Origin of the sequence: Oryzicola mucosus (assembly GCF_014534685.1) — a bacterium.
In the GTDB taxonomy this organism is placed as follows: domain Bacteria; phylum Pseudomonadota; class Alphaproteobacteria; order Rhizobiales; family Rhizobiaceae; genus Oryzicola; species Oryzicola mucosus.
The window spans coordinates 512501-627843 of the sequence record NZ_JACVVX010000001.1 but is presented as its reverse complement, the minus strand read 5'-3'; the positions used below and the strand labels follow the sequence as shown (position 1 = coordinate 627843).

General features: G+C 63.5%; 92 protein-coding genes, 1 tRNA gene and 1 CRISPR repeat array (2 of these 94 running past the window's edge). Of the genes, 63 read left to right on the top strand and 30 right to left on the bottom strand.

All coding sequences use genetic code 11. The features are described from left to right. Window positions 1-367: the 3' portion of a Fur family transcriptional regulator gene (locus tag ICI42_RS02910; RefSeq protein WP_188163016.1), read on the top strand. Its footprint begins 47 nt before the window's first position; only the last 367 of its 414 coding nucleotides appear in the window; its start codon lies off the left edge, out of view; it ends in the stop codon at window positions 365-367. 18 nt (window positions 368-385) lie between these two features. Here the strand turns inward: ICI42_RS02910 and polA are convergent, their stop codons facing one another. Continuing rightward, window positions 386-3385: a DNA polymerase I gene (gene polA / locus ICI42_RS02905; protein ID WP_188163015.1), complete on the bottom strand. Its 3000-nt coding sequence runs from the start codon at window positions 3383-3385 to the stop codon at window positions 386-388. Window positions 3386-3820: 435 nt separating this feature from the next. On the opposite strand from polA, the gene cas9 reads away from it, so the two are divergent. The 10 genes from cas9 (at window position 3821) to ICI42_RS02855 (ending at window position 18059) form a co-directional block, all read left to right on the top strand. Beyond that, window positions 3821-7114, top strand: a complete 3294-nt coding sequence (gene cas9 / locus ICI42_RS02900; RefSeq protein ID WP_188163014.1) for a type II CRISPR RNA-guided endonuclease Cas9 — start codon at window positions 3821-3823, stop codon at window positions 7112-7114. 125 nt (window positions 7115-7239) lie between these two features. Further along, entirely contained in the window at window positions 7240-8169 is a 930-nt protein-coding gene (gene cas1, locus ICI42_RS02895; protein WP_188163013.1) for a type II CRISPR-associated endonuclease Cas1, read from the top strand. After that, window positions 8166-8534, top strand: a complete 369-nt coding sequence (gene cas2 / locus ICI42_RS02890; protein WP_230980132.1) for a CRISPR-associated endonuclease Cas2 — start codon at window positions 8166-8168, stop codon at window positions 8532-8534. The genes cas1 and cas2 overlap by 4 nt, the downstream gene beginning before the upstream one ends. 72 nt (window positions 8535-8606) lie before the next feature. Then, a CRISPR array of direct repeats spans window positions 8607-10952; the repeat unit is 36 nt; unit sequence AGCCTAGCAGTTCAGAAATCGCGGGCCAACTGCAAC. Between the two features lie 80 nt (window positions 10953-11032). Beyond that, on the top strand, window positions 11033-11896 hold the full coding sequence (locus ICI42_RS02885) for a bile acid:sodium symporter family protein (protein WP_188163012.1): 864 nt from the start codon (window positions 11033-11035) through the stop codon (window positions 11894-11896). Window positions 11897-12043: 147 nt separating this feature from the next. Next, window positions 12044-13063 (top strand): glucokinase, encoded by a 1020-nt coding sequence (locus ICI42_RS02880; RefSeq protein ID WP_188163011.1) that lies wholly within the window; start codon window positions 12044-12046, stop codon window positions 13061-13063. 93 nt (window positions 13064-13156) lie between these two features. Next, window positions 13157-15016, top strand: coding sequence for an ABC transporter ATP-binding protein (locus ICI42_RS02875; RefSeq protein WP_188163010.1), 1860 nt, complete (start codon window positions 13157-13159; stop codon window positions 15014-15016). Further along, window positions 15013-15822, top strand: coding sequence for a 4-hydroxy-tetrahydrodipicolinate reductase (dapB, locus tag ICI42_RS02870; RefSeq protein WP_188163009.1), 810 nt, complete (start codon window positions 15013-15015; stop codon window positions 15820-15822). The genes ICI42_RS02875 and dapB overlap by 4 nt, the downstream gene beginning before the upstream one ends. Window positions 15823-15865: 43 nt before the next feature. After that, window positions 15866-16483, top strand: coding sequence for a 2,3-bisphosphoglycerate-dependent phosphoglycerate mutase (locus ICI42_RS02865; protein WP_188163008.1), 618 nt, complete (start codon window positions 15866-15868; stop codon window positions 16481-16483). Between the two features lie 145 nt (window positions 16484-16628). Further along, window positions 16629-16713: transfer RNA gene (locus ICI42_RS02860), tRNA-Leu, on the top strand. A gap of 245 nt (window positions 16714-16958) precedes the next feature. Further along, window positions 16959-18059 carry an SH3 domain-containing protein gene (locus tag ICI42_RS02855; protein WP_188163007.1) on the top strand — a complete coding sequence of 367 codons (1101 nt, stop codon included), beginning with the start codon at window positions 16959-16961 and terminating at the stop codon, window positions 18057-18059. Window positions 18060-18069: 10 nt separating this feature from the next. On the opposite strand, the gene ICI42_RS02850 is transcribed toward ICI42_RS02855, so the two are convergent. Both ICI42_RS02850 and ICI42_RS02845 read right to left on the bottom strand, forming a co-directional pair. After that, the gene (locus ICI42_RS02850) at window positions 18070-20085 is read right to left on the bottom strand and encodes a hybrid sensor histidine kinase/response regulator (RefSeq protein WP_188163006.1); all 2016 of its coding nucleotides are present in this window, start codon (window positions 20083-20085) and stop codon (window positions 18070-18072) included. After that, the gene (locus ICI42_RS02845) at window positions 20082-20840 is read right to left on the bottom strand and encodes a response regulator (RefSeq protein ID WP_269140745.1); all 759 of its coding nucleotides are present in this window, start codon (window positions 20838-20840) and stop codon (window positions 20082-20084) included. Before ICI42_RS02845 ends, ICI42_RS02850 begins: the two co-directional genes overlap by 4 nt. Before the next feature lie 448 nt (window positions 20841-21288). Between ICI42_RS02845 and glpD the strand changes: the two genes are divergently transcribed. Together glpD and glpK are read left to right on the top strand one after the other, a co-directional pair. After that, window positions 21289-22806 carry a glycerol-3-phosphate dehydrogenase gene (gene glpD, locus ICI42_RS02840; protein WP_188163005.1) on the top strand — a complete coding sequence of 506 codons (1518 nt, stop codon included), beginning with the start codon at window positions 21289-21291 and terminating at the stop codon, window positions 22804-22806. A 23-nt stretch (window positions 22807-22829) separates the two neighbouring features. Further along, window positions 22830-24314, top strand: coding sequence for a glycerol kinase GlpK (gene glpK / locus ICI42_RS02835; RefSeq protein ID WP_188163004.1), 1485 nt, complete (start codon window positions 22830-22832; stop codon window positions 24312-24314). Between the two features lie 28 nt (window positions 24315-24342). Here the strand turns inward: glpK and ICI42_RS02830 are convergent, their stop codons facing one another. Together ICI42_RS02830 and ICI42_RS02825 are read right to left on the bottom strand one after the other, a co-directional pair. After that, complete coding sequence (locus tag ICI42_RS02830) at window positions 24343-25974, bottom strand: AMP-binding protein (RefSeq protein ID WP_188163003.1); 1632 nt, start codon at window positions 25972-25974, stop codon at window positions 24343-24345. Window positions 25975-26078: 104 nt separating this feature from the next. Continuing rightward, complete coding sequence (locus ICI42_RS02825; RefSeq protein WP_188163002.1) at window positions 26079-26969, bottom strand: GntR family transcriptional regulator; 891 nt, start codon at window positions 26967-26969, stop codon at window positions 26079-26081. Window positions 26970-27146: 177 nt separating this feature from the next. Between ICI42_RS02825 and ICI42_RS02820 the strand changes: the two genes are divergently transcribed. The 7 genes from ICI42_RS02820 (at window position 27147) to ICI42_RS02790 (ending at window position 35322) form a co-directional block, all read left to right on the top strand. Continuing rightward, window positions 27147-28652, top strand: coding sequence for a UxaA family hydrolase (locus ICI42_RS02820; RefSeq protein ID WP_188163001.1), 1506 nt, complete (start codon window positions 27147-27149; stop codon window positions 28650-28652). A 189-nt stretch (window positions 28653-28841) separates the two neighbouring features. After that, window positions 28842-29858 carry an aldo/keto reductase gene (locus ICI42_RS02815; RefSeq protein WP_188163000.1) on the top strand — a complete coding sequence of 339 codons (1017 nt, stop codon included), beginning with the start codon at window positions 28842-28844 and terminating at the stop codon, window positions 29856-29858. 34 nt (window positions 29859-29892) lie between these two features. After that, window positions 29893-30324 carry an RbsD/FucU family protein gene (locus ICI42_RS02810; protein ID WP_188162999.1) on the top strand — a complete coding sequence of 144 codons (432 nt, stop codon included), beginning with the start codon at window positions 29893-29895 and terminating at the stop codon, window positions 30322-30324. 300 nt (window positions 30325-30624) lie between these two features. Then, a complete protein-coding gene (locus ICI42_RS02805; RefSeq protein WP_188162998.1) occupies window positions 30625-31617 on the top strand; it encodes an ABC transporter substrate-binding protein in 993 nt (330 codons plus the stop codon). A gap of 159 nt (window positions 31618-31776) precedes the next feature. Continuing rightward, window positions 31777-33303 carry a sugar ABC transporter ATP-binding protein gene (locus ICI42_RS02800; RefSeq protein ID WP_188162997.1) on the top strand — a complete coding sequence of 509 codons (1527 nt, stop codon included), beginning with the start codon at window positions 31777-31779 and terminating at the stop codon, window positions 33301-33303. Between the two features lie 27 nt (window positions 33304-33330). Further along, window positions 33331-34296 (top strand): ABC transporter permease, encoded by a 966-nt coding sequence (locus ICI42_RS02795; protein WP_188162996.1) that lies wholly within the window; start codon window positions 33331-33333, stop codon window positions 34294-34296. A 6-nt stretch (window positions 34297-34302) separates the two neighbouring features. Next, the gene (locus ICI42_RS02790) at window positions 34303-35322 is read left to right on the top strand and encodes a zinc-binding alcohol dehydrogenase family protein (protein ID WP_188162995.1); all 1020 of its coding nucleotides are present in this window, start codon (window positions 34303-34305) and stop codon (window positions 35320-35322) included. A gap of 259 nt (window positions 35323-35581) precedes the next feature. Here the strand turns inward: ICI42_RS02790 and ICI42_RS02785 are convergent, their stop codons facing one another. Further along, entirely contained in the window at window positions 35582-36826 is a 1245-nt protein-coding gene (locus ICI42_RS02785; protein ID WP_188162994.1) for an NAD(P)/FAD-dependent oxidoreductase, read from the bottom strand. A gap of 437 nt (window positions 36827-37263) precedes the next feature. Between ICI42_RS02785 and ICI42_RS02780 the strand changes: the two genes are divergently transcribed. From ICI42_RS02780 to ICI42_RS02750, 7 genes are all read left to right on the top strand, one after another. Next, window positions 37264-37767: a hypothetical protein gene (locus ICI42_RS02780; RefSeq protein ID WP_188163690.1), complete on the top strand. Its 504-nt coding sequence runs from the start codon at window positions 37264-37266 to the stop codon at window positions 37765-37767. Window positions 37768-37796: 29 nt separating this feature from the next. Then, window positions 37797-39086 carry an imelysin family protein gene (locus ICI42_RS02775; RefSeq protein WP_188163689.1) on the top strand — a complete coding sequence of 430 codons (1290 nt, stop codon included), beginning with the start codon at window positions 37797-37799 and terminating at the stop codon, window positions 39084-39086. A 75-nt stretch (window positions 39087-39161) separates the two neighbouring features. Next, on the top strand, window positions 39162-39473 hold the full coding sequence (locus ICI42_RS02770) for a (2Fe-2S)-binding protein (protein WP_188162993.1): 312 nt from the start codon (window positions 39162-39164) through the stop codon (window positions 39471-39473). Continuing rightward, window positions 39439-39924 (top strand): bacterioferritin, encoded by a 486-nt coding sequence (bfr, locus tag ICI42_RS02765; protein WP_188162992.1) that lies wholly within the window; start codon window positions 39439-39441, stop codon window positions 39922-39924. The genes ICI42_RS02770 and bfr overlap by 35 nt, the downstream gene beginning before the upstream one ends. Window positions 39925-40244: 320 nt before the next feature. Next, window positions 40245-41744: a di-heme oxidoreductase family protein gene (locus ICI42_RS02760; RefSeq protein ID WP_407945134.1), complete on the top strand. Its 1500-nt coding sequence runs from the start codon at window positions 40245-40247 to the stop codon at window positions 41742-41744. Next, window positions 41744-42817, top strand: coding sequence for an imelysin family protein (locus tag ICI42_RS02755; protein WP_188162990.1), 1074 nt, complete (start codon window positions 41744-41746; stop codon window positions 42815-42817). Before ICI42_RS02760 ends, ICI42_RS02755 begins: the two co-directional genes overlap by 1 nt. Before the next feature lie 2 nt (window positions 42818-42819). Then, window positions 42820-43920, top strand: a complete 1101-nt coding sequence (locus tag ICI42_RS02750; protein WP_188162989.1) for a DUF1513 domain-containing protein — start codon at window positions 42820-42822, stop codon at window positions 43918-43920. Between the two features lie 4 nt (window positions 43921-43924). Here ICI42_RS02750 and phnN read toward each other — a convergent pair whose 3' ends face one another. The 8 genes from phnN to hrpB form a co-directional block, all read right to left on the bottom strand. After that, a complete protein-coding gene (gene phnN, locus ICI42_RS02745) occupies window positions 43925-44563 on the bottom strand; it encodes a phosphonate metabolism protein/1,5-bisphosphokinase (PRPP-forming) PhnN (protein WP_188162988.1) in 639 nt (212 codons plus the stop codon). Then, the gene (locus ICI42_RS02740) at window positions 44560-45699 is read right to left on the bottom strand and encodes an alpha-D-ribose 1-methylphosphonate 5-triphosphate diphosphatase (RefSeq protein ID WP_188162987.1); all 1140 of its coding nucleotides are present in this window, start codon (window positions 45697-45699) and stop codon (window positions 44560-44562) included. The genes phnN and ICI42_RS02740 overlap by 4 nt, the downstream gene beginning before the upstream one ends. Then, the gene (locus ICI42_RS02735; RefSeq protein ID WP_188162986.1) at window positions 45696-46403 is read right to left on the bottom strand and encodes a DUF1045 domain-containing protein; all 708 of its coding nucleotides are present in this window, start codon (window positions 46401-46403) and stop codon (window positions 45696-45698) included. The genes ICI42_RS02740 and ICI42_RS02735 overlap by 4 nt, the downstream gene beginning before the upstream one ends. 127 nt (window positions 46404-46530) lie before the next feature. After that, complete coding sequence (locus tag ICI42_RS02730; protein WP_188162985.1) at window positions 46531-48123, bottom strand: peptide chain release factor 3; 1593 nt, start codon at window positions 48121-48123, stop codon at window positions 46531-46533. A 99-nt stretch (window positions 48124-48222) separates the two neighbouring features. Further along, entirely contained in the window at window positions 48223-48906 is a 684-nt protein-coding gene (locus tag ICI42_RS02725; protein WP_188162984.1) for a hypothetical protein, read from the bottom strand. Window positions 48907-48929: 23 nt separating this feature from the next. Continuing rightward, window positions 48930-49493 (bottom strand): ActR/PrrA/RegA family redox response regulator transcription factor, encoded by a 564-nt coding sequence (locus ICI42_RS02720; protein ID WP_188162983.1) that lies wholly within the window; start codon window positions 49491-49493, stop codon window positions 48930-48932. Window positions 49494-49576: 83 nt separating this feature from the next. Beyond that, on the bottom strand, window positions 49577-50899 hold the full coding sequence (locus ICI42_RS02715) for an ActS/PrrB/RegB family redox-sensitive histidine kinase (protein ID WP_188162982.1): 1323 nt from the start codon (window positions 50897-50899) through the stop codon (window positions 49577-49579). A gap of 297 nt (window positions 50900-51196) precedes the next feature. Continuing rightward, window positions 51197-53683 carry an ATP-dependent helicase HrpB gene (gene hrpB / locus ICI42_RS02710; RefSeq protein ID WP_188162981.1) on the bottom strand — a complete coding sequence of 829 codons (2487 nt, stop codon included), beginning with the start codon at window positions 53681-53683 and terminating at the stop codon, window positions 51197-51199. Window positions 53684-53855: 172 nt separating this feature from the next. On the opposite strand from hrpB, the gene ICI42_RS02705 reads away from it, so the two are divergent. From ICI42_RS02705 to ilvD, 6 genes are all read left to right on the top strand, one after another. Next, window positions 53856-55784 carry a bifunctional 5-dehydro-2-deoxygluconokinase/5-dehydro-2-deoxyphosphogluconate aldolase gene (locus tag ICI42_RS02705; protein WP_188162980.1) on the top strand — a complete coding sequence of 643 codons (1929 nt, stop codon included), beginning with the start codon at window positions 53856-53858 and terminating at the stop codon, window positions 55782-55784. Between the two features lie 241 nt (window positions 55785-56025). Continuing rightward, entirely contained in the window at window positions 56026-57876 is a 1851-nt protein-coding gene (gene iolD, locus ICI42_RS02700) for a 3D-(3,5/4)-trihydroxycyclohexane-1,2-dione acylhydrolase (decyclizing) (RefSeq protein WP_188162979.1), read from the top strand. A gap of 34 nt (window positions 57877-57910) precedes the next feature. Continuing rightward, entirely contained in the window at window positions 57911-58828 is a 918-nt protein-coding gene (gene iolE / locus ICI42_RS02695; RefSeq protein ID WP_188162978.1) for a myo-inosose-2 dehydratase, read from the top strand. An 84-nt stretch (window positions 58829-58912) separates the two neighbouring features. Next, entirely contained in the window at window positions 58913-59152 is a 240-nt protein-coding gene (locus tag ICI42_RS02690; protein WP_188162977.1) for a DUF3329 domain-containing protein, read from the top strand. Continuing rightward, entirely contained in the window at window positions 59124-59936 is an 813-nt protein-coding gene (gene iolB / locus ICI42_RS02685) for a 5-deoxy-glucuronate isomerase (RefSeq protein WP_188162976.1), read from the top strand. The genes ICI42_RS02690 and iolB overlap by 29 nt, the downstream gene beginning before the upstream one ends. A 243-nt stretch (window positions 59937-60179) precedes the next feature. Next, the gene (gene ilvD, locus ICI42_RS02680; RefSeq protein WP_188162975.1) at window positions 60180-62021 is read left to right on the top strand and encodes a dihydroxy-acid dehydratase; all 1842 of its coding nucleotides are present in this window, start codon (window positions 60180-60182) and stop codon (window positions 62019-62021) included. Window positions 62022-62074: 53 nt separating this feature from the next. Here the strand turns inward: ilvD and ICI42_RS02675 are convergent, their stop codons facing one another. The 3 genes from ICI42_RS02675 to mutS all read right to left on the bottom strand — a co-directional run bounded on the left by ICI42_RS02675 (window position 62075) and on the right by mutS (window position 66474). After that, window positions 62075-63358: a GNAT family N-acetyltransferase gene (locus ICI42_RS02675; RefSeq protein ID WP_188162974.1), complete on the bottom strand. Its 1284-nt coding sequence runs from the start codon at window positions 63356-63358 to the stop codon at window positions 62075-62077. Window positions 63359-63425: 67 nt separating this feature from the next. Further along, a complete protein-coding gene (locus ICI42_RS02670; RefSeq protein WP_188162973.1) occupies window positions 63426-63644 on the bottom strand; it encodes a hypothetical protein in 219 nt (72 codons plus the stop codon). 139 nt (window positions 63645-63783) lie between these two features. After that, complete coding sequence (gene mutS, locus ICI42_RS02665) at window positions 63784-66474, bottom strand: DNA mismatch repair protein MutS (protein ID WP_188163688.1); 2691 nt, start codon at window positions 66472-66474, stop codon at window positions 63784-63786. Between the two features lie 143 nt (window positions 66475-66617). Here mutS and ICI42_RS02660 point away from each other — a divergent pair, with 143 nt between their 5' ends. After that, complete coding sequence (locus tag ICI42_RS02660; protein WP_188162972.1) at window positions 66618-68906, top strand: NADP-dependent malic enzyme; 2289 nt, start codon at window positions 66618-66620, stop codon at window positions 68904-68906. Between the two features lie 301 nt (window positions 68907-69207). Here the strand turns inward: ICI42_RS02660 and pepT are convergent, their stop codons facing one another. After that, the gene (gene pepT, locus ICI42_RS02655; RefSeq protein ID WP_188162971.1) at window positions 69208-70440 is read right to left on the bottom strand and encodes a peptidase T; all 1233 of its coding nucleotides are present in this window, start codon (window positions 70438-70440) and stop codon (window positions 69208-69210) included. Window positions 70441-70584: 144 nt separating this feature from the next. Here pepT and ICI42_RS02650 point away from each other — a divergent pair, with 144 nt between their 5' ends. After that, a complete protein-coding gene (locus tag ICI42_RS02650; protein ID WP_330999095.1) occupies window positions 70585-71742 on the top strand; it encodes an MFS transporter in 1158 nt (385 codons plus the stop codon). Here the strand turns inward: ICI42_RS02650 and ICI42_RS02645 are convergent. The 3 genes from ICI42_RS02645 to ICI42_RS02635 are packed head-to-tail and all read right to left on the bottom strand — an operon-like array spanning window position 71739 to window position 75297. After that, window positions 71739-72344, bottom strand: coding sequence for a YdeI/OmpD-associated family protein (locus ICI42_RS02645; RefSeq protein WP_188162970.1), 606 nt, complete (start codon window positions 72342-72344; stop codon window positions 71739-71741). The genes ICI42_RS02650 and ICI42_RS02645 overlap by 4 nt on opposite strands. A 40-nt stretch (window positions 72345-72384) precedes the next feature. Continuing rightward, window positions 72385-72756, bottom strand: coding sequence for a CopM family metallochaperone (gene copM / locus ICI42_RS02640; RefSeq protein WP_188162969.1), 372 nt, complete (start codon window positions 72754-72756; stop codon window positions 72385-72387). 27 nt (window positions 72757-72783) lie between these two features. Next, the gene (locus tag ICI42_RS02635; RefSeq protein WP_188162968.1) at window positions 72784-75297 is read right to left on the bottom strand and encodes a heavy metal translocating P-type ATPase; all 2514 of its coding nucleotides are present in this window, start codon (window positions 75295-75297) and stop codon (window positions 72784-72786) included. A gap of 184 nt (window positions 75298-75481) precedes the next feature. Between ICI42_RS02635 and ICI42_RS02630 the strand changes: the two genes are divergently transcribed. From ICI42_RS02630 to ICI42_RS02610, 5 genes are all read left to right on the top strand, one after another. Next, window positions 75482-78268 (top strand): [protein-PII] uridylyltransferase, encoded by a 2787-nt coding sequence (locus ICI42_RS02630; protein ID WP_188162967.1) that lies wholly within the window; start codon window positions 75482-75484, stop codon window positions 78266-78268. A 70-nt stretch (window positions 78269-78338) separates the two neighbouring features. Beyond that, window positions 78339-79931, top strand: coding sequence for a murein biosynthesis integral membrane protein MurJ (murJ, locus tag ICI42_RS02625; protein ID WP_188162966.1), 1593 nt, complete (start codon window positions 78339-78341; stop codon window positions 79929-79931). Window positions 79932-80077: 146 nt separating this feature from the next. After that, window positions 80078-81145 (top strand): tryptophan--tRNA ligase, encoded by a 1068-nt coding sequence (gene trpS / locus ICI42_RS02620; RefSeq protein ID WP_188162965.1) that lies wholly within the window; start codon window positions 80078-80080, stop codon window positions 81143-81145. A gap of 84 nt (window positions 81146-81229) precedes the next feature. Then, complete coding sequence (locus ICI42_RS02615) at window positions 81230-81721, top strand: universal stress protein (RefSeq protein WP_188162964.1); 492 nt, start codon at window positions 81230-81232, stop codon at window positions 81719-81721. A 120-nt stretch (window positions 81722-81841) separates the two neighbouring features. Next, on the top strand, window positions 81842-82417 hold the full coding sequence (locus ICI42_RS02610) for a NifU family protein (protein ID WP_188162963.1): 576 nt from the start codon (window positions 81842-81844) through the stop codon (window positions 82415-82417). Between the two features lie 150 nt (window positions 82418-82567). Here ICI42_RS02610 and ICI42_RS02605 read toward each other — a convergent pair whose 3' ends face one another. Beyond that, window positions 82568-83191: a L,D-transpeptidase gene (locus tag ICI42_RS02605; RefSeq protein ID WP_188162962.1), complete on the bottom strand. Its 624-nt coding sequence runs from the start codon at window positions 83189-83191 to the stop codon at window positions 82568-82570. A gap of 223 nt (window positions 83192-83414) precedes the next feature. On the opposite strand from ICI42_RS02605, the gene cueR reads away from it, so the two are divergent. Then, window positions 83415-83807: a Cu(I)-responsive transcriptional regulator gene (gene cueR / locus ICI42_RS02600; RefSeq protein WP_188162961.1), complete on the top strand. Its 393-nt coding sequence runs from the start codon at window positions 83415-83417 to the stop codon at window positions 83805-83807. A gap of 37 nt (window positions 83808-83844) precedes the next feature. On the opposite strand, the gene ICI42_RS02595 is transcribed toward cueR, so the two are convergent. Continuing rightward, window positions 83845-84609: a glycosyltransferase family 25 protein gene (locus ICI42_RS02595; protein WP_188162960.1), complete on the bottom strand. Its 765-nt coding sequence runs from the start codon at window positions 84607-84609 to the stop codon at window positions 83845-83847. A gap of 150 nt (window positions 84610-84759) precedes the next feature. Between ICI42_RS02595 and ICI42_RS02590 the strand changes: the two genes are divergently transcribed. The 3 genes from ICI42_RS02590 (at window position 84760) to ICI42_RS02580 (ending at window position 86809) form a co-directional block, all read left to right on the top strand. Continuing rightward, complete coding sequence (locus ICI42_RS02590; RefSeq protein ID WP_188162959.1) at window positions 84760-85260, top strand: MmcB family DNA repair protein; 501 nt, start codon at window positions 84760-84762, stop codon at window positions 85258-85260. Window positions 85261-85375: 115 nt separating this feature from the next. Next, window positions 85376-85846 carry a dUTP diphosphatase gene (gene dut / locus ICI42_RS02585; protein WP_188162958.1) on the top strand — a complete coding sequence of 157 codons (471 nt, stop codon included), beginning with the start codon at window positions 85376-85378 and terminating at the stop codon, window positions 85844-85846. A 138-nt stretch (window positions 85847-85984) separates the two neighbouring features. Further along, complete coding sequence (locus tag ICI42_RS02580; RefSeq protein ID WP_188163686.1) at window positions 85985-86809, top strand: isocitrate lyase/PEP mutase family protein; 825 nt, start codon at window positions 85985-85987, stop codon at window positions 86807-86809. Here the strand turns inward: ICI42_RS02580 and ICI42_RS02575 are convergent, their stop codons facing one another. After that, window positions 86810-87529: a sulfate transporter family protein gene (locus ICI42_RS02575; protein ID WP_188162957.1), complete on the bottom strand. Its 720-nt coding sequence runs from the start codon at window positions 87527-87529 to the stop codon at window positions 86810-86812. A gap of 165 nt (window positions 87530-87694) precedes the next feature. Here ICI42_RS02575 and ICI42_RS02570 point away from each other — a divergent pair, with 165 nt between their 5' ends. Continuing rightward, window positions 87695-88687, top strand: coding sequence for an adenosine kinase (locus ICI42_RS02570; RefSeq protein ID WP_188162956.1), 993 nt, complete (start codon window positions 87695-87697; stop codon window positions 88685-88687). Window positions 88688-88804: 117 nt separating this feature from the next. Here ICI42_RS02570 and ICI42_RS02565 read toward each other — a convergent pair whose 3' ends face one another. Together ICI42_RS02565 and secA are read right to left on the bottom strand one after the other, a co-directional pair. Continuing rightward, window positions 88805-89149, bottom strand: coding sequence for a hypothetical protein (locus tag ICI42_RS02565; protein ID WP_188162955.1), 345 nt, complete (start codon window positions 89147-89149; stop codon window positions 88805-88807). Between the two features lie 94 nt (window positions 89150-89243). Continuing rightward, complete coding sequence (gene secA / locus ICI42_RS02560; protein WP_188162954.1) at window positions 89244-91970, bottom strand: preprotein translocase subunit SecA; 2727 nt, start codon at window positions 91968-91970, stop codon at window positions 89244-89246. Between the two features lie 235 nt (window positions 91971-92205). Between secA and ICI42_RS02555 the strand changes: the two genes are divergently transcribed. The 5 genes from ICI42_RS02555 (at window position 92206) to ICI42_RS02535 (ending at window position 96181) form a co-directional block, all read left to right on the top strand. Then, a complete protein-coding gene (locus ICI42_RS02555) occupies window positions 92206-93123 on the top strand; it encodes a peptidylprolyl isomerase (RefSeq protein WP_188162953.1) in 918 nt (305 codons plus the stop codon). A gap of 193 nt (window positions 93124-93316) precedes the next feature. Beyond that, a complete protein-coding gene (argJ, locus tag ICI42_RS02550; RefSeq protein WP_188162952.1) occupies window positions 93317-94552 on the top strand; it encodes a bifunctional glutamate N-acetyltransferase/amino-acid acetyltransferase ArgJ in 1236 nt (411 codons plus the stop codon). Beyond that, window positions 94533-95342: a GNAT family N-acetyltransferase gene (locus tag ICI42_RS02545; RefSeq protein WP_188162951.1), complete on the top strand. Its 810-nt coding sequence runs from the start codon at window positions 94533-94535 to the stop codon at window positions 95340-95342. The genes argJ and ICI42_RS02545 overlap by 20 nt, the downstream gene beginning before the upstream one ends. Further along, window positions 95339-95764: an 8-oxo-dGTP diphosphatase MutT gene (gene mutT / locus ICI42_RS02540; RefSeq protein WP_188162950.1), complete on the top strand. Its 426-nt coding sequence runs from the start codon at window positions 95339-95341 to the stop codon at window positions 95762-95764. The genes ICI42_RS02545 and mutT overlap by 4 nt, the downstream gene beginning before the upstream one ends. A gap of 150 nt (window positions 95765-95914) precedes the next feature. Beyond that, on the top strand, window positions 95915-96181 hold the full coding sequence (locus tag ICI42_RS02535; protein ID WP_188162949.1) for a hypothetical protein: 267 nt from the start codon (window positions 95915-95917) through the stop codon (window positions 96179-96181). A 6-nt stretch (window positions 96182-96187) separates the two neighbouring features. Here ICI42_RS02535 and ICI42_RS02530 read toward each other — a convergent pair whose 3' ends face one another. Further along, window positions 96188-97060: a class I SAM-dependent methyltransferase gene (locus ICI42_RS02530; protein WP_188162948.1), complete on the bottom strand. Its 873-nt coding sequence runs from the start codon at window positions 97058-97060 to the stop codon at window positions 96188-96190. A gap of 94 nt (window positions 97061-97154) precedes the next feature. Between ICI42_RS02530 and ICI42_RS02525 the strand changes: the two genes are divergently transcribed. From ICI42_RS02525 to ICI42_RS02505, 5 genes are all read left to right on the top strand, one after another. After that, window positions 97155-97940, top strand: coding sequence for a ComF family protein (locus ICI42_RS02525; protein WP_188162947.1), 786 nt, complete (start codon window positions 97155-97157; stop codon window positions 97938-97940). A 24-nt stretch (window positions 97941-97964) separates the two neighbouring features. Beyond that, window positions 97965-98234 carry a glutaredoxin 3 gene (gene grxC, locus ICI42_RS02520; protein WP_188162946.1) on the top strand — a complete coding sequence of 90 codons (270 nt, stop codon included), beginning with the start codon at window positions 97965-97967 and terminating at the stop codon, window positions 98232-98234. A 10-nt stretch (window positions 98235-98244) separates the two neighbouring features. Beyond that, window positions 98245-99102 (top strand): carbon-nitrogen hydrolase family protein, encoded by an 858-nt coding sequence (locus ICI42_RS02515; protein ID WP_188162945.1) that lies wholly within the window; start codon window positions 98245-98247, stop codon window positions 99100-99102. Continuing rightward, window positions 99099-99524, top strand: a complete 426-nt coding sequence (locus ICI42_RS02510) for a DUF1178 family protein (protein ID WP_188162944.1) — start codon at window positions 99099-99101, stop codon at window positions 99522-99524. Before ICI42_RS02515 ends, ICI42_RS02510 begins: the two co-directional genes overlap by 4 nt. Window positions 99525-99603: 79 nt before the next feature. Then, on the top strand, window positions 99604-100494 hold the full coding sequence (locus ICI42_RS02505) for a DMT family transporter (protein ID WP_188162943.1): 891 nt from the start codon (window positions 99604-99606) through the stop codon (window positions 100492-100494). On the opposite strand, the gene ubiG is transcribed toward ICI42_RS02505, so the two are convergent. Both ubiG and ICI42_RS02495 read right to left on the bottom strand, forming a co-directional pair. Next, on the bottom strand, window positions 100491-101243 hold the full coding sequence (ubiG, locus tag ICI42_RS02500; protein WP_188162942.1) for a bifunctional 2-polyprenyl-6-hydroxyphenol methylase/3-demethylubiquinol 3-O-methyltransferase UbiG: 753 nt from the start codon (window positions 101241-101243) through the stop codon (window positions 100491-100493). The two genes, ICI42_RS02505 and ubiG, sit on opposite strands and share 4 nt — an antisense overlap. Before the next feature lie 74 nt (window positions 101244-101317). After that, the gene (locus ICI42_RS02495; protein WP_188162941.1) at window positions 101318-101566 is read right to left on the bottom strand and encodes a hypothetical protein; all 249 of its coding nucleotides are present in this window, start codon (window positions 101564-101566) and stop codon (window positions 101318-101320) included. Window positions 101567-101784: 218 nt separating this feature from the next. Between ICI42_RS02495 and ICI42_RS02490 the strand changes: the two genes are divergently transcribed. The 8 genes from ICI42_RS02490 to ICI42_RS02455 all read left to right on the top strand — a co-directional run bounded on the left by ICI42_RS02490 (window position 101785) and on the right by ICI42_RS02455 (window position 114695). After that, window positions 101785-103059 carry an aspartate kinase gene (locus ICI42_RS02490; protein WP_188162940.1) on the top strand — a complete coding sequence of 425 codons (1275 nt, stop codon included), beginning with the start codon at window positions 101785-101787 and terminating at the stop codon, window positions 103057-103059. A 94-nt stretch (window positions 103060-103153) separates the two neighbouring features. Continuing rightward, window positions 103154-105424: a phosphoenolpyruvate--protein phosphotransferase gene (ptsP, locus tag ICI42_RS02485; protein WP_188162939.1), complete on the top strand. Its 2271-nt coding sequence runs from the start codon at window positions 103154-103156 to the stop codon at window positions 105422-105424. Window positions 105425-105429: 5 nt separating this feature from the next. After that, on the top strand, window positions 105430-106509 hold the full coding sequence (prfA, locus tag ICI42_RS02480; protein WP_188163685.1) for a peptide chain release factor 1: 1080 nt from the start codon (window positions 105430-105432) through the stop codon (window positions 106507-106509). Continuing rightward, window positions 106502-107365: a peptide chain release factor N(5)-glutamine methyltransferase gene (gene prmC / locus ICI42_RS02475; protein WP_210316929.1), complete on the top strand. Its 864-nt coding sequence runs from the start codon at window positions 106502-106504 to the stop codon at window positions 107363-107365. The genes prfA and prmC overlap by 8 nt, the downstream gene beginning before the upstream one ends. A 332-nt stretch (window positions 107366-107697) precedes the next feature. Continuing rightward, the gene (locus ICI42_RS02470) at window positions 107698-108591 is read left to right on the top strand and encodes a DUF4167 domain-containing protein (protein ID WP_230980129.1); all 894 of its coding nucleotides are present in this window, start codon (window positions 107698-107700) and stop codon (window positions 108589-108591) included. Between the two features lie 209 nt (window positions 108592-108800). Continuing rightward, window positions 108801-111410 carry an ATP-dependent chaperone ClpB gene (gene clpB / locus ICI42_RS02465; RefSeq protein ID WP_188162937.1) on the top strand — a complete coding sequence of 870 codons (2610 nt, stop codon included), beginning with the start codon at window positions 108801-108803 and terminating at the stop codon, window positions 111408-111410. 162 nt (window positions 111411-111572) lie between these two features. Further along, window positions 111573-112997, top strand: a complete 1425-nt coding sequence (locus ICI42_RS02460; RefSeq protein ID WP_230980128.1) for a L,D-transpeptidase family protein — start codon at window positions 111573-111575, stop codon at window positions 112995-112997. A gap of 159 nt (window positions 112998-113156) precedes the next feature. Further along, a complete protein-coding gene (locus tag ICI42_RS02455; RefSeq protein ID WP_188162935.1) occupies window positions 113157-114695 on the top strand; it encodes an MFS transporter in 1539 nt (512 codons plus the stop codon). On the opposite strand, the gene ICI42_RS02450 is transcribed toward ICI42_RS02455, so the two are convergent. Continuing rightward, window positions 114692-115343, bottom strand: partial view of a M23 family metallopeptidase gene (locus tag ICI42_RS02450; RefSeq protein ID WP_230980127.1) — the end only. Its footprint extends 1346 nt past the window's final position; only the last 652 of its 1998 coding nucleotides appear in the window; its start codon lies beyond the right edge, outside the window — the gene reads right to left on this strand; it ends in the stop codon at window positions 114692-114694. The two genes, ICI42_RS02455 and ICI42_RS02450, sit on opposite strands and share 4 nt — an antisense overlap.

Below are 115343 nucleotides of genomic sequence, written 5' to 3'. Positions count from 1 at the left end.
AAAGCTCGAAGCGGCAAAGGCGCCGGTCAGCGCCTACAACCTGCTCGACCTCCTGCGCGAGAACGGGTTTCGCGCCCCGCTGCAGGTCTATCGGGCGCTGGACGCGCTGATCAAGGAAGGCTTCGTCCATAGGCTGGAAAGCCTGAACGCCTTCGTCGCCTGTTCCGAACAGCACGACCACAGCCAGCACACCCACCACATGACCGCCTTTGCCATTTGCGACACCTGCGGCCAGGTCACCGAGTTCTCCGACGAATCGATCAGCCACCGGCTGGATGACTGGATCGGCGCCACCGGCTTCATCGCCAAGAAGGCGGTGATCGAGTTCCGCGGCACCTGTGCCAGCTGCGCTGCCCTGGCGGCGTAGCCCGCTAAGCTCAGCCCCTCAATGCGCCTCGTCCCAGTTGTCGGCGGCGCGGGCGTCGACCTTCAGCGGCACGGAGAGCGCGACGGCCGGCATGGCGGCATCCTCCATCACCCTTACGATCACCGGCATGGCGGCTTCCACGTCTTCCGCTGCTGCCTCGAACACCAGTTCGTCGTGGACCTGCAACAGCATGCGCACATCCGGCAGGCCGGCCTCGACCAGCGCACCCTCCATGCGCGCCATGGCGCGGCGGATGATGTCGGCCGCCGAACCCTGGATCGGCGCATTGATCGCCGCGCGCTCGCTGTTGGCGCGGATCGACGGGTTCGAGGCCCTGATTTCCGGATAGTGCGCGCGGCGGCCGAAGATGGTTTCGACATAGCCGGTGTCGCGGCAGAACGCCTTGGTGCGGTCCATATAGTCGCGGATGCCGGGAAAGCGCTCGAAATAGCGCTTGATGTAGGCGCCAGCCTCCTCGCGCGGGATCGACAGCTGGTTGGCCAGCCCGAAGGCCGAGATGCCGTAGACGATGCCGAAGTTGATTGCCTTGGCTCTGGAGCGCACTTCGCGCGGCATACCCTCCACCGGCACGCCGAACATCTCCGACGCCGTGATCGCGTGGATGTCGTCGCCATTGGCGAACGCCGCCTTGAGCTGCGGAATGTCGGCGACATGCGCCAGGATGCGCAGCTCGATCTGGCTGTAGTCGGCCGAGATCAGCTTGTTGCCCGGCTGGGCGATGAACGCGGTGCGCACCTTGCGCCCCTCGGCGGTGCGGATCGGGATGTTCTGCAGATTGGGTTCGTTGGACGACAGCCGGCCGGTCGATGTCGCCGCCATCGCATAGGAGGTGTGGACGCGTTTCGTCTCCGGATGGATGTAGCCCGGCAGCGCGTCGGTATAGGTCGATTTCAGCTTGGTCAGCTGGCGCCAGTCGACGATCTTGCGCGGCAGCTCGTAGCCTTCCGTCGCGAGTTCCTCCAGCACTTGCGCCGTCGTCGACCATTGCCCGGATTTCGTCTTTGTGCCGCCGGGCAGGCCCATGCGCCCGAACAAGATGTCGCCGAGCTGCTTTGGCGAGCCGATGGTGAATTTTTCGCCGGCAAGCTGGTAGACCTCATCCTCGAGTGCGGCGGCGCGCTGCGCCAGTTCGCCTGAAAGCCGCGACAGCATCTGCCTGTCGACCGAGACGCCGCGTTCCTCCATGCGCGCCAGAACCGGTACCAGCGGCTTCTCCAGCCGCTCATAGACGGACATCAAGCTATTGGCGACGAGGCGCGGCTTGAGCACCTGCCACAGCCGCAGAGCGAGATCGGCGCCTTCGGTCGAATAGGTCGTCGCGCGCTCGATATCGACGAGGTCGAAGCTGACGACGCTCTTGCCTGAGCCGACAACATCCTTGAACGGGATGACGGCATGGCCGAGCCAGCGTTCGGCGAGCGCGTCGATGCCGTGGCCGCCGGTTCCTGCGTCCGCCACATAGGACATCAGCATCGTGTCGTCGAAGGGCGCGATGTCGACGCCGAGCCGGTGCATCAGCAGCCAGTCGTATTTCGTGCTTTGCCCGACCTTCAGCACGGACGGATCGGACAAAAGCGGCGCCAACAGGGGAAACGCCTCGTCGAAGGAAAGCTGGTCCGGCGCGCGCCCGCCGCCAAGCAGGTCGACTGCGCTGGAACGGTGGCTGAGCGGCACATAGGCGGCGCGGCCGGGCCGAATCGCCAGTGAGAAGCCGACCAGTTCGGCCTGCATCGGGTCGAGCGACGTGGTTTCTGTGCGGAAGGCGACGATCCCGGCCTCCCGCGCCTCCGCCAGCCATGCCTGCAGCGTGGCAAGATCGCGGATGGTGGCATAGGCGCTACGGTCTATTTTGGAAGAGGCGGCCGCGTCGGCGCGGGACTGCGCGAGCGCGGAGGGTGTGAAGCCGGCCTTTCCCTCCCCCTTGAGGGGAGGGTCGGCGCGCAGCGCCGGGGTGGGGTCGCTGCCGTCATCGACGACCCCACCCGCGCCTGCGGCGCGACCTCCCCGCGAGGGGGAGGTGGAGTCGGCGCCAGCCCCGACATCCGGCCCATGGGCATCCTCGACGCGCTGCACGGTGATCGTCGCCGGCTCGATCTCGGAAGCCTCCGTACCGGTCGCCTCGGCGACGCGGCGGGTCAGCGAGGTGAATTCCATCGCCTTCAGATAGCCGATCAGCTTCGGCCCGTTGGCCGGGTGCAGCACCAGATCGTCCAGCGGTTCGGGAACTGCGACATCGTTCTTCAGCCGTACCAGCTCGCGCGAAATCCGCGCCTTGTCGGCATTGGCGATGATGGTTTCACGCCGCTTGTCCTGCTTGATCTCCGACGCCCTCTCCAGAAGCGTGTCGAGATCGCCGAACATTTCCAGAAGCTGGGCGGCGGTCTTCGGCCCGATGCCCGGAATGCCGGGAACGTTGTCGACGGAATCGCCGGTCAGCGCCTGCAAATCGACCATCTTTTCGGGCGGCACGCCCCATTTCTCGATGACCTCGGGAATGTTGATCTGCCGGTCCTTCATCGGGTCGTACATCGACACGGTCGGCCCGACGAGCTGCATCAGGTCCTTGTCGGACGACACGATGGTGGTGTCGGCCCCGGCCTCGCAGGCGAGTTTTGCATAGGTGGCGATCAGGTCGTCGGCCTCGAACCCCTCCATCTCGATGCAGGGCAGTTCGAAGGCGCGGGTGGCCTGGCGGATCAGCCCGAATTGCGGGATCAGATCCTCCGGCGGCGCGGAGCGGTTGGCCTTGTATTCGGCATAGAGCTCGTTGCGGAAGGTTTTCGACGAATAGTCGAAGATGACAGCGAAATGCGTCGGCACCACGCCGACATCGGTGTTGCGCGCGTCCTTCATCAGCTTCCACAGCATGTTGCAGAAGCCCGACACCGCCCCCACCGGCAGCCCGTCCGACTTGCGCGTCAGCGGCGGCAAAGCGTGATAGGCGCGGAAAATGTAGCCCGAGCCGTCGACTAGAAAGAGATGATCGCCTTTTTTCATGGCGCTAGCCGTAACGCCAAGCGCCAAAACTGTCCATGTTTAAGGATGTGGAAGGTGCCATGGAATGGCAGGAGATGGGCCCGGCAGCAACTCCACACCTACGTCATTCCCGTGATCGTGCTCGGCTTCGCCTCGCTTGCCATGGAATGACGAAGCGGAGAGGGCTTCGCTCGACCGGCCTGTGTGCTTCGACAAGTTGTGGAGGTAGGTCCGCCGAAAGGAAAGTCAGAGCCGGATGCCGGAACGAAAAAGCCCACGCCGTAGCGTGGGCCTTATCTGGTGCTGTTCCAGCTTGTTAACGGCTGGATCGCGATTTCTGAACCATTAATCTCTCACTAAATAACTGAGACTGCAAGAGGAAATTGGTTGAAGAGATATCTGAAATAAACAACCATAAATTTCAAAGCCGATTGCGAAGAATGAACCGGGGGGATCATGCTGACATTGGGAATTGACATCGGCAGTACGTCGCTTGGCTGGTGTTTGATCGAGACGCAAGGCGAGCCGCTGGAAAACGACTTTGGCAAAATCGTCGCCATCGGCATCCGCATCTTTTCCGATGGGCGCGAGCCGCAGACCAAAGCCTCGCTTGCCGTCCAGCGCCGCGCGGCCCGCGCCATGCGCCGCCGCCGCGACCGTTATGTGGCGCGGCGCGGCGCGTTGCTGAAGGCTCTGACCGACTATGGCCTGATGCCGGCAAACGAGGATGCGCGCAAAAAGCTGCTCAAGGAAACCGGGGATGGCGAGGGCGGCGATCTGTCCGGCAGCATCTATGGGTTGCGCTCCCGCGCGCTCGGCGAAAAGCTGCACCCTTACCAGATCGGACGCGTTCTCTTTGCGCTCGACCAGCGCCGCGGCTTCAAGTCCAACCGCAAGACCGACAAGGGCGACAACGAGGCGGGGAAAATCGCCATTGGGGTCTCGAGGCTTCAGCAGAAGATGGCGGAGGCAGGAGCCAAAAGCTACGGCGATTTTCTCTACAAGCGCCGTCTGGACGGTAAGTCCGTACGCACGCGCCTTCGACCGGAATCGGGAGAGGACGCCAAGGGCGACGGCTACGATTTCTATCCGTCGCGCCAGGCGCTTGAGGATGAATTTGATGATGTCTGCGCCGAACAGGCCGGGCACCATCCCGAGCTTCTGACGCAAGAGCGCATAAAACACCTGCGCGACATCACCTTCTACCAGCGCCCGCTGAAACCGCCGGTCGTCGGCAAATGCAGCTACAACCCCGCCGAGGAGCGGCTGGCCAAGGCGCATCCGCTGTTCCAGGAATTCCGGCTCTACAAGGAGTTGAACGAACTCGAACTGATCGACGAGCAGCAGAAGCGGCGCAAGCTGACGCTGGATGAGCGCGACAAACTGTACAGCCAATTGAGGGGCGCAAAGACCGGTACCTTCATCAGTTTGCGCAAGACGCTGGGTCTGGGCAAAGAAATCCGTTTCAACAAGGAAAGCGAAACGCGCGACAAGCTTTTGGGCGACGAGGTCTATTCGGCGCTTTCCGACAAGAAGGGTTTCGGTAACCGCTGGTCGACCTTCGGGCTGGAGCGGCAATGGCAGATCGTCCAGAAACTGCGCAACACCGAAGACGAGTTCGAACTGCATGCCTGGCTGACGGCCGAATGCGGCCTGAACGACGATCAGACCGAAGCGGTGGCCAAGGTGCATCTGCCGGAGGGCTATGGCCGCATCGGCGAGACGGCGGCGAAAATGCTGGTCGATGCCTTGAAGACGGAAACCGATGCCGAGGGCAAGGTGATCCCGGAATCGGAAGCGGCCAAGCGCTGCGGCTACAACCATTCCGACAAGAGCGACCTGAATTTTCCCGGGCACAAGGAACTGCCGCACTATCAGGAGGTGCTGGACCGCCACATTCCGCCCGGCACCGGCAATCCCGACGATGTCTATGACGTCTTCAAGGGCCGCATCACCAACCCGTCCGTGCATATCGCCCTCAACCAGCTGCGCCGCACGGTCAACGCGCTGATCAAGCGCCACGGCAAGCCGGACCGTATCGCCATAGAGCTCGGCCGCGAGCTCAAGCTCAGCGACAAGCAGAAGGACGAGATCGACCGCACCATCCGCAAGAACACGCGCGAGGCGGAGGCGCGGTCGGAGGAGTTGAAAGCGCTGGGGCGGGCCGACACCGGCTACAACCGGCTGCGGCTGAAGCTCTGGCAGGAGCTGAACAAGGATCAGCCGCTCAACCGCGTCTGCATCTATTCCGGCGAGCCGATCACGGCGGCGATGGTGTTTTCGCCGGAGGTCGATATCGATCACATCCTGCCCTATTCCAAGACGCTGGACGACAGCGAAGGCAACAAGATCCTGTGCAAGACGCATGCGAACCGGCAGAAGCGCAACCGCGCCCCCGCCGGCGTGTCCGGCTGGGCGGATCGCTACGAAGACATCCTCGCCCGCGCCAGCACCTTGCCGCGCAACAAGCGCTGGCGCTTCGCCGCGGATGCGATGGAGAAATTCGCCGATCAGGAGGGGTTCCTGGCCCGGCAGCTGACCGACACGCAATATATGTCGCGCCTGTCGCTGACCTATCTCGCCTCGCTCTACCCGACCGAGGAAGCCGGCGCCGACGGCGTGCTGCGCCGGCACAGCCGCATCCGTGCGCTGCCCGGCCGGATGACGGAGATGCTGCGGCGCAAATGGGACCTCAACGACCTTCTGCCCGATCGCAACATCGGCGGCAGCGACACGGTGAAGGAGAAGAACCGCAAAGACCACCGCCACCATGCCGTCGACGCCTTCGTCATTGCCTGCACCAGCCGCTCGCTGATCCAGCGCATCGCCACGGCTTCGGCGAAGCTGGAGGCGGAGGGCGCGGAACGCGTGATCGAAAAAATCGCCGACCCCTGGCCCGGTTTTCGCGAGCAGCTGCGCGAGGCGCTGCGCAACACCGTGGTCAGCCACCGGCCCGACCATGGCACCGTTTCGCGCGAGGCCTATGCCTCCGGCCGCGGCCAGACCGCCGGCAAACTGCACAACGACACCGCCTATAGCCCGACCGGCGAGGTGGACGAGAAGGGCAGTCCGCGCGTCGTGCGCCGGCGGCAGCTCTCCGATTTCAAATCCGAAAAGGATTTGGCCGCGATCCGCGACACGCAATTGCGCGAGGCGCTGTGGGCTGCGACGCGCGGGCTTTCCGGCAAGGAATTCGAAGCGGCCTTGATCGCCTTTTCCAGGGCCGAAACATTGGACGGGCGGAAAAACCCGTTCCGGAATTTGCGCCACATCCGCGTGCTGGAAACCGAAACCATCATTCCCATCAAGGACAAGGACGGCAAGGTCTATAAGGGCTATCTCGGGGGCGGAAACTACCGCTTCGATGTCTGGCAGCTTCCGGACGGCCGCTGGGATGCCGATGTCATCTCCATGTTCGAGGCGCACCAGCCCGGCTATGTCTCGAAGATCAGGCAGGACCATCACAATCCGAAAAAGGTGATGAGCCTGCAGATCGGTGACATGGTTGCCTATGAGCATCCCGAAAGCGGCGAGCGGGTGATTGCGCGGGTGCGCAAATTCGACCAGCGCAACAAGCAGATCTATCTGGACCCGCACAATGAGGGCGGCAGACTGGACGATCGGCACAAGGACGAGGCCGACCCGTTCCGCAGCTTCAGCAAGCGGCCGAACGCTTTGAAGGCCATCAAGGCGCGCCAGGTGCGCGTCGACGAGATCGGACGCGTCTGGGACCCTGGCCCACGCGTCTGAGTCTCGGCTTTGTTTGTGCAGGCTTCACACTCTGCCGGCGCCGCCATCTCAGGTTGCATGTCGCAATTGATTTTAACCAAAGGTAGATTATCGTATGGCAATCTACCTTTGGTTGCGTGTGGCGTATGGATCGGGTCGTCGACATCAGCACGGATGGGCTGCATCTGGCGGTGCATCGCGGGTTCCTGACCGTCTCCGCCGGCCACGAGGAGAAGGGCCGCATCGCGCTCGACGATATCGGCGCCGTCATCGCCCATGCCCACGGCCTGACCTGGTCCAACAGCGTGTTCGTCAAGCTGGCCGAGCGCAACGTGCCGGTGGTGATCTGCGCCCAGAACCATGCGCCGATCACCTGCCTGTGGCCGCTCGCCGGCCACCATCTGCAGGGCGCGCGCATGCGGGCGCAGGCAGCCGCGCCCAAGCCGCTGACCAAGCAACTCTGGCAGAAGATCGTCGCCGGAAAAATCCTGATGCAGGGCGCGGTGCTGTCGGCTTCCGGCGGCGAGGGCGCGGGTTTTGCCATGCTGGCGAGAAAGGTCCGCTCGGGCGACCCGGACAATCTCGAAGCGCAGGCGGCGCGCCGCTACTGGTCGGCGCTGATGGGCGCCGGTTTTCGCCGCGATGCCGACGGCGACGGGCCCAACGCGTTGCTCAACTATGGCTACACGGTGCTGCGCGCCGTGCTTTCCCGCGCCATCTGCGCGGCCGGGCTGCACCCCACACTTGGCATTTTCCACTCCAACCGCGCCAACGCCTTCGCGCTGGCCGACGATCTGATGGAACCCTATCGCCCGCTGATCGACCGCGTGGTGCTGTCGCTCATGGCCGAAGACATCCGCGACGTCACGTCCGAGGCCAAGGCCCGGCTGGTCAAGATAGCCGATCTGGACCTCGACACATCGGCCGGCACCAGCCCGCTTTCGGTGCAGGCGAGCCGCCTGGTCCATTCCGTGGCGACCTCGTTCGAGACCGGCATCGTGGCGCTCGACCTGCCGCGCCCGCCTGATCCGCTGGCGCTCGCCGCCCTCGGCCGCCGCGCGGAGGCGCCGGCATGACCACCTTTTACACGCAACAGGGAGGCGGCGAGCCAACGCATCTGTCCGCCTACAGGCTCATGTGGATGCTGGTGACGTTCGACCTGCCGGTGGAAACCAAAAAACAGCGCAAGGCGGCCAGCGCCTTTCGCCTGCATCTGCTCGATCTCGGCTTCGAGATGAGCCAATTGTCCAACTATCTGCGCATCTGCAACGGCAAGGAGCAATTCGATGCCTATATCCGCAAGATCGAGAGCAGCCTGCCCGAGCGCGGCGACATTTTCGTCTTCCAGTTCACCGACCGGCAGTATGAAAACATCATCCGATTCTCCGACCAGTCACGCCGGAAGCGCTCGAAAAATCCCGAACAGCTCGCGCTTTTCTAGCGATTCGCTGGATTTCGGTTGGCTTCCCGGGGCTCAAATCGCTTGGAAAACCAAGGATTTGAGCCCCGAAATAGCCTAGCAGTTCAGAAATCGCGGGCCAACTGCAACAACAAGCTGCGGCAGGTGTCCACCGACGCGAGCCTAGCAGTTCAGAAATCGCGGGCCAACTGCAACAGACTGATGTTGTTGACGATTCTGGCGTCTAGCCTAGCAGTTCAGAAATCGCGGGCCAACTGCAACTGGTCGGGCCGCTTGCTCTTTCCTGATGAGAGCCTAGCAGTTCAGAAATCGCGGGCCAACTGCAACTTAAGGCGCATCTGGAGCGCCAGCGCGAAGAGCCTAGCAGTTCAGAAATCGCGGGCCAACTGCAACAGCAGCCCCCGCCTCCTCCCCTCCACCAGCAGCCTAGCAGTTCAGAAATCGCGGGCCAACTGCAACTGAAGAACCTCGCCGAAGATGCGGACTGCGAGCCTAGCAGTTCAGAAATCGCGGGCCAACTGCAACTTGACCACGCGCGGCTCGCCAGTCCATCTCAGCCTAGCAGTTCAGAAATCGCGGGCCAACTGCAACCGATTCCGCTTTAACCACGCGAAAACATCGAGCCTAGCAGTTCAGAAATCGCGGGCCAACTGCAACCGGCAACGTCCGATCCAGATAAGCCATGATAGCCTAGCAGTTCAGAAATCGCGGGCCAACTGCAACGTATCGAGGGGAACACGCTGTTCACCGACGAGCCTAGCAGTTCAGAAATCGCGGGCCAACTGCAACTAGACCCGGCCGTCGGCCGAGACGATGGTCAGCCTAGCAGTTCAGAAATCGCGGGCCAACTGCAACTTGCGCCGTTCGAAGACATCGGGTTGAGCCAGCCTAGCAGTTCAGAAATCGCGGGCCAACTGCAACGCACCCGTCACCGTCCTCGTCATCTGATTTAGCCTAGCAGTTCAGAAATCGCGGGCCAACTGCAACGCGTCAACACCATGCACGACCAGGCCATGAAGCCTAGCAGTTCAGAAATCGCGGGCCAACTGCAACGCGGGCGGGTTGTACTGGCTGACAAGGTAGAGCCTAGCAGTTCAGAAATCGCGGGCCAACTGCAACTCGCGCGTGATCGTGGCCGAGCCGGTCAGTAGCCTAGCAGTTCAGAAATCGCGGGCCAACTGCAACTGTTCGAGCGCTCGATTGGCATGTCGGGACAGCCTAGCAGTTCAGAAATCGCGGGCCAACTGCAACGCCGCCGTGGTCGCGTAGATGACCCCCCCAAGCCTAGCAGTTCAGAAATCGCGGGCCAACTGCAACAGACTGCAATGGTGCTTTTGACATGTGGGTAGCCTAGCAGTTCAGAAATCGCGGGCCAACTGCAACGCCTTCCAAGCGCTGATCGCCTTCGGGCAGAGCCTAGCAGTTCAGAAATCGCGGGCCAACTGCAACCCGGCCTGCATCGAGCAATGACGCATGCCCAGCCTAGCAGTTCAGAAATCGCGGGCCAACTGCAACGGGGAGTAACGACGACAACTGTCATGGAGCAGCCTAGCAGTTCAGAAATCGCGGGCCAACTGCAACGACGCATAGAACGGTTCGCCGTAACAGCTCAGCCTAGCAGTTCAGAAATCGCGGGCCAACTGCAACCGCAGACAACGACAATCATGCTGCCACGAAAGCCTAGCAGTTCAGAAATCGCGGGCCAACTGCAACTCCTGGATCAGCCGAAACAGCCACGAGGGCAGCCTAGCAGTTCAGAAATCGCGGGCCAACTGCAACGACCTCTTGTCGGCATGGCAGTCAACACGAAGCCTAGCAGTTCAGAAATCGCGGGCCAACTGCAACACGCCCGCGTAGTTGTGAATGTTCTGGTTGAGCCTAGCAGTTCAGAAATCGCGGGCCAACTGCAACGCCACCGGCTCTGCCTGCTCGTCATGAGCGAGCCTAGCAGTTCAGAAATCGCGGGCCAACTGCAACTGGAAGAAAAGGCAGCTTGAATGCGCATGAAGCCTAGCAGTTCAGAAATCGCGGGCCAACTGCAACAGAGACCCCATCATCCACATGCAATCGCTCAGCCTAGCAGTTCAGAAATCGCGGGCCAACTGCAACATAGACCGATGATGTGTCCTCACCTGCCATAGCCTATCAGTTCAGAAATCGCGGGCCAACTGCAACAGGGCCGCGCCGGCCAACTCCTGGCGAATTAGCCTAGCAGTTCAGAAATCGCGGGCCAACTGCAACAGCGTGGAACTCAAGGTATAGTTACTGCGAAGCCTAGCAGTTCAGAAATCGCGGGCCAACTGCAACGTGGGGGCCTCTTCAGCCTTGCGCGCAATGAGCCTAGCAGTTCAGAAATCGCGGGCCAACTGCAACCCTAGTCGGCCGACATCGCCCGGCGACAGGAGCCTAGCAGTTCAGAAATCGCGGGCCAACTGCAACCGGACGATCGCGAATGTTCTCGGCTTCACGGTGTTATAAGGACTTTCCGATAGAGCTGACTGCATCTGAGGAGGCGGCGTATGCAGTCAAGTCTGGCGTTGAGTGTCGGCCTGCCGGCGGCGCTTTGCATCATCATGCTTGGTCTGGGGCTATCGCTTAGGCTCGAAGATTTTGTTCGTGTCCTTGCGCGCCCGTGGCCGGTGATGGTCGGTCTGTTCTGCCAGATCATCCTGTTGCCGGCCTTGTGTTTTCTCCTTGTGTCCTTGTCCGGTCTTCCGCCGGCGATCTGCGTTGGCATGATGCTGCTTGCGGCAAGCCCGGGTGGGACTTCCGCGGCACTGTATACGCATTTGGCGCGCAGCGACGTCGCACTCAGCATTGCGCTGACGGCCATCTCCTCACTGCTCGCGATTGTGAGCTTGCCGATCATCGCAAACCTGTCCCTGCTGGCGTTTTACGGTGAAAACGGCGCCGTCAGGCTTCAGCTTCATCAGGTTATGCAGATTTTTGCGATCGCCATCGTGCCGGCATTGGTCGGCGCCTACATTCACAAGCGGCATCCAGTCCTCGCGGGAAGACTCGACAAGCCGGTGAGACTTCTGGCCACGCTCTTTCTCGCAACGGTCGTCCTCGTCGCGTTGGTCGGGCAGTGGCGTCTGCTGGTGACATGGGGACCTACGGTCGGCGCGGTCGCGCTTGCCTTCAACGGGATGGCCTTGGCCGTCGGTTATTGGGTCCCCAGGATGCTCGATATCGAGCGGCATCAGTCGGTCGCCTTGTCGATGTCGATCAGTTTGCGCAACGCGGCGCTGGTCATCGCCTTGGCGATGAGCGAGCATATGCTGAACGACCCGGAAATGGCGATAGCGCCGGCGGCCTACGGCCTTGTCGCCTATCTCGTCGGCGGGCTGTTCGTGTGGAGCCTTGTTCGCAACCGAGTCTAGCAGCCTGGAGATGACGGGCCACCCGCAACCCTGCGCGCCGGATACCTTGAGGAAACGGCAAAGCTTGACGCATTTCGGCGATTGTCGCAATGAGCTTTAGCAGTTCAGAAATCGCGGATGGTCCCGCGAACGGGGGAATATCCGCTGATGTCACGACAGGCCGATCATGAAACGGCATTCGCCTTTCCCATCCTGATCGGCGACATCGGCGGCACCAATGCGCGCTTTGCCGTGGTCGACGGCCCGGATGCGCCCGATGGCGCGCCGGTCGTGGTTCGCACGGCGGATTTTTCGACCATCGACGACGCGATCAAGGCCATTGCCGAAAAACGCGACGGCCCCGCGCCGCGCTCGGCGATCCTTGCTGTGGCCGGACCCGTCAATGGCGACGAGATTCCGCTGACCAATTGCCCCTGGGTCGTGCGGCCGAAGCAGTTGCGCAGCCTTGGCCTCGCCGACATTGTCGTGCTCAACGATTTCGAGGCGCAGGCGCTGGCCGTCGTTGCCCTGGGCGACGAGCATATGGAGAAGATCGGCGGCGGCGAGCCGCAGGAGGAGGCCGGAAAGGTTGTGCTCGGTCCCGGCACAGGCCTCGGCGTCGCGGGTCTGGTCTATGCGCTGGGGCGATGGATCCCGGTGCCGGGCGAGGGCGGGCACATGGATATCGGCCCGCGCACGCCGCGCGATTTCGACGTGTTTCCCCGCATCGAGCATATCGACGGCAGGCTGTCGGGCGAACAGATCCTGTGCGGGCGCGGCCTGGTCAATGTCTATCGGGCCGTGGCCGAAACCGACGGCAAGCCGGCCACGATGACCACGCCGGCGGAGGTGACCGCGGCGGCGCTGGAGCGGCGCGATCCGGTGGCGGAAGAGGCGCTGTCGATCTTCGTCACCTGCCTCGGCCGCACGGCGGGCGACGTCGCGCTGGTGTTCAAGAGCCGCGGCGGGGTCTATCTCACCGGCGGCATTGCCCAGAAGATCGTCCCGGCGCTGAAGACCGGCGCCTTCCGTGCGGCGTTCGAGGACAAGGCGCCGCACAGCGCCCTGATGCGGACCATGCCGGTCTATGTCATCACCCACCCGCTCGGCGCGCTTGCCGGGCTCGCCGCCTATGCCAGGACACCGTTTCAGTTCGGCGTGCAGACCCATGGCCGCCGCTGGCGCTGATAAAGCCGGTTTCGTCCAGCGCCGACTTCATGTAGGAGGGGCGCGAAGCGCCGCCCGGAACGGGCACTGGCGCAGCGTTCACGGGAAGCCGGGTTGAGTTCGAGCAAAAGCCAGGACACGTCATCCAAGGGTGGCGAAGTCGTCTCCATCCTCAAGCGCATCGTTGCCGAAAACGGCCGCGACTATGCGTGGCAGTATGGCATCGCCGCTGTTTTCCTGGTCGCGATCGCGGGTTCAACGGCGTTTACCGCCTGGATCATGCGCGACGTCATCGACGAGATTTTCTACCGCCAGCGCGCCGACCTCATCGCCGTCATCAGCCTGTCGATCATGGCCGCCTTCATGGTCCGTGGCGTCGCCACCTATGGCCAGTCCGTCATCTTGGCGCGGGTCGGCAACAATCTCGTCGCGCGGTACCAGAAGCGTATTTTCGACCATCTGATGAAGCTCGGCATGGATTTCTTCGCCGAGAACCGCTCCGGCACCTTGGCTGCCCAGATCAACCAGAATGTCGGCGGCGTGCGCGACCTGCTCAACATGCTGGTCACCTCGGTGGCGCGCGACGCAATCTCGCTGGTGGCGCTTGTCGCGGTGATGGTGGTCCAGGACCCTGTCCTGTCGCTGATCGCCTTCCTGATCGGGCCGCCGCTGATCCTTTCGGTGAACTATCTGATGCGGCGGCTGCGCAAGCTCAACCGCGACGCCATCGTGGTCGGCTCGCAACTCGGCGGGGCGATGCAGGAGGCTGTGCAGGGCATCGCCATCGTCAAGGCCTTCACGATGGAAGACCAGCTGTCGCGCCGCATGGCGGCGCTTGCCGAAGATGTCGAGCAGCGTTCCAACAAGATCGCGCGGGTCTCCGAACGCCTGTCGCCGATCTCGGACATATTGGCCGGCATCGTCATCGCCATCGTGATTGCCTATGCCGGCTATCGCGCCACCGCCGGCGGCCAGCCGCCCGGCACAATCTTTGCGTTCGTGACCGCATTGCTTCTGGCCTACGACCCGGCGCGGCGTCTGGCGCGCACCCAGGTCAATCTCGAGCGCTCGCTGGTCAATGCCCGCATGATCTACGAGATCCTCGACCTCGAGCCGCGCCAGGGCGATGCGCCGGGCGCCAAGGCCCTTTCGGTGTCTGCCGGAGAGATCCGCTTCGACCGGGTCAATTTTGCTTATGCCGCCGACCTGCCGGTGCTGCGCGATTTGAGCTTCACCGCTGAAGGCGGCAGGACCACGGCCATTGTCGGTGCCTCGGGGGCCGGCAAGTCGACGATCGTGGCGCTGCTGCAACGCTTCTACGACGTCACCGGCGGCCGCATCGAGATCGACGGGCAGGACATTGCCGGCGTCACCAAGCAGTCGCTGCGCCGCTCCATCGCCTATGTCTCGCAACATCCCTATCTGTTCGAAGGCACGGTGCGCGACAACATCCGCTATGGCCGCGAGGAGGCGACCGACGCCGAGATCGAGCAGGCTGCGAAGCTGGCCGAAGCCGACGGTTTCATCCGGCAATTGGCTCTGGGATACGACACGCCGCTGGGCGAGAACGGCGCCACCCTGTCGGGCGGCCAGCGGCAGCGCCTGTCCATTGCGCGCGCCATGGTGCGCAACGCGCCCATCCTGCTGCTCGACGAGGCCACCTCGGCGCTCGACAACGAATCCGAGGCCAAGGTGCAGCAAGCCCTGGCTGCCGCCATGCAGGGCCGCACGACAGTGGTGATCGCGCATCGTCTGTCGACCGTCATCGGCGCCGACCGCATCGTCGTGCTGGAGCAGGGCCGGCTGATGGAGCAGGGCACGCATACCGAGCTTCTGGCCGATCCGAACAGTCTGTATGCGCGTTTCTATCAGTTGCAGGACGACCAGGATATCGGATTGGTTGACGACATAGCCGATGCCCCCCAAGACAGGGACGAAGCCGTCGAGCGCGCAATCGAGGAGAGACCCGCATGAGCGAAATGGGACTGGTCGTGGTGGGTGCGGCCGGACGCATGGGACAGGCGCTGATCCGCGCCATCTCTGCGATTGACGGCGCCCGGCTCGTGGCTGCGGTCGAGCGGCCGGACTCGCCGCGCATCGGGCAGGATGCGGGCGAGCTGGCCGGCATCGGCAAAAACGGCATCGTCATCGCCGACGATCCGCTGCCCGCCTTTGCAAAGGCCGACGGCGTGCTCGACTTCACCAGCCCGGCCTCGACGGTCGAGTTCGCCGGTTATGCGGCACAGGCACGCATCGCCCATGTCATCGGCACCACCGGCTGCGGCGCAGAGGACGATGAACGGATCGCCGCCGCGGCGCGCCATGCTCCCATCGTCAAGTCGGGCAATATGAGCCTGGGCGTAAACCTTCTGGCCGTGCTGGTCGAGCAGGCTGCCAAGGCGCTCGGACCGGACGACTTCGATATCGAGGTGCTCGAAATGCATCATCGCCACAAGGTCGATGCGCCGTCCGGCACGGCCCTTCTTCTCGGGCAGGCCGCGGCAATCGGGCGCGAGGTCGCGCTCGCGGATCACAGCGTCCGGGTGCGCGACGGCCACACCGGCGCGCGCGCGGCCGGCACCATCGGCTTTGCCACGCTGCGCGGCGGTTCGGTCGTCGGCGACCACTCGGTCATCCTGGCCGGCAGCGGCGAGCGCATCACCCTGTCGCATGTCGCCGAAGACCGGTCCATCTTCGCTCGCGGCGCCGTCAAGGCAGCGCTCTGGGCGCATGGCCGCAAGCCAGGCCTTTATTCCATGCGCGACGTTCTCGGGCTCTGAGGACGTCGCCGCGTCAGTTTGATCGTTGAAGGGAAGGAAGACAATGTCGGGAACTCTCGTGCTCGTCCGTCATGGCCAGAGCGAATGGAATCTGAAGAACCTTTTCACCGGCTGGCGCGACCCTGATTTGACCGAGCAGGGCCATGCCGAAGCCAAGGAAGCCGGCGAAAAGCTCAAGGCCAAGGGGCTGAAATTCGATATCGCCTTCACCTCGGTTCTGACCCGCGCGCAGAAGACCTGCCAGCATATTCTCGACGGTCTCGGCCAAAGCGAGCTGGAAACCATCCGCGACCAGGCGCTCAACGAACGCGACTACGGCGACCTGTCGGGCCTCAACAAGGACGATGCCCGCGCCAAGTGGGGCGAGGAGCAGGTGCATGTCTGGCGCCGTTCCTATGATGTGCCGCCGCCCGGCGGCGAGAGCCTGAAGGACACCGGCGCGCGCGTCTGGCCCTATTACATCCACGATATCCAGAAGCATGTGCTTGCCGGCAAGACGGTGCTGGTGGCCGCGCATGGCAATTCCCTGCGCGCCTTGATCATGGCGCTCGACGGTTTGACCAGCGAGGAAATCCTCAAGCTGGAACTCGGCACCGGCATTCCGGTCGTCTACAGGCTGAACGCCGATTCGACCGTGGCGTCGAAGGACGTGCTCGGCTGAGCCGATTTTATGGGGGATAGGTGGCTTCGCATCGCCTGTTTCTGCGCTTTGCCGGCTGCCGGACAGGGAATGTTCGGCAATCGGCGGGGGATTTGAAAAAGCGCGTTGACAGGCATCGTTTGCCCGCTTACATGAGCCCGCACCAGCCCAGATGGCGGAATTGGTAGACGCGCACGGTTCAGGTCCGTGTGCCGCAAGGCGTGGAGGTTCGAGTCCTCTTCTGGGCACCATTCCCATCCCGACTACCAACGGGATCAAGCACTTAACATTGATATTCGGCTCGCCCCCGGGCGTGTCGCTCTCTGCTCGGAAGCACGCCGATGCGGCTTGCGCGGCTGATGTCGTCAAGACGCAACACCCCCGGCGAAAGAACAGTCGGAGGGTTGCGGACGACAGGCGACCGTGGCCAAATGCGCCCAACTTGCCGACTTGCCATTCGGGTATCAGTGCCGGACGCGTATCAGCGGAATTTGCCATGCCTCGCCTGTCCCTTGCCGCGTCCATCGCCTGTCTTGTGCTTTTCGCCGGGCCTGCAATCGCACAAGAGGCTCCAACAGCCGCCGCCTTGCCGCCGGTCGAGGGAAAGCCTTCCGCGACCGCCATGGTTGAGGGCGTTGCCGCTGGCGATTTGCTCAACGTTCGCGTCGAAGCGTCGCCGATGCAGAAGGTGATAGGCCGTCTGCCGAATGGCGCGGTGGTGCGGAAATACGACTGCAAGGCGGTCAACGGCTATGAGTGGTGCAAGGTCGAGGCCATCGAACTGGAAGGCTTGAGCGGATGGGCGCCGGCGCGCTATCTGCGCCCTCTGGAACTGCCCGACGATCTTATCTCCACGGCCTCCGCCGGCGAACGGCAGGACGCTCTCGGCACGATAACGGGCGAAACGACTGAACCGTCGGTGCCTGTGGGCGAGGCCGCGCCAGAAGGCGCCGAACCACAGCCCGCGCAGGAGCAGATCGCCCTGGCGCCGGTGCCGGCTCCATCGGAAGCCCTGGCGGCACCCTCTGCCGATACCACCGAGAAGCTGGATCGGCCGGCTCCGGTCGAATCCACGCCTGAAGTTTCGACTGCGCTTCCTTCGGGCATAGAGGCTCGTTTCGGCGGCGCACCGGCCCTTGCGCTTCCGCCTGCCGCGGAAGAGGCACAGCCGGGCCTCGATGCCGGCACCAGCTATGCCTTGGCTTTGGCGACGGTGGCCTCGGCGGCTCCTGCCGCGATGCCGGAGACACCCGTTGCCGAAGCTCCGCAGGAACCTGCGGAACCTCTCATTGCATCGCTGCAGCCGCGGGCCCAGGAAGCCATAGCCTTGGCCCTATCTGTGCCTTGTGCGCGCTATACCGGCCAGCCCATGACCGCATGCGCGGCAAGCGTGGTGCGCCCGGCGGAAGGACAGGCGGATGTGACCGTCACCTGGCCCGACGGCGGCACCCGCGTCATTCATTTCCGCGATGGCAATCCGTCCGGCTCCAACACGCGTGCCGAATTCCGCTTCACGCGCGAGGGTTCGCTCAACATGATCCGCATCGGCGTTTCCGAGCGCTTCGAGATCACTGACGCGGTGGCGATCGGAGACTGATGCGGCGCGGCTATGCGCTTTTCATGTCCAGCAATTGTGCCACCAGCGCCTGAAGATCCGGCAAGGTGAAGGGCTTTTCCAAAAGCGGCCGTCCGCAGTTCTGCAGGAAATGCACCGCCGACGGACCGAGCGTGTCGCCGGTCACGAAGGCCACGCGCTCGGCAATGTGCGGATAGTCTTTTTGCAGCCAGGCATAGAAGGTCGGTCCATCGCCGCCCGGCATCCGCATGTCGCACAGCACCATGTCGAAAGGCTGCACCGATTGCGTGACCATCGTCCGCGCCTGCTCCCCGCCCTCCGCCGTCACGGCATCGACATTCAGGCAGGACAGCAGTTCGGCCAGCAGTTCCGCCAGTTCGGACTCATCCTCCACCACGAGAGCCAAAGGCCGGCGTCGGCTGGATGCCTGCTCCGTTTCGGCGGAGAACTCCTTCTTCGCGGCGATCTTTTCGCCGGTCGGCAGAGACAGCACGAAGCGCGCGCCGTGGCCGGCCTCCTGCTCCGCGAGGTCGAGCGTGCCTCCGTTGGATTCGGCCAGTCCCCGGGAGACCGCAAGGCCGATGCCCGTTCCGACCTCCTGCGGCTTGGTGGTGAAGAATGGGTCGAAAATCCGCGTGCGGATGTCGGCCGCCACGCCCGGTCCGCCATCCTGAACCGACAGCTCCATCCGGTTCGCGCCGGTTTTGCACGCGGAGATGAAAATCCGTCGCGCGCTCGACGGCACCATGTCCATCGCCTGCTGCGCGTTGATGACGAGATTCACCAGAATCTGGTGGATCTGGTCGCCATCCACCCAGATCGGCGGCAGGTCGGCTGGAATGTCGGTGCTCACCTGGATGCCGGAACTTCTGAGACCGTAGGCGAGCAGGCTCAGCACATCCTGCACCAATGTCTCCACCGTTACCGCGCGCGGTTCAGCCTTGCGCTGCCGCGCCATCGCCAGGAAGCTCTTGACGATACGCGAACAGCGTTCAGCGGCTTGCGAAATTTTCATTCCCCGCTCACGCAGGCTCGATGAAGCGGGTGCTGCCTCGGCCTCGAGCTGTTCACGCAGCATCATCGACTGGCCGACGACGATCGACAGCGGATTGTTGAGCTCATGCGCCACGCCCGACAGCATGGAACCCAGCGCCGCCAGCTTCTCCTTCTGGTAGAGCGTATCGCGCTGACGCTCGATCTCAGTCTGCGCCTGGCGTGCAGCCGTCAGGTCGCGAATATGGGCGGTGTAAAGCCGCCGGCCGTCGATATTGACCTCCGACAAGGCAAGTTCGACCGGGAAGCGGGTCCCGTCCGCCTTGAGCCCGACCTGTTCCACACGACGTCCCATGAGCTTGCCGCCGCCGCCCAGCGCATGGTCGGCCATGCCTCTCACATGCTGCCCGCGAAGCTCGGGCGGGATGATGACATCGGCGACCGCGAGCCCCAGCACCTCGGCGCGCTTGAAGCCGAATGTCTGCTCCGCCGCCGGATTGAACTCGATGATGTCGCCTTTGTCGTCGACCACGATGATGCAGTCGATGGCGGTCGCCACCACAGCGGCGTGGAACCGGCTGCTCTCCGCCTGGGCCTTGGCGCTCGCAGCCAGTTCCTGCTCGCGCTGTCGCAACTCGGTCAGGTCAAGGCCGATGGAGATGATGCCAAGCACCTCGCCCGCCGGGGCATAGCGCAGCACGGTTTCCTCGACATAGCGCTTGCCGAAGCGGTGATAATCCGCCCATCCGGTCCAGCGGAAGGTTTCTCCGGCATGGATGCGCGGCAGAAGGTCATGGTAGCCGGCCGATATCTCCTCGCCGAGAACCTCGCCGGGCGTGCGGCCGAGCACCTCGCTTTCCGGCAAGCCGAGAAAGTCGAGGAAAAGCCGGTTCACATAGCGATAGCGATGCTCGTTGTCGATGAAGACAACGCGCGCCGGGACAGCGTCGATCAGCGCCTGCAGCATGTCGAAGCCGACCGCAGCGATTGCGTTGACGTCGCCGATCCCAGCCTTGGCCGGCCGAGGCGTCCTGTCGATGGCTTCCGGTATCATTGTGCCGGACTGAAAAGATAGCCGACGCCGCGCATGGTCCGGATCGTCTGCGGTTTGGCAGGGTCGCTCTCGATCTTCTTGCGCAAGCGGGTGATGCGGACATCGATGCTGCGGTCGAATGGGTCGGCATCGCGATTCTGCGCGAGGTCGAGCAGTCTTTCGCGTGTCATCACGCGGTTCGGGTTGATCGCAAACGCATGCAGCAGCTTGAACTCCATGGCCGTCAGCGCTTCATGCGCGCCGTTATCGGCGACGAGGCAATGGGCCTCCAGATCGAGCAGCTTCTTGCCGAACGGCACCAAAGTGTCCCGGTCCAGCTTTTGTGCCGGAACCGGCTCTTGCCTGGGAGGTGTCTCGGCTATCTTGGGGTTTTCGATCTCGCGCCGCCGCAGAACGGCGCCAATCCGCGCCTTCAGTTCCCGCAGGTCGAACGGCTTGGTCACATAGTCGTCGGCGCCCAGCTCAAGCCCGACGATCCGGTCGATGACGTCGTCGGCTGCCGTCAACATGATGATCGGAACGGTGCTGGAGGCGCGGATCCGGCGCGCCAGCGAAAAGCCATCCTCGCCCGGCATGTTGACGTCGAGGATCAGAAGATCGGGCGCTTCCTCAGCCATCAGTGTGTCGAGCGCCCGCCCGCCATCGGCCGACCGCACGGCGTAACCCTGGCCGTTCAGATACTCCGTCACCATGTCGCGAAGACCGTCTTCGTCATCGACGACCACGATCCGCGCTGCAACCTTGTCCCAACTCAATGCCCCACACCCCTTCTCCCCCGATGAGATTCACCTTACGCGCCTGTGGCGTGCCGCTCTTTGCATTGAGTGACACGCAGCTGGGCGCTGGGCGAACTGCGCGGATTATTCGAGGCCGTAGTCGCTCCTCGAAAAACCGCTGAGCCGGAGATATCGGTCGTTTGTTTCCGTGGTTGGTCGTTATGCGCAACTATTGTTACATAAACGAAACAAAAACGAAAGAATTTTGAACGACGTCCGCGCATAGCCTATCACCCTGCCGCAACGGAAGCCAGAGACATCGATGCGATGGTGATTCTGGCCGTGCTCAGGAAAGCGCTTTGGATCGTCCCCCCGCCTCGTCCGCCCCGCCCATTTCGTTTGACATTCGAATTGATTTCGAACAAATAAAAAACGCTTTCGGAAAAACCATAGTGCCACAAACTGAAAGCGCGGAGACTGCCTGACCATGGCGCAGACCTATGACGTGCTGGTGATTGGCGGCGGGATCAATGGCTGCGGCATTGCCCGCGATGCTGTCGGGCGCGGCTATTCGGTGATGCTCGCAGAAATGAGCGACCTCGCCAGCGGCACGTCCTCGGCCTCCACCAAGCTGATCCATGGCGGCTTGCGCTATCTCGAACATTACGAGTTCCGTCTGGTGCGCGAAGCGCTGATGGAGCGCGAGGTTTTGTGGAAGATGGCGCCGCACATCATCTGGCCGATGCGCTTCGTCCTGCCCTATGCCAAGGGCCTGCGGCCGGCATGGCTGCTCCGTCTCGGCCTGTTCCTCTACGACCATCTCGGCGGCCGCAAGCTGCTGCCGGCGACGCGCACCCTGAACATGCGCACTGACCCCGCCGGTGCGCCGCTGAAGCCGTTGTTCACCAAGGCGTTCGAATATTCCGACGGCTGGGTCAACGATGCCCGGCTCGTCGTGCTCAACGCCCGCGACGCCGCCGACAGGGGTGCCGTCGTCCGCACCCGCACCAAGGTCGTCAGCGCGCGGCGCGAGGACAAGGTGTGGAACGTCACCCTGCAGGACATATCGACCGGTCACGCCGAACAGGTCCGCGCCCGGCTTCTGGTCAATGCCTCCGGCCCCTGGATCGACCATGTCATCAGCGGCATCGTCGCGCAGAACGATGTCCACAATGTCCGCCTCGTGCAGGGCAGCCACATCGTCGTGCCGAAGAAGTTCAACGATCCGCGCGCCTATTTCTTCCAGAACAAGGATGGCCGCATCATCTTCGCCATTCCCTACGAGCAGGATTTCACGCTGATCGGCACGACCGATCTCGACTATGGCGGCGATCCGCACAATGTCGTCATCAGCGCCGGCGAAATCGACTATCTCTGCAATGCCGCCAGCGAGTATTTCCGCGAGCCGGTCACCCCAGCCGATGTCGTCTGGACCTATTCGGGCGTGCGCCCGCTGTTCGACGATGGCGCGAGCAAGGCCCAGGAAGCGACACGCGATTATGTGCTGAAGGCGGATGCGCCTTCGGGAGAAGCGCCCATCGTCAATGTCTTTGGCGGCAAGATCACCACCTATCGCCGGCTGGCCGAATCCATGCTGGAAAAGATCGAAGACCTCATCGGCAAGAAAGGCCCGGCCTGGACCGCCGGAACGACCTTGCCGGGCGGCGACTTTCCGCCCGACGGCTTCGAGCTCGAGGTCGAGCGTTTGCGCACGGCCTATCCGTTCCTGCGCGACCGCGAGGCGTTCCGGCTGATCCGTCTCTATGGAACCCGCGCCAAGGTGCTGCTCGGCAATGCGAAAACGCTGGACGATCTCGGCCGCATGTTCGGCGACGAGCTCTACGAAGCCGAAGTGCGCTACCTGATGCAGCACGAATGGGCGCAGACCGCCGAGGACGTGCTGTGGCGCCGCACCAAGCGCGGGCTGAAATTCGTCGCCGAGGAGGTTGCGGCCCTGCAAGTCTTCATGGACGATGTCCGGAGGCAACCCGCCGCGGCGGAATAAGAGACCGACAATGGGGAGGAACGATGCCAGGCTTTGTTTTGGCAATCGACCAGGGCACGACCTCAAGCAGGGCGATCCTGTTCGACAGGAACATGAAGATAGCCGGCATCGGCCAGAAGGAATTCACCCAGCATTACCCCGCCTCAGGCTGGGTCGAGCATGACCCGGAAGACATCTGGAAAAGCGTCGTCGCCACCTGCCGGCAGGCGCTGCGCAAGGGCGGCGTCAAGGCCGGGGATGTGGCCGCCATCGGCATCACCAACCAGCGCGAAACCGTCGTCGTCTGGGACAAGGCGACGGGCGAGCCGATCCACAACGCCATCGTCTGGCAGGACCGCCGCACGGCGTCGTTCTGCGCGCGCCTCAAGAAGGACGGGCTGGAGCCGAAATTCACGCGCAAGACCGGCCTGCTGCTCGATCCGTATTTTTCCGGCACCAAGCTGCGCTGGCTGCTCGATCACGTCAAAGGCGCCCGCCGCCGCGCCGAGAAGGGCGAATTGCTGGCCGGCACCATCGACAGCTTCCTGATCTGGCGGCTGACGGGCGGTGCGATCCACGCCACCGACGCCACCAACGCGTCTCGCACGCTGCTCTTCGACATCGAAAAGAACGCCTGGGACGACGAGTTGCTCGAGATACTCGATATTCCCCGAGCGCTTCTGCCCGAGGTCAAGGACTGCGCCGACGACTTCGGGGTGACGGAGAAATCCATCCTCGGCGCCTCCGTGCCGATCCTGGGCGTCGCCGGCGATCAGCACGCCGCCACCATCGGCCAGGCCTGTTTCGAGCCGGGCATGATGAAGTCGACCTATGGCACCGGCTGCTTTGCCGTTCTCAACACCGGCAGCGACATCGTCCGCTCGAAAAACCGGCTGCTGACCACCATCGCCTACCGGCTCGACGGCAAGACCACCTATGCGCTGGAAGGCTCGATCTTCGTCGCGGGTGCGGCCGTGCAATGGCTGCGCGACGGCATCAAGGTCATCGGCAAGGCATCCGACAGCGGCGGTCTGGCTGAGAAAGCCGATCCCGAGCAGGAGGTCTACCTCGTGCCGGCTTTCGTCGGCCTGGGCGCGCCGCATTGGGACGCGCATGCACGGGGCGCGATCTATGGGCTGACCCGCAATTCAGGGCCGGCCGAATTCGCCCGCGCCGCCCTGGAATCGGTGGCGTACCAGACCCGCGACCTCTTGGATGCGACGAAGAAGGATTGGAAGGGCGGCGGCAAGACGGTGCTCCGCGTCGATGGCGGCATGGTCGCCTCGGACTGGACCATGCAGCGCCTTGCCGACATTCTAGACGCGCCCGTCGACCGGCCGACCATTCTGGAAACCACCGCTCTGGGGGCTGCATGGCTTGCCGGATCGAAGGCGGGCGTTTGGCCGGATGCGAAGAAATTCGCCAAATCCTGGGCGCTCGACCGGCGTTTCGAGCCGAAAATGGACGCCGCGACCCGCAAGCGCAAACTCGCCGGCTGGCGCGATGCGGTGCGTCGGACCTTGAGCTGACACGCCAACGGCGCGCGGAAGGTGTTCTCTATACCTCAAGCTCGCGCTTGGCCCTGTCGCGGAAGATGCGGCGAATGACTTTGCCGCTGGTGGTCAGCGGCATGGAATCGACGAACTCGACCTCGCGCGGATACTCATGCGCGGACAGCCGCTCGCGAACCCATTGCGATATTTCGCCGGCCAGGACGGAAGAACCGGCAAAACCATCCTTCAGCACGACATAGGCCTTGACGATTTCGGTGCGCAGGGCGTCGGGTTTGCCGACGGCGGCGGCCAGGGCCACCGCGGGGTGGCCGGTCAGGCAGTCCTCGATTTCGCCGGGGCCGATGCGGAAACCGGCAGAGGTGATGACGTCGTCGTCACGGCCGAAGAAGGACACGTAGCCGTCGGCATCCTGCACTCCCTGGTCGCCGGTGGTCATCCAGTCGGCGATGAATTTCTTCTCGGTCGCCTCGGGGTTGTCCCAATAGCCCAGAAACATCACCGGATCGGGGCGGGCGACCGCGATCTGGCCCGCCTCGCCAACAGGCAGCGGACGGCCGCATTCGTCGATGATCGCCACGCTATGGCCGGGCACTGCCTTGCCGATGGCGCCGCCGCGGCTGACACCCAGGGCTGCGCAGGACGCCAGAACGGCGTTGCATTCGGTCTGGCCGTAGAACTCGTTGACGGTGAGGCCAAGTTCCGCCTTCGCCCAGTCATAGGTCTCGCGGCCAAGCGACTCGCCGGCCGAACCGATGCTGCGCAGCTTGAGCCGGAAACGCCTGCCGATCTCGGGAACGGTCTTGAGCATGCGCAGCGCGGTGGGCGGGATGAAGGCGTTGCGCACCCCGCATCTTTCCATCAGCAGCAGGGCTGCCTCGTGATCGAACTTGTCGAAGCGGCCGACCACGACCGGCAGGCCGAAATAGAGGCTGGGCAGCAGGAGATTGAGCAAGCCGCCGGCCCAGGCCCAGTCGGCGGGCGTCCAGGCGATGTCGCCGCGCTGGGGCAGGAACTCCTGCGCCATCTGGATGCCGGGCAGATGGCCGAGCAGCACCCTGTGGCCGTGCAGCGCGCCCTTGGGCGGGCCTGTCGTGCCGGAGGTGAAGATCATCATCGCCGGATCGTCAGGCGTGGTGTCCTCGACCGCGAAAACGGACGAGCCATGTGCCACCAGACGGCGGAAATCCAGCGCCCCCTTGCTGCCCTCGGTGGAGACGATCAGCTTGAGGTCGGTCAGCCGGGCGGCAACCGCCGAGACCTTGGCGAACCCGGCATCGTTGGTGACGATAGCAGCGCAGCCGGCCGTCTGCAGCCGGTATTCAAGCGCCTCGACCCCGAACAGCAGCGCCAGCGGCACGGCAATACAGCCCAGCTTGTAGATCGCGACATGCGCAATCGCCGTCTCGAAGGATTGCGGCAAGAGCAGCGCGACCCGGTCGCCGCGCCGTATCCCTGCCTTGCGCAGGCTGTCGGCGAGCGCGTTGGACTGCCGCGTCAGATCGCCGAAGCTGAGGCGCGCCGCCTCGCCGTCGGGACGGTAATCGATCAGCGCGACACGATCCGGCTCGCGGCTCGCCCAGTGGTCGGAGACGGCGGTGCCGATGTTGAATCGCGGAGGAATCTTCCAGGCGAAATCCCGGCAGAGCGCTTCGTAGCTGGTTCGCCGTTCGAGCATGGCTGTCTCACGCGAAAAGAAGGTCGCAGCAAGGGCTAAACCTGCTTTTGCACTGCGTCAAGATATCGTGCTGCAGCGCAGCATCGGTGCAGAAGAGTGAAAAATCACTGCCAGGTTTCGGGAATGGATCTCAGCAGTGTCTCGCGCGCCGAGCGCAGATGCCTGCGGCAGGCTTCCTCGACCTTGGCGATATCGCCGGAACGAAGCGCCGCGATGTAGCGCAGATGCTCCTGCAGGGCGACCTCGTTGCGCTCGCGCTCGCCGGTCTTGTTCCATTGGTAGTGGTAGTGGAAGATCATGGCGATGACGTCGTAGAAATCGACGATGAAACGGTTGTGCGAGGCGCTGTGCACCAGGCGGTGGAACCGTTCGTCCAGCGCGGAAAACTCGAGGTAACGGTCTGACACCGAGGCCAGGAGCGCGCGATGTTCGTCCTCGATGACGTCGAGGGTAGACCAGATCGGGTTGTTCTTGCCCAGCGCGGCGAAGGCATGGGCGGAGCGCAGTTCGAACATCTCGCGGATTTCGGTGAGTTCGAGCGCGAAGGCTTTGGTAAAGCCCTTCAGCACCCAATGGCTGTTTCTGCGCTTCTCGATCAGTCCGAAGCGGCTGAAGCGGATCAGGAATTCCCGAACGCTGGTGGTGCCGACGCCGATTTCGCGCGCAAGCTCCAATTCGTTGACCTGCATGCCGGCCTGCGAGCCTCCGGCCAACAGCCGCTCCATGAATTTGCGCTCGATGATGAGCGACAGCGCATCGGTTTCTTCCTCGGGAAAATAATCGTCCTCGGTGGGATCGCGCAGCACGAGCTTGCTGCGCTTGTTCCAGGCGATCAGCCCGCTCTCTTCCATCTTCGCAAGAATGGTGCGAACGGTGGTGCGGCTGACGCCCAGCGCCGCCCCGAGGTCGGGTTCGGACGGCAGCGCGTCGCTTGCCGATATCATTTCCAGACAGCGGTTATAGGCGTCTTTATAGACATTTTTCTGTTTTGCCATGGCGCTGCCCTTTCGCCCGGGAGTCGGAGCGAGACAATGCGTGGGTAGCAAAAATCCGATTGACGGCAAAATGTTTTTTCACGATAAAAGACAAAATCCAAGCTGGGCCGACGGCCTGAAATCTTTCCCCGGCGTCCCCGCAAGGGCTGCGCCGGCCTTACCATGAGAGCAACGGCAGTGAGTTTGGCCAAAGCCATCATTCTTTCCCCTTCCGACAATGTCGCGGTCGCCAATGGCAAGCTGGAGGCCGGCGAAGCCCTTCCGAACGGCGTGCCGACGCTGACGGTCATCGATCCCGGCCACAAGGTGGCGACCAGGCCGATCGCGGCGGGTGAGGCGGTGATCAAATATGCACAGGCGATCGGCAGGGCGACGCAGGATATCGCCGCGGGCGAGCATGTGCATTCGCAAAACCTGGTGTTCGAGGCCGGCCGCATGCCGGTTGTCCCGCCGGGCACCGCGCTGGAGCCCACCGAGGCCGACAAGGCGCGCACCTTCATGGGCTATCGCCGCGCCGACGGGCGCGCCGGCACGCGCAATTTCATCGGCATCATCGCTTCGGTGAATTGTTCGACCACCGTCTGCAAGGCCATCTCGGACGAGGCGAACCGCAGGCTGCTGCCGCTTTATCCCGGCATCGACGGTTTCGTGCCGATCGTGCATGGCCAGGGCTGCGGCATGAGCGGCACCGGCGACGGCATGGCGGTGCTGCACCGGACCTTGGCGGGCTATGCCCGGCATCCGAATTTCGGCGGTGCGCTGATGATCGGGCTGGGCTGCGAGGTCAACCAGCTGACGCTTTACGGACAGCGTGGCGTTGTCTCGTCCAAGCGCCATTTCAACATCCAGGATGCCGGCGGTTCGCGCAAGGCGGTCGAAAAGGCGATGGAGATCCTGGCCGAGATCGCCCAAGAGGTCGGACAGCTCAAGCGCGAGCCGATTCCGCTGAGCGAGATCGTCGTCGGCCTGCAATGCGGCGGGTCCGACGGCATGTCGGGCATAACAGCCAATCCGGCGCTCGGCGCGGCTGTAGATCTTCTCGCCGGCGTCGGCGGCATCGGCATCCTGTCTGAAACGACGGAGATCTACGGTGCCGAGCATTTGCTTGCCTACCGCGCCACCACGCCGGAGGTGGCCAAGAAGCTCGACGGCTACATCAAGTGGTGGGAAGACCACACCGCCCTGCACGGCGCGTCGATCGACAACAATCCTTCGCCCGGCAACAAGCGCGGCGGCTTGACGACCATTCTGGAAAAGTCGCTGGGCGCCGTCGCCAAGGGCGGCCAGACCCCGCTGACCGGCGTGTTCGGCTATGGCGAGAAGGTCACCGGCCATGGGCTGGTGTTCATGGATACGCCCGGCTACGACCCGGTATCCGCGACTGGGCAGGTGGCCGGCGGCGCCAATGTCATCGTCTTCACCACGGGCCGCGGCTCGTGCTTCGGCTGCCGGCCGACGCCGTCGATCAAGGTGGCGACCAATTCGACCCTCTACAACGCCATGGAAGAAGACATGGACGTGAATTGCGGCGACATCGCCTCGGGCGAAAAGACCATCGAACAGATGGGCCGCGAAATGTTCGAACTGATCATCGAGACGGCTTCGGGCCGCAAGACCAAGAGCGAAGAGTTCGGCTATGGCGACAACGAGTTTGTGCCGTGGCATCTTGGGGCGACGCTTTAACGACGAAACCCTTGACCCCCGCACGCGGTTTCGCAGTGCTTGGCGACCCCCTTCCGCGCCCGGTTGAAGGGGTCCAAGCATCGCGAAGGAGGGGTCGAAACCGGCGGTTCGACCCCCTCAAAATGGTCCCCAAAGGGGGCATGAGGGGCATCGCTGGAGGGGCGACAGACACATGGTGAGGGAAAAACGATGAAAAAGCGCCGGATCGGCACCACCGACCTCGAGGTCACCGAGATCGGCTTCGGGGGGGCCTCGCTGGGCAATCTCTACCAGGCGGTATCCAACCCCGACGCCGAAGCGGTGCTCGACGCCGCATGGGACGCGGGCATCCGCTATTTCGACACCGCGCCGCATTACGGCTTCGGCCTCTCCGAGCGGCGCTTCGGCGACTTTCTTCGCTCGAAGCCGCGCGACAGCTATGCGCTGTCCACGAAGGTGGGGCGTCTGCTCCGGCCGGTACCAGAAGATCAGGTGCCGAAGGTCGGCTTCGTCGATCCGCTGCCGTTCAAGCTGGAGTATGACTACAGCTATGACGGCATCATGCGCTCGGTCGAGTTCAGTTACGCCCGGCTGGGGCTGAACCGCATCGACATCCTCTATGTCCACGATATCGGCGTCTACACCCACGGCGTGGAGCTGACCAAGCTGCATCTCGGCCAGCTGCTCGATGGCGGGCTGAAGGCGCTGGAAGAGCTGAAGTCGGGCGGCGTGATCTCGGCCTATGGGCTGGGCGTCAACGAGGTCGAGGTCTGCCTGAACGTGATGCGCCGCGCGCCGCTGGACTGCATCCTGCTGGCCGGCCGCTACTCGCTGCTCGACCGTTCGGCCGAGGCGGAGCTCTTGCCCGTATGCCGCGAGCGCAAGACCTCGCTGGTCATCGGCGGCGTGTTCAACTCCGGCATCATGGCAACGGGCGCCAAGCCCGGCGCGAATTTCGACTATGGGCCGGCCTCGTCGGAAATACTTTCCAAGGTTTCGGCTATGGAAAATATCGCCACGGCGAGCGGCTATCCGCTGGCCGCGGCCGCGATGCAGTTTCCGCTTGATGAGCCTGCCGTCGCCACCGTGTTGATCGGCACGGCGAAGACCTCAAGTCTCAAGCGCAACCTCGATTTGCTTGACGATACCGTCCCGGCGGCGGAATTCGAGAAATACCGGCCCTACACCACCGTCCAGCCGCCGCTGAAGGGCGCGGTGCGCGAATGACGCCATTAAAGCCTGTCACCGAGGATATCGGCTGATGCTGCGCGGAATTCATCCTTTGCTCGGACCCGATCTGCTGCACGCGTTGCAGACCATGGGTCATGGCGACGAAATCGTTCTGGCCGACGCCAATTTCCCCGCCAGCACATTGGGTCCGAAGGTCGTGCGGGCCGACGGACTGGGCGCGGAGGCGCTGCTGGAGGCGATCCTGACGCATTTTCCGCTCGACACCTTCGCCACCGCATCGGCCTTCCGCATGGCGATGGTGGATACGCCGGACGTCGTTCCGCCGATCTGCCAGTCGTTCCAGGCTATCGTGACCCGGCTTGCCGGCGACTTCGCCGTCGAGCCTCTGGAGCGCTTCGCCTTCTACGAACGGTCGAGAGGGGCTGCCTATATTGTCGCGACCGGCGAACGGGCGGTCTATGCCAATATCATCCTCAAGAAAGGCGTCGTCCAGGACGCCTGAGGCCTTGCGGCATTGGAACGCGCACGCCGAAAAGGGAACGTACATTCCAAGTTGACAGAATGATGGAATTAATATTTCATCGCTCTGATCAATTAGGAGGAGCGCCGCCGATCCTTGGATCGGCAGGCTTTCGGGAGCAGGGAGGCTCACAAAATTCCGCGGTACGGCCTGCTTGCCAGGAAACGGCAAATCCGCTACCTCTTCTCAGCATCTGTTTTTTATCGATAAAGTCCGCTTTGGGCGACGCCTAACCAGAGCCGGATAAACCCACGTTCACCAGGCGACTTAGGGAGGAAGCCTATGAAATCCGTCACCACCATCACCCGTCGTGCCTTTACCGCGCTCGCCGCGGCATCGATGCTTGCACTGGCCGCTCCGGCAGCCCCGGCATTCGCTCAGGAAGTCACCATTCCGATCATCGTCAAGGACACCACGTCCTTCTACTGGCAGATCGTCATGGCCGGCGCCCGCCAGGCCGGCAAGGACCTCGGCGTCAAGGTTCCGGAACTCGGCGCGCAGGCTGAAACCGACGTCAACGGCCAGATCTCGATCCTTGAAAACGCCGTCGCCGGCAATCCGGCTGCCATCGTGATCTCGCCGACCGAAGCCAAGGCGCTCGGCAAGCCGATCGACGAGGCCGCCAGCAAGGTCAAGATCATCGGCATCGACTCCTCGGCCGACTCCAAGGCCTTCACCTCGTTCCTGACCACCGACAACGTGCAGGGCGGACGCGTCGCGGCAGACGGCCTCGCCGAAGCCATCGGCGCTGCCAATGGCGGCAAGGTCGAAGGCAAGGTCGCCATCATCACCGCACTGCCGGGCGCCGGTTCGCTCGAACAGCGCCGCGAAGGCTTCCTGGAGCAGGTCAAGGCCAAGTATCCCGGCCTCGAAGTCGTCGCCGACAAATATGCCGACGGTCAGGCGACCACCGGCCTGAACATCGCAACCGACCTGATCACCGCCAATCCGGACCTGAAGGGCATCTTCGCCTCCAACCTGATCATGGCGCAGGGCGTCGGCCAGGCGATTGCAGAGAACGACCTGTCCGGAAAGGTCGGCCTGATCGGTTTCGACTCCGACGAAAAGCTCATCAAGTTCCTCAATGACGGCGTCATCTCCGGCCTCGTCGTGCAGGACCCCTACCGGATGGGCTATGACGGCATCAAAACCGCGCTCGCAGCCTCCAAGGGCGAGACGGTCGAGACCTTCGTGGACACCGGCGCGAACCTCGTCACCAAGGCCAACATGGCAGAGCCGAAGATCGACGCGCTGCTCAACCCCAAGCTGAACTAGTCTGGTTCGGGTGAGGAGCTTGCTCCTCACCCATTCGCCCTGCTTTCGCCCCGCCTGCGATTGGGCGCGGTGTGTAGGCTCTCTCCGGAGTGGAGAAAGTGGCCCGCAGGGCCGGATGAGGAGGCTTACACCTCATCGATACGTTCCGGGAGGATTGTCATGAACACAGCATCGTCCGACCTGCATCCCGAACCCGATCTCGCGCCGGGCGAAATCATCCTCGAACTGCGCGGGCTGGAAAAGAAATATCCTGGCACGCACGCGCTCAAACCGATCAACCTCGATTTCAAGGCCGGCGAGATTCATGCCATCGTCGGCGAAAACGGCGCAGGCAAATCGACCCTCATCAAGCTTTTGACCGGGGTGATGCCGCGCACTTCGGGCGACGTCATCTGGGAAGGCAAGCCGACCGCACTGTCCACGCCGCATGAGGCCATGGCGCTCGGCATCAATGCCGTCCACCAGGAAGTCGTGCTGTGCCGGCACCTGACGGTCGCCGCCAACATTTTTCTCGGCGAGGAGACCGTACGGTTCGGAATTCTGCAACAGCGCGCCATGGTGCGCGAAGCGCAGAAGATCCTCGACGATCTCGGCTTCGAGCTTCCCGCCCATGTCCTGCTCGGCGACCTGACCATCGGCCAGCAGCAGCTCGTCGCCGCCGCCCGCGCCACCGTGCGCGGCACGAAATTCCTGATCTTCGACGAGCCCACCGCCTACCTGACGCGGCGCGAGGCCGACCAGCTTTTCACCCTGATCCGGCGCCTCAAGGCGCAACGGGTCACCATCGTCTATATCAGCCACCGCATGGAAGAGGTGTTCGAGCTGGCCGACCGCGTGTCTGTGCTGCGCGACGGCACCTATGTCGGGACCCGCAACATTGCCGAGACCGACGATGCCGAACTGATCCGCATGATGATCAACCGCTCCATCGAACAGGTCTATCACAAGGACAAGTTCGAGTTCGGGCCGGTCATTGTCGAGGCGCGCAACCTGTCCGGCAAGGGCTTCGAGGATGTGTCGATGTCGGTTCGATCCGGCGAGATCGTCGGCCTTTACGGGCTGATCGGCGCCGGCCGCAGCGAGTTCGTCACCACGCTCTATGGGCGCCATGCCAAATCCGGCGGCTCCATCCTGTGGGATGGCAAGGACGTCGAGATCAAGTCGGAACGCGACGCCATGCGGCTCGGCATGGCTCTGGCGCCCGAGAGCCGGCGCGACCAGGGCCTTTGTCTCAACCTGACCGTGGGGACAAACCTCAACCTGCCGATCTACAAGCGTATCAGCTCCAACATGCTGATCTCGGGCAGCCAGGAAAAGAAGCACGCCGACCAGCAGATAGCCGACCTGCGCATCAAGACCGCCGGCCGCCACGCATTGGCTTCCAGCCTTTCGGGCGGCAACCAGCAGAAGATCGTGATCGGCAAATGGCTGAACCACGGGGCGCGGCTGTTCATCTTCGACGAGCCGACCGTCGGGGTTGATGTCGGCACCAAGGCCGAAATCTATCGGCTGTTCGGCACGCTGCTGGCGCAGGGGGCGGGCATCATATTGATCTCGTCCTACCTGCCGGAAGTCTACGAACTGGCCGATACGCTGCATGTGTTTCGGCGCGGCAGACTGGTGGCGAGCCACGGATTCCACACCGCAAGCCATGAAGATGTGCTGACGCAAGCGATCGGCGTCTGACGAGAATTATTGCTGAGAGGTCACTCCATGAGCATCGACGCCCCGGTCCCGGTCAAGGCCAAGCGAAATTACAACGTGCTGTTCGGGCTGACGCTGCTGGCGCTGCTCGTGCTTCTGTGGGTGGCGCTGTCTCTGGCAACGACGAGTTTCGCCTCGGCCAACAACATTGCGAACCTGCTCCGTCAGGGCTCGATGATCGCCATTCTCGCGGTCGGGCAGACCTTCGTCATCATCACCGGCGGCATCGACCTGTCTGTCGGCGCGGTGGTCGGCTTCTCTACCGTGGTGACGGCGATGATGATCAATGCCGGCTTCCCGGTATGGATCGCCATCCTGGCGACGCTGCTGGTCGGCATCGCCATCGGCACCTTCCACGGCTTCGGCATCGTCAAGATGGGCCTGCCGCCGTTCATCATCACGCTCGCCACGCTGACATCGCTGCGCGGCATCGGCCTTTTGATCACCAACGGCAATTCGATCTCGATCAACAACGACGCTTTTCAGGCGTTCTCGCGCAATTCCTTCCTCGGCGTGCCGAACCTGTTCTGGATGGTCATCCTGGTTGGCGTTCCGGCCTATATCTTCCTGCATCACAGCCGCTGGGGCCGTTACCTGTTCTCCGTCGGCTCAAATGCCGAGGCCGCGCGCCTGTCGGGCGTCAACGTCCAGCGGACCATCTACATGGCCTATATGCTGTCGGGCCTCTGCGCGGCCTTTGTCGGCGTGCTTCTGGCCTCGCGCATCGGCATCGGCAATCCGACCCAGGCCGAAGGCTGGGAACTGCAGGCCATCGCCTCGTCCGTTATCGGCGGCACCTCGCTGTTCGGCGCGGTGGGTTCGGTGCACGGCCCGCTGCTCGGCGCCTTCATCCTGGCCACCATCAACAACGGCGCCAACCTTTTGAACCTGAATTCCTTCTGGCAGCGCATCATCACCGGCGTGCTGATCATCGTCATCGTGTTCTTCGACGGGCTGCGCAGGCGGAGCAAGTAGGCCGACATGAAAGCTGTTGTTTGCACGGCTCCCGGCCAACTCTCGCTCGAGGAACGCCCGGCGCCCGGCTCTCCCCCGGAAGGCTGGGCGCGTGTCGCGGTCAGCCATGTCGGCATCTGCGGCACCGACTATCACATCTATGAAGGCAAGCATCCGTTCCTGAACTACCCGCGCATCATGGGCCATGAAGTGTCAGGCACGGTGGCCGAGGCGGGCTCCGGTGTCGACCTTGCGGTCGGGCAGGCCGTCATCGTCAATCCCTATCTCGCCTGCGGCCGCTGCATCGCCTGCCGCAATGGCAAGCCCAATTGCTGCATGGCCATCGAGGTGCTGGGCGTGCATCGCGACGGGGCGATGTGCGCGGAAATCCTCGTGCCCGCGCAGAACCTCTACCCGGCGGAAGGCCTCTCGCTGGAGGCCGCGGCCACGGTCGAGTTCCTTGCCATCGGCGCTCATGCCGTGCGCCGCAGCGGTGCAAACCATGGCCGCGCGCTGGTGATCGGCGCCGGTCCCATCGGGTTGGGCACGGCGATCTTCGCCCGCATCGCCGGGCTCGACGTCACCCTGCTCGACGCCAGCGCGGAACGGCTCGACTTTGCCGCCACCGAACTCGGCTTCGCCGCCAGCCTGGCGCTCGGACCGGACCTTGCGGAACGCATCAGCGCCGCTACCGATGGCGAAGGTTTCGACGCGGTGTTCGACGCCACCGGCAACGCCAAATCCATGCAGGCTGCCTTTGCCCATGTCGCACATGGCGGCGTGCTGGTGCTGGTCAGCGTCGTGCGCGAAGACATCACCTTTTCCGACCCGGAATTCCACAAGCGTGAGATGACGCTGGTCGGCAGCCGCAACGCCACGCGCGCGGATTTCGAGCATGTCACCGCTTCCATCGCTGCGGGGCTGGTGCCGCTCGATCGGCTGGTCACGCATCGCACCACGCTGGAAGGCGCCGTTCAGGATCTGCCACGCTGGGCGCATGAAAAGTCAGGCCTGATCAAGGCGATCATCAAGGTCGGGGACGCGTAGAGCCGGATTGGCTCTGCCCCACCGGCCTGCGCACATTCTCAGAAGAATACCCGGCCAGTTGGATAATATGGCCAATTCCCCCTCACCGCCTCGCTGCTCTCGGCACCTCTCCCCCATTTCATGGGGGCGAGGAACCCAGGTTCTGCATAGAATGCGCCTCGCGAGGCAGGATTCCTCTCCCCCGGGCGGGGGGAGAGGTGGCGAGCATCGCGAGCCGGTGAGGGGGGGCTTCCACCTGTCCGTTTGTTGGAGCCGTAAACTACCCAGCCGCCTGAGCCTGTTGCCAGGCCGCGAGCGCTGCCTTCACCGCCTCGGTACCGCTGGCGGCAATGTCGGGCGGGAGCGAAAAGCCCAGCCCGATCATTTTGCGACCGAGCATGTGGTCGGCGGGGCGGTTGACGGTTTCGACGCCGATCAGCCGGTCGCCGAGATAATGATGCACCGCGAATTTGTTCTCCGCCGGATCGCCGGAAACGACTTGCCGGCTGCTGCCGCCGGTCAGGCCGACCATCTGCAGTTTCATGTCGCCAATGTCGGACCAGAACCATGGCACCGCCTCATAGGCGCTTTCGTGTCCCAGGATGGTGCGCGCTGCGAGCCGTGCCTGGTCGGTGGCGTTCTGCACCGACTCCAGCCGCACGTCGGCCGCGCTGAACCAGTGGCGGTAGCTGGCATTGTCGCCGATGGCGAGTATTTCCGGCGCCGAGCTGCGCATGTGGGGATCGACCCGGATGCCGTTGGCAATCGACAGCCCGGCGGCTTCGGCCAGCTCGACATTGGGCACGACGCCGATGCCGACAACGATCATCCGCGCCGGAAGGCGTTCGCCGGTCGAGGTGATCGCGGCCGAGACCGCGCCATTGTCGCCGTCCAGTCGGTCGAGCGTGGTGCTGAGCAGCACACGCACGCCCAGTCCCTCCAGCCGCCTCCGGACATGCTCAGAAATGACGGGCGCAACCGCGCGGCCGAGCAGCCGGTCCTGCGCCTCGATGACGGTGACCTTGCGGCCGCCCAGCGACAATGTTGCGGCGATCTCCAGCCCGATGAAGCCGCCGCCGAGTACCACGACCTCCTCGACCTGTCCGCTGGTCTCGCGGATGCGCCGCGCATCGGCAATCGACCGCAGCGACAGCACGCCTTCGAGGTTGCTGCCTTCAAGGCGCAAGGCGCGCGGTCGCGACCCGGTGGCCAGGATCAGCCTGTCGAACGCAAGCGCCGTCCCGTCCGCGAGCACCAGGCTTCGCGCCTTAAGGTCGATGCGCTCTGCCCGGCGGCCGAGCCGGAGGTCGATGCGGTTGGTTTCGTAGAAGGCGTCGCCGCGCAACGGCTGCGGCTTGGCGGCTTCGTCCTTGATGAACGTCTTGGAGAGAGGCGGCTTGTGATAGGGCAGATCCGTCTCGTCGCCGATCAGGATGACCGGGCCTTCGAAGCCCTCTTCCCTCAGGCTGGCGGCAGCCTGTACGCCGGCATGGCCGGTGCCAACGATCACGACGCCGTTGTTCATGAAATTGCCTTTCCTCACATGCCCGCCGCAGATGGTGATGCCATCTGGGCCGCCGCAAGGGCCGGGCGACGATAAGCTCTGCGTGACACCTGATATCGTCGGCTGTCAAGCCGCGGCCCTGAGGGCCCCGACCGGCGTTGCGTGCCGAAACAAACTGGACAGTCGCAGTTTAGAATAGTTCTAAACACTTGAACTCTTTACGTTTTTCGGAGAGGGGCGTTGACTTTTCCGGGCCGTCGGCTTTTATGGGCCGGCATCGTGAGATGCATGCCTTTGATGTCTGGGCCTTGAACCCTTTCGATTGGAGCGACCGGAATGATTTCGATGACCCCGCCGCGCGTGGACGCGGCACCTGCGCATCTGTGCGGCTGCCCATCGGGCGACTTGACCGTTTCCGTCATATCTTCTTGTTTTCATTTGCCGAACAAGGGCCGCGCATGAGCCTGTCGGCTGATATCGCGCATGGCCGCGGCGGGTATTTCGAGCGGGCTCCGGAAAAGCTCGTGCTCGAAGGCTATCGCCACTGGCTGGCCGGATACGACACCGGTTCGGTGACGCCGTGGGAACGTGCGCATACGCTCTATGCCGGCCTTCTGGGCGATGCGGACGGCCGTCGCGCACTGGGCGAATTGTCGCATTTCGTGCGCACGCTGCGCCGCTGCGCGGCCTGCCCGCTGATCAGCTTTCCGTTCGGCGCGCACCATGTCTGCCGCGACGAGTGCCTGGCGCTCGGCCTTGTAGCCGGCCTGCAGCATCATGACGAGGTTGCCGCCGCGACATGTCTCGAAGCCATGACCTGCGGCCTGATGCGCCAGGAGGCGAAGGAGGCCGCAGGCTGTTTCGCCGAAACGCTGAGCGCCCTGCATCACTATCTTTTGCCCATACCGAAATCCGCGATCGACGACATACTGGACCGGTCGTCGCGCAAGACAGTTCACTGAGGGAGACGACGATGCTCACGAGCATGGCCATGACACGGCGCCACGGCAGGATTGCCACAATCGCAGCAACGGCCGCACTGACGGCGGCGATTTTCGTCCTGCCGGCGAAGGCAGCCGAGGTCGACCCAAAAGCGGTGGTGGCGAATTATGCCGATATCGCACTTGCCGGCTATGAGGACTCGCTGACCACAGCGCAGGCGCTGAAGACCGCTGTCGATGCGCTGGTGGCCAAGCCTTCGCAGGAGACGCTGGACGCTGCGCGCGCCGCCTGGAAGGCATCGCGCATCCCTTACCAGCAGACGGAGGCGTTCCGCTTCGGCAACCCCATCGTCGACGACTGGGAGGGGCGGGTGAACGCCTGGCCGCTCGACGAAGGCCTGATCGACTATGTCGATGGCGGCTATGGCACCGAGTCCGACGAGAACACGCTCTATACTGCCAATGTCATTGCCAACAAAAGCATCGAGATCAATGGCGAGACGGTCGATGCTTCCAAGCTGACGCCTGAGTTCCTGGCGTCGACGCTGCAGGAAGCCGGCGACATCGAGGCCAATGTGGCCACCGGCTACCATGCCATCGAATTCCTGCTCTGGGGCCAGGACCTGAACGGCACCGGTCCAGGCGCGGGCAACCGGCCTTACACCGATTATGACACCGCCAACTGCACTGGCGGCAACTGCGACCGCCGCGGCGAATACCTCGCTTCGGCCTCGCAGTTGCTGGTCGCCGACCTCGAAGAGATGGTCGGCAACTGGAAGGCCGATGGCGAAGCCCGCAAGACGCTGGTCGATGCCGATCCGACCGAGGGCGTTTCCGTCATCCTCACCGGCATGGGCTCGCTGTCTTATGGCGAACTGGCCGGCGAGCGCATGAAACTCGGCCTGCTGTTGCACGACCCGGAAGAGGAGCATGACTGCTTCTCCGACAACACCTCCATCTCGCATCTCTACGACACGGTCGGCATCCGCAACGTCTATCGCGGAAGCTACAAGCGCGTCGACGGTTCCGTCGTGGAAGGCCCTTCTGTGTCCGATCTGGTGAAGGCAGCCGACCCGGCCGTCGACGCGGAGCTGTCCGGCAAGCTCGATGCGACTGTGGCCAAGATGGAAGCGATCGAAGCCCGCGCCAAGGCCGGCGAAGCCTACGACCAGCAGATCGGCGAAGGCAACACCGAAGGCAACGCCACCGTGCAGGCCGCGATCGACGCGCTGGTCGACCAGACCAAGTCGATCGAGCGTGCCGTTGCCGCGCTGAAGATCGACGCCATCGCCTTCGAGGGATCGGACAGCCTCGACGCGCCGGACAAGGTTTTCCAGTGAGGCTTTTCGCCACGCGCCGAAACCGCAAAGCCACTGGCGCGGGGAGCCCGCGCCACAGCCATCGCAGAGTTCAACATGCTGATTTGCCACTGTAATTTGATTACCGAAAAGGAAATCGAACAGACGATCATAGACCTGCTCGACAGCGACCCGTGGCAGCTCATTGTCCCGGCGAAGGTCTACCATGCCATGCACAAACGCGGTCGCTGTTGCGGCTGCTTCCCAAATGTGGTGGAAACGATCATTCGGGTAACCGAGAACTACCATTCTCGTTCGGAAGCGGACGAAATGGCTATCGTTTCACATCTGGATCGCGTCAGAGAATTGCGCATCCAATTCGGGAGCAGGATTCATGAAAGGCGACAAAGAGATCATCGAGCGGCTTAACGAAGCGCTCTTTCTCGAGCTCGGAGCTGTCAACCAATACTGGCTGCATTACCGTCTGCTCGAGGATTGGGGTTTCACCAAGCTCGCCAAGAAGGAGCGCGCAGAGTCCATCGAAGAAATGCAGCATGCCGACAAGCTGGTAGCCCGCATCATCTTCCTGGACGGCCATCCGAACCTGCAGTCCGTTTCGCCGTTGCGGATCGGGCAGAACGTCAAGGAAGTGCTGGAGTCCGATCTCGCCGGCGAGTACGACGCCCGCACTTCATATAAGAAATCGCGTGAGATCTGCGCCGAGAAAGGCGACTACGTCACCATGAAGCTGTTCGAGGCACTGCTGATCGACGAGGAAGGTCACATCGACTTCCTTGAGACCCAGCTGCAACTTCTCGAGAGCATCGGTGAGGCCAAATACGGTCAGCTCAACGCCGACTCGGCCAACGAGGCCGAATAGGACATGCCGGAATGCGGCGCATAATTTCACAGATGCGCCGCATGGGGCCTGGTTCTCCGCTGCATCGCCACGCGGCAACATCACCATTTCTTTTGAGCTATGAGGGAGAAGAAACCCCCTCACCGGTTTGCTTCACAAACCACCTCTCCCCCATTGCATGGGGGCGAGGAACCGACGCTGATTGGAGTTCGCTTCCGACAAAGCAGCGATTCCTCTCCCTTACGCAGGGGGGGAGAGGTGGCGAGCCCGAAGGGCGAGACGATGAGGGGGTATCCGGCTTCCTTTCCAAGGCAGCCGCTTTGCTTCTTGCCGCGGGTATCATTTTATCCCTCGTAGAAACACCTTTGGCTCAGGCCGAAGAGACCTCCCCCAATCTTCCGGCCCAGCGGACCGACCTGACGCCGGAAGACAGAGCGCGTGTCGAAGCGATCACCAAGCCGGCAACCGACTTTTCCGCTCCCGAACAGTTCGAACTGATGCAGGGCGGCGCAGGGACATCCAAGAAACGCGTCAACCAGGACGCGTTCTCGCAATTCTCGTCCAATCTGACCTTTGAGGAAGAAGGCACTTTCAAGCTCGGCAATGGGCTGTTCCGTAAGTTGTGGGTTTCATCGCCTTCATCGACGCAGGCTTCCGATGGGCTCGGACCGTTGTTCAACGCCCGTGCCTGCCAAAGCTGCCATCTCAAGGATGGACGCGGCCATCCGCCGGAAAACACCGCCGATGCCACCTCGATGTTTCTGCGGCTCGCCCGCGCGGCTGAGAGCGAAGAGGAAAAGCGGCTTGTTGCCGAGCACAAGGCGCTGAATTTTCCCGATCCGGTCTATGGCAACCAGTTGCAGGATCTCGCCGTGCCTGGACTGACCGGCGAAGGCCGGATGAAAATCGCCTATGAGGAAATCCCCGTGACGCTGGGCGACGGGACTTCCGTGTCGCTGCGCAAGCCGAACTATTCCGTCACCGATCTGGGCTATGGGCCGCTCGATCCGCGCACCACGCTGTCGCCGCGCGTCACCCCACAGATGATCGGGCTCGGTCTGGTCGAACAGATCCACCCGGCCGATATCCTGGCCAATGCCGATCCCGACGATGCGAATGGCGACGGCATCTCCGGAAAGCCATCGGTGGTTCGCGACGTTCCGACCGGCGAGCTGATCCTCGGCCGCTTTGGTTGGAAAGCGCAGACGCCTTCGATCCGGCAGCAGACAGCCGACGCCTTTGCCGGCGACATCGGCATTTCGACGCCTGAGGTGCCCAATCATTGGGGCGATTGCACCGACAGGCAAACCGCCTGCAAGGCCATGCCCATCGGTGTGCAGGAGCGGCTGGGCCCGGTGGAGGCACCCGATCCGATCATGGAGCTGGTTTCTTTCTATTCCCGGAACCTGGCTGTGCCCGCCCGCCGCGACATGGGCAAAACAGCCGTCCTGCGCGGCAAGCAGATGTTCTATGAAGCCGGATGCGCGTCCTGCCATACGCCGAAATACGTTACCCGCCGAGACGCACCCAACAAGGCGCAAGCCTTCCAACTGATCTGGCCTTATTCGGACTTTCTGCTGCATGACATGGGCGAGGGCTTGGCCGACGGCCAGCCGGTCGGTGTCGCCAGCGGCAGCGAATGGCGCACAGCACCGCTCTGGGGCATCGGCCTGACCCAGCGCGTCAACGGCCACACCTTTTTTCTTCATGACGGGCGCGCGCGCAATCTGACCGAAGCCATTCTGTGGCACGGCGGCGAGGCGCAGGCCGCGCGCGACAAATTTGCTGATATGGCTTCCCAAGACCGCGAAGCGCTGGTCAAATTCCTGGAGTCGTTGTGATGCGAAGAAGCCTGCTCGCCACCGTCCCACTTTTGATGGTTCTGCTTCCCGCCCCGGCTTTCGCGATCACTGGTAAGCAGATCGTGACCAATGCCGTCGATGGGTTTGTCCGGCCTGCCTATGCAAAGCTTGGCGAGCGCAGCTCAGCAATGAAAGCCGCCATGCAGACCCTGTGCAAGGCGCCCTCGCAAGAAACGCTGGATGCGGCGCACAAGAGCTTTGCCGACATTGTGGAAGCGTGGTCGGAAGCCGAGACCATCCGCTTCGGGCCGGTGACCGAGCACAACAGACTTGAGCGCATGTTGTTCTGGCCAGACCGGAAGGGAACGGGTTTGCGGCAGGTGCAGGCTGCCCTGGCCGACAAGGATGTGACCGCGACCAAAGCGGAAACCCTGGCGCAGAAAAGCGTGGCAATGCAGGGGCTGGGAGCGCTGGAATTCGTACTCTACGGCACCGGTTACGAGACCCTGTCGGCGCCCTCCGACCCCTATCGCTGCAGCTATGGCGAGGCGATTGCCGGCAATATGACCTCTATTGCCCGCGAGATCAGCGACGCATGGGCCAAGCCAGACGGTTTTGCCGCGACATGGAGCCAGCCGGGCGCGGACAACCCGCTTTATCGCAATTCGACCGAGGCGGTCACCACGCTGCTCGAAGTGTTCGTCAACGGCACCGAGTTGGTGCGCGACGTTCGCGTCGGCGGTTTTCTGGGCGAGGTGCCAAAGGACGACAAGCCGCGACAGGCGCTGTTCTGGCGATCCGGCCAGACGGTGCCGGCCCTGAAAGCCAATATAGAAGGCATGAGCGCCCTGTATCAGGCGTCGCATTTCGGCGAGGCGCTGCCCGCCGAAATGTCCTGGATCGACAATTCGGTTCGATTTGAATTCGGCAATGCGGTGCGTGCCGCCGATGGCGCGCAAGGCCCACTTGCGGATGTGCTGGCCAATGGGCAGGAGCGCGGCAAGCTCGCCTATTTCAAGGTGGTCACCTCGAGTCTCAGTGAGTTGTTTGGCACACGCCTCTCGGGCGCATTGGGGTTGACGGCAGGTTTCTCCTCGCTCGACGGAGATTGACGATGCGCACGCCGCTGTTCGACCGGCGCGACTTCATCAAGGCGGCCGGCTCGGCCTTCGTGCTCGCCATGGCGCCGTCCTCGCGGGCGGCGACGCTGGAAGCCGACGCCTTGTTTGCGACCGCCTACCAGATGCGCGATGGGTCTTATGGCGTCGCGATGCTGACCGAAGCCGGCAAAGTTCTGCACAGCGTCGCTTTGCCCGATCGCGGTCACGACATCACCTTCGATCCGGTCACGCGGCGTTCCGTGGTGTTCGCGCGCCAGCCCGGAACCTTCATGGTCATCTTCGACCATAGCGGCGGCCAGCCGCCATTGACCGTCAACAGCATCGCCGGCCGCCACTATTACGGGCATGGCGCATTCTCCCAGGATGGCGCGCTGCTGTATGTGACGGAGAACGATTTCGACAACGCCGCCGGCATGGTCGGCGTCTACGATGCCAGAGACCGTTTTGCCCGCATCGGCGAATTTCCGACCCATGGCGTAGGGCCGCACGAACTGATCCTGCTGGATGACGGCCGCACGCTTGCGGTGTGCAATGGCGGCATCGAAACCCATCCCGATTTCGGACGGGCGAAACTCAACATCCCGACGATGAAGCCGTCCTTCGCGCTGCTCGACAGGGCGACGGGCGACCTGCTCGAAAAGCACGAACTGCCCGCGACGCTGCACCAGCTTTCGATCCGGCATATGGCGGTGGATGCCTCCGGCACGATCTGGTTCGGCTGCCAGCATGAAGGCCCGGCCACAGAGCGTCCGTTGCTGGTCGGGCGCGCGGTGCGCGGCAAGGACCTGACCATGCTCGACATGCCCGAGGAGGTTCTGGGCGGGTTCCGCAACTATATCGGCTCGGTCGCGGCCAACCCCCGGTCCGGGCTCGTCGCGGTCTCATCGCCGCAAGGCAATGCCATGGTGACGATCGACGCTGCCAGCGGCCGCATCGTCGCCAACCGCTCGTTGGTCGAAGTGTGCGGCCTGGCGCCCGATGGCGACGGATTTCTGGCCACTACCGGAGCCGGCGAGATCATCGCGCCGACGGGCCAGGAAGCGAGAGACCCGGACTATGTCTGGGACAACCACATGCTGCGGATCGATATGTAAGTGGTCACTTACTTTTTTTTCGAGCAACTGGCCGGCTGGCATGTTCCGCCGCCTGCAGCACGAGGCGCAGGAAGGCGTCGCCGGCGGCATCAGGCGTGCCGGAATTGTCGATGCGGAACACGGACGGCCCGAGATCGCCCGGCTTGCTGCGCGCCAGCCGTGCAAGAACTTCGGCACGGGATTCCCTGCCGCGCGCGGCAAGACGTTCCGCCAGCACTTCCGGCTCGGCGGTGATCTCGGCTACGATCAGCGTGGCGTAGCGGCGGCGCATGCGTGCAATCTCGTTGCGCGAGGCGTTGGCGATGACCACGCGCCCGTCGCGAATGGCCGCATCGGCGGATGCGGGAATGCCGTAGCGCAACCCATGCGCTTTCCAGGCAAGCGCGAAAGCGCCTTGCTTTTCCGCCGTCTCGAACTCGTCTTCCGTCATCGAGTCATGCTGTTCGCTTTGGCCGTCGCATGGCCGGGTGATGACGCGTCGGGCGAATTCGATGATGCAGCTGTCGGCAAGATGGCCGCGCGCGTGTTCTATCACGGTGTCCTTGCCCGCGCCGCTTGGGCCGACGACGGCGACGAACACACCATTTCCAATGGGCTGGCTCACCCGGCTTGGCGATGGATCGGTTGCGGCCGTCCCGTTCATGCGACGCGCTTTCCCTGCCGCCAGACGGAGCGGACGACGGGCACGTGCTCGTCCAGCCGGACGCGGACGAGATCGGCGCGCAGGCCGGGCGCTATCGAACCGCGGTCATCGAGCCCGGCGGCGTGCGCCGGCGTGGCGGTCACCATGCGGATCGCATCGGGAAGTGTGACGGCGTCGACCACTTCGCCCAGGAAGAAGGCGGACTGGATCAGGCTGAAGGGGATGTAGTCGGACGACAGGATGTCGAGCAGCCCATGCTCGGCGAGGTCGCGGGCCGACACGTTGCCGGCATGCGAGCCGCCGCGCATGACGTTGGGCGCGCCCATCAGCACGCCAAGCCCGGACTCATGCGAGGCGCGGGCGGCTTCCAGCGTGGTCGGAAATTCCGCGACACGGATGCCTTGCGACAGCGCCTCCTCGACATGCGCGAGCGTGGCGTCGTCATGGCTGGCGAGCACGATGCCGCGCTCCTGGCAGGCGGACGCGATGGCTGCGCGGTTGCCTGGCGAATTCAGCGTGGACTGGGCGATGCGGCGCTCGCAATAGGCGAGGAACTCGACATCGTCGAGCTTGGTCTTTTCCTTGTAGTACAGCGCGTAGGTTTCGAGCCGGGTGAACTGGCGCTGACCTGGCGCATGGTCCATCAGCGATGCCATGCGGACGCGCTGCAGCACCTCGAAGGCTGCAAAATCGGCGAGGCAGCTTGGCACGGAGACCTCGCAGCGCAGATGGATGAAATGCTCGGCGCGCAACCGATCGTGGCGTACGCTGTCCTCGATCGCTTCGCCCAGCCGCAGCATGTCGGGCAGGCTGATGGGCGCATCGTCGTCGAGGCCGGCGCGCAGCGTGTCGAACACGGTTGTGACACCCGCCGTCGCCAATTGCGCATCATGTGCAAGCACGGCTGCGATGGGGTTCCAGCGCACACTGGGGCGGGGGGCGAAATGGCCTTCGAGATGATCTGTGTGCAGTTCCACGAGGCCGGGAATGAGGAAGTCGCCTTCCATATCCTCCCCCAGTCGACTCGGTCCGGTGTCGATGTCGGCGATCAGACCGTCCCGCACCAAGACGCTGCCTTCGATCACCTCATCGGCCAGCACCACGCGTGCATTGGCGAGAACAGTTTCATGCGTCATGCAAATTTCCTGACCGCCTCCGCACCCAGCGGATGACGGGAGAGAACGACGAACGGGGCGCCGGGTTCCGGCTCGACGAAAATCGTCAGCGCGTCGATCACGATCGGACGCGACAGCGCCTCGCCGAAGAGCGCGCCGATTGCCGTCTCGATACGACGAGCGTCGTCGTCGCCGACACGGCCCGAAAGCGTCATGTGGAAGCGGAAGGCATCGAAGACATAGGGGTAGCCCCAACGATGCAGATAGCGGAACTGCATCGGCGTCAGCAGGTCGGGATTGCGGCGCTCGATGTCCTTTTCGGTCAGCGGTGCGCGGAACCGGTCGAAGGTCGAAACGACTTCGCTGGCGAATTGATAGAGCTCAGGCAGCTTGTCGTCGGGAACCAGCGCCAGGAAGCCGTCGAGCTGGGCAATTTTCAGGCGCGGGATCACGACCGGGGCGGTGGAAGCGGCAAACAGATCGACGGCATGGCGCAACGAGACTTCGCTTTCGCCGGACGACAGGCGGAACGGCGCCTTCAGCGTGGCATGAAACCCGTAGCGGCGGGCCGACGCGGTGTGGAAAGCGACCTCCGCCGCACTCAGCGACGCAACAGGCTGAGCGGGTGCGGTCGGGCCGCCAAACGCATCGCGACCGAGCCAGGCGACAGCAGCGCGCGCGAGCAGCTCATCTGCTGCAGGCGTATAGTAGATCGCATAACGCATGACGTTTCTCCCCGGACGGGCCCGCACATATCCGATTCCCGTGACGGATTGACGAAGCCCAGCCGGGCGGCGTGATAACACCGACAGCCGGTGAAGTCACTTCGGACATTGGGAGGGCTTGCGCCGGTCAGGCCGCCTTGTCGCGGATCTGGTAGTCCTTGATGTCGGCGAAGCGGATCATCTTCCAGCGCTCGGCCTCGTAGTTGAGCGAGAAGGCGTGCTGGGCGAGGAAAACCGGATCGTCGTCGAGATCGCGGGCGATGTCGCCGCGATGGCTCTCCACGAAACGGTGAAGATCGGCCTTGTCGTCGGCGTCGATCCAGCGGCAGATCGAAAAGCGCGAGATTTCGAAATCCACCGGCAGCGAATATTCGATGTTCAGCCGCTCCTTGAGCACGTCGATCTGCAGAGCGCCGACGACGCCGACGATGGCCGGCGAACCGTCTTCCGGCTGGAAGAGCTGCACCACGCCCTCTTCGGCCATCTGTTGCAGGGCTTCCTTGAGCTTCTTGGCCTTCATCGCATCGCCCAGGCGCACACGGCGCAGGATTTCGGGCGCGAAGTTGGGCACGCCGCGGAACAGGATGTCCTCGCCCTCGGTCAGCGTGTCGCCGATGCGCAGCGTGCCGTGGTTGGGGATGCCGACCACGTCGCCGGCAAAGGCCTCGTCGGCGGTGATGCGCGAGCGGGCAAAGAAGAACTGCGGCGCCGAAAGGCTCATCGGCTTTCCGGTGCGCACCAGCTTTGCCTTCATGCCGCGCTGCAGAGTGCCGGAGCAGACGCGGACGAAGGCGATGCGGTCGCGGTGGTTGGGGTCCATATTGGCCTGGATCTTGAAGACGAAGGAGGTCATCTTGTCCTCCGTCGCCTCTACCTTGCGGGTGTCGGCTTCCTGCGCGCGCGGCGGCGGACCGAAGGCGCCAAGCGCCTCGATCAGGTCGCGCACACCATAATTGCGCAATGCCGAGCCGAAATAGACCGGCGTCAGATGGCCTTCGCGGAAGGCTTCCAGGTCGAAGGGGCGGCAGGCCTCGCGGGCAAGCTCAAGCTCCTCGATGAAGGTCTCGCGCTCGTTCTCGGGCAACAGGCCGGCGACGCGGTTGGAATCCGGGCCGTTGACCGGCGTGCGCTCCTTTTCGTCGTCGCCCTTGCGCACCGCGTTCTGGGCGAGGTGATAAGTGCCCGAAAAGCTCTTGCCCTGGCCGATGGGCCAGGTGACGGGCGCGGTGTCGAGCGCCAGCTTCTGCTCGATCTCGTCGAGGATGTCGAAGGGGTTGCGCGCCTCGCGGTCCATCTTGTTGACGAAGGTGATGATCGGGATGTCGCGCAGACGGCAGACCTCGAACAGCTTCAGCGTGCGCGGCTCGATGCCCTTTGCGGCGTCGATGACCATTACGGCGCTGTCGACCGCCGACAGCGTGCGGTAGGTGTCGTCTGCGAAATCCTCGTGGCCTGGCGTGTCGAGCAGGTTGAAGACGTTGTCGCCATATTCGAAGGTCATCACCGAGGTGACGACGGAGATGCCGCGCTCGCGCTCGATCTTCATCCAGTCCGAGCGGGTCTGGATCTTGTCCTTCTTGGCCTTGACCTCGCCGGCGAGCTGGATCGCGCCGCCGAACAAAAGCAGCTTTTCGGTCAGCGTTGTCTTGCCGGCGTCGGGGTGGGCGATGATGGCGAAGGTGCGGCGGCGCGCGACCTCCTGCTGGATAGGCTCAGCCATTGCGAGATGATCCTTGTGACAGCGGGGCTTCTAGCAGCGCTTTTTGCGGCTGTCGAATGGTAATGGCGCTGCGGGAACGGCGCGATGGCGCAGCCGCTCCTAGTGAAAATAGATAGCGGCGCCTGTGGCAAGCGACCGCTGGCAGGCCTCGCGCAGCAGCAACAGCGAATAGGTGGCGATCGGCTGCGCCTCCCACAAGGCGCCCTCGGTGTTTTCGATGCCCTCGTCGAATCGGTCGAAAACCAGATCGGAGTTCACGTCGAGATCGTCGGGAATCTCCAGCGCATCGGCGATAGTCTGGAGTTCGGCCTGAAGCCGCTGCACCGAACCGAGCGGCCAGAGGTGGTTTGTGCGCTCATCGAGGAAATCGGGAATGATCGGCACGGGAAACTCAACCGGCACATAGAGGCCTTCGGCATCGGAATGGGCGATCAGATGGGCAAAGGGCGGTATCGAACCCGCCTCGATCCCGGTCACGGATGGCATCAGCGCGGCGAACAGATCGTCGGCGTTCGGCGTGTCGCCGCCGGTCAGCACCACGTCGCGCGGGATCGGAAGCCCTTTCCAGATCAGCCCGGCGATTTCGCGCACCGCATGCAGCCCGGAATAGCCGTTGCCTTCCACCGACCAGACTTCGCAGTCGAGCGGATCGTTGTGCTGCGGAAGGCCTTTGGAGACCAAAGCGGAGTTGACGGCGTCGAACTGCGCGAGAATGCCGTCGACCACGTCCTGGTCGTGGTGGCGCAGGTCGGCGACGACGCCTACGGAAATCGAAAGTCCCATGGTCTCTTCCAGATTCTGCCGGCTCAGCGCGGCGCGCGCTTGGCCAATATCCGCTGCAGGGTGCGCCGGTGCATGTTGAGCCGGCGCGCGGTTTCCGACACGTTGCGGTCGCACATTTCATAGACGCGCTGGATATGCTCCCAGCGTACCCGGTCGGCCGACATCGGGTTTTCCGGCGGCGCGGCGCGTTCGCTGGACCGGCTGGTCAGCGCGGCGAAGACGTCGTCGGCATCGGCCGGCTTGGACAGATAATCGACGGCGCCCAGCTTCACGGCGGTAACGGCGGTGGCGATGTTGCCATAGCCGGTCAGGATCACCGTGCGGGCATCCTCGCGCTTGTCGCGGATCGCGGCGACCACATCGAGGCCATTGCCATCGCCCAGTCGCATGTCGACCACCGCATAGGCGGGCGGATTGGCCTTGGCCTTGGCGACCGCTTCCTCGACGCTTTCGGCGGTCTCGACCTGAAACCCACGGCTTTCCATGGCGCGCGCCAGACGGGTCAGGAACGGCTTGTCGTCGTCGACTATGAGCAACGAATGGTCGTCGCCCGGAATCTCGCCGTTGGCCTGGTCCTGTGTGGTCATCCTTGCTTCATCCCTATCCGCCTGAAACTTTTCTTGTGTTTCTATGCAGATATAGCCGCTTGACGCCAATGTCCAACCCTAGGTCAGGCTGCGCCGAGGAACGAATCGGCCGGTGCGGCGGCCTGGAACTGCGCACGCGGCCAGGTCACCTCGATGATAGCGCCCTCGCCAGGGTCGGACGAATTGAAGAAGGTGATCTCCGCGCCGGAGCGTTCGAGCAGCGTCTTGGCGATGAACAGGCCGAGCCCAAGCCCGCCGCCGGACTCTCCGCCCTGCCGCGTCGACATATAGGGTTCTCCGATGCGGTCGATGATTTCGTGCGGGAAGCCGGGGCCGTCGTCGGCCAGGCGGAACGAGACGGTCTCGTTGTTCCAGCTCCAGCCGACGCGCACTTTGGAGCGGGCGAAATCGACGGCGTTTTCCACAAGATTGCCCAGGCCGTAGATCACGCCCGGATTGCGGCGCGACACCGGTTCGGTGCCGATGCGCTCGCCCGGCTCCATCTTGATGGACACGCCGAAATCGCGGTGCGGTGCTGTGACCTCCTCAATCAGCGAGGTCAGCGGCATGCGCGCGAGATGCGCCTCGCCTTCCGACGACAGGCTGGTCAGCCGCTTGAGGATTTCGCGGCAGCGTTCGCTTTGCGAGCGCAACAGCTTGACGTCCTCGCCATAGCGAGGGTCGTTGCCCAATGCCCGCTCCATTTCCTTGGAGACCAGCGTGATGGTGGCCAAAGGCGTGCCGAGTTCGTGGGCCGCCGCCGCCGCCAATCCGTCCAGCGCAGACAGATGCTGTTCGCGCTGCAACACCAGCTCGGTCGCGGCCAGCGCATTGGCGAGCAGGCGGGCCTCGTCGGCAACGCGGAAGGCGTAGAGCGCGGTGAAGGCGATGGAGGAAAACACCGCGACCCAGACGCCGCCGACATAGATGTAAGGCATGATCAGCGTCACGCCGGGATACCAGGGCAAAGGCAGGTGATAGAAGGTGAGCAGCGTCGCCGCCGTCATGACGACGAGGCCGAGCACCGCCGTCAGCCTGAGCGGCAGCGAGGTCGCCGATATGACCACCGGCACGGTGAGCAGGAGAGCGAACGGATTGGTCAGCCCGCCGGTCATGAACAGCAGGCCGGACAGTTGCAGACTGTCGAAGCTGAGAATGGACAATGCCGCGTAGGGGTCGAGCCGGTGCGTCGCAGGAAAGCGGAACGTCAGATAGAGATTGAGCCATGCCGAACAGGCGATCAGCGCGAAACACATGCTGACCTGGAGCGGAAATTCCAGCCCATAGGCGACGACGAGAACGGCGGCACTTTGGCCGAACACCGCCAGCCAGCGCAGCCGGATCAGCGTGTTGAGCCTAAGCCGGGTGGACAGTTGCAGATCGGGAGTGTGGGAGACCTTGATCATGGCCGCTTTATGCGACGGATGGGAGGAGGAGGGAAGGGTTTTAGGTTCCCACACCGGCTGTCCAGTTTGGTCGACACTCTACGGCGCCCCCCTCTGTCCTGCCGGACATCTCCCCCACAGGTGGGGAGATTACCTGTCGCACCGGCTTTCGCTAATCGCCGGCATTGCGGGAAAGGCGGTGAGCGTGAAACTGCCAATCTCCACCCTTGCGGGGGAGATGTCCGGCAGGACAGAGGGGGGCAACGTAGAGCACCGAAGTTACGTCCCACAATCTACGCGGGGTAATCCCACGACGGCTCACGTCCCGCGCGGCTTGGCCCGCGCCGTGGCCTGGGCGACGCGCGGGTCTTCGGGCCAGACATGGCGGGGATAGCGCCCGCGCATGTCGGAGCGGACATCGGCCCAGGAGCCGCGCCAGAAGCCCGGCAGGTCGCGCGTGGTCTGGATCGGGCGATGCGCAGGCGACAGAAGCTCCAGCGTCAGCCCGACGCTGCCATTGGCAATGGCGGGATGGGTGTCGAGCCCGAACAACTCCTGCACACGGATCGCCAGCACCGGCCATTCGCCCTCGTAGCGGATCGGCACATGGCTGCCGGAAGGCGCATTGAAATGGGTCGGCGCAAGCTGTTCGATGCGGCGCTGCAGATCGTGCGGAACAAGCGACAGCAGACCTTGACGCAAGGCCTCACTGCCGATGCGGGCCAGCGAGGCCTCGCCCGACAGGAATGGCAGCAGCCAGTCGTCCAGACGCTCGACGAGGCTTTTGTCGGACATATCAGGCCATGGCGCGCCAAGGCCGCGATGCAGCCAGGACAGGCGCTGGCGCAGGGTGGCCGCGTCCTTGCCCCAGTCGATGAGATCCAGTCCGTGCCGGCGCAGCGCATTGATGACCGCGCGGTCGGCATCCGCTCCCTTGGGTGCGGCGAGCAGGCGTTCCGACAGCGTGATCGCGCCCAGCCGCGCGGTCTCACGGACACGGACGGAGCGCTTTTCGACGTCGAAGCTGGCCTCCGAGCGGGTTTCTATGCGGCTGCCCAGAATGGCACGGATCTCCGCTTCGGAAACGGGCGCGGCAGCCGTGATGCGCGCGCTCTGCGCCTTGCCCTGCAGGTCGGCGACGACCAGCCAGGTCTCGGCGGCGAGCGGATCGGCGGCGTCGACTGCGGCGCCGCTGCCGTTTGCCAGGACGAAGCGGCCGCGTTCCCCCCGCGCTTTGGCGACACGGTCCGGCCAGGCATGGAGCAAAAGCGCGCCTGCGGGAGGTGCGTCAGTCCCGCCTGGCCTCGTCTTTGAGGCGCGGGCCAACCGTTCCGCAAGTTGGCGCGCCGCATTGGCACGCGGCGACCGATCGGTGGAAAAGCGCTGCAAACGGCGTTCGAGGTCGGCTGCGTCGCCGCCAAGGCCGCGTTCCGTCAGAAGCACGGCAAGCCGGGCAGCCTCCAGCGCGTGGCCCTCCCGGGCAGCCTCGGCGACCATGTGGGCAAGGCGAACCGGCAGCGCCAGCTTGCGCATTGCCTGCCCGGTTTCGGTCAGGCGACCATCGCCGTCGATGGCGTCGAGCCGCGTCAGCAAGGCGCGCGCCTCGGCCAGAGCGGGCGCGGGCGGCGGGTCGAGGAAGGATAGTGTCGCAGGATCCGACACGCCGAAGGCGGCGCAATCGAGCAGGAAACCCGACAGGTCGGCTTCCAGAATCTCGGGCGGCGAAAAAGCGGGCAGGGCCGCCGTCTGCTCGGCGCGCCACAGACGAATGGCAATGCCAGGCGCTGTACGCCCCGCGCGGCCTGCGCGCTGGTCGGCGGCGGCGCGCGAGGTGCGCACGGTTTCCAGCCGGGTCAGGCCTGACGCCGGTTCGTAGCGCGGCTGTCGCGACAGGCCGGAATCGATGACCACGCGCACACCATCGATGGTGATCGAGGTCTCGGCGATGGCGGTGGCGAGCACGACCTTGCGGCGGCCGGCGGGAGGCGGCCGAATGGCGGCATCCTGCGCCTTGCCGTCCATCATGCCGAACAGAGACACGACCTCGACGTCGGCTGCGATCCGTCCCGCCAGCCGCTCGGCGGTGCGCTCGATTTCGCGCTGTCCGGGCAGGAAGGCGAGGATGCTGCCGGTCTCGTCGCAAAGGGTGGCGCGGATGGAATCCGCCATGGCGTCCTCGATGGCGACGCCCGCCCGGCGCTCCTGGTAACGGATTTCGACGGGATAGCTTCGGCCTTCGCTTTCGATCACCGGCGCGTCCGAAAGCAGCCGTGAGACACGCGCACCGTCGAGCGTTGCCGACATGACGACAAGCTTGAGATCGGGCCGCAGCGCGCCCTGCACGTCGAGCGCCAGCGCGAGGCCGAAGTCGCCGTCGAGCGAGCGTTCGTGGAACTCGTCGAACAGCACCGCCGACACGCCGGTCAGTTCGGGATCGTCGAGCACCATGCGCGCCAGAACGCCTTCGGTGACGACGAGAATGCGGGTCGCAGCCGAGGTCCGGTTCTCCATGCGCATGGCATAGCCGACCGTCTGGCCGGGCTCCTCGCCGAGCAGCGAGGCCATGCGGCGGGCGGCGGCGCGGGCGGCAAGCCGACGCGGCTCCAACAGGATGATCTTGCCTGCACCGAGCCAGGACTGCCCGAGCAGCGCAAGCGGGACCAGCGTCGTCTTGCCTGCGCCGGGCGGCGCGACGAGCACAGCGGCGTTCCCGGATTCCAGAGTGCCGATGAGCTTCGGCAGCACCGCCGTGACGGGCAGGGGCGGCAGGTCGGCCAGGTTTGGCGGCTTTCGGTCGATGGTCATCGCCGCCGCCATACCAGTGTCACCACAGGTCGCGCAACGGCACGCCTATGGAGCATTCATGCCGCATGCCCTCAAAAAGGAACATACATTCCATATTGACTAGTGATTGGAATTATCATTTCATGCGATCCAAGAGCCGGGAGCGTAACACCGGTTCATTCCGGAGGATTGCGTGAACACCAGCCAGGGCGCGACGGCACCGTCGCTCGACGTCATCGCCATCGGCCGCGCGTCCGTCGATCTCTACGGCCAGCAGACCGGCTCGCGGCTCGAGGACATCGCTTCCTTCGCAAAGTCGGTCGGCGGCTGCCCCGCCAACATCTCCATCGGCACCGCGCGGCTCGGCCTTCGCTCGGCGTTGCTGACGCGGGTCGGCGCCGAGCAGATGGGACGTTTCATCCGCGAGCAATTGCAGCGAGAAGGCGTCGTTGTCGAGGGCGTCAAGACCGATCCGGAGCGGCTGACCGCGCTGGTGCTTCTGTCGGTGGAAGAGGAGGGCGTTTCGCCGATGATCTTCTACCGCAGCGATTGCGCCGACATGGCGCTTTCGGAAGAGGATATCGACGAGAGCTTCATCGCCTCCGCCCGGGCCATCGTGGTGACGGGCACGCATTTCTCCCGGCCCAACAGCGACGCCACACAGCGCAAGGCGATCCGCATCGCCAAGGCCAATGGCCGCAAGGTGGTGTTCGACATCGACTACCGGCCCAATCTCTGGGGGCTTGGCGGCCATGCCGAGGGCTTTGGGCGCTATGTCAAATCCGAGCGGGTGTCGTCGCAGCTGCGCACCGTGCTGGCCGATTGCGACCTGGTGGTCGGCACCGAAGAAGAGATCATGATCGCATCCGGCGCCGACGACGTGCTCGGCGCGCTGAAGGCGATCCGCGCGTTGACCGAGGCGACCATCGTGCTCAAGCGCGGGGCGATGGGCTGCATCGTCTATGACGGTCCGATCAGCGACGACCTCGAGGCCGGTATTGTCGGCGACGGTTTTCCCATCGAGGTCTACAATGTGTTGGGTGCCGGCGACGCCTTCATGTCGGGCTTGCTGCGCGGCTGGCTGGGGGGCGAAAGCCTGGCGACATCGGCAACCTGGGCCAATGCCTGTGGCGCGTTCGCCGTTTCCCGGCTGCTGTGCTCGCCGGAATATCCGACCTTCACCGAACTGGAGACGTTCCTGAAAAACGGCAGTGCGCAGCACGCGCTGCGCAAGGACGCAAACCTCAACCACATCCATTGGGCGACGACGCGACGGGCTGAAATCCCCGCGCTGATGGCCCTGGCCTGCGACCACCGCAGCCAGCTCGAAGACGTCGCCCGCAGGCTGGGCGCCGACGAAAAGCGCATCGGCGATTTCAAGGTTCTGGCGGTCAAGGCCGCAGCCAGGGTCGCCGACGGTCGCCCCGGCTACGGCATGCTGCTCGACGAAAAACACGGCCGCGACGCACTGTTCGAATTTGCCCGGCATCCCTTCGCCTGGGTCGGTCGGCCGGTTGAACTGCCGGGTTCGCGCCCGCTGCGCTTCGAATTCTCTCAGGATATCGGCTCGCAACTGGTGGAATGGCCGGTGACGCATTGCATCAAGTGCCTGTGCTTCTACCACCCCGACGACCCGCAGGAGCTGAAGATCGAGCAGCAGGAAAAGCTCGTCGCGCTCTATGAGGCGGCGCGCAAAGTCGGACGCGAACTTCTGGTCGAGATCATCGCCGGCAAGCACGGCAGCATCGACGACGCCACCATTTCGCGCGCACTGGAAGAGCTTTACGCGCTGGGCATCAAGCCGGACTGGTGGAAGCTGGAGCCGCAGGCTTCGCCCGCCGCATGGGCGGGGATCGAGGATACGATCAGGCGCAACGATCCGTGGTGTCGCGGCGTGGTGCTGCTTGGGCTTGAAGCGCCGCAGGAGGAACTGGAAGCGGCGTTTGCGGCAACTGCGGATGCCGGGATCGTCAAGGGCTTTGCCGTGGGGCGCACCATTTTTGCCGAGGCCGCCGAACGATGGCTGGGCGGGCAGATGAACGATGACGAGGCGATCGCGGATATGGCGCAACGCTTCGAAAAGCTGACCGAGGCGTGGTTGCGGGTGAGGGGAGCGAAGTGATGAATTGCGCGGTGCCTCGCTCTACGTTGCCCCCCTCTGTCCTGCCGGACATCTCCCCCGCATGGGGGGAGATCAGCAGTTGCGCGCGCCCCGTATCTCCTGCTGCGGTGACGGTTTGCGAAGGCCTTGATGAAGGCTCAATCTCCCCCCATGCGGGGGAGATGCCCGGCAGGGCAGAGGGGGGCGCGACGGAACGCGGCCTTCCTGGAATTCAGTACGCATTTCCCCAAGGAGCATGATCATGGCAAACACCATCCGCCTGACGATGGCGCAGGCCCTGACGCGTTTCCTGGCGAAACAGATGACCGTTATCGACGGCGAGAAGCTGCCGTTGTTCGGCGGCGTCTGGGCGATTTTCGGCCATGGCAATGTCGCGGGGATCGGCGAGGCGCTCTATCAGGTCCGCGACACGCTGCCGACCTTTCGCGCCCATAACGAGCAGGCGATGGCGCATTCGGCCATTGCCTATGCCAAGGCGCATTTCCGCAGCCGCATGATGGTCGCGACCACCTCCATCGGCCCCGGCGCGCTCAATATGGTGACGGCTGCCGCCTTGGCCCATGTCAATCGGCTGCCGGTGCTGTTTCTGCCCGGCGACGTTTTCGCCAACCGCATTCCCGATCCAGTGCTGCAGCAGGCCGAGGATTTCGGCGATGGCACGGTCACGGTGAATGATTGCTTCCGCCCGGTATCGCGCTATTTTGACCGCATCGCCCGGCCGGAGCAGATCATCCCCGCGCTTGCCCGCGCCATGCAGGTTCTCACCGACCCGGCCGAATGCGGACCGGTGACGCTGGCGCTGTGCCAGGACGTGCAGGCCGAAGCTTACGACTATCCCGAGAGCTTCTTTGACGAACGCATCTGGACGCCGCGTCGGCCACGCCCCGACCGCGACGAACTGGCGGCCGCGGCCGCTGCCCTGAAAGCAGCCAAAAAGCCGCTGATCGTCGCCGGTGGCGGCGTGCTCTACAGCCGCGCCTCCGAGGAACTGGCAAAATTCTCCGCCGCCACCGGTATTCCAGTTTCCGAGACACAGGGCGGCAAATCCTCGCTTCCCGACGACGATGCCCTCAACATGGCGGCTGTCGGCGTGACCGGCACCTCCGCCGCCAATCGGCTCGCCGAGGAGGCCGATGTCGTGCTCGCGGTCGGAACGCGCCTGCAGGATTTCACCACGGGCTCGTGGTCGCTGTTCAAGGCCGAGGGCAACACCATCATCGGGCTCAATGTGCAGGCCTTCGACGCCGGCAAACACCGCGCTCTGCCGCTGGTCGCCGATGCGCGCGAAGGGCTTGCCGAACTCGGGACCGCCATTGGCGGCTACAAGGCGCCCGGCGCCTGGACCGAGAGCGCCAAGGCCGGCAAGACGGCCTGGCAGGGCGATGCCGCCAAGGTGACGGCTGCGACCAATGCCGCCCTGCCGTCCGACGGGCAGGTGATCGGCGCCGTCCAGCGTGCGCTCGGCAAAGAGGTCGTTTTACTACATGCAGCGGGCGGGTTGCCGGGCGAGTTGCACAAGCTGTGGCAGGCCGGTGCTCCAGGGTCCTACCACGCCGAATATGGTTTCTCCTGCATGGGCTACGAAATTGCCGGTGGGTTGGGCGTCAAGATGGCGAGGCCTGACAAGGAGGTCGTCGTCATGGTCGGCGACGGCTCCTATCTGATGCTGAATTCGGAAATCGCCACCTCGATCATGCTCGGGCTGAAGCTGACCGTCGTGCTGCTGGACAACCGTGGCTATGGCTGCATCAACCGGCTGCAGATGGCCACCGGCGGCGCCAACTTCAACAATCTCTTGAAGGATGCGCGCCACGAGGTGCTGCCCGAGGTCGATTTCGCAGCCCATGCCGCGAGCATGGGCGCGGTGTCTGACAAGGCGGCGTCCATCGCCGATCTCGAAGCCGCACTGAGCCGGGCAAAAGGCAACGACCGCACCACAGTCGTCGTCATCGAGACCGACCCGCTGATCTCCACCGAGGCCGGCGGCACCTGGTGGGACGTGGCGGTGCCCGAAGTCAGCGAGCGGGTGGAAGTGAATGCTGCCCGGAAGGGTTATGAGCAGGCTGTGAAACGGCAGCGTGTGGGCAATTGAGCGCAGACGACGAGACAAAACCGGAGTTGATGACGTGAAAGCCAAACTGGGCATGTCCCCTATTGCGTGGTGGAACGACGATCTCGTCGAACTCAGCGACGACGTTTCGCTGGAGGAATGTCTGCGCCAGTCGCGGTCGGCCGGCTTCATCGGCATGGAGCAGGGCCGCCGGTTTCCGAGCACGCCGGACGAGATGTTGCCGATCCTGAGAAAGGCTGACGTGACGCTGTGCGGCGGCTGGTTTTCCGGCACGCTGGTTGATGAGGAACTGGCGGCGAACAAGGATCGCATCCAGCCGATGATCGACCTGTTCAAGGCGGTCGGCGCGCCCTGCATCGTCTATGGCGAGGTCGGCCGCTCGATCCAGGGCGACCGCGCAAAGCCGCTCGCCACCAAGGCCGTGCTGTCGGACGACGAGATGAAGGCCTATGCCGGCAAGCTGACGGCGTTCGGCGAATGGTGCGCGGAGCAGGGCATGCCGCTCTCCTATCACCACCACATGGCCGCGGTGGTGCAGTTCGAGCATGAGATCGACGCCTTCATGAAGCATTCGGGCGAAGGCATTCCGCTGCTGCTCGATGCCGGCCATCTGGCCTTTGCCGGCGGCGACGTGCTGCGCGCCATCGACAACCACCACAAGCGCATCAACCACGTTCATGTGAAGGATATCCGCCAGACCGTGATCGATGGGCTGGACTGGTCCAAGCAGTCATTCCTCGATGCCGTGGCGCTGGGCGCGTTCACCGTGCCGGGCGACGGGTCGCTGGATTTCGGCGCTATCGTCCAACGGCTTGCCGATCACGGCTATGAGGGCTGGTTCGTCGTTGAGGCCGAGCAGGACCCCAGGAAAAACCCGCCGCTCAAGATGGCTGAGGTCGGCCATGCGGAACTGACCCGCGTGATGCAAGCTTCCGGCTATACGCTCGAGACGCAGGCCTTTCCCGACGCGTGAAAGCATGACAATGCCAGCCCCGCACTTGACAAGCGGGCCCTGGGATGACCGGAAGGGACTGTTGAGCAACACAGGAGATCGCCCGTGGGAGACACCAGCCACCCCTTCTTTCGTCCGCTGTGGCGCCGCATTCTCCTTGTCGCCTTCTGCGTGGCATGGGCCGGTTTCGAACTCTATATGGGCTCGTCCTTCTGGGCGACGCTGGTCGGCGGCATGGCCGTGCTGGGGGCGTGGCAGTTCCTGATCAACTACAAGCCCGCGCCGGAACCGGAAGCGGCGAAGGAGGAAACCGACGATGTCACGACTTCTGATCAAGAGCGGTAAGGGCACCGGCCGCGTCACCCATGTCACGCCGGACAGTGCCGGCTGGCGCTATGTCGGCTTCGAGCTTTACCGGTTGAAAGCGGGCGAGACGGCCTCGGCTTCGTCGGGCGAAAGGGAGCTTTGCCTGGTTTTCGTCACCGGCAAGGGCGCGGCAACAGCCGCCGGTCAGGATTTCGGCACACTTGGCGAACGCATGAGCGTCTTCGAGGGCAAGCCGTGGTCGCTCTATGTGCCGCAGGGCAAGGACTGGTCCGTGACGGCCGAGACCGACCTGGAACTTGCAATCTGCACGGCTCCCGGACTTGGCGGCGGCCTGCCCGCCCGCGTCATCGGCCCCGACGACGTCAAGCAGGAAGTGCGCGGCAAGGGCTCGAACACGCGTCACGTCACCAACATCCTGCCCGAGGGCGACCCCGCCGATTCGCTTCTGGTTGTCGAGGTGATCACACCGGCCGGCAACACGTCGAGCTATCCGCCGCATAAGCACGACCAGGACAATCTTCCCGCCGAATCCTACCTCGAAGAAACCTACTATCATCGCCTCAACCCGCCGCAGGGTTTTGGCTTCCAGCGCGTCTATACCGATGCCGATGCAGAGGGCGTGCGCGAACTGGACGAGGCGATGGCGATCGAGGACGGCGACGTGGTTCTGGTGCCGAAGGGCTATCACCCCTGTGCCACCTGCCACGGATACGATCTTTACTATCTCAACGTCATGGCCGGGCCGAAGCGGACCTGGAAGTTCCACAACGCGCCCGAACATGAGTGGCTGATGAAGGCGTGAGCGGCACGGCTTGCCCGCAATCCAAGTCTGCCTCAATCGTGGGATATTTTGCGTCTATACTCACGGTTCGAAGCCGTTTCGGGTCGGATAGGCATGCTGAAAATTTCAGCTTTATGCGCATTCGATAGTGGTGTACTGACGGGTACGCCTCCTTCAGGATCGCCATAGCCGCTGTTTTCGGCGGCTCACCGAGCTTGAAACGGCAGATTTTGTAGCCAACTCGCAAGAAGATCGAGAACCGCCATGCCTGCATATCGTTCGCGCACCACCACTCACGGCCGCAATATGGCGGGCGCGCGCGGCCTATGGCGCGCCACCGGCATGAAGGATTCCGACTTCGGCAAGCCGATTATCGCGGTGGTGAATTCCTTCACTCAGTTCGTGCCCGGCCATGTGCATTTGAAGGACCTCGGCCAGCTGGTCGCGCGCGAAATCGAAGCCGCCGGCGGCGTCGCCAAGGAATTCAACACCATCGCGGTCGATGACGGCATTGCCATGGGCCATGACGGAATGCTCTATTCGCTGCCGTCGCGCGAACTCATCGCCGACTCGGTCGAATATATGGTCAACGCGCACTGCGCCGACGCCATGGTCTGCATCTCCAACTGCGACAAGATCACCCCCGGCATGCTGATGGCGTCATTGCGCCTCAACATCCCGACCATCTTTGTGTCCGGCGGGCCGATGGAAGCCGGCAAGGTCGTCATGCACGGCAAGACCGTCTCGCTCGATCTGGTCGACGCCATGGTGGCCGCGGCTGACGACAAGATCTCCGACGAGGACGTCAAGGTCATCGAGCGCTCTGCCTGCCCCACCTGCGGCTCCTGCTCGGGCATGTTTACCGCCAATTCGATGAACTGCCTGACCGAAGCGCTCGGCTTGTCGCTGCCCGGCAACGGATCGACGCTGGCCACCCATGCCGACCGCAAGGAACTGTTCCTGGAGGCCGGACGCCGCATCGTCGGCCTCGCCCGCCGCTACTACGAGCAGGACGACGAAACCGCGCTGCCGCGCAAGATCGCCAGCAAGAAGGCGTTCGAAAACGCCATGGCGCTCGACATCGCCATGGGCGGCTCGACCAACACCGTGCTGCACATCCTGGCGGCGGCCCATGAAGGCGAGATCGATTTCGACCTCGCCGACATCGACGCCCTATCGCGGCGCGTGCCCTGCCTGTCCAAGGTCGCGCCGGCCAAGGCCGATGTCCACATGGAAGACGTACACCGCGCCGGCGGGATCATGGCGATCCTTGGCGAACTCGACCGCGCCGGCCTGCTCAACACCGACCTGCCCACCGTCCACGCCAAGACCATGGCCGAGGCGCTGGCGTCCTGGGACATCGCCGTCACCGACAATCCGGCCGCGCTCAAGCTGTTTTCCGCCGCACCCGGCGGCATCCCGACGCAGACGGCGTTCAGCCAGGCGGCGCGCTGGGACGAGCTCGACACCGACCGCGAGAACGGCGTCATCCGCGACGCGCAGCACCCCTTCTCCAAGGATGGCGGCCTGGCCGTGCTCAAGGGCAATCTGGCGCTCGATGGCTGCATCGTGAAGACGGCGGGCGTGGACGAATCGATCCTGAAATTCACCGGCCCGGCCAAGGTGTTCGAAAGCCAGGACGCGGCGGTGAAGGGCATTCTGGGCAACGAGGTTGTGGCCGGCGACGTGGTCGTCATCCGCTACGAAGGCCCCAAGGGCGGACCCGGCATGCAGGAAATGCTCTATCCGACGAGCTACCTGAAGTCTAAAGGCCTCGGCAAGGCCTGCGCGCTGATCACCGACGGACGGTTCTCCGGCGGCACGTCAGGCTTGTCGATCGGCCACGCGTCGCCGGAAGCGGCCAATGGCGGCATCATCGGCCTGGTGCAGGATGGCGACACCATCGAGATCGACATTCCCAACCGCACCATCAACCTTGCGGTTGACGAAGCCACCCTGGCCGAGCGCCGTGCCGCGCAGGACGCCTTCGGCTGGAAGCCGCAGCATCCACGCAAGCGCAACGTGACCACCGCGCTCAAGGCCTATGCGGCTTTCGCCACCTCGGCCGATCGCGGCGCCGTGCGGGATCTCGGCAAGCTGGGCTGAGCGGGTCGATCTGAAGCGACCTTCCCCGTCATATCGGTGACGGGGAAGCAGGCCTATTTCTTCCGGAACACCGCTTTCACACGGTTTCTGAACAGCCGCATCATGTTGCGCGTCTCGCGATAGAGATGGAGCTGCGAAGCGGCCTGCCGCGTGATGCGGTCGGTGTTGGGCCGCATGCCGATGACCATGGTGCCGATCGGCCGCCTTTCGGTCCATAGCCGGCTCATCACGGGATGATCGGGGACGGTGCAGGAGTCGGTCATGTCGATATTGGGATCTTCCAGATGCTGCCGAGTGACTTCCGCCACCAGCAGCACGCCCGGCGAATAGGCTGACAGGCTCTCGTCATAGGCGGTCTTCCAGCTATAGGCCACGCCCGCCTCGACGAAGACGACGAGGCTGGCGATGACGCGACCGTCCAGCGTCAGCTGGTGGATGCGGCACTTGTCGCGTTCGGCGAGGCCGTGGATCGCCTCGCGCGCGAAGGCGGCGCGAAGCCGGTCGTTGACCATGGCGGAACGGGCGCGCCCTTTCCATCCCGAGGCTTCCAGCGTCAGGAAGGTTTCGACCGCGGGGCGGATATCGTTGGGGCTGCGCGCCGTCACATGCTCGACCACGCCTTGTTCGGACAAGCGCCGCTTCAGGCGTGCGAGGTTGCGGTAATGATGCGGGCTGATCGCACGCCGCAGATAGGCGTCGCCGTCGAGATCGCTGTGCAGGAAAGGCCGTTCCACCTTCGACGTTATCACCAGGGGCAGGCCGCCGGTTTCGGCCACCGAGCGCAGCATGCGCGCCACCGGCCCGTCGAGGCGTATGTCGGGCAGCACGAAGACGCTGGGCAGCTTGAGATGCGGCCGCGACATGATGGAGATGAGGTCCTCGACCACGCCTTCCGGATCGTCTCGGTCGATCAGAGGCATGCCGAGCGGCCCGAACGGGCTCGACCAGGTGCGCATGACGGTGACGCCAAGCGGAATCGGCGGTTTCTCGACCGAAAAAGGCAGGAGCATTCGCAAGCGCCCGCTATATTCGTCGCCGTCTCGGATGACGGCCAGCCGGACCTCGCGGTCCTCCAGCCTGGGCATGGCGGGTGCGAGAAAGCGCGGATTGAAGAAGACATTCGGCTCGATGGTGCGCGCGCTGAGAAAGTCCAGTTCCTCGACCAGGTCGAAGCCGGCGGAAGCAGGGTAGATCGACAGCCGGCGCGCCTGGCGGTTGGTTTCGATCAATTCGACATGGGTAGGATCGGCCGGGCTTTCGGCAACACCGGCCATGCCGGCAATCAGTGTGCCGGCTGGTCCGCCCCTCATCTCCTCCATCAGCGGAATGGCCGCCATGAAGCTCTACCCCTGTCTCGAACCGCTGCGCCTAGCCGCAAACCAGCGTCAAACTACATCCCTCGCCTTAAGAAACGGTTGGGCGTTTCGCTACTGTTTCCGTGTAAAAGATCGGAGTCTCGACATTTCGCGGTGGTGGCGAGACGTTTGCCTGCTCGGGATAGGGTTCGTGAAGCCTGTAATCGTTTATGGCGTTGCTGCGTTCCGGCTTCTTGAACACCTGCCAGATCGGTAAACCGACGAACTCCAGAAACAGGGCAATCGCATGCAAAAAATGCAGAAGCATGTTTTTCCAGATCCAGTGGCAGCAACACCGATACCCAACCGGCAATATGTCGCGTAACAGTGACTTCGTCATAAGATATGGTGACGCGGTTATTCAGGTACAATCCGACCGGATACTACCATTCGACCCGGCTTTTTAATCACCGATTCGCCGCCAGTTCCTTCAGCCGATACAGCGCCTCCAGCGCCTCGCGCGGCGTCATCTCGTCGGGCACAAGCGTGGACAGGCTTTTTGCCAAAGCGTCGTTGGCCACAGGCTTGGGTTCCTCGCGCCTGACGGCTGCGGAAAACAGCGGCAGGTCGTCGACCAGGCGGTTGGCCTTGCCGGAGGTTTCGCCCTCTTCGAGCTGGTGCAGAACTGCCTTGGCGCGCTGCACCACAGCGTCCGGCAGACCGGCCAGCCGCGCCACCTGCACGCCGTAGGAGCGGTCGGCGGCACCCTTGCCGACCTCGTGCAGGAAGACGACGTCGCCCTCCCATTCCTTCACCCGCATCGTGACGTTGTGCAGCCGCTCGAGCTTGCCGGCCAATGCCGTCAGCTCGTGGAAATGGGTGGCGAAGACAGCGCGACAGCGGTTCTTCTCGTGCAGATATTCGACCGCCGCCCAGGCGATGGACAGGCCGTCGAAGGTCGCGGTGCCGCGTCCAATCTCGTCGAGGATCACCAGCGAGCGCTCGGTCGCCTGGTTGAGGATCGCCGCAGTCTCGACCATCTCGACCATGAAGGTCGAGCGCCCGCGCGCCAGGTCGTCGGAGGCGCCGACGCGGGAGAACAGCCGGTCGACGACGCCGATATGGGCGCGCTTGGCCGGCACGAAGGAGCCCATCTGCGCCAGGATTGCGATCAGCGCGTTCTGGCGCAGGAAGGTCGATTTACCGCCCATGTTGGGGCCGGTCAGAAGCCAGATCGCTCCGGTCCTGGAACCCTCGCCGGGCGACAGGTCGCAATCGTTGGCGACGAAAGGCGCACCGGCCTCGCGCCGCAGCGCCTGCTCAACCACCGGATGCCGGCCGCCTTCGATGTCGAAGGCGAGCCCCGCATCCACCTGCGGCCTGCTCCACGCCTCGTTGATCGCCACCACCGCAAGTGCGGACGACACATCGAGCACGGCCAGCGCGTCAGCGCCGGCGCGGATGGTCTCGACATGCTCGACCGCTTCCAAAGACAGCGCCTCAAAGGCTTTCAGCTCGATCGCCAGCGCCCGGTCGGCGGCGTTGGCGATCTTGGTCTCGATCCCGGCCAACTCGGTGGTGGTGAAGCGCATGGCGCTCGCCATGGTTTGGCGGTGGATGAAGCGCGACTTCGCCTCGTCGCTGCCGTTCATGATCGCCTGGTGGTTGGCGGTCACCTCTATGTAATAACCCAGCACATTGTTGTGCCGGATCTTCAGCGAACGGATGCCCGTCTCCTCGATCAGGTCGCGTTCCATCGCCGCGATCACCCGCCGCGACTGGTCGCGCAGCGCCCGCATTTCGTCCAGCTCGGCGTCATAGCCTTCGCGCAGGAAGCCGCCGTCGCGCTTGAGCAGCGGCAACTCGTCAGCCAGGGCGTTGTAGAGATGATCGGCGAAGACTGCCGGCAGCGCCTTGATGGCGGCGAGGGCGGCGTCCAGTTCCTTGGGCAGTTCGGCTGCCTCAAACAGCTCGGCGGCCGCGCGCGCAGCGTCGAAGCCGGCGCGCAGCGCGCCGAGGTCGCGCGGACCGCCACGATTGAGAGCCAGCCGCGACAGTGCGCGCGGCATGTCGGCGACGCCCTTGAGGCACTGCCGCAGCGCATCCGCCGTCCGCGTTTCGCGCTGGAACCACGACACCGAATCCAGCCGGCGCGCAATCGCCTCCGGATCGGTCAGCGGCGACATCATCCGGTCGGCCAGAAGCCGCGCGCCGCCGCCCGTCACCGTACGGTCCACCGCCCGGAACAGAGAACCCTCGCGGCTGCCCGACAGGGTGCGCAGCAGTTCGAGATTGGTGCGTGTCGCCGGATCGATGAACAGCGTCGAGCCGCTCTGCTCGCGCTCGGGATGGGCCAGAGGCGGCCGCTCCGCCTTCTGCGTCTTCTCGACATAGGCGATGGCGCCCGAAATCGCCGCCAGCTCAGCGCGCGAAAACGCGCCGAAACTGTCTGGCGTCGCCACGCCGTAAAAGCGCGCGATGCGGCCGGGCGCGGATGCCGAATCGAATAGAGCAGCCGGCTGCGGATTGGCGATACGTCCGATCAGGTCGAAGGCCGGCTTCAACTCATCGTCATAAAACATCGTGTCCGGCAGAACGACCTCGCGCGGGTCGATGCGGAAGATGTCGGCCGCCAGCCGGTCGGCGGTGGTCTCCGCGACGCGAAAAATGCCGGTCGATATCTCGATCCAGGCCATGGCGAGGCACTGGTCGGCGTTGCCTTTGACCCGGCCCAGCGCCATGAGAAAGCTCGATTCCGAAGGCGCCAGTAGCTTGTCTTCGGTGATCGTGCCGGGCGTCACCAGCCGCACCACGTCGCGCTTGACCACCGACTTGCTGCCGCGCTTGCGGGCTTCGGCGGGGTCCTCGACCTGCTCGCACACCGCGACGCGGAAGCCGAGCCCGATCAGTTTCTGAAGATAGTCGTCGGCGGCATGCACCGGCACGCCGCACATCGGGATGTCGTCGCCCTGGTGCTTGCCGCGCTTGGTCAGCACGATGCCGAGCGCCCGGCTCGCCTTTTCCGCATCGTCGAAAAACAGCTCGTAGAAATCGCCCATGCGATAGAACAGCAGCGAATCCGGATTCGCCGACTTGATCTCGATATACTGTTCCATCATCGGCGTGGCGCCGGCTTTCGCCGCTTCCAGCGCCGCCATGGCGGATTGGTTGGTGTCGTCCAAGGGCTCGTCCGCAAAAATGAGATATCCGCTCCTGCTTGGCGGTTTACAGCGGCGATGTGTAGCCTTAATCCGGAACGCTCCACAAAAAGAAGTCATCCAGGGTAGGAACGCTCGCAATCATGGCCGCAAACAGCAAGTCCTCGATCTCCGGCAGCCCGTCCGTCAGCGCGCAGGAAGCGCTCGAATTCCATTCGATGGGGCGGCCCGGCAAGCTTGAGATCAACCCGACCAAGCCGATGGCGACGCAGCGCGATCTTTCTCTCGCCTATTCGCCAGGTGTCGCCGTACCGGTGCTGGCGATTGCCGAGGACCCGTCGCGGGCCTTCGACTACACCACGCGCGGCAATATGGTCGCCGTCATTTCCAATGGCACCGCCATTCTCGGCCTTGGCAATCTCGGCGCGCTGGCGTCCAAGCCTGTCATGGAAGGCAAGGCGGTGCTGTTCAAGCGCTTCGCCGACGTCGATTCCATCGATCTCGAGGTCGATACGCAGGATGCCGACGAATTCATCAACTGCGTGCGCTATCTCGGCCCGTCCTTCGGCGGCATCAATCTGGAAGACATCAAGGCGCCGCAGTGCTTCATCATCGAACAGCGCCTGCGCGAGCTGATGGATATTCCTGTCTTTCATGACGACCAGCATGGCACCGCCATCATCGCGGCCGCCGGCCTGATCAACGCGCTGCACATCACCGGCCGCGACATGAAAAATACCAGGCTGGTCTGCAACGGCGCGGGCGCTGCGGGCATTGCCTGCATCGAACTGGTCAAGGCGATGGGCTTTTCGCCCGAAAACGTCATTCTGTGCGACACAAAGGGCGTGGTCTATCAGGGCCGCACCGAAGGTATGAACCAGTGGAAGTCGGCGCACGCCGCGCCCACCGATGCCCGCACTTTGGCGGATGCCATGGATGGTGCCGACGTCGTGTTCGGCCTGTCGGCGCGCGGAGCCTTCACCAACGCCATGATCCAGTCCATGGCGAAGAACCCGATCATCTTCGCCATGGCCAATCCCGACCCGGAGATCACGCCCGAGGAGGTCGCCGAAATCCGCACCGATGCCATCATGGCCACCGGCCGTTCGGACTATCCGAACCAGGTCAACAATGTGCTTGGCTTCCCCTATATCTTCCGCGGCGCGCTCGATGTGCGGGCCACCACCATCAACGATGCCATGAAGGTCGCCGCCGCCCAGGCGCTCGCCGATCTCGCCCGCCAGGACGTGCCCGACGACGTTGCCGCCGCCTATCAGGGCAACCGGCCGAAATTCGGCCCGCAATACATCATTCCGGTGCCGTTCGACCCGCGCCTGCTGTCGGCCATTCCGGTCGCCGTGGCGCGCGCGGCGATGGAATCGGGTGTTGCAGGGCGGCCGATCCTCGACCTCGACAAATACGCCCAGGAGCTGTCGGCGCGCCGCGACCCGATCGCCTCCACCCTGCAGCGCATCTACGACCGCGTGCGTCGCCAGCCCAAGCGCGTCGTCTTCACCGAGGGCGAGGAAGAGCAGGTGATGCGGGCAGCCGTCTCCTACGTCAACCAGAAGCTCGGCACCGCCATTCTGGTCGGCCGCGACGAGGTCATCAAGGAAAATGCGCGCAATGCCGGTGTCGATCTCGACAAGCCGGGCATCGAGATCATCAATGCGCGCCTGTCGCGCAAGAACGCGATCTATGCCGACTATCTCTACGAGCGGCTGCAGCGCAAGGGCTACTTGTTCCGCGACGCCCAGCGCCTGATCAACAACGACCGCAACCACTTCGCCGCCTGCATGGTGGCGCTGGGCGATGCCGACGCCATGGTCACCGGCGTGACGCGCAACTATTCCACGGCGCTCGAGGATGTCCGCCGCGTGATCGACGCGCGGCCCGGCCACCGCGTCATCGGCGCCTCCATCGTTCTTGCGCGCGGCCGCACCGTCATCGTTGCCGATACGGCGGTGCACGACATGCCGAACGCGGAGCAGATCGCCGACATCGCCGAGGAAGCCGCGGGCTTTGCCCGGCGCATGGGCTACGAGCCGCGCGTCGCCATGCTCGCCTACTCGACCTTCGGCCACCCGCAGGGCGAACGCTCCGAGCGCGTGCAGGAGGCGGTGCGCCTGCTCGACAAGCGCCGCGTCGACTTCGAATACGATGGCGAGATGGCCGCCGATGTCGCGCTCAATGCCAAGGTCATGCAGCAATATCCGTTCTGCCGCCTGTCCGGTCCGGCCAATGTGCTGGTCATGCCGGCGTTCCACTCGGCCTCGATCTCGACCAAGATGCTGCAGGAACTCGGCGGGTCCACCGTCATCGGCCCGCTCTTGGTCGGGCTCAACAAGCCCGTCCAGATCGTGCCGCTCAACGCCAAGGATTCCGACATCGTCAACATGGCGGCAATCGCCGCCTATACGGCAGGGGCTTGAGGGGGGCGGGCTTTCGCCGAGCGGCGAACTTGATGAGACGACAACGCGTCCTTCCCTTCTCCCCTTGCGGGAGAAGGTGGCCGAGCGAGCGCAGCGACAGCGAGGTCGGATGAGGGGTGCTGGACGGAGTGAACGGGCGATGATTGTGCGCCTGACCCTCTAAATCGTTATCTTTTCTTTCCCGCCTCGTTTCTTCCAACACCCCTCATCCGCCCCTTCGGCGCACCTTCTCCCGCAAGGGGAGAAGGACGGGGCGCCAACCTCCTTCAAAGTTGACAGCTGTCAACTCGGCGCGCCACCCCTAAGCCCGTTCTTCCCACACCTTGGCCAGTTCGACGATGGTCGCAACGGCCTTTTCCATGTCCTGGCGGGAGACCCATTCCAGCGGCGAGTGGAAGGCGTGGCCACCGGCGAAGATGTTGGGGCAGGGCAGCCCCATGAAGGAGAGGCGCGAGCCGTCGGTGCCGCCGCGGATCGAACCGCGCACCGGCTCCATGCCGGCGCGGCGCACCGCTTCCAGCGCGTTGTCCATGATTTCGGGATGCCGGTCGAGCACCACCTTCATGTTGCGGTACTGGTTCTTGACCTCGAAGCCCGCCGTCGATCCCGGAAAACCAGCCAAAACGTCCGCCACGATCTGGCGCAGCAGCGCTTCCTTGGCGACAAGCCCTTCCTCGTCGAAATCGCGCACGATCAGCTCGATCCGGGCCTTCTCCATCGAGCCGGTGACGGAAACGGGATGGATGAACCCCTGCTTGCCGGAGGTGGTTTCGGGCGCGATATCCTTGGGCAGCCGGTCGAGAATGGCGGCGGCGATCTTGATGGCGTTTTCCATGCGGTCCTTGGCAAAACCGGGATGGATCGCCACGCCGGTGATGGAAATCTCCACCCCATCGGCTGAAAAACTCTCGTCCTCGATATGGCCGGTGGTCTCGCCATCCATCGTATAGGCGAACGCAGCGCCCAGCTTTTTCAGGTCGACCTTGTCGACGCCGCGACCGACCTCCTCGTCGGGCGTGAACAGGATCTTGATCACGCCGTGGCGGATGGTCTTGTCCGTCATCAGGATATCAGCAGCCGTCATGATCTCGGCCACGCCCGCCTTGTCGTCGGCGCCCAGAAGCGTGGTGCCGTCGGTGGTGACGATGTCGTTGCCGATCTGGTGGGCGAGTGCGGGATGCTCGGCGGTCCGGATAACGCGGCTGGCGTCGCCCGGCAGGGCGATGTCGCCGCCCAGGTAATTCCTGACGATCTGCGGCTTGACGCCTGTGCCGGAAAAATCCGGCGCGGTGTCCATATGCGAGCAGAAGCAGATGGTCGGCACCGTCTTGTCTGTGTTGGCCGGGATCGTGGCATAGACATAGCCATGATCGTCCAGATGTGCGTCGGCGATGCCCATTGCCAGAAGTTCCTCGACCAGCAGACGGCCCAGCACCTTCTGCTTCTCGGTGGTCGGCTGGGACTTCGAGGTCGGGTCGGATTGAGTGTCGATGACGACGTAGCGCAGGAAGCGGTCGAGTACGGTATCGGTCATGGCGGCTCCGTTGAGCACGATGCGGAAAGGACTATGCAAAGGGCTGGTGGAAAATTTACCATCCTGCGGTAGCAAAGGTCGAGGTCCCGCCGGGAGAGGGCGGCCGGCCTGTTGGTATCGTGGCCGGGAAAAAGGGGCAAGACCGTGGCGCAGCAGGATACGATAGCGGGCCGACCGAGCGTGTGGCGCGACAAGACGGCGATCATCTTGACGGCGACGATTTTCGGCCTGACCTACGGGCTGAGCGCGCCGCTGATAGCACTGCAACTCACCGAGGACGGCTACAGCGAGACCATCATCGGCTTCAATGCCGCGATGCATGCGCTGGGGGTTCTGGCGATAGCGCCCTTCCTGCCGCAGATCGTCGCCCGCTTCGGCACGGCGGGCACCGCGCTGGTGGCGTTGATCGCCGGCGGCGTGCTGCTGCTGCTGTTTCCAGCCGTGCCGCTGATCTGGCTGTGGTTTCCGCTGCGGCTGGCGCTCGGCGTGGTGTCGGAAAGCCTGTTCGTGGTGTCCGAAACCTGGCTCAACCAGGTCACTGAAGAAAAGACCCGCGCCCAGACCATGGCGATGTACAGCGCCTGCCTGTCGCTCGGCTTCGCGCTCGGCCCGCTGATCCTGGTCATCGCCGGCAGCCAGGGCGCTCTGCCCTTCCTGATCGGCGCGGCCTTTGCCCTGGTGGCCGCCGCCGTGCTGATCTGGGGCAAGCCCAAGGCGCAGGTGGTCGAGCACCATACCAGGATGACCCTGGCCCGCGCCTGGCAGCTCGCGCCCATCGCCATCGTGGCCACCGCGCTCAATTCGGCGATGGAAACGGCAGGCCTCAGCCTGCTCGCCATCTATGCCATGGAGCTGGGTTGGGAGGAAAAGCCCGCCACGCTTCTGATCACCACGCTTCTGGCAGGCGCCATCGTGCTGCAACTGCCCATCGGCTGGCTCGCCGACCGTGTCGACAGGCGCAAATTCGTCATGGTGCTGGCTGTCCTGTCGACCATCGGCGCCGCTTTGTGGCCGGCGATGCTGAGCCATGGCTGGCTCGCCTATGTGCTGCTGTTTTTATGGGGCGGCGTGTTCGTCGGCATCTACACGCTGATGATCACCATCGTCGGCAGCCGCTTCAAGGGCGGCGATCTCGTCGCGCTCTACGCAATCATGTCGGTCGCCTGGGGGCTTGGCGCGTTGGTCGGCCCGCCGCTGGGCGGCCTCGCCATGCAGTCGATCCCGCATGGCCTGGCGATTTTCGCGGCCGCCGGCTGCGCTGCTTTCGTGCTGTTTCTCTGGCGCAGCAAGAGCGAGGCTTAGCGCTCCTTCACCCGCTGCGGGTAGATCGTTTCGCCGCGCTCCAGCATCGTCAGAAAGGTCTCGATCTTCTTTTTCCGGCCCGCTGCCGTCTTGATGTGATGCATGCGGAAGGCGAGCGCGAAGCGGTTCTGTGCGGTGAGCGTGGCAAGCATCGCCTTTGCCTTCGGACTGGAGTCGATGGCGGCCTGCAGATCGTCGGGGATTTTCATATCCTTGCCGCTGGCATAGGCCCGGTCCCAGCGACCGTCGGCCTTGGCCGCCTCGACCTCTCGAAGGCCGTGCTCGGTCATCCGGCCTTCCTCGATCAGCCGCGCGACATTGTCGACATTGATCTGGCTCCAGATGCTCTTCTTGCCGCGTTTGGTGTAGCGCTGCAAAAAGCTCTTGTCGTCAAACCCCTTGCGGATCGCGTCGATCCAGCCCCAGCACAGCACCACGTCGATGGCTTCAGTCGGGCTGATCGATTTCAGTCCCGATTTGACCTTGTGGATCTTGATCCAGACTTCATCGGCGCAATCATGGTTTTCGGCGAGCCAGCTGTAGAAGCTGTCCTTATCACCGAACTCCCGAACCTTTCCTGGATCGACCGTCACCGGCGCCATGGCATCTTCCTCCGCGCCGGAGGGGCGCCGCGAAGCGAGTTTACTTCACCGGATGGGCGGCAAGCCAGTCCTGCATCTGCTTGATTTCGGCCTGCTGGGCTGAGATCACCGCTTCCGCCAGCTTGCGGATTTCGGGGTCCTTGCCGTATTGCAAGACCACCTCGGCCATATCGATGGCGGCTTGATGATGCGGGATCATACCGCGCACGAAGTCGACATCCGCATCGCCGGAATAGTCGATAGCCATGTCCTTGTGCATTGTTTCGGCGGCCGCCTTATAGGCCTCCGTCGAGGCGCTGGCGGATGCTTCCGCACCCATGGAGTGGCCATTGTGATCCTGCTGCGCCTGGGCGAAGCCGGTGCCGAGAAGAGCAGCGGCGGCAAGGGCGATCAGCGGTTTGCGAAAGGTCATGATGGTCTCCTTTGACAGTCGGGAAATTCAGAGCTTGAGCGAGCGCAGGCGCAATGCGTTGGAAATGACCGACACTGACGACAGGCTCATCGCCGCGGCTGCCAGCATCGGCGACAGTACGATACCGAACACCGGATAGAGCGCGCCGGCTGCTACAGGCACGCCCAGCGCGTTGTAGGCAAAGGCGAAGAACAGGTTCTGCCGGATGTTGCGGATCGTGGCCTGCGCCAGCGTTCGCGCCCGCACGATGCCGTTGAGGTCGCCCTTGACCAGCGTGATGCCGGCGCTCTCGACCGCGACATCAGCGCCGGTGCCCATGGCGATGCCGACGTCGGCGGCCGCCAGCGCGGGGGCGTCGTTGACGCCGTCGCCGGCCATGGCCACCCTCGCGCCCTTGGCGTGCAGTTCGTCGATCAGCGCCTTCTTGTCCTCGGGCAGCATGTCGGCGCGCACCTCGTCGATGCCGAGGCGCTTTGCCACGGCACTGGCAGTGCCCGCATTGTCGCCGGTCGCCATGATGATGCGCAGGCCGGACCGGTGCAGCGCGTCGATGGCCTCGGCTGTTGTTGCCTTGATCGGATCGGCAACGGCGACGATGCCGGCCGGCCTGCCGTCGACGGCTGCGAACATCGCCGTCTTGCCGTCAGCGCGCAGAGCGTTCGCCTTGTCGCCGAAGGCGGAGAGGTCGATGCCGAGGTCGCGCAGCAAAGCGGAATTGCCGATGGCGACCTTACGGCCGGAAACCGTAGCCACCGCGCCCTTGCCGGTGATCGCCTCGAACTCGGTGGCCGTGGCAGCCGAGATGTTCCGCAAGGCCGCGCCCTCGAGGATCGCCTCGGCGAGCGGGTGTTCCGAGCCCTTTTCAAGGCCTGCGGCGAGAGCCAGAAGCTCGTCCTCGGCAAAGCCTTCGAGCACGATCACATCGGTGAGCTTCGGCTTGCCCTCGGTCAGCGTGCCTGTTTTGTCGACGATCAGCGTGTCGACGCCCGAAAACCGCTCCAGCGCCTCGGCATCCTTGATCAGGACGCCGGCCTGCGCGCCGCGCCCGGTTGCGGTCATGATCGACATGGGCGTGGCGAGGCCGAGCGCACAGGGGCAGGCGATGATCAGCACCGACACCGCCGAGACGATGGCAAACGCCATGCTGGGCTGCGGGCCGAACATCGCCCAGGCGGCGAACGCCAGGACGGCGACCAGAACCACGGTTGGCACGAAATAGAACGACACCCGGTCGGCCAATCCCTGGATCGGCGCGCGGCTGCGCTGGGCCTTGGCGACCATCTCGACGATCTGCGACAAGACGGTCTCCGCACCGACCTTCTCGGCCTTGATGACGAGCGTGCCGTTGCGGTTGAGCGTGCCGCCGGTGACTGCGTCGCCTGCGGTTTTTTCGACCGGCAGCGGTTCGCCGGTGATCATGGATTCGTCGATGGCGGTGCGGCCTTCTAGCACGGTGCCGTCGACCGGTACGCTGTCGCCCGGACGGATGCGCAAGCGGTCGCCTGTCTTCACCTCGTCCAGGGGAACCTCGCTTTCCGAGCCGTCGGCGCCGATGCGGCGCGCTGTCTTGGGCGCGAGGTTGAGCAGGGCGCGGATGGCGTGGCCGGTGCGTTCGCGCGCCTTCAGTTCCAGCACCTGACCGAGGAAGACGAGCGCGATGATGACGGCCGCGGCCTCGAAATAGACCGGCACGGCCTCGCCATGGCCGCGGAATTCGTGCGGGAAGATGTCCGGGAACAGGGTGGCGACGACGCTGTAGAGATAGGCGGCGCCCACGCCGATGGCGATCAGCGTGAACATGTTGGGGCTGCGGTTGACGATGGAGTCCCAACCGCGATGGAAGAACGGCGAGGCGGCCCAAAGCACCACCGGTGTGGCCAGCGCGAACTCGACCCAAACCGCTGCGCGCTCGCCCATCCAGTCGCGGAAGGGCAGGCCCAGCATCGGTCCCATCGTGATCACAAGCAGCGGGATGGACAGCACAGCGCTGACCCAGAAGCGACGGGTGAAGTCGACCAGTTCGGGATTGGGGCCTTCGTCGCCGGTGGGTATGCCCATCGGCTCCAGCGCCATGCCGCAGAGCGGGCAGGAGCCTGGCTTGTCGCGCACCACCTCCGGATGCATCGGGCAGGTGTATTGCGTGCCATTTGGCATAGGCTTCGGAGCAGGGCGGTCGCCGAGATAGTGTGCCGGCTCTGCCTCGAACTTGTCCTTGCAGCGCACTGAGCAGAAATAGAACTTGTCGCCCTCATGGCGCAGGAAATGCTTCGCGCTCGCCCGCGCCACGGTCATGCCGCAGACCGGATCGGTGGCGGAAATGTAGCTGTCCGGCTCCTTTACAAACTTGTCGCGGCAGCCGGCGCAACAGAAATGATAAACATGGCCGTCGTGTTCGACGCTCGGCTTTCCGGCGCTCGGATCCACAACCATGCCGCAGACAGGATCGCGCAGCACCGCCTCGGCGTCCGGTGTCGCAGCTTTGCCGTGGCCCGAACAGCAGGCGCCTTTGGCGTGGTCGTGATGATCGTGCGAATGGGTCATGTCGATACTCGGAATTCCAGTCGGCTGGCGTTGTAGGGGTTCCAGCAACTGGAAGGTCAACAGGCAATTTTACCGAATGTTGCACTTTCGCGTGCAGTGTCCGGCTCGCAGGCTGGCAATGCCATACCCATGCCCCCAATTTCGCGCTATAGACGCCGCCGAAAAGCCGAGACCTGATCCGCCTATGAGCAAGATTCCCCTTAAGCTGGACGAACTGATCGATTCCGCGGCCTTGCGCGTCGAATTGTCGGCGCTTACCGGCGCGAATGGCGACGGATCGAGCGTCGCTGTGCGAAGCAAGGCGCTGCAGCTTCTGAAGGAACGCATCGCCAGCGGCCGCAAGGTGGCGGAAGCGATGCTGATGGACGATGGCGGCGGCATCGCCTGCGCTGAGCGGCTGTCCCACGTCATGGACGAGGTGATCCGTTGCCTCTACGATTTCGCCGTCACCCATGTCTATCGGGCGAAGAACCCCTCCACCGCCGAGCGCATGGCCATCGTTGCCGTCGGCGGCTATGGCCGGGGCACGCTGGCGCCGGGCTCCGACATCGACCTGTTGTTTTTGCTGCCCTACAAACAGACCCCCTGGGGCGAGCAGATCGTCGAATACATGCTCTACATGCTGTGGGACATGGGGTTGAAGGTCGGCCATGCCACCCGCAACCTCGAGGAATGCCTGCGGCTGTCGCGTGAGGACATCACCATCCGCACGGCTGTTTTGGAAGCGCGCTATCTGTGGGGCGAACAGCGGCTTTACGACGAACTGATCCTGCGTTTCGACCGCGAGGTGGTGAAGGATACCGGCTCGGAATTCGTCCAGGCCAAGCTGGCCGAACGCGACGTGCGCCACACCAAGGCGGGCGAGACGCGCTATCTGGTCGAGCCCAATGTCAAGGACGGCAAGGGCGGCTTGCGCGACCTGCAGACTTTGTTCTGGATCGCCAAATATTTCTATCGTGTCCGCACCGGCAGAGAACTGATCGAAAAGGGCGTCTTCACCCAGACCGAGTACAATCAGTTTCTCAAGGCCGACGATTTTCTCTGGGCGGTGCGCTGCCACATGCACTTCCTCACTGGAAAGGCCGAGGAGCGGCTGCATTTCGACATCCAGCGCGATATCGCCGAGCGGCTGGGCTACACTAGCCAGCCCGGCCTGTCGGGCGTCGAGCGCTTCATGAAGCACTACTTCCTGGTGGCGAAGGATGTCGGCGACCTCACGCGCATTTTCTGCGCGGCGCTTGAGGAGGAGCAGGCCAAGCATGTTCCGGGCTTCAACCGGCTGATCGCCGGTTTTTCGCGCCGCCGCCGCAAGCTCGCCGGCACCAGCGACTTCATCGTCGACAACCATCGGATCAACATCGCCAACGACCAGGTGTTCGAACACGATCCTGTCAACATGATCCGGCTGTTCTGGTTCGCCGACAAGCATGGGCTGGAATACCACCCCGATGCGCTGAAGCTTCTGACCCGGTCGCTGAGCCTGGTCGACCGCAATCTGCGGCGCAATCCGGAAGCAAACCGGTTGTTCATGGACGTGCTGACGTCGGACCGCGACCCCGAGCTCAACCTGCGCCGGATGAACGAGGCCGGCATGCTCGGCCGGTTGATTCCGGATTTCGGCAAGATCGTCGCGATGATGCAGTTCTCGATGTACCACCACTACACGGTGGACGAGCACCTGCTGCAATGCATCAAGGTGCTGTCGGAGATCGAGCATGGCGATGGCGAAAAGATCCATCCGCTGTCGCACTCGCTGATGCCGGGGCTGAAGAAGCAGCGCGAGGTGCTCTATGTCACCGTACTGCTGCATGATATCGCCAAGGGGCGGCCCGAGGACCACTCCGAAGCCGGCGCCAAGATCGCCAGGCGCATCTGCCCGCATATGGGCCTGTCGCCCGCCGACACCGAGACGGTGGCATGGCTGATCGAGAACCATCTCGTCATGTCGATGACGGCGCAGACGCGCGACCTCAACGACCGCAAGACGATCGGCGACTTCGCCGATATCGTGCAGTCGGTGGAGCGGCTGAAGCTGCTCCTGGTCCTGACGGTGTGCGACATCCGGGGCGTCGGCCCCGGCGTCTGGAACGGCTGGAAGGGCCAGTTGCTGCGCACGCTTTATTACGAGACTGAGTTGCTCCTGACCGGCGGCTTCTCCGACATGACCCGCGCCGAGCGCGCCATGGCGGCCCGTGCGCGCCTTTCGGAGTCGCTTGCCGCCTGGCCGGAAAAGGCGCGCAAGGACTATGTGAAGCTGCACTACGACAACTATCTGCTGACCGTCGATCTGGCCGATCAGGTGCGGCATGCCGACTTCATCCGCAATGTCGACGAGACCGGCAAGCGGCTCGCCACCATGGTGCGGACGCATGAGTTCGAGGCGGTGACGGAGATCACCGTGCTCGCACAGGACCACCCCCGCCTGCTGTCGGTGATCGCAGGCGCCTGCGCGGCATCCGGCGCCAACATCGTCGACGCGCAGATTTTCACCACCGCCGACGGGCGTGCGCTCGACACCATCCTGATCAGCCGCGAATTCGACCGCGACGAGGATGAGCGCCGCCGCGCCGAACGCGTCGGCAAGCTGATCGAGGACGTGCTGTCCGGCAAGAGCTGGCTGCCCGAGATCATCGCCAAGCGCTCCAAGCCCAAGCGCGGCCAGAAGATATTCCGCATCCAGTCGCGCGCCGAAGTGCGCAACTCGCTGTCCAACCGGTTCTCCGTGGTGGAGGTGGAGGGGCTAGACCGCCCCGGCTTCCTGTCCGAGATCACCGGCGCGCTGTCGGACCTGTCGCTCGACATCGCCTCGGCCCACATCACCACCTTTGGCGAGAAGGTCATCGACACCTTCTACGTCACCGACCTGACTGGCCAGAAGATCGACAATCCGACGCGCATGGAAAACATCAAGGCGCGGCTGGTGGCCAAGCTGGACGGCGCCGTCGAGGCTGAGAAGGCCGCAGCGGAATGAGTTGCTCAGAGAGGGGTGTCATAGGGTGCAGACGTCTTGATATTGGTGCCCGCCAAGAGAGCCTCCCGCAATGAGCCTGCTCAAGAAATTCGCCACCGTCGCCTCCGGCACGCTGGCGAGCCGCGTACTGGGCTTCACCCGCGAAATGCTGATGGCGGCTGCGCTGGGCACCGGTCCCATTGCCGACGCGTTCTATGCCGCCTTCCAGTTTCCCAACACCTTCCGCCGCCTGTTCGGCGAGGGCGCGTTCAACGCAGCGTTCGTGCCGCTGTTCTCCAAGGAGATCGAGGCGAACGGCACGGACGGCGCCAAGCGTTTTTCCGAGGAAGTGTTCGGTGTCCTTTTCACAGTCCTTCTGGCGCTGACCATCCTCATGGAACTGGCAATGCCGTTCCTGGTCTCGACGATCATCGCACCAGGCTTCAGCGACGACGTTGAAAAGTTCGACCTGACCGTATCGCTCGCCATCATCATGTTCCCCTATTTGATGTGCATGTCGCTGACGGCGATGATGAGCGGTATGCTGAACTCGCTGCGGCGCTATTTCGCCGCCGCCGTTGCCCCGGTCTTCCTCAACGTCGTCCTGATCTCGGTCCTGGTTTATGCCTGGCACAACGGCCATGACGGCCGGCAGGTCGGCTACGGGCTCGCCTGGGGCGTGATGGTGGCCGGTGTGATCCAGCTTGCCATTGTCTGGGGCGCGGTGCGCCATGCCGGCATGGCGATCGGCTTCAGGCTGCCCAAGCTGACGCCGAATGTGAAGCGGCTTCTGGTGCTGGCGCTGCCCGCAGCGGTGACGGGCGGCATCACCCAGATCAACCAGCTCATCGGCACCGCCATCGCTTCGGGCCGCGACGGCGCGGTCTCTTCGCTCAACCTCGCCGACCGCTTCTATCAATTGCCGCTCGGTGTGATCGGCATCGCGGTGGCCATCGTGCTGCTGCCGGAACTGGCGCGTGCGCTGAAAAGCGGTAACGACATCGAGGCTGCGAACCTGCAGAACCGCTCGGTGGAGTTTTCGCTGTTCTTCACCCTGCCGTCGGCGGCGGCCCTGCTGGTGATTTCCGAGCCGATCATTCGCGTGCTCTATGAACGCGGCGCGTTTACCGCCGATAGCACGGCGGTGGTATCGTCGGTGCTGGCGATCTTCGGCCTCGGCCTGCCGGCCTTCGTGCTGATCAAGGCGTTCACGCCGGGCTATTTCGCGCGCGAGGACACACGAACGCCGATGTATTTCGCTGCCATCTCGGTGGCGATCAACATCACCACGGCGCTGATCCTGTTCCCGTCGATGGGGGCGCCAGGCATTGCCACTGCCTCCGTTATCGCGGGCTGGATCAATGTCGCGCTGTTGCTCGGCTTCCTCATCAAGCGCGGCCACTGGAGCCGCGATGCCGGCCTGATGCGGCGTGCGCCGCGCCTGATCCTGGCCTCCGTGCTGATGGCCGCTGCCCTCTGGGCCGGTGGGCTGTGGCTGGAGCCTTGGCTGGCGCCGTTAACGCCGCTGCACACGCAACTCGCAGCCCTCGCGCTTCTGGTTGCCGGCGGCGGCATCGTCTATTTCGGCACTGTCTTTGCCATTGGCGGCGCCGATGTCGCCATGCTCAAGCGCAATGTCAGGCGTGGCGGCGCCAAGCCTGCAGCCCCCATCGATCCTGAATAGCCGCTTGCCGGCTGACGCCCCTTGATTGCCGGCTCGGCCTCGTTCATAAGCGCGCCGCGCCGGCTTTCCAGGCGCATGGCGTTCCGATGGGGCAACACCCTCCGGCACCATGCTCAAACGGCCCTCCACAAGCCAAGAGGAACATCATGTCCAGCTTCAAGCCCCTCGTCTTCTCGGGCGTCCAGCCCACGGGCAATCTGCATCTCGGGAATTATCTCGGTGCGATCCGCAAATTCGTCGCCCTGCAGGAGAACAACGACTGCATCTATTGCGTCGTCGACCTGCACTCGCTGACGGCGACGCTGGTTCACCCCGATCTTGCTGATCAGACCCGTTCGATCACCGCGGCCTTTCTGGCCGCCGGGATCGACCCCAAGAAGCATATCGTCTTCAACCAGGCCCGCGTGTCGCAGCACGCCGAGCTTGCCTGGATATTCAACTGCGTGGCGCGCATCGGCTGGATGAACCGGATGACCCAGTTCAAGGACAAGGCCGGCAAGGACCGCGAGAACGCCTCGCTGGGCCTGCTCGCCTATCCCAGCCTGATGGCGGCCGACATCCTGCTCTATCGCGCAACCCATGTGCCGGTGGGCGAGGACCAGAAGCAGCATCTCGAACTGACCCGCGACATCGCCCAGAAGTTCAACAACGACTTCTCCAGCCGCATCGCCGATCTCGGCATCGGCGTCGAGATGCAGGTCGGCGAGGAGACGGTCAACGGCTTCTTCCCGCTCACCGAACCGTTGATCGGCGGCCCGGCGGCGCGCATCATGAGCCTGCGCGACGGCTCCAAGAAGATGTCGAAATCCGACCCGTCGGACCTGTCGCGCATCAACCTGACGGACGATGCCGACACGATCTCCAAGAAGATCAGGAAGGCCAAGACCGATCCCGCCGGTTTGCCCAGCGAACTGGACGGCCTTGCCGGACGGCCGGAGGCGGAGAACCTGGTGGGTATCTATGCCGGGCTCGCCGACATCACCAAAGAAGAGGTGCTGCGGCAGTTCGCAGGCCAGCAGTTCTCTGTGTTCAAGCCGGCGCTGGCCGATCTGGCAGTCGACAAGCTGGCGCCGATTGCCGGCGAGATGCGTCGCCTGATGGCCGATCCCGCCTATATCGACAGCGTGCTGCGCGATGGCGGACAGCGCGCCGGTGCGCTTGCCGAGAGAACGATGAAGTCGGTGCGGGAGATCATTGGTCTTTTGGGTGATTGACGGCAGCATTCGCCGGCGACTTGCCCCGCGCCTGCCGCGGTGGCAGATTGCCGGCGACTCATCGAGGCAGCAGCAGGACGGTCCATGGTATCCAAACGACTGATCCGGGAGGCGGGACACCGCCGCAAATTCCTGGTCGTGATCGACGACACGCCCGAATGCGAGCGTGCCATCGCCTATGCATCCCGCCGCGCCCAGAACACCGGCGGCGTGGTGGTGATGCTCTATGTCATCGTGCCGGACGATTTCCAGCACTGGCTGGGGGTTGAAAAGATCATGCGCGAGGAGGCCACCGCCAGCGCGCAGGCGGCCCTTGCCTCCTATGCGGCGAAGGTGCGCGAGAAGGCGGGCATCGAGCCCGAACTGGTCGTGCGCGAAGGTAAACCGGCCGACGAGATCCACAAGATCATCGAGGAAGACCAGGACATCGCGATCCTGGTACTGGCCGCGGGCGCGGCCAAGGAAGGTCCCGGCCCGCTGGTCGCCTCCATCGCCGGCAAGGGCGCGGCGTTCCCGATCCCGGTGACGGTGGTGCCGCAGAATCTTTCCGACGAGGACATTGAAAGCCTCGCCTGACGGCCATACCTCAGCAGGCATGTCGTGACAGAACGGTTTTGCTTGTGCGGACGGCCGTTAAGGACTATCTAGTTTAGAACTATTCCAAGAAGGCTCGCGCAGGCGGGCGTGGAGACCGATATGTTCATCCAGACCGAAGCGACCCCGAACCCCGCAACGCTCAAGTTTCTTCCGGGCAAGGAAGTGCTGGCCAGCGGCACGGCCGATTTCCGCGATGCGGAATCCGCGCGCGTGGCGTCGCCTCTTGCAGGTCGCCTGTTCGACGTCCCCGGCGTGACCGGCGTGTTCTTCGGCTACGACTTCATTACCGTCACCAAGGACGGCCCGGACTGGCAGCACCTGAAGCCGGCCATTCTCGGCACCATCATGGAGCATTTCATGTCCGGCACCCCGGTGATGGGCCAGGAGGCGCGCACCGCCGCCGACGACCGAGAGGAAGACGCCGAGTTCTACGACGATGCCGATGAGGAAATCGTCGTCACCATCAAGGAACTGCTGGACACCCGGGTGCGTCCGGCCGTGGCCCAGGATGGCGGCGACATCACCTTCCGAGGCTATGAGAACGGCACGGTGTTCCTGCACATGAAGGGCGCTTGCGCCGGTTGCCCGTCCTCCACAGCGACGCTGAAGCACGGCATTCAGAATCTGCTTCGCCATTTCGTGCCGGAAGTGCAGCAGGTCGAACAGGTTTCCTGAGCGTTCCGCAAATCAATCTGGAAAGGCCGGGTGTTCGCATCCGGCTTTTTTCGTTCCGGGGCGTTGCGGGCTCGCCGGAAAACGAAAAACCGGACCTTGCGGCCCGGTTTTTGTTGCGACGTCTATGTGTTGCCGAGACGGCTCGCAGATTTAAAGCACGATGACCTTTGCGCCCACTTCGGCGCGGTTGTAGAGGTCGATGATGTCCTGGTTCATCAGGCGGATGCAGCCCGACGACATGGCCTTGCCGATGGAGTTCCACTCCGGCGTGCCGTGCAGGCGATAGCCGGTGTCGCCACCCTTGTTGAACAGGTAGAGCGCACGGGCGCCGAGCGGGTTGGATAGGCCGGGATCCATGCCGTTGGCGTATTTGGTCAGCTCCGGCTGGCGCTGGATCATTTCGCGCGGCGGCGTCCAGCGCGGCCATTCGCGCTTGAGCGCAACGCGGGCATTGCCCTTCCACTCGAAGCCTTCGCGGCCGACACCGATGCCGTAGCGCATCGCCTTGCCGTCCGGCATGACGAAATAGAGGAATTTCTGCTGCGGATCGACGATGATCGTGCCCGGCACTTCGGTGGTGTCGTAGCGCACGACCTGGCGCTGATATTTGCGGTCGACCTTGTAGATCGGGATCGCCGGAAGCTGGTAGCCGGCATCGACGCGCGCACCGTAATCGTTGGTGAACATCTGCATCGGACCGCCGGTGATGCTGCAACCGGCAAGAGCGGATGACAGGGCGAGCACGGCTGCGATGACGGCGGATTTCAGGTGCATATGCCCTCGGCTGTTCGAAACGGCTCGGTCCGAGCCGTAATTTCGCCCATATTCATAGGCGATTCCATTTGCTTGCCAAGCGTCGCAACACCATATCCGATGCCGAGAATACCGGTGTAGGCGACTCTATTGCATTTCGGCAACAGCGCGAGCGGCGCCACCGGCTTCAACGCAGGGTGGAGCGATGATCTAGCTCGTTCCGTCGTCTTTCGGGAGTGCCGTCATGAACGTATCCGATGCCGCGCGCCGCTCCGGCCTCCCGGCCAAGACCATCCGCTACTATGAGGAGATCGGCCTGATTGCGCCGCAGCGCGCCGGCAATGGCTACCGCGCCTACACCAGCGACGACATCCACCGCCTCGCCTTCCTGCGCCGCGCGCGGGGACTGGACTTTTCCATCGACGAATGCCGCCAGCTGATGGCGCTCTATCAGGACCGTGAACGCGCCAGCCACGACGTCCGTGAAATCGCACTCGCCCATGTCGCGGCGATCGAGGAAAAGGTGCGCGAGTTGCAACAGATGAAGGCGACGCTCAACCGGCTGGTCAAAGCCTGCCATGGCGACGACCGCCCGGATTGCCCGATTCTGGAGGAGATGGCTGGGGTGGGCGGCTAATCCTTGAAACACCGTTATTGTACGTTGAGGGTTTCGACTACCGAAACTGAATCACCAAACGATCCGGGCCGAACAGTTTCGTCTTCAACCCGACGCTAAGCCGTATAAACGGCCGCGAAACCTCTCGCCAGACCTTCCGCATCCCGCGCGGTTTCGGAGGCGGAGGTTTTACGGCAAGTTCGACATGCTCCAAAAGAGATTTGAACGCATGTTCGCCGTCGCTTTCAAAGAAGCTTCTCTGCAACACAAGCGCTGGCGCCACCTGATAAATGCTGCCAGCCAGAAGTTGCGGCCCGCAAAAAAGATAGATGTCTATGGGGACTATTGCCGCAGCAGAAACCTCGAGCAGCTTTTTCGCCCCGTTGCGGCTGACTATGTAGCCTGCTGCCCCGACATGCTCGCCGGAAAGGCGGTGGATCGTTCTGCCGAAAGCTTCTCGAGCGCGCCTCGATACCGCTGTCTCATAAAGCATAGTGTCCAGCTTGACGATCTCCGCTTTCGGCGGCACCCAGTCATCGGAATGCAAAAAGCGAGCGATATCGGAGCTCAACCGGGCATCGTCTTCGAATATCGCCGCGAAGGCTTCATTCGTTTCGAGAAACTTTTCCCAAGCATCGCGATGGCTGAGAAGGCATCCGATCTCTGGGGGACGCAGCGTCGTATGCGTATAGGCTGACATATCGACCGTCCGCCCGTCGACTGCGCGAATGCGCTCGGCATCGACCCGCGCATGTGAGAACTGTCCCATCATAAACGCGCATCGCTCCGGCGAGCGGTCCAGATTGATAAAATACGCTTTCACTTCCTACACCTCTAAAGACTTCGCATGCCAAGACAGCTTGTGTCAGGTTCGACAGTGCTTCAACGCGAAAACTGCAGTAGCACAAGTGGTAAAAATGAATGTACTTCAAAGAGGGTTCAAACCGTGAACATCTAGTGCCATAGTGTCGAGATGCCGATCATCTCGCCGATTCCCCTCAATCCGCTCATCGACGGGCGCCAGTCCGAACGCGCCATGCTGGTGCGCAGGGGCGTGCAGCGCCTCTTGATGCAGATGGGTGCGCATGTGCTGCCAGAGCTGTCGCTCGCGACCGGCCGTCGCGCCGACCTTGTCGCGCTGACTCGGCAAGGCGACATCTGGATCATCGAGATCAAGTCGTCGGTGGAGGATTTTCGCGTCGACCGCAAATGGCCGGAATACCGGCTGCATTCCGACCGCTTCTTCTTCGCCACCCATCCGGGTGTGCCGGCTGAAATCTTCCCCGAGGAATGCGGCTTCATCCTCTCCGACGGCTACGGCGCCGAGATCATGCGCGACGCGCCCGAGCACCGCATCGCCGCGGCCACGCGCAAGGCTTTGATGCTGCGCATTGCGCGTGCTGGTGCTGCGCGCCTGCTGGCGGCCGAAATGGCTGGCGTTTCGGTGCCCGCGCTGGAAGGCGAGAGCGAGTAGGCTGTGCGGACGCAGCGGTGGGCCGAAGCGGTTCGCCAATTGGGGACGGACAAAGCTTTTTCTTGCCATCGCGCCTGCGAGCAGCGATTGAGCCGTAACAGCAAAGGACATCGCCATGACTGCAGAACCCGCGACAGCAGAACTCGGTATCGTTGCCCTTCCGCATGCCGATGGCCTTGCGCTTCCGTCCTATGAGACCGCAGGCTCGGCCGGGATGGACCTTCGCGCCGCCGTGCCCGAGGACCGGCCGCTGCTGTTGCTTCCGGGAAAAAGGGCTTTGGTGCCGACCGGCCTGATCATGGAAATCCCGCGGGGTTACGAAGGCCAGGTCCGGCCGCGTTCCGGTCTCGCCTTCAAGAACGGCATCACCTGCCTCAACACGCCCGGCACCATCGACAGCGATTATCGCGGCGAGGTGAAGGTGCTGCTGGTCAATCTCGGCGACGAGGATTTCATCGTCACGCGCGGCATGCGCATCGCGCAGATGGTGTTCGCCCGCGTCGACCAGATGCAGGTGCAGCCGCGCAACGAGGCCGGGCAAACCGTGCGTGGCGCAGGCGGTTTCGGCTCCACCGGCACGGCCTGACGGGCTAGGCCGATCCATGAATGTCGATTGATCCTACGCCTTTTTCCCGACGCTGGTCCAACGGGAACCTTTTGCCCGCTGCCGCGTCCGTGGATAGGATCGTGCCCGATGGCGCGGTCTGCGGTGTCGGAGGATGGTATGCGCAAGAGTGAGGATTTCCGCAATCTGCACAACGGGCCGGGGGCGTTCGTCATGCCCAACCCGTCCGATATCGGCATGGCCAGGCTTCTGGTCTCGATGGGGTTCAAGGCGCTCGCCACAAGCAGCGCCGGCTATGCCTTCTCGCGCGCTCTGCCCGATGGCGGCGTCACCTTCGAAGAGATGATCCGGCACTGCAAGGAGATGGCTGCGGCCGTCGATGTGCCGGTGTCTGCCGATCTCGAGCGCGGCAAGGGCGATAGCGCCGAAAGTGCCGCCGAAACGATCTTTGCCGCCGAGGCCGCGGGCTTGGCGGGGTGCTCGATCGAAGATTATTCCGGCGATCCCAGCAAGCCGATCTATGAGTTTTCGCATGCTGTTGAGCGCGTCGCCGCTGCCGCAGAGGCAGCGCGCGCGGTGGATGGCGGGTTCGTCTTCACGGCACGCGCCGAGAATTTCCTGCATGGCGTCAGTGATTTCGACGATACGGTCCGCCGGCTTCAGGCGTTTTCCGCAGCCGGTGCGGATGTGTTGTTTGCGCCGGGCATTTCCGACCCGGCGATGCTGACGACGCTGTGCACGGCTCTCGACAAGCCTGTCAGCGTCATTGCGCCCAGGGATGTCTCCGTCGACCAGCTTTCGGCCATCGGCATCAGGCGGATATCGCTGGGACCACGCTTGACGCAGGCGGCATTCGGGGCGGTCGAGCGTGCGGCCCGCGAAATCCTCGACAAGGGCACTTTCGGCTTCATGGGCGATGTCATGCCCTTCGACCGCTTGCAGACGCTCTACACGCCGGCGGCATCTGCACGGCTGGAAAAGTAATCAGACAGCGGGTGCCTGCGCCGGGGTCGCGGCACTCAGCATCTTGTGCAGATGCACCATCATGGCGGCCGCGAAGAGCGGGGTGAGAAGGTTGAGCAGCGGCACCGCCAAAAAGCAGGCGATGACCAGCCCTGCGAAGAACACGGTCACGACGTGCTTTCGCCGGAACGCCTTGGCCTCGTCCTCCGGCCGGAAGCGCATGGCGGCGAATTCGAAGAACTCGCGCCCGAGCAGATAGCCGTTGACGACAAAGAAGGCGATCAGGTTGACGCCCGGCACCAGAAGGAGCAGCAGCGCCAGCATGTTGCCCAAGATGACGATGCCGAAGAATTTGAGCGACAGGATCAGCGACCGCATGGCGGGCATGGCGTGGCCGACAGGCTCGCGCGGATAGGACGAGCGCTCCACCTCCTCGGCGATATCGTCGAGAAACAGTCCCGCGACGATGGCCGTGGCCGGCGCGATCAGCAGCGCGAGCGCCAGTGCGAGACCGATGCCGGTGACGACAGCCGCAAGCAGCGTCAGCCAGCCCGCCCATTCCGGAACGCCGGGCATCAGCGCGTCGATCCACGGCAGAGCAAGCGCCAGAAAGAGTTGGCGCAGCGCGAACCACAAGGCGACCAGCACAAGCAGCGTCAAGCCGATGGATTTCAGGAACACGGCCCGGAAGCCGGGGCTGAACAGTTGCGAGGCTGCGAGGCGGGCGGCTTCGAGGATCATGGCGGTCGGTCTCCGGGCCGCTGACAGATAGGGCGTGGCGTTGTCGCGCTCAAGAAGCATTGCCTTGTAAATTGACGGGTTTGCAAAAGCCTTTCAAGCAGATAGAGCGGAACGGAAAAGCGGGCACGCAGCTCGCCCTCTTGTCCCGTCTGCCCGGAGACCTTCATGAGCCAGTATGACGTGCTTTGCATCGGCAATGCGATCGTCGACATCATCGCGCAATGCGATGAGACGTTTCTGACCGACAACGGCATCATCAAGGGCGCCATGAACCTGATCGATACCGACCGGGCGGAACTGCTTTATGCCAGCATGGGGCCGGCTATCGAGGCCTCGGGCGGCAGCGCGGGCAACACGGCGGCCGGTGTGGCCAGCTTCGGCGGCCGGGCGGCTTACTTCGGCAAGGTGGCTCAGGACCATCTCGGCGAGATCTATACCCATGATATCCGCGCCCAGGGTGTATCCTTCGACACGCGGCCGCTCGAAAGCCAGCCGCCGACGGCGCGCTCGATGATCTTCGTCACGCCCGATGGCGAGCGGTCGATGAACACCTATCTTGGCGCCTGCGTCGAGCTTGGGCCAGACGATGTCGAGGCCGACAAGGCGCGGGGCGCCAAGGTGACCTATTTCGAGGGTTATCTGTGGGATCCGCCCATGGCGAAGGAAGCGATCCGCATGACCGCCAAGATTGCGCACGAGGCCGGCCGCGAGGTCTCGATGACGCTTTCCGACAGTTTCTGCGTCGACCGCTATCGCGAGGAATTCCTCGAGCTGATGCGCTCGGGCACCGTCGATATCGTCTTCGCCAACAGCCATGAGATCAAGTCGCTCTACCAGACCGCGTCCTTCGATGAGGCTCTTTCGCTGGTCCGCAAAGATTGCAAGATCGCCGCAGTGACCCGTTCGGAAAAGGGCTCGGTGATCGTGCGTGGCGACGAGACCGTCGTCATCGAGGCAACTTCGATCCGCGAACTGGTCGACACCACGGGCGCCGGCGACCTCTACGCCTCCGGCTTCCTCTTCGGCTACACGCAAGGCCTTGATCTCAAGCGCTGCGGCGATCTCGGCTCGCTCGCAGCCGGGCTGGTGATCCAGCAGGTCGGCCCGCGTCCGCGCCAGAATTTGCGCCGTGAGGCCGAGCAGGCCGGGCTGATTTAGCGTATCTTTGGCTGTAAAGCCGTCCGTCGGTTAAACCTATCTCCAGCCGGGCGGCTTACTGCCGATTCCCAAAGAAGCCCGACCGCCGCTCTTTTGAAGGGCTGTTCTGCCGAGCTTCTATCGGCAACGTTTCAGGAACGTGCTGCCGAACACGCTTTCGCTGCAGCGCGGCTGAAGCGACGGCACATCGGGGCGCTGGAGGACGAGCGGCGGCGCTGCCTGCTGCCGGTCCTGCTCGCGATAAAGCCTCTGGGTGTCCTGGAAGCGTTGCCGGTCCTGCCGGTTGCGCAACTGTTCCAGTTCCTGGGCGGTGTTGTTGGTCCGTGGACGGTTCAGGTCGACGCCCTGAATGAGATCGAATGTGAGAGCTGATGCCGGACCCGCCGGCACACCCATGCACGCGACCAGCGCGCCGGCGACGAGCCAGTATCGGGGTACGCGTGTTGAAGTCAGCTTCATCACAGGAAGATAGTGTGTTTCGCCCCGGCTTCCAATTGCCCCACAAGCGAAAACGGCGCGTCGGGGACGCGCCGTTTTAGGTAGCATTCTACGACGATCAGACGAAGGCGCCGTGGCAGTGCTTGAACTTCTTGCCGGAACCGCAAGGGCAAGCCTCGTTGCGGCCGACCTTGCCCCAGGTCGAGGGATCGTTGGGGTCGCGGTCTTCCGGAGCGACGATACGCGCGTCCTGCTGGATATCGATGCTGCCGCTTTCGCCGAATTCGTCTTCGCCGGTGGTCTCATCGATGTGATGGCCGAAAGCCTCAGGAGCCTGGGGCGGCGGTGCCTCGGCTGCCTGGCGCACCAGTTCGACCCGCATCAGCTGCGAGGTCACGGCCTGGCGCAGATTGCCCAGCATCGACTGGAACAGCTCGAAAGCTTCGCTCTTGTACTCGTTCAGCGGATCGCGCTGGGCATAACCACGGAAGCCGACGACGGAACGCAGATGGTCGAGATTGACCAGATGCTCGCGCCACAGCATGTCCAGTGTCTGCAGCACCACGGAGCGCTCGACATAGGCCATGACTTCGGGACCGAACCGTTCGGCGCGGTCGGCCGCCGCGGCATCCGCCGCCTGCATGATGCGGTCGCGAATATCCTCCTCGGCAATACCTTCCTCGGCAGCCCACTCCTCGACCGGTAAGTCGAGGTTGAGATACTGCACCACATCCTGTTTGAGGCCGGCGACATCCCACTGCTCGGCATAGGCCGTTTCGGGGATATGCTTGGCGACGAGTTCCTCGACCACGTCCCGGCGCATTTCGGTAACCGTCTCGGTCAGGCTGACGGCGTCCATCAGCTCGATACGCTGCTCGAACACCACCTTGCGCTGGTCGTTCTGCACGTCGTCATACTTGATCAGGTTCTTGCGGATGTCGAAGTTGCGCGCCTCGACCTTCTTCTGCGCCTTCTCCAGAGCCTTGTTGATCCAGGGGTGGATGATGGCCTCGTCTTCCTTCAGGCCGAGCTTCTGCAGCATGCCGTCCATGCGCTCGGAACCGAAGATGCGCATCAGGTCGTCCTGCAGCGACAGGAAGAATTTCGAACGGCCGGGGTCGCCCTGGCGGCCGGAACGGCCGCGCAGCTGGTTGTCGATGCGGCGGCTTTCATGCCGCTCGGTGGCGATGACGTAGAGGCCACCGGCCGCCAGCGCGCGGTCCTTGTCGCGCTTGATTTCGTCGCGAATCTGCTGCTCGCGGGCTTCGCGCTCGGGGCCTTCCGGCACATCGCCCAGTTCCTCGGAGACGCGCATTTCGAAGTTGCCGCCGAGCTGGATGTCGGTGCCGCGGCCGGCCATGTTGGTGGCGATGGTGATGGCCCCTGGGCGGCCGGCCTGGGCGACGATCTGCGCCTCGCGCTCGTGGTGACGGGCGTTCAGAACTTCGAAGTCGGTGAAGCCCTCCTGCCGCAAGCGTGCGGCAAGCAGCTCCGACTTCTCGATCGAGGTGGTGCCGACGAGCGTCGGCTGACCCTTTGCATAGGCCTCGCGAATGTCGCGGATGATCGCCTTGTACTTCTCCTCGACCGTCCGGTAGACCTCGTCGTCCTCGTCGATGCGGCTGACGGGCAGGTTCGTCGGGATTTCTGTGACTTCCAGGCCATAGATGTTGCCGAACTCTTCGGCTTCGGTGAGCGCCGTGCCGGTCATACCAGACAGCTTGGTGTACATGCGGAAGTAGTTCTGGAAGGTGACCGAGGCCAGCGTCTGGTTCTCGGGCTGAATCTGGACGTGCTCCTTGGCTTCGAGGGCCTGGTGCAGACCTTCGGAGAAGCGGCGCCCGGGCATCATGCGGCCGGTGAATTCGTCGATGATGACGATTTCGTTGTTGCGGACGATATAGTCCTTGTCCTTCTGGAACAGGCGGTGCGCCTTCAACGCGTTGTTGACGTGGTGCACCATCGCGACGTTCTCGACGTCATAGAGCGACTCGCCCTTGAACAGGCCGGCTGCGTTAAGAAGGCCCTCAAGCTTCTCGGTGCCTTCCTCCGTGAAGATGGCGGTGCGTTGCTTCTCGTCGACCTCGTAATCGCTCGGCTCAAGCTGAAGAATGAAGGCGTCGACGGTGTTGTACATTTCCGAACGGTCTTCGAGCGGACCAGAAATGATCAGCGGCGTGCGCGCTTCGTCGATCAGGATGGAATCGACCTCGTCGACGATGGCGAAGTTGTGTCCGCGCTGCACCATCTGGCCGCGCTCATACTTCATGTTGTCGCGGAGATAGTCGAAGCCGAGCTCGTTGTTGGTGGCGTAGGTGATGTCGCAGGCATAGGCGGCGCGGCGTTCCTCGTCGCTCATGCCGTGGACGATGACGCCGACGGTGAGGCCGAGAAATTTGTAGACGCGACCCATCCATTCGGAGTCGCGGCGGGCGAGGTAATCATTGACCGTGACGGCGTGAACGCCCTTGCCCTCGAGCGCGTTGAGGTAGGCCGGCAAGGTCGCCACCAGTGTCTTGCCCTCGCCGGTGCGCATCTCGGCGATGCCGCGTCCGTGCAGGACCATACCGCCAACAAGCTGAACGTCGAACGGCCGCATGCCGAGCACGCGGCGGGAGGCCTCGCGAACCGTGGCGAAAGCCGGGACCAGCAGATCGTCGAGCGAGGCGCCATTGGCGATATCCGCTCGGAATTTCGCGGTGCGGGCCTGGAGCTGCTCGTCGGAAAGAGCCTTCAGCTCGTTTTCCATGGCGTTGATGGCTTCGACCCGTGGCCGCGTCGACTTGACGCGGCGGTCGTTTGAGGAGCCGAAGATTTTGCGGGCAAGACCGCCGAAGCTGACCATCAAATGGTCCTTTCAATTCGAATGACGCCTGTTGGCAGCCGTACCGGCCCGCCGTGGGGAATGGCGTGCCCAGCACGAAGCGCGCCCGGAAAGGGTTCTGGACGCAACGACGAAGGACAGATAAGAGGGGGCACCTTTGATGTCAACGCCGCAGATTTGCAGCCTATCGCGCCTAATTCCGCCATATTGGGGCTGATCTGGAAGGCACAACGAGTTTCCCACACGGAGAGTATGGATGTCCGTTTTCTTTCGCAGCGCGTCCTTTGCCACATTGGCAATGGCCGGCAGCCTTCTTGCCCTGACCGCCGGTCCGCTGGCCGCTCAGGATACCGCGACACCGCCGCCGCCCGCAACTGCCGCTCCGGCTGTTGCCGCCGACCCTGCCAAAGTCCTTGCCGTCGTTGACGGTCAGAACATCACAGAAGCCGACCTTTCCATGGCCGAAAGCGATCTGAGCCAGCAATTTGCGCGGCTTCCGCCCGAACAGCGCCGCGCCGCGGCCTTGTCTTCGCTCATCGAGATCAAGCTGATGGCGGCCAAGGCGAAGTCGGAAGGCCTCGACAAGGACGAGGACTTCCAGCGCCGTATGGCGTTCCTCAACGAGCGCGCCCTACATGGCGAGTTCGTCGAAAAGGACGTCGCAGGCAAGATCACAGACGAGCAGATCCGCGCCCGCTACGACAAGGAAATGGCCGACACCCCGCCCGCCAACGAGGTGCATGCCCGTCACATTCTGGTCAAGACCAAGGAAGAAGCCGAAGCGATCGTCAAGAAGCTCGATGCCGGCGAAGACTTCCAGAAGCTCGCCAACGAGAACACCACCGATCCGAGCGGCAAGACCTCGGGCGGCGATCTCGGCTATTTCGGCCAGGGCCAGATGGTGCCCGAGTTCGAGACGGCGGCTTTCGCGCTCGACGTCGGCGCCTACACCAAGGAGCCGGTGCAGAGCCAGTTCGGCTGGCACATCATCAAGGTCGAGGACAAGCGCACCCAGCAGCCGCCGGCCTTCGACACCGTCAAGGACCAGATTCGCTCTCTCTTGATCCGCGATACCTATTTCGAGCAGGTCAAGGCGATCCGCGCGGCCGCCCAGGTCGAAGTGCAGGACGAAGCGCTGAAGAAGGCCTTGGAGGCGATCGAAGCCGCCAAGTAGGCCATCCCTGCCCGAGACTCTATCCCAGAGTCGCTATCAAGGCCGTCCGCACGAGAGCGGGCGGCTTTTTTATGGCGTCATCCAACTGCAGGCGGCGCAGCTACGGCGCGGCCTTGGCGAAAACGCCTTGCGCCGAGGGTTGCTATGGGGCAAACCGTGCTTCCAATCGTAGCCATGCGCCGTTAGAGGTTCCATGTCCGCCGCCATTTCTCCCCTCGCGCCGAAGAAATATCCCAAGATGCCCGCGATCGAGGGCGTCCGCATTGCCACCGCCGAGGCGGGAATCAAATACAAGAACCGCACCGATCTTCTGGTGATGGTGTTCGACGAGGGCACCGAGGTCGCCGGCGTGTTCACCCGTTCCAAATGCCCTTCGGCTCCGGTCGATTTCTGCCGGCAGAATCTGTCGGGCGGCAAGGCGCGCGTGCTGGTGGTCAATTCCGGCAATGCCAACGCCTTCACCGGCAAGAAGGGGCGAGAGACCACTGCCATGACCGGCAAGGCGGCAGCCGAAGCCGCCGGCGCTCGCGACAGCGAAGTGTTTTTGGCATCTACCGGCGTGATCGGCGAGCCGCTCGACGCGGGCAGATTCAGCCACCTGCTTAAGGACATGGTCAAGCAGGCCGCGCCGGCTTCCTGGACGGACGCCGCCAAGGCGATCATGACCACGGACACTTTTCCGAAGGTTGCGACCCAGACCGTCAAGCTGGGCGACGCGGACGTCATCATCAACGGCATCGCCAAGGGTGCCGGTATGATCGCGCCCGACATGGCGACCATGCTGTCCTTTGTCGCAACCGATGCCCCGATTGCAGCCTCCGTCCTGCAGGACATGCTGTCGCGCGGAACGGCCAAGACCTTCAATGCGGTCACGGTCGACAGCGACACCTCGACCAGCGACACGCTTCTGCTGTTTGCAACCGGCACGGCCAAGGGCGCTCCGAAAATCACCGATCCAAAAGATCCGCGCTTGGCCCAGTTCCGCCGCGCACTGAACAAGATTTTGAAAGTCCTCGCTTTGCAGGTGGTTCGGGACGGCGAGGGCGCGCGCAAGCAGATCGAAATCACCGTCACCGGCGCGAAGTCGGCTCGTTCGGCGAAGCGCGTGGCGCTCTCCATTGCCAATTCACCGCTGGTCAAAACAGCGGTTGCCGGCGAGGATGCCAATTGGGGCCGGGTCGTCATGGCCGTCGGCAAGGCCGGAGAGCCTGCCGACCGCGACCTTCTGTCGATCTGGTTCGGCGACAACCGGCTTGCCCATAATGGCGAGCGCGATCCCGGCTACTCCGAAGAGAAGACGTCGGCCTATATGAAGCAGGACGAGATCAGCATCCGCGCCGATCTCGGCATCGGCCGAGGCAAGGCAACGGTCTGGACCTGCGATCTGACCAAGGAATATGTTGCCATCAATGGCGACTACAGGAGTTAACGCGATTTTGCCCTACGGCCACGCGACCCCAGAACTCGCCATCGTGCGCCGTTTCGAGGCTGCCGGTTTCCGGGCGTGGCCCGCCGCGGCCGTGCACTACGACGGCACCTGGCTGGTCAGGTTGACGGCCGGGCATCCGGCAAAACGGCTGAACTCCGTCAACCCGCTCGATCCCGGCGACACCGCCAACATCGCCGACCGAATCGGTCGTGCGGCGCGCCGTTTCGACGCCTATGGACGTCCGCTGACCTTTCGTGTTTCCCCGCTCGCCGGGCCCAAGATCGCAAAGCATCTCGATTCCGAAGGCTGGAGTGTGTTTTCGGAATCCCTGGTCATGCAGCTTCCGCTGGAAAATGCGCCCGTCGAAGAAGCTCTCGACCAGATTCCGCTCAAGGACATCAGCCGCTTCGTCGGCGCGTCGCTGAAAGTCCATGGCATGGACCAGACGCTGCGCCCGGGCCTGTCGGAGATCATCGGCGCGATCCAGCCGGAGGCCGGTCTTTTCGCGCTGGAAGAACGCGGCCAGGCGCTTGCCACCGCCATCTGCGTGCATGAAGGCGACGTGGCCGGGCTGTTCGAGATTGCCACCGACGAGGCGTCTCGCGGCCAGGGCTATGGCCGGCGCATCATCCTATCGGCGCTGAAGTGGGCGCGGCTGCGCGGCGCCAAGCTCGCCTGGCTGCAGGTCGAGGAACGGAACGAAGGCGCGGTGCGGCTCTACAAGGCATTAGGCTTCGAGGAGGTCTACCGCTACCACTACCGTCGTCCGGCGGGAGCCATGACCGTATGATTTCACCATCTGTGCCGGCGGGCCGGCCCATTCTGCTGGTCGCGGCCTGCGCGCTGGTCGATGCCGATGGCCGCGTCTTGCTTGCACAGCGCCCCGAGGGCAAGCAGCTTGCCGGTCTGTGGGAATTCCCAGGCGGCAAGGTGGAGCAGGGCGAGACGCCCGAAGAATGCCTGGTTCGCGAACTCCGCGAGGAAGTCGGCATCGAGACCAAGATTCCTTGCCTGGCGCCGCTGACATTCGCCAGCCACACCTACGACACCTTCCATCTTTTGATGCCCCTCTACGTCTGCCGCCGCTATGAGGGCGCGCCGCAATCGCGCGAGGGTCAGACCCTGAAATGGGTGCGTCCGAAGCAGATGCGCGACTATCCGATGCCGCCCGCCGACGAACCGCTGATACCGTTCCTGATCGATCTGCTCTGACCGGTCGGGGCTTGCAGGAAATGCGCGCAGCGGGCGGATATTGGGTTAACGCAACCGTTAAACATACCTTTATCCATTCGTGACAAACCAGACAGGTGACGGCGCTTTCGCGCTGGGAATGAGTGGTAGACCACCTGGAGACATCTGCCTGTGGCGAACGGCAAAAAGCAGAGCGCTCGATACGAGATGGACAGGGAATGGGAACTCATCCACCCCGAACCCTATTCGCGCTCCCGAGCGCTAGGCACCAGTCTCTTGAGGCTCACCTTGCTGTTCGGGATCGGTGCGGTGGCGTTCGTTCTGTTCGCTTCAGCCTTTGCCGACAGCCGAGCCCGCCCGCAGATGGCCCGCAACGGTCTCGATCTGACCACGACAGGATCGGTCAAGCGCGATTATCAGACTCCGTCGCTGCGCTAACCGGGTTCAGGACGCGTCGGGACCTTCGAGAGCCTGTTTCAACGATAGCGTTGCCGAGCCCGGCTTGAGCGGCTTCTGCTGCGAAGCGTGCGGCGCCCACCCCGAAAACCAGACGAATGAAAATGTCGCGCGAATCCGCCCGTCCGGATCGGAAAACCGCTCGGCATAGATTTCAGCCGCGCGCATGAATAAAGCGCGCGTCGCCGGCTTGCGCGAGCGGTCTACCAGCGCGTTGGCGGCGCCCATTGCGCGTAGGTCGCGCATCAGCGAGAACATGGTTCCATAGCGCACAGTCACGGTTTCGAGGTCAGCGACCGGCAAGGCAAAGCCTGCGCGTTGCAGCAGCGCACCGGCATCGCGCACATCGGTGAACGGCAGGATGCGGGGGCTTGCGCCGCCAAACAGTTCCGTTTCCGCTGCAAGCAGGCTTTCGCGCAGTTCGGCAAGCGTGCCGGCGCCGGCCATGACGCCGAGAAACAGGCCATCGGGCCGAAGCGCCCGGCGAATCTGGATCAACTGACCGGGAATGTCGTTGGCCTCGTGCAAGGTCAGCAAAGTGACGATGAGATCGGCACTTTCCGGCTCGAGATCGAGATGGTTCGCGTCCGAAATCTTGCTGTCGTCCGGGCCGAGAAAGGCGCTGTCCTGCTCGACGCGGGTAATTATGTCGGCCTTGCCGCTGCCGGCAATCGTGCGCGCCGCATCGGGCGTCAGGCAGAACAGTGCAACGGCATCGGCGAAATGGCGACCCACTGCGCCCAGCCTGTCCTCCAGATCGTCGACAGCGCGTTGCATCAGGAAATCGGTGCCGGGCTCAAGCCTGGCCAAAGCGCGCTTTTTATGCCGAAGCAGAAGGTCGGTGTCGATGATGGTTTGCACTGATGCTACGTCCTTGCCGACGCCGCCTGTTTGCCGGATGATGAGGCGGCGAGGTGAGCAAAGCTGTGCAATATAGGGCGCCGGGACGCAACCCATGACGGAACGTGTGTCGTTGATACCCGCGACGGTGCGGGCCGTTGCAGGCTGGTCGGCCGGCATCCTGTTTCCGCCGGTCTGTGCCGGCTGTCGGCGTCATGTATCTCAGCCGGGCGCCTTATGCGGTGCCTGTTGGAGAAGCCTCCGATTTCTGGAAAAACCGTGGTGCGAGGTCATGGGCACGCCCTTCAGCCACGATATGGGACAGGGCTTTCTCTCCGCCGAAGCGATTGCCAATCCGCCGCCCTTCGAACGTGCCCGCGCTGCGGTCGCCTATACGGGCGTTGCGCGCCAGATCGTCCAGGGGCTGAAGTTTCACGACCGCACCGATCTGGCCCGGCCTATGGCGCAGTGGATGCTGCGCGCGGGCACCGAGCTCGTGGCCGATGCCGACCTCGTCGTGCCAGTGCCGCTGCACTGGCGGCGTTTTTTCAGCCGTCGCTTCAACCAGTCGGCCGATCTGGCGCGCAGTCTGGCGCAGCTTTCCGGCAAGCCATTCTCGCCGACGGCGGTGAAGCGGGTGAAGAACACGCGCCAGCAGGTCGGCCTTGCCGCCCGGGAACGCGAGGGCAATGTTCGCGCCGCCTTTCGTGTTTCGGATGAAAGCGAGATCGAGGTTGCGGGCAAGCGCATCCTGCTGGTGGACGATGTCTACACGACGGGAGCCACCGTGTCGGCGGTGACGCGGGCCTTGAAAAAAGGTGGCGCATCGGCCGTCGATGTGCTGACCTTTGCGCGGGTCTTGCCTGGGGACTTCCGGGCCGACGAAACTGACACTATATAGCCGGCTGAAGCTGAGGTTTTCTCGATGGTCGATGTAACGATCTACACACGCATGATGTGCGGCTATTGCGCCGCCGCAAAGCACCTGCTCGAAAAGAAGGGCGTGGCCTTTACCGAGCACGATGCCAGTTTTTCGCCGGAACTGAAGCAGGAAATGATCAGCCGGTCCAACGGCCGCATGACCTTCCCGCAGATATTCATTGGCGATGTGCATGTCGGCGGTTCCGACGACCTGCATGCGCTCGAGGCGGATGGCAGGCTGGATGACCTGCTGGCGACCGGCAAGATCGGCTGAAGGCTCGCGCATGACGATTTTCAAGGCAGCGGCAGTCCAGATGCGTTCGGGCACGAATCCCGAGCGCAATGCAGCCGATTTCGAGGCGCTGGTCCGGCAGGCCGCGGGGCAGGGCGCAGTGTTTGTTCAATCGCCGGAGATGACAGGCGGGCTGATCCGCGACAAGGACGCCCGCGCTGCTTTGTTCACGACGGCCGAAAACGACATCGTCGTGACCACGGCGAAGAAGCTGGCGGCGGAGTTGGGCATCCACCTGCATGTCGGGTCGACGGCGATCCGGCGGGAGGACGGCAAGCTCGCCAACCGCGCCTTTCTGTTCGGGCCTGACGGCCGCGAACTCGCCACCTACGACAAGATCCACATGTTCGACGTCGATCTCGACAATGGCGAGAGCTGGCGCGAATCGTCGGCCTATGAGCCCGGCAAGGAGGCGGTGGTCGCCGATCTGCCGATCGGCAGGCTCGGTTTCGCCGTCTGCTACGATCTGCGCTTTCCCCAACTGTTCCGCAGCGAGGCCATGGCTGGCGCCGAGGTGCTGACGGTTCCGGCCGCCTTCACGCGCCAGACCGGCGAGGCGCATTGGCATGTCCTGATCCGCGCCCGCGCCATCGAAAACGGTGCCTTCGTGGTGGCCGCGGCTCAGGGCGGCAAGCATGAAGACGGGCGCGAAACCTACGGCCATTCGATGATCGTCGACCCATGGGGGCGCATCCTCGCGGAAGCGAATCACGACGAGCCCGGCGTCGTCCTGGCCGAGATCGATACCGCGCAGGTTGCAACTGCCAGAGCCAAGATTCCCAACCTGCGCAATGCGCGCGATTTCGCTCTTCCGGGCGATGCACGAACGTTCCGGGGTACCGCGTCTTGATCCGTTTTTCGCTTCACTGCGACAAGGACCACACCTTCGAGGGCTGGTTCCGCAGCAATGACGATTTCGACACTCAGCTCAAGCGCGGCCTCGTGGAATGCCCGCATTGCGCCTCCAAGAAGATCGGCAAGGCGTTGATGGCGCCGGCCGTTTCGACGGGGCGCAAGAAGGACAAGATCGCGCTCGCCGCCGGCGAGGAGCAGCGCAAGATGATGGCGGCGTTGAAGGAGCTGTCGGAGAAAGTGCGGCAGAACGCTGATTATGTCGGCGACAAATTTGCCGAAGAAGCCCGAAAGATTCATTTCGGCGAGGCCGATGCGCGCGGCATCTATGGCGAGGCGACGCATGATGAGGTCGTCAGCCTGGTCGAGGATGGCGTGGAGTTCATGCCGCTGCCCACCTTGCCCGACGACCAGAACTGACCCGGCCCTTTCCTGCCTGTGGCGCATTCCCCGCTCAGCGTTTTCTGATCAGGTCCCCGCCGATCAAAGCGGAGACATCATGACGGCATTCCTGAACTCGCCGATCGGCCTGTTGCTCGTCAACGGGGCGTTGCTGGGCCTGACGCTTCCGCTCGGCAAGCTGGCGCGCGAAGCCGGCGTGCCGCCCGCGCTTTGGGCCTTCGTCATTTCCTTTGGCGCTGGGCTGGTGCTTCTGGCCGTAACATATGCGCAGGGCGGGCGATTCAAGGTTACGCCACGCAAGCTGCGCTATTTCCTGATCACCGCGACGGTCTCCTATGCCGTTCCCAACATGCTGCTGTTTTCGGCCATTCCGCATCTCGGCGCCGGCTTTACCGGCATCATGTACACGCTTTCGCCTATCGTTACGCTGATGCTGTCGCTGCTGCTCGGCGTGCGCAAGCCCAATGCGCTGGGCATTGCCGGCATCCTCGTTGGTGCCGCCGGTGCGGTGATGGTGGCCGCTACGCGCGGCGAGGCCGGCGCGCCAGCCGACCTGTTCTGGGTGATGATCGGGTTGCTGATGCCGTGCAGCCTGGCCATCGGCAACATCTATCGCACCATGGACTGGCCGCCGGATGCAGGCCCGGTCGAACTCGCCATCGGCAGTCACCTCGCAGCGGCGGGAATTCTGCTGATCGGCTTGTTGGCCACGGACGGGAGTGCGGCCTTTGCGGCTTTAAGCGCCGTGCCGCTGCTTGCGGTCGTTCAGGTGAGCTCGTCGGCCATCATGTTCGCGCTGTTCTTCCGGCTGCAGTCAGTCGGCGGGCCGGTCTATCTCAGCCAGATCGGCTATGTCGCCGCGGCCGTTGGACTGATCTCGGGCCTGTTGTTTCTCGACGAGCACTACAGCATCCTGACCTGGGCCGGAGCCGTCATCATCGTCATCGGCGTGACCATGACCACCAAGGCGCAGCGCAAACCCGCTTAGTCGTAGGCGCTGCGTTCCGCCAGAAGCATATAGTTGACGTCCATGTCCTTCGAGCGCTGCCAGCGGTCGGAAAGCGGGCTGTAGACCACGCCGGTGCGGTCGATGACGCTCATTCCAGCCGTCGACAGCGCTTTTTCCAGTTCTTCCGGTCGGACCAGCTTTTCATATTGGTGGGTGCCGCGCGGCAGCCAGCGGAGAACATATTCGGCACCGATGATGGCAAGCCCGAGCGCCTTCAGCGTCCGGTTGATCGTCGCCACGAACATCAGCCCACCCGGCTTCACCATCTCGCTGGTCTTGCCGATGAACAGGTCGATGTCGGCGACATGCTCGACCACTTCCATGTTGAGCACGACGTCGAATTTTTCGCCCGCATCGGCAAGCGCCTCGGCCGTCGTTGCGCGATAGTCGATCGTCACGCCTGATTCCGCCGCATGAAGCTTGGCAACCTCGATATTGGTGGCCGATGCGTCGGCTCCGACTACCTCCGCCCCAAGCCGGGCCATGGGTTCGCAGAGCAAGCCGCCGCCGCAGCCGATATCGAGAAAGCGCAAGCCTTCGAAAGGTTTGGCAGCATGAATATCGCGACCGAACCGGGTTGCCACCTGGTCGCGGATATAGGCCAGGCGCACGGGATTGAACTTGTGTAGGGGGCGGAATTTTCCGGTCGGGCTCCACCATTCGGCAGCCATGGCCGAGAAGCGGTCCACCTCGTTCTTATCGATCGTCGAGCGCGTGGCCTCAGGCATGAAAGCGTCTCCTTCGATCCAAGGAAGTCGGCCCGCATGCCTCGAAAGTCAAGGTGGATTTGGCGCCACACCGCTCAGCCGGAGATCGCGTCGCCTTCGCGCCAGCCGTCGCGGCCCCAGTTGCGAATGCGCATGCGCCTCGCGACCAGCCCGGTCAGGAAGGGCGTAGTGAGGAAGCTCGCGACGACGACAACAGGAATCCACAGCATGAGATTGTCCGAGGTTAGCGGCAACATCAGCACCGTGACGAGCCCGACGCCGAACAGGACGGCATTGATCATGAGGCCGCAAATCACCTTGAGCCAAAGATCAGTATTGAGCATGAGTACTCTCCCTTGAAACCTCAAACCAACAAGTCATGTGCTCGCCTATGGTTCCCGTACGGCGCGTAGAACGTTTGCCGGTAGCGCATCGCTTGCGAAAGAGCGGTGTTTTGGATATGGAGACCGCGCATTCGGCTTGTCCCTGCGTCGGGCCGGTTTCTTCATTTAGTGTGTCCGGCCTCCCGGCCGGTGCGTTCAGGCAAAGGCATACCGTTTCCATGGCGCGCATCGTGATGAAGTTCGGCGGGACATCGGTCGCCGACATCGCCCGCATCCGCAATGTGGCGCGGCATGTCAAACGCGAGGTCGATGCGGGCCATGAGGTCGCCGTCGTGGTTTCGGCCATGTCTGGCAAGACCAACGAGCTGGTCGGCTGGGTGCAGGATGCGTCCAAGGCCGAGGGCTCCAACCTCAATATCTACGATGCCCGCGAATACGATGCGGTGGTGGCCTCCGGTGAGCAGGTAACTTCCGGCCTTTTGGCGCTGACGCTTCAGGCCATGGGCGTCAACGCACGGTCCTGGCAGGGCTGGCAGATTCCGATCAAGACAGATGGCGCCCATGGCGCGGCCCGTATCGCCGAAATCGACGGCTCGTTCCTGATCAAGCGTTTCGGCGAGGGACAGGTAGCCGTTGTCGCCGGCTTCCAGGGCATTGCGCCGGACAACCGGCTCTCGACGCTCGGACGCGGCGGCTCCGACACATCGGCCGTGGCGATTGCCGCGGCCGTAAAGGCAGATCGCTGCGACATCTACACCGATGTCGACGGCGTCTACACCACCGACCCGCGCATCGAGCCCAAGGCGCGCCGGCTGTCGAAAATCTCCTTTGAGGAGATGCTGGAAATGGCCTCGCTCGGCGCCAAGGTGCTGCAGGTGCGGTCGGTCGAACTGGCGATGGTGCATCGGGTGCGCACCTTCGTGCGGTCCTCCTTCGAGGACCCGGATGCGCCCGGCATGGGCGATCTTCTCAATCCGCCCGGAACGCTCATTTGCGACGAGGAAGAAATCGTGGAACAGCAGGTCGTCACTGGAATCGCCTACGCCAAGGACGAAGCCCAGATATCGCTGCGGCGGGTGGCGGACCGTCCGGGCGTTTCCGCCGGCATCTTCGGACCATTGGCCGAAGCCAACATCAATGTCGACATGATCGTCCAGAACATTTCCGAGGACGGCAAGTTCACCGACATCACCTTCACGGTGCCGTCGGGCGATCTCGACAAGGCACTCTTCGTGCTCGGCAAGGTCAAGGAGACCATCGGTTTCGACGCGGTCCAGTCCGAGCCCGGCATGTCCAAGGTTTCTGTGATCGGCATTGGCATGCGCAGCCACGCCGGCGTCGCGGCGACCGCGTTCAAGGCGCTTGCCGACAGATCGATCAACATCCGCGCCATCACGACCTCGGAAATCAAGATTTCCATCCTGATCGACGGTCCTTATACCGAACTTGCTGTTCGCACTTTGCATTCGGTCTACGGGCTCGATAAGCAGTAACGACAGGCATCTGGCCGAGTCGCTGGATTGCATTATCTCTTGCCGGTGGCCATGATGTCGCCGGTCTCGGGCTTTATGGGGAGATGGGATCTTGATGCGTGATCCGGGCGGCGGCCCGCGCGTTCTGCTGAAACGGCTGCGTGAGCTCATGCAGCAGCCGCTCGATCCGCAAGCGCGGCTCGACCAGATCGTGCGCGATATCGCCGCCAATATGGTCGCCGAGGTCTGCTCGCTTTATGTGCTCCGCGCCGATTCCGTACTGGAGCTCTACGCCACCGAAGGTCTCAATCCCGGCTCCGTCCATCTGGCGCAATTGCGGCTTGGCCAGGGTCTCGTCGGCACCATCGCCGCGGGCGCGAGGGCGCTCAATCTCTCCAACGCGCAGGAACATCCCGCCTTCGCCTACCTGCCCGAGACGGGCGAGGAAATCTATCATTCCTTCCTCGGCGTGCCGGTGCTGCGCGCCGGCCGTACGCTCGGCGTTCTGGTCGTCCAGAACAAGACGATGCGCGTGTATCGCGAGGATGAGATCGAGGCGATGGAGACCACGGCGATGGTCATCGCCGAGATGATCGCTACCGGCGACCTCGCACGCCTCAGCCGACCGGGCCTGGAACTCGATCTGCGCCGCCCCGCGAGTTTCACCGGCGTCTCCTTCAATGACGGCATCGGCCTTGGCCATGTCGTGCTGCATGAGCCGCGCATCGTCGTCACCAACCTGTTCAACGAGGACAGCGACGAGGAAACAAGGCGGTTGGAAAGCGCGCTCGGTTCGCTGCGCCTGTCCATCGACGACATGCTGTCCCGCCGCGACGTCGCCTTCGAGGGTGAGCATCGCGAGGTGCTCGAAGCCTATCGGATGTTCGCCAACGACCGGGGCTGGGTGCGTCGGTTGGAAGAAGCCGTCCGCAACGGTTTGACGGCGGAAGCCGCGGTCGAGAAGGTCCAGAGCGACATGCGCGCGCGCATGATCCATATGACCGACCCCTATCTGCGCGAGCGGATGAGCGATTTCGACGACCTTGCCAACCGCCTGTTGCGCCAGCTGATGGGGCGTGGGGCGGAAGACGTCGCCTCCTCCCTGCCTAAGGACGCCATCATCGTCGCGCGTTCGATGGGCGCGGCCGAACTGCTCGACTATCCCCGCGAGAAACTGCGCGGTCTGGTGCTGGAGGAAGGTGCCGCGACCAGTCACGTCGTCATCGTCGGCCGCGCCATGGGCATTCCCGTCGCCGGCCAGGTCAAGGGCGCCGTGTCGATGTCGGAAAACGGCGATGCGATCATCGTCGATGGCGAAGAAGGCATCGTGCATCTTCGCCCGCAAGCGGGCCTCGAGGCCGCTTATACCGAGAAAGTACGCTTCCGCGCCCGCCGCCAGGAACTCTATCGCGAATTGCGGGCTCAGCCGTCCGTTACCAAGGATGGGGTCGGCATCGAGCTTTTGATGAACGCCGGACTGGCGGTCGATCTTCCGCAGCTCAACGAATCGGGCGCCGCCGGTATCGGCCTGTTCAGGACCGAGCTGCAATTCATGGTCGCCGCGACTTTTCCGCGTGCCGAAGCCCAGGAAAAGCTTTATCGCGACGTGCTCGATGCCGCGCGCGGCAAGGCGGTGACGTTCCGCACCATCGATATCGGCGGCGATAAGGTGTTGCCCTACTTCAAAGGAGCGGGGCAGGAAGAAAACCCGGCGCTGGGTTGGCGCGCCATCCGGCTCACGCTGGACCGGCCCGGCCTGCTGCGCACGCAGATTCGCGCGTTGCTCAAGGCGGCCGGCGGCCGCGAACTGAAGCTGATGCTGCCGATGGTGACGGAACTCGGCGAAATCGCCCAGGCGCGCGAGATCATCGACCGTGAGGTGCGGCATCTCTCGCGCTTCGCCCACCATCTGCCGACCAGCCTGAAACTCGGCGCCATGGTCGAGGTGCCCTCGCTGTTGTGGCAGCTCGACGAGTTGATGAAGGCGGTGGATTTCGTCTCGGTCGGCTCCAACGACCTGTTCCAATTTATCATGGCGGTGGATCGCGGCAACACGCTGCTTGCCGACCGTTTCGACCCGCTGTCGGTGCCGTTCATGCGCGTTCTCAAGCAGATCGCCGATGCGGGCGTCCGCAACAACACCACCGTCACGCTGTGCGGCGAGCTGGCCGGCCGGCCGATTTCCGCCATGGCGCTGCTGGGGCTCGGCTATCGTTCCATCTCGATGTCTCCCGCCTCCATCGGCCCGGTCAAGGCGATGCTGACGGAGCTTCCGCTGGGCGAGTTGAAAGCCCTTCTCGACGATAATCTTTCCGGCACTTCGACAAAGGTGCCGATGCGCGCGCTGCTGCAGGCCTTTGCCGACGACCGCGACATTCCAGTTTGATGAGCATGATTGATCTTCCCCGCGACCGTATGGACCAGGTGGTAAAGCGCTTCGAGATGCTCGAAGCGCAGATGGCGGCTGGGCCGGAGCCCGACGTCTATGTCCGCTTGGCATCCGAATATTCCGACATCCAGGACCTCGTGGGGCGCATCCGACAGCTGCGCTCGGCCGAGACGGAATTGTCTGATCTCAAGGCGATGGTCGCAGACAAGAGCAGCGATGCCGAAATGCGCGAATTGGCCGAGGCCGATATTCCCGGCGTCGAAGACAGCATCGAGGCCTTGCAGCAGGAGATCCAGATACTCCTGCTGCCCAAGGACGCCGCTGACGATCGCAACGCTATCCTGGAAATCCGCGCCGGCACCGGCGGCGACGAAGCAGCCCTTTTCGCCGGCGACCTCTATCGCATGTATGAGCGCTATGCTGCGTCGATGGGTTGGCGCTTCGAGCTGATCTCGGCCAGCGAAGGTGAAGTCGGCGGCTTCAAGGAAGTGGTCGCCTCCGTATCCGGCAAGGGCGTGTTCGCGCATCTGAAGTTCGAATCCGGCGTGCATCGGGTTCAGCGTGTCCCAGAGACGGAGACCAGCGGGCGCATTCACACATCCGCTGCGACGGTCGCGGTCCTGCCCGAGGCCGAGGACGTCGACATAGACATCAAGCCAGACGATATACGCATCGACACCATGCGCGCATCGGGAGCGGGCGGGCAGCACGTCAATACTACCGACTCGGCCGTGCGCATCACCCACCTGCCGACGGGCATCATGGTGGTCTCGGCGGAAAAATCGCAGCACCAGAACCGCGCCCGCGCCATGCAGATCTTGCGCGCCCGGCTCTACGACATGGAGCGCAACCGCGCCGCCAGCGAACGCTCGGAGGCGCGCAAGCTGCAGGTCGGCTCGGGCGACCGTTCCGAACGCATCCGGACCTATAATTTCCCGCAGGGACGGCTGACCGACCATCGCATCAACCTGACGCTGTACAAGCTCGACCGGGTGATGATGGGCGAACTCGAAGAGGTGGTGGGCGCGCTGATTTCAGACCATCAGTCGGCGCTTCTTGCCGATATGGGCAACAATGCCTGATGCCGCGCATCCGCTTGGCGCCCTTCTGCGCGAGGCGCGCCGGCGGCTGAGCGAGGCTGGAGTCACCGACGCGGCTCTGGATGCCAGGCTTTTGGTCGAGCACTTTACCGGCACGACGCGCAGCCAGGCTATCACCGACCCCACCTTGCCCGTCCACGGGGTCGAACCGCTGATCGCGGCGGTCGAGCGGCGCTTAGCAGGCGAGCCGCTCCATCGCATACTCGGCTTTCGCGAGTTTTATGGGCTGAAACTTGAGCTGTCCCGCGAGACGCTGGAGCCACGACCGGATACCGAAACGCTGGTCGATGCCGTTCTTCCTTTTGTGCGCGAGGTTTCCGAGCGGCGTGGCGCTTGCCGCATCCTCGATCTTGGAACCGGCACCGGCGCTATCCTCCTCGCGGTCTTATCGGCCTGTCCAAAAGCGTCCGGCATGGGTGTCGACATCTCAGCGGATGCCGTTGCCACAGCCACCCGCAACGCAGACCATCTTGGACTTTCCAACCGCTTCGCTGCAGTTCAATCGGACTGGTTCGAGGAAATTTCGGGCCGATACGATGTAATTGCCTCCAACCCACCTTATATACCCTCGCAACAGATTGAGGGTCTGCAGCAGGAGGTCCGGCATTTCGATCCGGTTCGTGCGCTCGATGGCGGCGCGGACGGGCTTGATCCCTACAGGATCATTGGGGAGCAGGGTCCGGCATATCTGGCGCACGGCGGCCTGGCCGCTTTGGAGATCGGACATGACCAGAAAGCCGATGTAACGGCCATATTCAGTTCCTGTGGCTGGAGCCTTGTCGAGGCGCTGACCGACCTCGGCGGAAACGACCGGGTTCTTTTGTTCACAAGGCCTTGACGCATTGGAATGCCACAAAAAAACCTCTTGGCAACAAATTCGAATGCGGCTAGGGTCCAAATTACCGGATGAGACGAAGCAGGCAGTGCTCTTATCGATTCGGTTTCCATGGATAAAAAGCTGCCTTCTTGCGTAGACGACGCTTTGCTTCGTGCGGGGCTCGTCCGGAAAGATACACGAGACCTAAGCGGGATCGCACGTGGCTCCACTCATTTGCCGCGAGCGTGCACCAGCGAAAAGACTACGAGACGGCAGGCAGCTGGAGAAGCGCCGCTCGCAACCTTTTTCAAAGCGAAGAGAATCGGATGAGGCCACAACAGCAGAACAGGCGCATGCGCGGTCGTAACAACAATAATAATAACAGTAATAACAACAACAATAACAATAATAACAACCGCAAGGGGCCAAACCCGCTTACGCGTAATTACGAGAGTAATGGACCGGATGTGAAGATTCGCGGTTCAGCTCAGCAGATCGCTGAGAAGTACACGACCCTCGCACGGGATGCTCAAAGCTCCGGCGATCGTGTGGTGGCGGAGAACTATCTTCAGCACGCCGAACATTACAACCGCATCATCGCAGCCGCCATGGCGCAGATGCCGGTGCAGCAAGCTCCGCAAAACCGCGACGACAGCAACAATCGCGACGATTTCGACCAGGATATGGACGACGATCGCGACGACGGGCAGAACTCGAACAACGGTTCGGATTACGCCCAGCCAAAGCAGCAGCAGCGGCCGCAACATTCCGCTCCGCCCGCATCACAGGCCGCGCCCGTGGCCGACGGCTCCGGCCCGCAACCGGTGATCGAAGGCACTCCTGCGGAAATCGCCTACAGCGCAGAGACGCCTGTCGATGCCGCTCCCGCACCGCGCGAACGGGCACAGCGTGGCCGTCGTGGCCGCTATGGCGATCGCCGCGAAGCCAATGCTGAAGCTGCAAACGAAGCCAGTGCGGAGCCAAAGGCCGAGGATGCGCCGCAGCAGGCAAGCGCACCCGCTATGTCGGTTGCCCCAGCACCCGTTGTTGCACCGGCCGTCGAGCCGGTCGCTGCCGCGCCAGCAGCCGCATCGGTTGCAGAGCCGGCCGCCGCTGTCGAGGCGGAAGCCCCGGCACAACCGGAAAAGCCACGCCGTGGACGCAAGCCGCGCAAGCCGCGCGAAGAGAGCGCCGAGCCGGCGGAAGCCGCAGCCGGGGCACCGGACCTGGCGGTTGTTGACGACTGATATCAGCGACATCAGGTCAGACGAGCATAAATCGAAAACGGCCGGGCCCTGCGCCCGGCCGTTTTTCGTTTCAGCCCTTGCCGGTATCTTGAGCAAAACAAAGCGCATACCCATATCAGGCGCAACGGGGTCTGGCTCATGCGAGCAGGCCCGTCACCTTAAGCGAATCCGGTGCCGCAAAGCGGGCCGGGGACGGATTGGAGACAGACATGAACCTTGAGAAATATTCAGAACGCGTGCGCGGTTTCATCCAGTCGGCACAGACGATGGCGCTGTCGCGCAACCACCAGCAGTTTACTCCCGAACATATCCTGAAAGTCCTGGTCGACGACGAGGAAGGCCTTGCTGCTTCGTTGATCGAACGCGCCGGCGGCCGCTCGAAGGACGTCCAGCTTGGCGTCGCGGCGGCGCTCGAAGCCATGCCCCGCGTCGAGGGCGGCAACGGGCAGCTCTATCTGGCTCAGCCCTTGGCAAAGGTTTTCGCCACCGCTGAAGACATCGCCAAGAAGGCCGGCGACAGCTTCGTCACCGTCGAGCGGCTTTTGACAGCACTTGCCGTGGAGAAATCGGCAAAGACATCCGACATACTGGCCAAGGCCGGCGTGACGGCGCAGGCTTTGAACGCTGCCATCAATGAAATCCGCAAAGGCCGTACCGCCGATTCGGCGAGCGCCGAGCAGGGTTACGACGCATTGAAGAAATATGCGCGCGACCTGACGGCCGATGCGCGCGCAGGCAAGCTCGATCCGGTGATCGGACGCGACGACGAAATTCGCCGCACGATCCAGGTTCTGTCGCGCCGCACCAAGAACAACCCGGTGTTGATCGGCGAGCCCGGCGTCGGAAAGACGGCGATTGCCGAGGGCCTCGCCCTGCGCATCGTCAATGGCGACGTCCCCGAATCGCTAAAGGACAAGCAGTTGATGGCGCTCGACATGGGCGCGCTGATCGCAGGCGCCAAATATCGCGGCGAGTTCGAAGAGCGGCTGAAGGCCGTACTTTCGGAAGTCACCTCCGCGGCCGGCGGTGTGATCCTTTTCATCGACGAAATGCACACGCTGGTCGGAGCCGGCAAGGCGGATGGTGCGATGGACGCATCCAACCTGCTGAAACCGGCACTTGCACGCGGCGAATTGCATTGCGTGGGCGCCACGACGCTCGACGAATACCGCAAGCATGTCGAGAAGGACGCTGCCCTTGCCCGCCGTTTCCAGCCCGTCTTTGTCGACGAGCCGTCAGTCGAAGACACGATCTCGATTCTGCGCGGTTTGAAGGAAAAATACGAGCAGCATCACAAGGTCCGCATCTCCGATTCGGCTTTGGTGTCGGCTGCCGCTTTGTCGAATCGCTACATCACCGACCGTTTTCTGCCCGATAAGGCCATCGATCTGGTCGATGAGGCGGCATCGCGGCTGCGTATGCAGATCGACTCCAAGCCCGAAGCATTGGACGAGATCGATCGCCGCATCATGCAGCTCAAGATCGAGCGCGAGGCCTTGAAGCTGGAAAAGGACGAGGCGTCCAAGGATCGGCTTGTCCGGCTCGAGAAGGATCTGGCCGGTTTTGAAGAGGAATCCGACAAGCTGACCAGCCGCTGGATGGCGGAAAAGGAAAAGCTCGGGCGTGCCGCCGAACTCAAGGGCCAACTGGACGAGACCCGCAACGAGCTGGCGATTGCCCAGCGCAAGGGCGAGTTCCAGAAGGCAGGCGAGCTTGCTTATGGCCGAATTCCCGAACTCGAGCGGCAGTTGAAGGAAGCGGAAGCCGTAGAGACGCGGGGATCGATGGTCGAAGAGACCGTCACACCCGATCACGTCGCTTACGTCGTCTCGCGCTGGACCGGTATCCCGGTCGACAAGATGCTGGAAGGCGAACGCGAGAAGCTGCTTCGGATGGAAGACGAGATCGGCGTTCGCGTCATCGGTCAGGGCGAAGCCGTCCAGGCCGTCTCGAAGGCTGTCCGCCGCTCTCGTGCAGGCCTCCAGGATCCGAACAGGCCGATCGGCTCGTTCATGTTCCTCGGACCGACCGGCGTTGGAAAGACCGAGCTGACAAAGGCGTTGGCCTCCTACCTCTTCGACGACGAGCATGCACTGGTGCGCATCGACATGTCGGAATTCATGGAGAAGCACTCCGTCGCCCGTTTGATCGGCGCGCCTCCCGGCTATGTCGGCTATGAGGAGGGCGGCGTCCTGACCGAATCGGTGCGCAGGCGGCCATATCAGGTCATCCTGTTCGACGAGATCGAGAAGGCGCATCCGGATGTCTTCAACGTGCTCTTGCAGGTTCTCGACGATGGGCGCTTGACCGACGGTCAAGGGCGTACGGTCGATTTCCGCAACACGATGATCATCATGACCTCCAACCTGGGCGCGGAATATCTCGTGGCCTTGGGCGAGGATCAGGATGTCGATGTCGCGCGTGACGACGTGATGGGCATGGTGCGTGCGGCGTTCAGGCCGGAATTCCTCAACCGCGTGGATGAGATCATCTTGTTCCACCGCTTGCGTCAGCAGGATATGGGGCAGATCGTTCAAATCCAGCTCAAGCGGCTCGAATCGCTGCTGGTGGATCGCAAGATTGTGCTCGAACTGGACGAAGACGCCATCGAGTGGCTGGCCCGCAAGGGATACGACCCGGCCTATGGCGCCCGCCCGCTCAAGCGCGTGATGCAGAAGGAGCTGCAGGATCCGCTCGCCGAGCGAATCCTTCTCGGCGATATCCGCGACGGTTCGACGGTGAAAATCACCGCCGGATCGGACAGGCTGAATTTCCGCTCGAAGCCCAGTCTGGTCGGTGAGGCGGAAGCCGCAGCCTGAAAAATCTGCATGGGTTAAAAAATGGCCGCAGCGATGCGGCCATTTTCATGCCCTGTTCATAATGAATCCAATAGGCTGGAAAGCTGTGGTGGTTTGGGCCGCATCCGCGTGACGGCGCGGAACGGAAGAGAATGGAGAGCGTTGGCAACCATGTTGCGAAAAATGATTGTCACATCGGTTTTAGGAGCCAGCCTTTCGCCCTTCGCGGCTTTTGCAGCCATTCCGGATGCCGATCCGGCAGAGCGTATAGGCCGGGCGCATGGCATTCAGCTGGCGCAGAATGGCGATGTCGACATTTTCTACGACCGTAATGGCAACCGCGTCATCATCGATGCTGCGACCGGACGGGTGATCGGCGTCGAAGCGCCGGACGACGGCGGCTATGACCAGCGCGCGGCGCGCCGCCAAGGTTTGCCTGACGATCCCTATCTGCGTGGTGGCTATCCCGACAATGGCGAATTCCGTCGGCGTACGCTTGACGAACTGAACAATGGCGTCCCCCTGGGTGGCGACGACACCTACGCACGCGGAGCCTATCCTGAAGCGCCGCCGACCTATGGTTCCGAGCCCGGTTTTCAAACCGGACGCGAGCCTCTCCCCGAAGAGCGCGTGGTGCGTCGCGAACCGCTGGACAATTCGACGGTGGGGACGATCGAGCCGCCAACCGGCAACGATCGAAGCTTAACCTCGACACCGCCTCCGCCCCCTGCGCAGGGAGCGATCGTCGGCGAGCCGCGGCTTGGCGGCAGAGAGGATGTCGCAGCCTTGCAGATTCTGCTCGACCGGGTCGGCGCCTCGCCCGGCGTGATCGACGGACGCTTCGGCAGCAATGTCGACAAGGCGCTGGTTGCCTACCGTGAATTGACCGGTACCAATCTGAAGTCGACCGACACCAAGGAAATCGAAATGGCGCTTGCCGCCACCGGTGGTGACGCCTTTGCGACCTATGAGATTTCGCCCGAGGATGTCGCCGGTCCTTATGTGGCGTCCGTTCCGGACGACTACAGCCAGAAGGCGCAACTCCCCGCGATGAGCTTTACTTCGGTGACGGAAGCGCTGGCCGAGCGTTTCCACATGGACGAGGCCTATCTCAAGGCTCTCAACCCGGAGGCCAATTTCAACCGGCCGGGAACATTGATCAAGGTCGCCAATTTCGGCAAGCTCGTCAGCACGCCGGTCACCCACATCATTGCCGACAAGGGGCTGAAGCAGGTCCGCGCCTATGGTGCCGACGGCAAGCTGGTGGCTGCCTATCCCGCCACGATCGGCTCATCCGATACGCCTTCGCCAACAGGTACCCATGCTGTCAGCCGCATCGCGTTCAATCCCAACTACACCTACAATCCCAAGATCAACTTCAAGCAGGGCGAAAACGACAAGGTCCTGACCATCCCGCCGGGACCCAACGGCCCCGTCGGTTCGATCTGGATTGCGCTGGACAAGCCGACCTACGGCATTCACGGCACGCCCGAGCCATCCAAGATCGGCAAGACCGAGAGCCATGGTTGCGTTCGGTTGACGAATTTCGATGCATTCGAGCTCGCGAAGCTGGTCAAGCCCGGCGTGACCGTCGACTTCATCGAATAGGCACTAAGCTTGTATTGGATTGACGCGGCGGCGATGGCGACATCGCCGCCGTTTTCGTTAAGATCATAGAGCTGAACCAGCCGGCGCTGCCGCGCAAAGCTGTTGCGGTCCGAAACCTTTCCATGCCAGCCTGTACTGGCTGTAACTGGAAATCCGTAAATGAGCGATTCCACAGCTTCCGGGCCGGCCTACTGTCCGGCCTCTTCGCGGCCTTACGTGCTGGTTTCGGCTATTCTTGCCTCGAGCATGGGATTTATCGACGGTTCCGTCGTCTCCCTGGCGATGCCGGTGATCAGGCGCGATCTCGATGCCTCGCTGATTGACGCGCAGTGGATCAGCAATGCCTACATGCTGTTTCTGGCGGCGCTGGTTCTGCTTGGCGGCGCGGCGGGCGACGTCTTCGGTATCCGAAAGATATTTGTCGCCGGCATTGCTTTCTTTGTCGTCACCTCCGTCGGTTGCGCTCTTGCCACCAGTGCGGAGATGCTGATCGGGATGCGTGCCGCGCAAGGCATAGGCGCAGCCTTCATGGTGCCGAGCAGTCTTGCCATCATTGCCAAATCCTATCCGCCGGATATCCGCGGCAAGGCGATCGGACAATGGGCGGCGTTCTCCTCGCTGACCACCGCTTTGGGGCCGTTTGTCGGCGGGGTGGTCTTGTCCATTGGCGCGGATTGGGTTTGGCGCCTGGTTTTCGCCATCAACCTGCCGATCGGCGCGCTGGCTTTGTGGATGCTGCTTGCCAAGGTGCCGGACGACCGGCCTGCCCAACATCGGCGTCTTGACTGGCCCGGTGCTGCGCTGGCGACCGGCGGACTTGGCTTTATCGCCTGGGGGTTGACCGATTTTGGCATCGCGCCGGAGAGCCGGGTCGCCTCTCCCTGGCTATGGGTTTTCATCGGCGTCGCGCTGTTTGCCGTCTTCATCGCTTGGGAGAGACGGGCGGCCGAGCCGATGGTCAAGCTCGGGCTGTTTGCCTCGCGCGCTTTTTCCGGGGCCAACCTTTACACGCTGGTGCTGTATTTCGGCTTCACCGCCGTCCTGTTCTTCCTGCCGATGACCGTCGTGTCCGCATGGGGCGTGCCGGAATGGCAGGTGAGCCTGGTCTTCCTGCCGCTATCGGCTTCGATCGCGCTGTTTTCCAGCGCAGCGGGCCGCCTCGCCGATCGAATCGGTCCGCGTCTGCCGCTGACGCTCGGCGCTGCCATCGTATGCGTTGCCTATACCGGATTGACGCTCAGCTTTAACGCCATGCAGCTTTGGACGGTCACCTTCCCATTCCTGGTGCTGAGCGGAATCGGCATGGCCTGTCTCGTCTCGCCTTTGTCGACCGCCGTCATGATGGCGACGCCCGACCAGGACACGGGGCTCGCATCGGGCATCAACAATGCCGTCGCCCGCGCAGCGGGGCTTTTGGCGGTAGCCGGGTTGGGAGCGATAGCGGGCATTGTCTTCGGCGCCATCGCGGGAACGCAGGTGCCGGGCGTGGAATTCGGCGGTCTGCTCGTCCAACCGCTCGATCCGGCAGCGGAGACCCTGCGAATCGCTGCCACGAACAACGCTTTTCAGGCCGTCGCGGGCGCGGCTGCGGTCATGGCGCTGATCGCGGCGCTGTTGGCTTGGACCACGCAGCCGTCCTGGCCGGCGAAACCTGAAGCGTTGTCGAAAGCGGCAGCGGATGCAGGTGAGATGCCTTAGCCGTTCAGCTTGGCTGTGCTGGCAACTTTCAACGAGTTCTGGTCCTCGTCCTTCAGCAATTCGTCGATGCGTTCGCGTTCCTTGCTGAAGGCTTCCAGTTCTGCGCCTTTCAACGTCCTGCCGCCGGGCAGGCGGACACGCATCGGATCGACTTTCGTGCCATTGACGATCAACTCGTAATGCAGATGCGCGCCGGTCGACAGGCCGGTTGTGCCGACATAGCCGATCACCTGGCCCTGCCGCACCTTGGCACCGGGCACCACGCCATTGGCGATGCGGCTCTGGTGATTGTAGGAGGTCTCGTATCCATTGGCATGCCGGAGAATCGTCTGCTTGCCGTAGCCGCTGGCCCATCCGGCCTTTTCCACCGTGCCATTGCCCGAGGCGATGATCGGCGTTCCGGTCGGGGCCGCCCAGTCGACGCCGGTATGCATGCGTACATAGCCCAGAATGGGATGCTTGCGGCCGCCGAAGCCGGAACGGAACTTGCCGTTCGGCAGCGGATTGCGCAGCAGGAACTGGCGCGAACTGCGGCCTTCCTCGTCGAAATAGTCGAGCGCGCCGTCTTCCGTCTGGAACCGGTAGAATTTCCGCGATGTGCCGGCAAACGTCGCCGCGACATAAAGCAGTTCCGAGCTGTCCGACATC

Coding starts and splice junctions, on each gene's coding strand:
- polA (WP_188163015.1), bottom strand. CDS start 3,385: ATGAAAAAAGGCGATCATCTCTTTCTAGTCGACGGCTCGGGCTACATT.
- cas9 (WP_188163014.1), top strand. CDS start 3,821: ATGCTGACATTGGGAATTGACATCGGCAGTACGTCGCTTGGCTGGTGT.
- cas1 (WP_188163013.1), top strand. CDS start 7,240: ATGGATCGGGTCGTCGACATCAGCACGGATGGGCTGCATCTGGCGGTG.
- cas2 (WP_230980132.1), top strand. CDS start 8,166: ATGACCACCTTTTACACGCAACAGGGAGGCGGCGAGCCAACGCATCTG.
- ICI42_RS02885 (WP_188163012.1), top strand. CDS start 11,033: ATGCAGTCAAGTCTGGCGTTGAGTGTCGGCCTGCCGGCGGCGCTTTGC.
- ICI42_RS02880 (WP_188163011.1), top strand. CDS start 12,044: ATGTCACGACAGGCCGATCATGAAACGGCATTCGCCTTTCCCATCCTG.
- dapB (WP_188163009.1), top strand. CDS start 15,013: ATGAGCGAAATGGGACTGGTCGTGGTGGGTGCGGCCGGACGCATGGGA.
- ICI42_RS02865 (WP_188163008.1), top strand. CDS start 15,866: ATGTCGGGAACTCTCGTGCTCGTCCGTCATGGCCAGAGCGAATGGAAT.
- ICI42_RS02855 (WP_188163007.1), top strand. CDS start 16,959: ATGCCTCGCCTGTCCCTTGCCGCGTCCATCGCCTGTCTTGTGCTTTTC.
- ICI42_RS02850 (WP_188163006.1), bottom strand. CDS start 20,085: ATGATACCGGAAGCCATCGACAGGACGCCTCGGCCGGCCAAGGCTGGG.
- glpD (WP_188163005.1), top strand. CDS start 21,289: ATGGCGCAGACCTATGACGTGCTGGTGATTGGCGGCGGGATCAATGGC.
- glpK (WP_188163004.1), top strand. CDS start 22,830: ATGCCAGGCTTTGTTTTGGCAATCGACCAGGGCACGACCTCAAGCAGG.
- ICI42_RS02830 (WP_188163003.1), bottom strand. CDS start 25,974: ATGCTCGAACGGCGAACCAGCTACGAAGCGCTCTGCCGGGATTTCGCC.
- ICI42_RS02825 (WP_188163002.1), bottom strand. CDS start 26,969: ATGGCAAAACAGAAAAATGTCTATAAAGACGCCTATAACCGCTGTCTG.
- ICI42_RS02815 (WP_188163000.1), top strand. CDS start 28,842: ATGAAAAAGCGCCGGATCGGCACCACCGACCTCGAGGTCACCGAGATC.
- ICI42_RS02810 (WP_188162999.1), top strand. CDS start 29,893: ATGCTGCGCGGAATTCATCCTTTGCTCGGACCCGATCTGCTGCACGCG.
- ICI42_RS02805 (WP_188162998.1), top strand. CDS start 30,625: ATGAAATCCGTCACCACCATCACCCGTCGTGCCTTTACCGCGCTCGCC.
- ICI42_RS02800 (WP_188162997.1), top strand. CDS start 31,777: ATGAACACAGCATCGTCCGACCTGCATCCCGAACCCGATCTCGCGCCG.
- ICI42_RS02795 (WP_188162996.1), top strand. CDS start 33,331: ATGAGCATCGACGCCCCGGTCCCGGTCAAGGCCAAGCGAAATTACAAC.
- ICI42_RS02790 (WP_188162995.1), top strand. CDS start 34,303: ATGAAAGCTGTTGTTTGCACGGCTCCCGGCCAACTCTCGCTCGAGGAA.
- ICI42_RS02785 (WP_188162994.1), bottom strand. CDS start 36,826: ATGAACAACGGCGTCGTGATCGTTGGCACCGGCCATGCCGGCGTACAG.
- ICI42_RS02780 (WP_188163690.1), top strand. CDS start 37,264: ATGAGCCTGTCGGCTGATATCGCGCATGGCCGCGGCGGGTATTTCGAG.
- ICI42_RS02775 (WP_188163689.1), top strand. CDS start 37,797: ATGACACGGCGCCACGGCAGGATTGCCACAATCGCAGCAACGGCCGCA.
- ICI42_RS02770 (WP_188162993.1), top strand. CDS start 39,162: ATGCTGATTTGCCACTGTAATTTGATTACCGAAAAGGAAATCGAACAG.
- bfr (WP_188162992.1), top strand. CDS start 39,439: ATGAAAGGCGACAAAGAGATCATCGAGCGGCTTAACGAAGCGCTCTTT.
- ICI42_RS02755 (WP_188162990.1), top strand. CDS start 41,744: ATGCGAAGAAGCCTGCTCGCCACCGTCCCACTTTTGATGGTTCTGCTT.
- ICI42_RS02750 (WP_188162989.1), top strand. CDS start 42,820: ATGCGCACGCCGCTGTTCGACCGGCGCGACTTCATCAAGGCGGCCGGC.
- phnN (WP_188162988.1), bottom strand. CDS start 44,563: ATGAACGGGACGGCCGCAACCGATCCATCGCCAAGCCGGGTGAGCCAG.
- ICI42_RS02740 (WP_188162987.1), bottom strand. CDS start 45,699: ATGACGCATGAAACTGTTCTCGCCAATGCACGCGTGGTGCTGGCCGAT.
- ICI42_RS02735 (WP_188162986.1), bottom strand. CDS start 46,403: ATGCGTTATGCGATCTACTATACGCCTGCAGCAGATGAGCTGCTCGCG.
- ICI42_RS02730 (WP_188162985.1), bottom strand. CDS start 48,123: ATGGCTGAGCCTATCCAGCAGGAGGTCGCGCGCCGCCGCACCTTCGCC.
- ICI42_RS02725 (WP_188162984.1), bottom strand. CDS start 48,906: ATGGGACTTTCGATTTCCGTAGGCGTCGTCGCCGACCTGCGCCACCAC.
- ICI42_RS02720 (WP_188162983.1), bottom strand. CDS start 49,493: ATGACCACACAGGACCAGGCCAACGGCGAGATTCCGGGCGACGACCAT.
- ICI42_RS02715 (WP_188162982.1), bottom strand. CDS start 50,899: ATGATCAAGGTCTCCCACACTCCCGATCTGCAACTGTCCACCCGGCTT.
- hrpB (WP_188162981.1), bottom strand. CDS start 53,683: ATGACCATCGACCGAAAGCCGCCAAACCTGGCCGACCTGCCGCCCCTG.
- iolD (WP_188162979.1), top strand. CDS start 56,026: ATGGCAAACACCATCCGCCTGACGATGGCGCAGGCCCTGACGCGTTTC.
- iolB (WP_188162976.1), top strand. CDS start 59,124: ATGTCACGACTTCTGATCAAGAGCGGTAAGGGCACCGGCCGCGTCACC.
- ilvD (WP_188162975.1), top strand. CDS start 60,180: ATGCCTGCATATCGTTCGCGCACCACCACTCACGGCCGCAATATGGCG.
- ICI42_RS02675 (WP_188162974.1), bottom strand. CDS start 63,358: ATGGCGGCCATTCCGCTGATGGAGGAGATGAGGGGCGGACCAGCCGGC.
- ICI42_RS02670 (WP_188162973.1), bottom strand. CDS start 63,644: ATGCTTCTGCATTTTTTGCATGCGATTGCCCTGTTTCTGGAGTTCGTC.
- mutS (WP_188163688.1), bottom strand. CDS start 66,474: ATGGCGGCGCTGGAAGCGGCGAAAGCCGGCGCCACGCCGATGATGGAA.
- ICI42_RS02660 (WP_188162972.1), top strand. CDS start 66,618: ATGGCCGCAAACAGCAAGTCCTCGATCTCCGGCAGCCCGTCCGTCAGC.
- pepT (WP_188162971.1), bottom strand. CDS start 70,440: ATGACCGATACCGTACTCGACCGCTTCCTGCGCTACGTCGTCATCGAC.
- ICI42_RS02645 (WP_188162970.1), bottom strand. CDS start 72,344: ATGGCGCCGGTGACGGTCGATCCAGGAAAGGTTCGGGAGTTCGGTGAT.
- copM (WP_188162969.1), bottom strand. CDS start 72,756: ATGACCTTTCGCAAACCGCTGATCGCCCTTGCCGCCGCTGCTCTTCTC.
- ICI42_RS02635 (WP_188162968.1), bottom strand. CDS start 75,297: ATGACCCATTCGCACGATCATCACGACCACGCCAAAGGCGCCTGCTGT.
- ICI42_RS02630 (WP_188162967.1), top strand. CDS start 75,482: ATGAGCAAGATTCCCCTTAAGCTGGACGAACTGATCGATTCCGCGGCC.
- murJ (WP_188162966.1), top strand. CDS start 78,339: ATGAGCCTGCTCAAGAAATTCGCCACCGTCGCCTCCGGCACGCTGGCG.
- trpS (WP_188162965.1), top strand. CDS start 80,078: ATGTCCAGCTTCAAGCCCCTCGTCTTCTCGGGCGTCCAGCCCACGGGC.
- ICI42_RS02615 (WP_188162964.1), top strand. CDS start 81,230: ATGGTATCCAAACGACTGATCCGGGAGGCGGGACACCGCCGCAAATTC.
- ICI42_RS02610 (WP_188162963.1), top strand. CDS start 81,842: ATGTTCATCCAGACCGAAGCGACCCCGAACCCCGCAACGCTCAAGTTT.
- ICI42_RS02605 (WP_188162962.1), bottom strand. CDS start 83,191: ATGCACCTGAAATCCGCCGTCATCGCAGCCGTGCTCGCCCTGTCATCC.
- cueR (WP_188162961.1), top strand. CDS start 83,415: ATGAACGTATCCGATGCCGCGCGCCGCTCCGGCCTCCCGGCCAAGACC.
- ICI42_RS02590 (WP_188162959.1), top strand. CDS start 84,760: ATGCCGATCATCTCGCCGATTCCCCTCAATCCGCTCATCGACGGGCGC.
- dut (WP_188162958.1), top strand. CDS start 85,376: ATGACTGCAGAACCCGCGACAGCAGAACTCGGTATCGTTGCCCTTCCG.
- ICI42_RS02580 (WP_188163686.1), top strand. CDS start 85,985: ATGCGCAAGAGTGAGGATTTCCGCAATCTGCACAACGGGCCGGGGGCG.
- ICI42_RS02575 (WP_188162957.1), bottom strand. CDS start 87,529: ATGATCCTCGAAGCCGCCCGCCTCGCAGCCTCGCAACTGTTCAGCCCC.
- ICI42_RS02570 (WP_188162956.1), top strand. CDS start 87,695: ATGAGCCAGTATGACGTGCTTTGCATCGGCAATGCGATCGTCGACATC.
- secA (WP_188162954.1), bottom strand. CDS start 91,970: ATGGTCAGCTTCGGCGGTCTTGCCCGCAAAATCTTCGGCTCCTCAAAC.
- ICI42_RS02555 (WP_188162953.1), top strand. CDS start 92,206: ATGTCCGTTTTCTTTCGCAGCGCGTCCTTTGCCACATTGGCAATGGCC.
- argJ (WP_188162952.1), top strand. CDS start 93,317: ATGTCCGCCGCCATTTCTCCCCTCGCGCCGAAGAAATATCCCAAGATG.
- ICI42_RS02545 (WP_188162951.1), top strand. CDS start 94,533: ATGGCGACTACAGGAGTTAACGCGATTTTGCCCTACGGCCACGCGACC.
- mutT (WP_188162950.1), top strand. CDS start 95,339: ATGATTTCACCATCTGTGCCGGCGGGCCGGCCCATTCTGCTGGTCGCG.
- ICI42_RS02525 (WP_188162947.1), top strand. CDS start 97,155: ATGACGGAACGTGTGTCGTTGATACCCGCGACGGTGCGGGCCGTTGCA.
- grxC (WP_188162946.1), top strand. CDS start 97,965: ATGGTCGATGTAACGATCTACACACGCATGATGTGCGGCTATTGCGCC.
- ICI42_RS02515 (WP_188162945.1), top strand. CDS start 98,245: ATGACGATTTTCAAGGCAGCGGCAGTCCAGATGCGTTCGGGCACGAAT.
- ICI42_RS02505 (WP_188162943.1), top strand. CDS start 99,604: ATGACGGCATTCCTGAACTCGCCGATCGGCCTGTTGCTCGTCAACGGG.
- ubiG (WP_188162942.1), bottom strand. CDS start 101,243: ATGCCTGAGGCCACGCGCTCGACGATCGATAAGAACGAGGTGGACCGC.
- ICI42_RS02495 (WP_188162941.1), bottom strand. CDS start 101,566: ATGCTCAATACTGATCTTTGGCTCAAGGTGATTTGCGGCCTCATGATC.
- ICI42_RS02490 (WP_188162940.1), top strand. CDS start 101,785: ATGGCGCGCATCGTGATGAAGTTCGGCGGGACATCGGTCGCCGACATC.
- ptsP (WP_188162939.1), top strand. CDS start 103,154: ATGCGTGATCCGGGCGGCGGCCCGCGCGTTCTGCTGAAACGGCTGCGT.
- prfA (WP_188163685.1), top strand. CDS start 105,430: ATGATTGATCTTCCCCGCGACCGTATGGACCAGGTGGTAAAGCGCTTC.
- prmC (WP_210316929.1), top strand. CDS start 106,502: ATGCCTGATGCCGCGCATCCGCTTGGCGCCCTTCTGCGCGAGGCGCGC.
- ICI42_RS02470 (WP_230980129.1), top strand. CDS start 107,698: ATGCGCGGTCGTAACAACAATAATAATAACAGTAATAACAACAACAAT.
- clpB (WP_188162937.1), top strand. CDS start 108,801: ATGAACCTTGAGAAATATTCAGAACGCGTGCGCGGTTTCATCCAGTCG.
- ICI42_RS02460 (WP_230980128.1), top strand. CDS start 111,573: ATGATTGTCACATCGGTTTTAGGAGCCAGCCTTTCGCCCTTCGCGGCT.
- ICI42_RS02455 (WP_188162935.1), top strand. CDS start 113,157: ATGAGCGATTCCACAGCTTCCGGGCCGGCCTACTGTCCGGCCTCTTCG.